This is a genomic window from Actinoplanes sp. NPDC048796 (genome assembly GCF_040650035.1).
GTDB lineage: Bacteria > Actinomycetota > Actinomycetes > Mycobacteriales > Micromonosporaceae > Actinoplanes.
On record NZ_JBEZGO010000003.1, the window covers coordinates 305222 to 419450 of the forward strand.

Below are 114229 nucleotides of genomic sequence, written 5' to 3' on the forward strand. Positions count from 1 at the left end.
GGTGAACGGGACCACCGCCGTGGGCCTGCTCGTCGCCAAGCTGGGCGGCGCCAAGCTGCGGCGCGGCCGGAACGGGGTGTTGATCGCCGAGGGTTACCGGCTTCGGGTGCCGCCCGCGACGTGTTTCACGGTGGGCTCGGTGATCATGACGAGGCGGACGGCCGATTGGCTCCTCTCGCCCGAGAAGCAGGCCCTGTTCGGGCACGAATCCCACCACGCCACCCAGTACGCCGTACTCGGACCGCTGTTCTGGCCCGCCTACTGGGTGGCGTGCGGCTATTCGTACGCGATGTCACGCACCTACGGTTCCCGCAACATCTTCGAGCGGATGGCCGGCCTGGACGCGGGCGGGTACAAGCGGCACGTCAGGCGACGGTCTTCTGCCACTGGATCAGCGACTCCACCGGCTGGAATCCCATCGCGCGATTGACCCGCAGCATGTGCTCGTTGCTCGCCGCGTTGAACGTGTCGATCACCTCGACCCGCGGGTCGCTCTCCCGGACGTACCGCAGGTTCTCCAGTTTGACCACGAGCCCGAGCCGGTGACCTCGGTGCTCCGGGTCGACCAGGGTGATGCTCTGCCAGATCTGCGCCGGTTTCTCGTTCTCGACCGAGATGGTCGTCACCGCGACCAGGCGCCCGTCGCGCAGCGCGCCGGAGTGGTAGGTGGTGCGCCCGCGCCGGGCCCGTGACCGCTCGTCCTCGCGGATCCGCTCGGCGTCGACCTTCTGCGCTTCCCAGGCGAGGTCGCCGACGGGCGAGTCGGTGAGGAGGCGGCCGCTGAGGTAGGCCACGTCGTCGATGATGTCGTCGGGTGCCACCCCGCTCCATTGCACCAGCCGGTAGTCGCCGGCCCCCGCCCACGCCTCGGCCAGCAGCTTGTCGAGGTGGGGCTGGTCGACCGTGGCGAGGTCGAGCCGGCTGCGGATCTCCTCGAGCCCGGTCGTGGCGCCCATCGCGGTGGCGAACGCGCCGCCGTCCGGGTGCCTCTGCACGGTCGGCCCGATCAGGTGGCGGCGGCCGAGCTCGTGCGTGCGCGCCACGGCCAGCTCCCACAGCGCCCGCCCCACGCCCTGCCGCCGCGCCGAGGGCAGCACGCCCAGCTCGAGGTCGACCGTGTCGAGGTTGTCGTCCTGCGGCAGCCCCAGGGTCAGCAGCCCGACCGGCTCGCCGTCCAGCAGACCCAGGCTGCGCTCGTACGCGTAATCCGGCCACCCGTTCGCCACGGCGGCCCGATAGCCCTCCAGCGAGGAGAACGGAACGTCCGGCTGGTCGTGCTCCTGACAGGCGCGAGCGATCGCGTACGCCGTCTCCACCGCCTCACCGAGCGGCTCGGTGCGCACCCGCCCGCTCACAGGTCGTGCTGCCATTCGGTGGAGGTCTCGACCGCGCGGTAGCCCATGGCCCGGTTGATCCGCAGCATGTGCTCGTTCTGCGAGGCGTTGAAGGTGTCGATCGCCTCGATGCCGGGCCGGTGGTGGCGGATGTTGTCGAGGTTGGCCAGTTTCACCAGCAGGCCGAGGCGGTGGCCGCGGTGGCCGGGGTCGACCAGCGTGGTCTGCTGCCAGGCCTGTACGGGCTGGGCCAGCTCGCCGGCGATGACCGTCCAGGCCACCAGCTTGTCGCCGTGCAGCGCCCCCGCGCAGTAGCTGATCCGGCCGCGTTTCTGCCGCGCCTCCTCGTCCTCGCGCAGGCGGTCGGCGTCGATCTTCTCCGGTTCCCAGGCGATGTCGCCGGTCGGCGCGTCGGCCAGCAGCCGGCTCTCCAGATAGGCGACGTCGTCGATGATCTCGCGGGCCGGCACACCGAGCCAGTCGATCACCCGGTAGCCCTCGGCGTGGGCCAGCGCCTCCGCGCGCAGCTTGTCGAGGTGGCCCTCGTCGATCTTGGTCAGGTCGAGCCGGCTACGGGTGTCCTCCAGGCCCGCGACGGCGCCCATCGCGCGGGCGAACGCGGCGCCGTCGGGGTGGGTGTCCACGGTCGAGCCGATGACGTGTTTGCGGCCGTTCGCGGCGGCGCGCTCGAGCATGAACTCGTAGAGGGCCCGGCCCACACCGTGCCGCCGGTGTTCCGGCAGGACGTCGAGCACCATGTGCGCGTTGGTGAGGTTGTCGAGCTGGAACAGCTCCAGTCCTCCGAAGCCGACCGGTTCGCCGTCGAGCAGACCGAGGTACCGCTCGAAGGCCGCGCCGGGTGGCGGATGGAGCAGGCCCGCTTTGAAGGCTTTCTCGGTCATGAAGGGCAGGTCGGGGGATTCGTGTTGCTTCGCGGCCCGCAGGATCCGGTAGGCGACGGGATCCCGCCCGTCAAAGGGCTCGATCGATACACGCATGGCCGCCACCCTTCCGGGCGACGGCCATGAACGCGAACGATTTTGGTCGGGAGAACGGACGCACACCGCCTCCGGCAGTGGGTCGTTGGGTCCCTCGAGAGATTGTCACCAAGCTCGAGGTGAGGGACCGCGTACGGCGTCGCGCCCTCCCGCAGAGAGCATCCTGCCGACCCGGAGATCGGTTCGCAAGTCCTCGCGGGATGGAATTCTCACTTGCTGGCAGATTGCCGACTACAGAGTGTTATCCGAGCAGGCCGGCCTCGCGCGCGCCCTTCAGCGACGGCTTGATCGTGTGAGTCGGGCCGACCTGGCCGGCGACCGCGTCGAGGGTCTTGAGTCCCTCGCCCGTGTTGTAGACGACGGTCTCCTTCTCGGGGTCGAGCTTTCCGCTCTCCACAAGCTTCTTGAGTACGGCCACAGTGGTGCCGCCGGCGGTCTCGGCGAAGATGCCGGTCGTCTCGGCCAGCAGCCGGATGCCGGCGCGGATCTCCTCGTCGTCGGCGTAGTCCATCCAACCGCCGGTGCGCTTGACGGCCTCGATCGCGTACGCCCCGGCCGCCGGGTCGCCGATGTTCAGCGACTTCGCGATGCCGGTCGGCTTCACCGGGACGATCTCGTCGGTGCCCTTCTGCAGCGCCGTGGCGATCGGGTTGCAGCCGGCCGACTGGGCGCCGAAGACCGTCCAGCCGCCCTCGGGCGCCTCGGCCAGGCCGATCTCGACCAGCTCGCTGAACGCCTTGTCGACCTTGGTCAGCAGCTCGCCCGAGGCCATCGGGATGACCACCTGAGCCGGGATGCGCCAGCCGAGCTGCTCGGCCACCTCGTACCCCAGGGTCTTGGAACCCTCGGCGTAGAACGGGCGCACGTTGACGTTGACGAAGGCGGTGTCCTCGAACTCGTCGGTCTCCACGAGCTCGCCGCAGAGCCGGTTCACGTCGTCGTACGAGCCCTCGATGGCCACCAGCTCGCCGCCGTACACAGCGGTCGTGATGATCTTTCCCTGCTCGAGGTCGTGCGGGATGAAGACGATGCTGGGGGCGCCGGCCCGGGCCGCGTGCGCGGCCACCGAGTTGGCCAGGTTGCCGGTGGAGGCGCAGGCGAAGCGGGTGAAGCCGAGCCCGCGGGCCGCGGTGAGCGCCACCGAGACGACCCGGTCCTTGAACGAGTGGGTCGGGTTGGCCGAGTCGTCCTTGACGTACAGGGGCGCCCGCAGGCCGACCGCGGCGGCCAGGGCCGGGGCGCTGACCAGCGGCGTCAGCCCGGGGTCGAGGGTCACCCGGGTGGCCGGGTCCTGCCCGGCGGGCAGCAGCGCCGCGTAGCGCCAGATGTTCTGCGGGCCCGACTCGATGTCGGCCCGGGTCACCCGCGCGAGGGCCGCCTGGTCGTAGGCGACCTCGAGCGGGCCGAAACACTCGTAACAGGCGTGCTGCGCGACCAGCGGGTATTCCGCACCGCAGGCACGGCAGACGAGACCCTTGGCGGGCGAAGTGGTGGTAGCGCTGGGTGCACTGACGGTAGACGTCATCGAGGCCTTCCCTCTCATCTTTCCCCGCGGCGACCTGCCGGCGAGGACGGAATTAGCACCTGCCGCGCTCGGCCTCGTCATCGAGACTGCGTGGTGGTTGCCGGGGCTTCATCGGGCCGTTCCCTCTGCCCCTCTGGATGAGGTATTCAGTTGTTTCCCACACCTTACGACGAAATCCCGGTAAGACGCTCGCGGGTTCCCGAGGTGTGAGCCACACCCTTCAGCGGTAGCGGGCGATCATCGTACGGACGGCCTCGGTGACCGCCTTGTCGTTGGCGGCGGCGCCCGGCGCCCAGTCGGTGAGCAGCAGCGACGGCCAGAAGACGAAGTTCGAGATCATGCCGAGGAACTGGGTCGCGGCCATCTCGGGGTCCTCGAGTTTCGCGTCGGACAGGTACCGCCGTACCGACTCGAAGTAGGGCATCTTCCCCCGGCTGAACTGGGCCTCGCCCAGCTCCGGGAAGCGCGGCAGCTCGGCGATGACGATCCGGAAGAGCGCGGTCATGCCCGGCCGCGTCAGCAGCTCGACGTAGCGGCGGCCGATCGCCGTCAGCCCCGCTTCCAGATCGTCCACCGGCGGCTCGGGACCGTCCGCGTCCTCGACCTGCCACGACTCGGTGACGATGGCGTCGAAGAGCGCGGCCTTGGTCGGGAACTGCTTGAACAGCGTGGCCTTGGAGACCCCGGCCGCGTCGGCGATCTTCGCGAGCGACGTCCCGTCGTAGCCGGACGCGAGAAACAGGCCGGTCGCCGCGTCCAGGATCGCCGCGCGCTTCTGCTCGGCGACGCGCTGGTGGTACGTGCTCATGCCCTCAGTATGACCAACAGCGAGGTGAGTCACTTGACTCACCTAGGCTCCGAATGGTGAGGTGAGTCGGTCAGCTCACCTCCGAACGAAGGACGCACCATGCGCTTCACCGATCACACCGTCCTGATCACCGGTGGCACCGGCGGGATGGGCGAGAGTCACGTCCGCGCCTTCCACGCCGAGGGCGCCGACGTCGTCATCGGCAGCACGGCCACCGGCCTGGCCCGGGCCACCGAGCTCGCCGAGGAGCTGGGGGCCTTCCCGGTACGCCTCGACGTCACCAGCGAGGACGACTGGACGACCGCCGTGGCCGCCGCCGAGAAGGCGTACGGGAAAGTCTCGATCCTGGTCAACAACGCCGGAGCGCAGAACCCGGCGACACCGATCGAGGCCACCGGCCGGGACCTCTGGGACCGCACCTTCGCGGTGAACGTGACCGGCCAGTTCCTCGGCATCAAGGCGGTCACCCCCGCGATGCGCCGGGCGGGCGGCGGCGCGATCGTCAACATCGGCTCGACCATGGCGTACGGCGGCACGTCCCGCTACGCCTCCTACGTGGCCGCCAAGTGGGCCCTGCGCGGCCTGACCCGCAGCGCCGCCCTCGAACTGGGCCGCGACAACATCCGGGTCAACGCCCTGCACCCCGGCGTGATCGCCACCAAGCTGATCACCGAGCCGGCCGAGCCCGGCGGCCGCCCGATCGCCGACTTCTACGACCCTTCGCCGTACGCCGTACCCCGCCTCGGCGAACCCGCCGACATCACCGCCACCCTGCTTCACCTGGCCGGCTCGCCCTTCACCACCGGCACCGACGTGGTCGTCGACGGTGGTCTCCTGCTCGGCCCGGCCCTCTGAGCTCACGTGACGAAGGCGGTCGAGATCCGCGACCTGGTCAGTCGCTGAGACCCAGCATCGCCCGGCAGGCCGGCACCCCGTCGACGACGACCGGGGGCCGCGCCTGCCCACTCCAGCCCTCCCGGGTCAGCCGCAGCCGGTCGGAGACGAGTGCCTCGCCGTCCCGCGCGTCCACCGAGATCCCGTCCGGCCGATAGCCGAGCTTGCGCGACACCCGCTGCGACGCGTGGTTGTCCTGGAACACCTCGGTCAGCGCCGCCGTGGCGCCGAGATGGTCGAACGCCAGCGCCAGCAGCCCGGCCCGGGCCTCGGTCCCGTAGCCCCGCCCCTGATGCGCGAGCCCCAGCCACGACCAGGTCTTGACCTCCCGCACCACCGCGAAGTCCCGCGCCCGGAGCCCGACCAGCCCGATCGGCTCCCCATCCCGGAACACCCCGAACCCGAGCTCCCAGTCGTCGGGCCGCCACGAGGCCAGCGCCGCCCAGTGCCCGCGCAGAACCGCCCGCGCCCGCTCCTCGGCGCTCCCTTCGGTCCACGGCGTCAGAAACGGCCGCTCCCCGTCCCGGTGCACCCCGGCACCCGCCAGCCGCGCCAGCTTCCCCAGCTCGTCCTCATCGGGAAGCCGCAACTCGACCCGCGCCCCGACAACCCGCAGCCCGAACGGCGGCCAAAGATCGGCATTCATCCCGTGATCCTGGCCGTCCACCCACAGCCCTCAGATGGCCGGGGTCGTACTCAGAAGCCAGGCCATCGGCTGGGCACCCTCGGGCTCCAGCATGTATTCGCCGGCGCCACCGTCGAGACGATGGCGATGAACGGTCGTGACGCCGTCGCGCTCGACGATCCAGTAGTGCGGAATCCCGGCCTTGGCATATTCGATCTTCTTGATCACCCGGTCGACCACCTCGGAGCCCCGGGACACCACCTCGATGGCGAGCAGCAGGCCCACGATGCCGGCATAGCTCGACCGAGCCGGACGCGGCGGCTGGTCCTTCGCCCACACAGTCAGGTCGGGCACCCGCCCGCCACCGACGTCGATGCCGCAGTCCGTCACCACCTGATCCGGGCCGTAACCGTTGGTCAGGAACCAGGCGAACATCCTCGAGACCAACAGCGCGTGTTCGGGGTCGGCGGGGGCACGACGGACAACACTCCCTCAGGGCTGAGTTCGTAACGATGGTTCTCGTCGGCCGCCGCCATCACCGCAAGGTCATCCAACGTCACCTGCGCCGGCATCCCAGCACCCACGGCCTCGGCGCTCATCATGCCTCCCTCAGCAGTGCGCGTGTTTCATCCGCGTACCCCACCAACGTACCGGCAGAGGGGTTTGAAGGGGGTGGTCTCCACCCGGAGTGGTTCGGGTGGCTGCGGACGGTCACTGGAATGGCGGGATTGGCGTGAGAAGGGCTCGGGATATTGACGGGAGTGCCTAAAGTCTCGCGGGTGACTGCCGTATTGGAGATTGCCGGGCTGCAGAAGACCTATCGCAGCCGCAAAGGGACGCGGAAGGCGCTCGACGGGTTCGACATGGTTGTCGAGGCGGGTCAGGTGCATGGCTTTCTCGGGCCCAACGGGTCGGGGAAGACCACCACGTTGCGGACGCTGCTGGGGCTGATCAAACCCAATGGCGGCCGCATGGCCATTCTCGGCAAGGAGGTTCCGCGGCATCTGCCGGAGACGGCCGGGCAGGTCGGGGCGATTGTGGAGAGCCCGCAGTTCTTCGGCAATTTCAGCGCGTCCGACACGCTGTCGCTGCTGGCCGACGCCGGCAATGTGCGACGGCAGCGGGTGACCGAGGTGCTGGAGCTGGTCGGGCTGCGTGACCGGGGCAAGGATCGGGTCAAGACCTATTCGCTCGGTATGAAGCAGCGCCTCGCGGTGGCTTCCGCTCTGCTCAAGGAGCCGAAGCTGCTGATTCTGGACGAGCCGGCGAACGGTCTCGACCCGGGCGGTATCCGGGAGATGCGGTCGCTGATGCGCACCCTGGCCGAGTCCGGCATGACCGTCGTGTTGTCCAGCCACATCCTCGGTGAGATCCAGCTGATCTGCGACGAGGTCACCATCATCTCGGCCGGGCGGCGGGTGGCCGCCGGCTCGGTCGCCTCCGTGCTGGCCAGCCACACCAGTTCGTCGGTCAAGGTCCGGCTGGAGCCGGGCGTGGACCTGCGGGCCGCGGTCGAGGTGCTACGGGCGAACGGCGCCCAGGTCACCGTCGAAACCGACCACTTCACCGTCGGCAACGCCGGCAACCCGGCGCAGATCACCCGGATCCTGGCCGAGCGGCAGATCTACGTCAGCGAGCTGACCCCGGTCTCGGCCGACCTGGAGAGCGTCTTCCTCGAGTTGACCGGCACCGCGCCGGTCGAGGGGCAGAACCGCCAGGTCGATCAGACCGCGAGCGTCGGAGGGTGGGGACAGTGAGCCTCTACAAGGCGGAGACCCGGCGGCTGTTCAAGCGCCGATTCACCAAGCTTTTCCTGATCGGCGCGGTGGCCGTGCTGGCCGCCGTCGCCATCGGCATCTTCTTCTCCAACCAGAAGGTCGGCCCCACCCAGATCGCCGCGGCCAAGGCGGAGGCCCAGGCCCAGTTCGAGCGGGACAGCCAGCAGGCAGTGAAGGACAAGGCGTCCTGTGAGGCGGCCAAAGGCACCCCGCAGGCGAACCAGTGGCCGCCGGACTGCGAGCAGCTCGCCCCGGCGAGCCAGGAGAACTACAACTACGAGTGGTACATGCCGCCGACGTTCATCCTGCGGGAGAGCTTCCCGGACATGGCGACCACGCTGGCGGCGCTGCTGGCGCTGGCCGCCTTCATCGTCGGCGCGTCGTTCGTGGGTGCCGAGTGGAGCAGCGGCGGCATGATGAATCTGCTGCTGTGGCGGCCTCAGCGGCTGAAGGTACTGGGCACGAAATTGCTCACTCTGCTGGCGAGTTTCACCGTCATCACGGTGGTGTTGTCGGCGATCTGGACGGGCGTCTTCTATCTGATCGCCGAGCTTCGGGGCAACACCGACAGCATGACCTCGGGCGTCTGGCAGTCCTTCGCGCTCATGGAGTTGCGCGGCCTGATTCTCGTGCTGGTCGCGGGGACTGTCGGTTTCGGCCTGGCCTCGCTCGGGCGGCACACCGCGATGGCGCTGGGCGTGACCATCGGCGCCGTGATCGTGTTCCAGTTCGGACTGGGCGTGGTGCTGGAGCTGGCCAAGGTGAAGTTCGTTCAGGCGTACCTGATCCCGGCCTGGATCACCGCCTGGATGAACAAGGAGGTCACGATCGAGGACTACAACTCCTGTGACTTCTCCTCGGTCAACGGTTGCCAGCCGGCTCAGCTGACGCTGACGTGGCCGATGGCGGCCGCCCTGCTGGGTGGCGTCTTCGTCGTTGTTACCGGCGCCGCAATGTGGACGATGCGTAGTCGAGACATCACATGATGTAAGAGCTTATGCTGACGACCATGTCCGACGAGCAGCCGCCCATTCCGGCGCCCCGCGAGCCGGACAAGTCTGAATTATCCGACCGGGACCGCGAGATCCTGTCCTTCGAGGCCCGCTGGTGGAAACACGCGGGCGCGAAGGAACAGGCCATCCGGGACACGTTCGAGCTCTCCTCGACGCGCTACTACCAGCTGCTGAACGCGCTGCTGGACAACCCGGCGGCCCTCGAGCACGATCCCGTGCTGGTGGGCCGCCTGCGGCGTCTCCGATCGACGCGCGCGCGGACGCGCCGCCGATAAAAATCAGGGCTGGTGCGTTTCCGCGTACGCCTCGAGCCACGCCACCTGAGTCGGATCAAGTGACGCCCGTACGCGCCGGCGCGCGCTCGCCACGTTGCCGGCCGTGACAGTGGTCGCCTCCAGCGAGTCCCGCATCGCGGCCAGCGCCGCCTCGCGGATCAGCGCCGCGCAGTCGGCCGCCGAGAAGCCCTCCAGCTCGGCCCCGAGGACCTTGAGATCGACCGCCTCGTCCAACGGCACCGCCTTGGCCGAGGCCTGAAGGATCGCGGCCCGCGCGTCGGCGTCCGGCGGCGGCACGTAGATCAGGCGCTCGAGCCGCCCCGGCCGCAGCAGCGCCGGGTCGATCAGGTCGGGCCGGTTGGTCGCCCCGATCACCACCACGTTGCGCAGATCCTCCACGCCGTCGAGCTCGGTCAGCAGGGCCGCCACCACCCGGTCGGCCGTGCCCCCGTCGGTCGCCTGCCCGCGGGTCGGCGCCAGCGCGTCGACCTCGTCCAGGAAGACCAGCGTGGGCGCCGCCTCCCGGGCCCGGCGGAACAGCTCCCGGACCGCCCGCTCGCTGTCGCCGACCCACTTGCTCAGCAGCTCGGCGCCCTTGACCGACAGCACGTTGGCCTTGCCGGTGCCGGCGATCGCCTTGACCAGGTACGTCTTTCCGCAACCGGGCGGGCCGTAGAGCAGGACACCGCGCGGGGGCGAGACGCCGAGCCGGGCGAACGTGTCCGGGTAGGTCAGCGGCCACAGCACCGACTCGGTGAGCACCTGCTTGACGTCGGCCAGGTCGCCCACGTCGTCGAGGGTCACGGCGGCCACCTCGAGCGTCGAGTCGGCCATCGAGGTGGGCCGGACGACGTCGAGCGCGGCCTCGAAGTCGGCCATGGTCACGGTCGGCGACTCGGCGTCCTTCTGCCGCAGGGCGGCCCGGACCCCGGCCTCGCGGGCCAGCGCGCCCAGGTCGGCGGCGACGAAGCCCGGCGTGCGCCCGGAGATCTCGTCGAGGCGTACGTCCTCGGCCAGCGGCACGCCGCGGGTGAGCACGGCCAGCTGCTCGCGGCGCAGCGCCTGGTCGGGCAGGGGCACTGCCAGCTGGACGGCGAGCAGGTCGGGCGCGCGCAGCGACGGGTCGACCGACTCGGGCCGGCTCGTGGTGCACACCACGGCCGCACCGGACCGAACGACCTCTTCGAGGATCTGGCGGAAGACAGTGGCGATCGGCTTGGGCTCGTCGCGCGGGGCGAGCGCCTCCACGTCCGAGAACAAGAGGACGGCCGGCCCGCCGGAGCGAGCATCGCGCGCCAGCTCGCGCAACCTGCCCGCGGCCGAGTCGGCGGCCAGCGCGGCCAGCTCCGGCGCCCACGTGGGGAGCACACGGGCGCCGACCTGCGCCGCCACGGCCCGTACCAGCGCGGATTTTCCTGATCCGGCCGGACCCGAGATCAGCACGCCCAGCGACACCTTGGTGTTGAGCCGGGCCAGCACCTCGCCGTGGTGGAAGCCGAGGTCGAGCAGTTCCTCGAGCTCCTTGGCCTGCGCCCGCAGGCCGGGCAGGTCGTCGATGCTCGGCGGCGGCACGTCCGGATCGGTCGAGGCGGGCGCCTGCGGCCGCGCGGCCGGGCCGGGCACCGGCGACGACGACTGGCCGTCCTGCCAGCCGACCACCGAGTCCATGGTGACCACGGCGGCCTCGGCCCCCTCGACCGCGACCACGGTCAGCAGTGCCGTCGTCCACTGGTATCCGAGCCGGTTGCGCAGGTTCCGGCCGATGTCCTGAACCGGCATGCGCTGGCCCTCGCGCAGCGGCACGTCCTGCGGGTAGAGGGACACGTTGTCGCCCTCGCTGAGCACCTTGCCCAGCAGGGCCAGGCGCAGGATCTCGGGCGAGACCAGCGCGACCACGTCGGCCGGTCCGGCCAGCGTGACCCGCCGCGCGGCCACCGCCGGCAGCTTGGCCAAGGTGACCCGGGCGCCGTCGCGGATGCCGAGGTTGCCCAGGGTGAGGTCGTCGGCGTAGAGGAACTCGCGGCTCGCGGACGCCTCGGCCTTGGCGGCCAGCGCCGCGGTCGTGCGGCCGCCGGTCAGCCGTACCGGATCACCGGGGTTGATCGTCAGGGCCGTCATGACCGCCGGGTGCAGGCGGACCACACCGCGGCGGTTGTCGAGACCGGCCAGCCGAAGGGTCGCCGTCAGCGTGAGTTCTTCGTCCACCGGGCCAACGCTATCGTCCGCCGGCTCCTGAGAGGTTTCACAGCCGCCGCTCAGACCCGGCCGGATAGCGTTTCGGCATGTCTTGGTCATCACGGCTGCCCCGGCTCACCCGTAGCCGCGTCATCGCCGGCGCTGTGGTCCTCGTGCTCGTCGCGGGGCTGGTCGGGTGGGCCGCCCGGCCGGAAAGCAAGAGCTGGACCGTGAAGGACCAGATGATCACCGTGCCGACCGGGCCCGGCGGCGCGGCGACAGTCGCCCTCGACACCCGGCTCTACCTGCCCGAAGACCACGACGACAAGGTCCCGGCGGTGCTGCTCGCGCACGGCTTCGGCGGCACCAAGGATTCGGTCAGCGACGACGCCGAGTCCCTGGCCGACCGGGGCTACGCCGTGCTGACCTGGACCGCGCAGGGGTTCGGCCGCAGCGGGGGCCAGATCCACCTGGACAGCCCCGACTACGAGGTGCGCGACGCCCAGGGCCTGCTCGACTGGCTCGCCCAGCGTCCCGAGATCCGGACCGACGCCACCGGCGACCCGCGCGTCGGGGTGGTCGGCGGCTCGTACGGCGGCGCCCTGGCCTTGATGCTCGCGGCCCAGGACTCACGGGTCGACGCGATCGTCCCGTCGATCACCTGGAACGACCTGAACAACGTCTTCCTGCAGCAGTCCGCGGCCACCGAGACCACCGGCGTCTTCAAGAAGGGCTGGGCCGGCGTCTTCTTCGGCAACGGCGGTTCCGACGCACCCTCCGGTGCGCTCGCCAATCCCGCCTGCGGACGCTTCGCCGCCGACATCTGCGCCGCCTATCTGCAGGTCGCCACCACGGGCGTACCCGATCAAAAAACTTCGGATCTTCTTCGCAGGTCGAGCCCGGCGCCGGTCCTGAACAAGATCAAGGCGCCCACGCTGCTGGTGCAGGGCGAGGTCGACACGCTCTTCCCGCTCTCCGAGGCCGACGCGAACGCCAAGGGCATCGCCGCCGCCGGCACCCCGGTGCGGGTCGCCTGGTTCACCGGCGGCCACGACGGCGGGGCCGGCCCGCAGACCGACCAGGGCAGGGTGAAGTTCCTGACCGTGCAGTGGCTCGACCACTACGTGAAGGGCGAGGGCGACAAGCCGTCCGACAGCTTCACGTACTCGCGGGTGGCCGGCTTCAGCGCGCTCGACCGGGGCCTGGTGACCAACGGGTACTCCACCGGCACGTACCCCGGACTCGGCGGAACCGGAACCACCCAGATCTCCCTCGAAGGATCGGCGCAGCCGATCGCCAACCCGCCGAACGGCAACCCGGGCGCCCTGTCGTCCCTGCCCGGCACCGGCGGCCGGCTCAGCACGCTGCTGGCCGGCGTGGCCGCCGACATCCCCGGCCAGTTCGCCGCCTTCAACTCCGGCCCGCTGGCCGAGGCGGTCGACGTGGCGGGCTCGCCGACCGTGCGGCTGCGGGCCGCCTCGCCGACCGGTGAGGCCACCCTGTTCGTCAAGCTCTACGACGTCGACCAGCAGGGCGCCGAGACGCTGAGCGCCGGCCTGATCGCCCCGGTCCGGCTCACCGGCCTGCCGTCGTCGATCTCCGCGGCCCAACCGGTCACGGTCACCCTGCCCGCGATCGTCCGCCAGATCGACCAGGGTCATTCCGTACGGGTCGTGGTCGCCACCACCGACCAGGCGTTCCTCTCGCCCACCGCACCCGCCACGTACACCGTCGCGGTCGAACCGGCGCTCACCCTGCCGACCGTCGTCGGCGAGCCGATCGCCAACCCGCAGACCGTGTGGCGCTACGTGCTGGCCGGGCTCCTGCTGGCCATCGCCCTCGGCCTCGCGGTGGTCCTTCTCGTACGCCGCCGCCGGCTTCGCCGGCAGCACATCCCCACTCTTTCGCAATTCGCCGACACGCCGCTGGTCGTGAAGGGCTTGCGCAAGGCGTACGGGGACGGGTTCGTGGCCGTGGAGGAGATCAGCTTCACGGTCGAGCGCGGTCAGGTCGTCGGCCTGCTCGGCCCCAACGGCGCCGGCAAGACCACCACGCTGCGCGTGCTCATGGGCCTGACCATGCCGACCGCCGGCGAGGCCCTGGTCTTCGGCCACCGGCTCGTCCCCGGCTCGCCGGTGCTGTCCCGGGTCGGCGCGCTCGTCGAAGGCCCCGGCTTCATGCCGCACATGACCGGCTGGGAGAACCTGCAGGCGTACTGGAAAGCCACCGGCCGCCCGGTCGAGGACGCGCACTTCGACGAGGCCCTGGCCATCGCCGGCCTGGGCGACTCGGTGCACCGGCGCACCCGCAAGTACAGCCACGGCATGCGCCAGCGGCTCGCCATCGCCCAGGCCATGCTCGGCCTGCCCGAACTGCTGGTACTCGACGAACCCACCGACGGCCTCGACCCGCCGCAGATCGCCGAGATGCGCCGCGTCCTGAAGCGCTACGCCACCGACGGCCGGGCGGTGCTGGTCTCCAGCCACCTGCTGGCCGAGGTGGAACAGACCTGCACGCACGCCGTGGTGGTCAACAAGGGCCGGATCGTCGCCGCCGGCCCCGTCGAGGACATCGTCGGCGAGTCCCCCTCGGTGCAGATCGAGGTCTCCGACGTGCCCGCGGCGTCCCGGGTCCTCAGCGACCTGGGCGTGCGCTCGGTGACCCCCGACGGCCCCAGCGGCCTGATCGTGGACGTGAACGGCACCCCGCGCTCCGAGGTGATCGCCTCGCTGGTGCGGGCCGGGGTGGACGTGGACCGTGTGGTGCCGCGCCGGCGCCTCGAGGACGCTTTCCTGGCCCTGGTCGGGGAGAGCTCGGCAGGAAGTGGAGACCGATGAGCGTCACTAGTGCCGGCGCGACCGGCTACCGGCCGTCCCGCACCCTGCCCATCTGGGCCGAGGTGCGCCGGCAGGCGTCCCGCCGGCGTACCCAGGGCGCCCTGGGCTTCATGGTCCTGCTGCCGCTGATCGTCCTGGTGGCGTTCGCCGTCGGCGGCAACGGCGACGACGACTCCGAGGGCAGCGCCTTCGGCAGCCTGGTCGACCTGGCCACCTCCGGCGGCCTCAACTTCGCCCTGTTCTGCCTGGCCGTGTCGGCGGGCTTCCTGCTGGTGGTGGTGGTCGCCCTGTTCTGCGGCGACCCGGTGGCCAGCGAGGCCGGTTGGGGCAGCCTCAGATACCTGCTGGCCATCCCCGTCCCGAGGGCCCGCCTGCTGGCGGTGAAGCTGATCGTCGCCCTGCTGTACTCGCTGGCGGCCCTGCTGACCCTGACCGCGACGGCCCTGATCGCCGGCACGATCCGCTACGGCTGGCACCCCCTGGGCAGCTCGGTGGCGGCCGAGATCCCACCCGGCCCCGGCCTGCTCCGCATCCTGGGCGTGGCGGGCTACCTGGCCGTCTCGATGCTGATCGTGGCCGGCATAGCCTTCCTGCTGACCGTCCTGACCGACGCCCCACTGGCCGCGGTCGGCGGCGCGGTGATGCTCTGGATCCTGTCCAGCATCCTCGACCAGATCACCGCCCTGGGCGGCATCCGCAACATCCTGCCCACCCACTACAGCGACGCCTGGATGGGCCTGCTCTCCACCCCCGCCCAGGTGGACGACCTGGTCAAGGGCGCCATCAGCGCCGTCTGCTACGCCACGGTGTGCTGGTCCTTGGCGTTCTGGCGCTTCACCCGCAAGGACGTCACTTCCTGAACGCCGCGATGTCTCCCCGCAGCTCCTCGTCGAGCTCCTCGAGCTCCGCGACGTCGATCACGGCCCGCAGCCGCGCCGCCTGGTCGGCGTGCCCCTGCCAGTAGGCGTGCGGCACCCGCACCACAGCGGCCAGCAGGTCACCCGGATAGAAATCACCTTCGGCGAGGGGGTCACGCTCCAACTCGTCCAGCGCCAGCGGAAGAAGAATCTCGAGCCCTTCCTTCTGCCCGATGAGCACACGCAGCCCTTCGACCCCCAGCGCCCCGACCGGCCGCCGGCGCAGCGCGTAGACGGTTGCCACCAGCCGGGAGGCGTCCGCCGGCGGCTCGCCCCACGCCTTCCCCTCGATCTCTTCCAGCGACTGCTGCACGTCTGTCTCCTAGATACGGGGTACGAACTGCTCCGAATGATCGAGCAGGCGGCTGGCCTCGGACAACTCGCCCTGATAGGCGGCGCGTTCCGCCTCGGTCGTCCGGGAGTCGCCGAGCAACCGTTTGAGCTGATCGATCCGGCGCGTGAGCCCACGCTGAGCGTTGCGCACCTCATCCACGTGGTCCCACGGCTGGCCGGACGGCTTCCGGGCGACGACCTCGCCGTTCAGCTCGCGCCGGGCCGCGTCCAGATCCCGGTCCGTCAGGTGTTCCTTCATCCGGTCGGTCTTGGTCGGCACCGACCGCGACGGCTGACTGCCGCTCATCGGCGAGACCGCGTCCTCGCCGGCGGCGTGCTGCATGAGGGAGGTCGTGGCGGCCCCGGTGATGGCCACCCCGGTCGTGATGCCGGCGGCCGACACGACGTTCAGCGGCACCCCGGCGACCGCACCCACGCCGGTCACGTCGAGCGCGACTCCCAGCCCCTCACCACCCGCGCTGACCGCGGTCAGCAGGAGCCCACCGGCCAGGGCGGCGGTCTCGCCCGGATGCTGGATCATCGCGTTGCCGAACGACGCGAGTCCGTTGACGACGTCCGCGCCCACATCGAGCGCGAAGTCGCCCACCGCGTCGAGCCAACTCGATTCCTCCGGCGCCGCGTCGGCCTCCGCGTCGAGGAACCGGGCCGCGGCGTCACCGTCCTGGGCGACCTGGTCACGTGCGTTCCGCAGGGTGTCCCGCGCCGCCTGCCGCCCGGCCTCCCCGCCGTCCACGAAGGGCGCGACGACCTGGCCCGGCACGGCCTGCGCGACCTGCTGGTCGTACGCCTGCCGGGCGCGCGCCGACGCGGCCTCGCCCTCGTCCCACAGCCTGATCGCCTCGGCCGCCTGGCCCTGCGCCCACCGCAGAGTGCCCGCGTAGACGTTCAGGCCGTCGGCGGCGGTGGCGAGCGAGTTGGAAGCCTCGTACCACTTGTTGGGCTCGTAACTGAACTTCTCCCGGAACGCGTCGCCGGCTTCACCCGTCCAGGCGCCGGTGTCGATGTCGACCAGGCCGTCGCCGGCCTTCTCCGCGTTGGCCGCTCTGTCCCGCAGCGCCCGCACGTTGCTCTCCACCGCGGCCGGATCACCCGGCACCAGCGCCAGCGGGTCGTGGGTCTGGCCGAGCTCAGTCATCGACGACCCCCTTGGCCGGGTCGGTGGTCAGGCGCCCGGCCGAGGCGGCATCCGCCGACCGGTAGGCCCGCGCCGCCTCGTCCAGGATCTTCCCGATCGCCTCGGCGTCGTCCACGAGAATGTCGAGGCCTTCGTTCCACCGGTCGCAGAAGTTCTCCATCGCCCGGTGCAGCCTCGCGTGCCCGTAGGCACCGGCCGCCCGGTCCAGATCTTCCAGAGCGGAGTCACGCTGGTCGGCCACGCTCTGCCTGATGCCCGCCGAGGCCGTTTCCAGGACCTCGATCTCCACGTGGAACCCGGCACCGTCCATGGTTGTTCGCCTGCCTTCACCCCGTATCGGCGATCCGTCGAACGTCGCTCCCGCGAGGCTGGAACCCCTAGGCAATATCGACGTTGATCAACTTCTGGTGATGAACGAGCGAGGGATCGCGGCGCCGGGCGGCGCGCTGGGAGAGACTTGCTGGCGGAGGCAATGAGAAGCGATGTCGGAGGCTGTTTTCATGACTGCGATTCAAGAGATTCCGGTGCGGACGATCGACGGGGAGACCACGTCGCTCGGGGCGTATGACGGGCAGGTTCTGCTTGTGGTCAATGTGGCCTCGAAGTGTGGGCTCACGCCTCAGTACGACGGGCTGGAGAAGCTGCACGAGCGGTTTCGGGACAGCGGCTTCAGTGTGCTCGGTTTTCCGGCCAACGACTTCGCGGGGCAGGAGCCGGGGACCGATGAGGAGATCGCCGAGTTCTGCCGGAGCACCTTCGACGTGCAGTTCCCGATGTTCTCGAAGATCACGGTGAAGGGCGCGGGGCAGCACCCGCTGTACCAGGCGCTGACCGCGGCCCGCAAGCACGACGACGGCAGCACCGATGTGCAGTGGAACTTCGAGAAGTTCCTGATTTCGCGTACGGGTGAGGTCGTCGGCCGCTTCTCGCCGCAGGTCACCCCGGAGGACGAGGCACTGGTCGCCGCCGTACAGAAGCAGCTCTAAGCGCAGACGACCTGGACCCCGGCGTCCTCGAGCGCGGCCACCACGCCGGCCGGGGCGCCGGAGTCGGTGACCAGGGTTTCGACCTTGCTGATCGGGCAGATGCGGGCGAAGGCGTGGCCACCCAGCTTGGACGAGTCGGCGATCACCACCACGCGTTTGGCCCGCGCCACCATCAGGCTGTTCATGGCCGCCTCGCCCTCGTGGTGGGCCGCCGCGCCCAGCTCCACGTCCAGCGCGTCCACGCCGAGCAGCACGATGTCCAGCGTCACTTCCTTCAGCAGCGCGCCGCCCAGCGGCCCGACCAGCTCGAAGGACTGGGGGCGGACCACGCCGCCGGCCACCACGATCTTCATGCGGGAGCGGACCAGCAGCTCGTTGGCGATGTTCAGGGCGTTCGTCACCACGGTGAGCTGGGCGCCCTCGCCGCCGGCGTTCAGGTCCGGCCGTACGGCCAGGGCCCGCGCCACCTCGGTCATCGTGGTGCCGCCGTTGAGGCCGACGACCGTTCCGGGGGTGACGAGCCGGGCCGCGGCCTCGCCGATGCGCTGTTTCTCGGCCGAGTGTTTGGCGCTCTTGTAGCGCAGCGGCAGGTCGTACGAGACGCCGTTGGCGACAGCGCCGCCGCGGGTCCGGGTGATCATCTGCTGTTGGGCGAGCTGGTCGAAGTCGCGCCGGATGGTGGCCTGGGAGACGTCCAGGCGCTCAGCCGCGTCCTCCACGCTGACCCGGCCGCTCTCGGCGAGTAACTCGAGCAGGGCATTCCACCGCGCGTACCGGTCCACCGAGACTCCCCGATGAGCGTTCCATGATAAGAGTGTGCACATTAGTGAGCGAAAGCCCGGGAAGCAAACCTCGGCGCTGCGCACTCGGCGAAACGATGCTTGCGTCTCCGGCGGCCCTCTGCGCAGAATGGCGCTCGAAAGTGCCTAAAACCGAGCGCATATGCGCAGCGACGCACGGTGTGAAGGGTGTCCCATGAGCTACGTCAAGGTGGAGATCGCGAGCCAGCCCGAGTGCTGGCGCAAGGCCGCCGAGCTGGCCGACTCCCCGGGCCTGCCCGCCCACGGCGAACGGGTCGCCGTCGTCGGGTGCGGCACGTCGTGGTTCATGGCCAAGGCGTACGCGTCGTTGCGCGAACGGGCCGGCCACGGCGAGACCGACGCCTTCCAAGCCTCCGAGTTCCCGCACGGCCGCACCTACGACCGGATTGTCGCGATCACCCGCTCGGGCACCACCACCGAGGTGCTGGATCTGATCAAGCGGGAGAGCAACACGACGGTGATCACGGCCGTCGGGAGCGAAAAAGCGGCGCGGGAAGCCGACCACGCCATCGTGCTCGACTTCGCCGACGAGCGGTCGGTCGTGCAGACCCGCTTCGCCACCAGCGCCCTGGCCCTGTTGCGGTCCCACCTCGGCGAGGACATGGACCCGGTCGCGGCCGACGCCGAGGTCGCCATCCGCCTGCCGCTGCCGGTGCACCCCGCCCTGGCCGAGCAGATCACCTTCCTGGGCCGGGGCTGGACCGTGGGCCTGGCCGAGGAGGCCGCCCTGAAGTGCCGGGAGGCCGCCGGCTACTGGGCCGAGGCGTACCCGGCCATGGACTACCGGCACGGCCCGATCGCGATCGCCGCCCCGCGCCGCGTCGTCTGGGCCTTCGGCGACATCCCGGCCGGGCTGGCCGACGACGTGGAGGCCACCGGCGCCTCGTTCGTGCACAGCCGGCACCACGGCGGTTACGCCGCCCTGGGCAGCTGGTGCGGCGGCCGGGCCCCGCTCGACCCGATGGCCGACCTGGTCGTGGCCCAGCGCGTCGCCGTGCTGCTCGCCACCAGCCAGGGCCTCGACCCCGACCACCCCCGCAACCTCACCCGCTCCGTGATCCTGGGATGACGAACGTCGTCGTCGCCCTCGACGTGGGCGGCACGGGCATGAAGTGCGCCCTGGTCGGCACGGACGGCACGGTTCACCACTCCGAGCGCCACCCCACGCTGGCCGAGCGCGGCCCCGAGGCCGTCCTCGACAACATCGCCGGCATCGCCGACGGGCTGGCCGCCACCGCCCGCGGCAAGGATCTGACGCCCATCGCCACCGGCATCGCCGTGCCCGGCGTCGTCGACGAGAAGAACGGCATCGCCGTCTGGTCGTCGAACATCGGCTTCCGCGACGTCCCGGTGCGTGACCGGCTGGAGAAGCGGCTCGGCCTTCCGGCCGCGCTCGGTCATGACGTACGCGTCGGCGGTATCGCCGAGGCCCGGCAGGGCGCCGGCCGCGGCCGCGGCCACGTGCTCTTCGTGGCCATCGGCACCGGCATCGCGGCCGCCCTGGTCGTCGACGGCGCCGGCTATCCGGGCGCGCACGGCGCGGCCGGCGAGCTCGGCCACATAGTGGTCCGCCCCGGCGGCAACGCCTGCGGCTGCGGTCAGACCGGCTGCCTGGAGGCGCACACCTCGGCCAAGGCGGTCGGCCGCCGCTACGCGGAGCTGTCCGGCGAGCCCGGCGCGACCGCCTTCGACGTGGTCAGCCGGCTGGGTACCGACGAGCTGGCCCGTACGGTCTGGCTCGAAGCCGTCGACGTGCTGGCCGACGGCCTGGTCATCGCCCAGGCCCTGTACGACGTCGACGTGCTGGTGCTCGGCGGCGGCCTGGCCGAGGCGGGCGAGGCGCTGCTCGGCCCGCTGCGCGAGGCGTTCGCCGCCCGGATCACCTTCCACCGGGCCCCCGAGATCGTGCGCGCGGACCTCGGCGACGAGGCCGGCTGCCTCGGCGCGGCCCTGCTCGCCCTCGACCACCTTCAGGAGACACAGTGACCCGCATCGGCGGCCGCATCGTCCGTCCCGGCGCCGTCGTCGAGGGTTACGTCGAGGTCGACGGCCCGACGATCCTCGAGGTCACCGCCGGCAACAGCGCGGGCGACGACGTCATCGTGCCCGGCTTCGTCGACATCCACTGCCACGGCGGCGGCGGCCACACCTTCACCACCGGCGACGCCGAGTCGGCCCGGGCCGCGGCCGCCTTCCACCTCGGCCACGGCACCACGACCATGCTGGCCAGCCTGGTCAGCTCCCCGTTCGAGCTGATGCGCGACGCCACGGCGGCCTACCTGCCGTTGATCGAGGCCGGCGTCCTCGCGGGCGTGCACTACGAGGGCCCGTACCTGTCCCAGGTCCGCTGCGGCGCCCAGAACCCGGACCACCTGCGCGACCCCTCGATCGACGAACTGCAAGAGCTGATCAAGACCGAGGCCGTACGCCTGGTGACGATCGCCCCCGAGCTTCCGGGCGCCCTGGAGGCGATCGCCTTCCTGCGCGAGAAGGGGGTGGCCGCCGCGGTCGGGCACACCGACGCCACGTACGAGCAGACCCTGGCCGGTGTCGCGGCCGGCGCGACCGTCGGCACCCACCTGTTCAACGGCATGCGCCCGCCGCACCACCGCGAACCCGGCCCGGTGATCGGGCTCCTCGCCTCGCCGGTGGTGAGCGAGCTGATCGCCGACAACATCCACCTGCACCCGGGCATGCTGGCCTTCGCGGCCCGGACCGCCGGCCCGGACAAGGCGGCGCTGATCACCGACGCGATCGACGCCACCGGCATGGCCGACGGCTCCTACGACCTGGGCGGCCAGCAGGTGATCGTGGCCGACGGCGTGGCCCGTCTGGCCCGCAACGACTCGATCGCCGGCAGCACCCTGACCATGGACGTGGCCCTGCGCAACACGGTCGCGGCCGGCATCTCCCTGCCCGACGCCGTCGCCATGGCCAGCACCACCCCGGCCCGGGTCCTCGGCCTCGCCGATCAGACCGGCGCGCTGGAGGCCGGCCTGAGCGCCGACCTCGTCGTACTGAATCCGGACTTAACGGTTAAGCGCGTCATGCGGCGCGGGGTGTGGGTCTAACGGCCGCTCCCAGCCCCCGAGCCGCGGCAGGGGAAGCGCGTCCCAGCGCACACGAGAGATCAGCCGCGCCAGCACCAGCCCGAGCAGCAGCCCGGCCACCGAGTCGGTCAGCCAATGGAAGCCTGTGTACACGGTCGTGCAGAAGACGATCGCCACCGGCACGACCCGGATCAGGATGGTCTCGCGCGACGACAGCGGCCGCCGGAGCAGCGCCGCGATCAGGAAGGCCAGCACCGCGTACCAGACGAGCGAGTTGCCCAGGTGCCCCGAGGGGTAGCTCATTGCCTCGGCCCCGGACGCGTACGGATTGTGCATGACCGTCTTGTCCGGCCCGTCGAAACGCGGCGCCGCGCGGTCGGCCCAGATCTTCAGGGGCCCGATGGTGACGTACGTCAGCAGGAAAGCCGCCACGAAAGGCAGCACCGCGCGCACCGACCGGGTCCGCCACGTGAGCACGCCGGTCAGGATCAGCGCGACCGGCATCAGCACCTGGCCGCCCTGCCCGAAGTAGTTCAGCACCCGGGCCGTCCAGTAGACCGGATCGGGCTGATGCGCGAACGCCCAATCGGCCACCCGCTGGTCGAGCGTCAGCAGGTGGCCGTTGATCAGGGCGACGGTGAGCGCGACGAACGCCGCGAGGAACGCGACGTCGGGCCACCAGCTCTTCGGTTTACGCACGCCCTCAAAACTAGATGTACGGGCGCAACTTCGCGGCCAGCAGGTCGCCGCGGACGCCCGAGTTGGGGCAGCCGCCGAAGTGGTGCAGGGCAACCACCTTGTCGGTCTTGCGGCTCAGCACCGGCGAGCCGGACGAGCCGCCCTCGGTGTCGCAGTAGTACGCGACGTCGGACTGGGTCGCGTAACCGTTGTAGCCGGGGTCGACCACCGAGCAGTTGCCGGCCTTCTCGCCCAGCGACCCGGCGATCCGGGTGGGCTCGCCGGCCGGGTGCTGCGGCACGTACAGCTCCTGGTTCTTGGCCGGGCGGGCGGTGTCGAGGGTCAGGTAGCCGAATTTGCGTACGGCCGCGAAGTTGGAGACCGAGAAGAGCGTGAAGTCGTAGACGCGGTCGGTCGTCAGGACCGAGGCGCCCCAGACCTTGGTCGGCTTGTAGACGTCGTAGCCACCGCACTGCGCGCACTGGTAGTTGAACCAGACCTCGGTGTCGTGCGCCTCGGCCGTGTTGGTGAAGCAGTGGTTGTTGGTGAGCATGCGGTTCTGCGTGCCGATCCGCCAGCCGGTGCACAGCTCGGTCCCGTTGATCAGGAGCCGGGCGACAGCCTTCGACTTCATGTAGGCCACCGGATCGGACGAGCGGTAGCAGACCGCGTCGGCCGAGGTGTCGCTGCCGCAGACGGACTCCTCCTTGCCCGTACGGCCGGGAACCGTCAGCTGCTCCTCGGGCTGTTCCCGCTGTTCGGAGCGGCTGAAGCCCTTGGCAACCCGGTCGACGTCGACGCCGAGCGTGCCGAGCAGCTCGCCGAGCCGCAGCGGGTCGGCCGGGCCGCGGTGCATCTCCAGCACCGCGGTGTCGCCGGTGACCGACATGGCCCAGCGGTCGCTGTCGTGCTCGCTGAGCTCGGGGGCGTCGTAGCGGTAGGACTCGGTGCCGTCGGCGTTGGAGACGGTCACGTAGTCGCCGGGCAGCATCTCCAGGCGGGAGAAGTGCAGCTTCACATAGGACGCGCCGGGGTAGCGGAACGTCTCCTTCTTCGGCTTGCCGCCCAGGTAGCCGAGCAGCTTGCGCACGCTGAGCAGTTCGCCGACCTTCTGCCGGCCGTCGCCCTTCACCGCGGACGCCGACTCGTGCCGGCCCTCCTGGTCGATCATCCCGGGGGCGGCGCTCGGGGCCGATGGGGCCTTTGTTTCCCCGTCGACGGCCGCGTCCGGCGTTCCCGCCATCGGCGCCGCCTCCGCCCCGGCCGCCGCCTGGTCCGCCCGGTCCGCCTGTTCCGCTTGTTCCGCCTCTTCCGTCTGTTGCGCTGCGACGGGCGTGCGCTCCACCGGCGATGGGGCCTGCTGCCAGGTGCCGACGGGCCGGTTGTCGCCCGCGGCCTTCCACGCGGTCGCGCCGGCCGTGCCGGTCAGGGCCAGAGCCGCGCAGGCCGCGACTGCTATGCCTGCCTTACGTCGCATTTAGTTCAACCCGCCATTCACGTCATATCAGGGACATATGTGCTAATCAGGCGTTCTCGCATGTGTGTAACGAGCCACCTGCGGCAGCGACGCGCCGGGAAGAGCGTGCACACTGGTTCGGTGCGAATCACTTCCGCCGTCGTCGACCCAGCGCTGCTGGAACTGCCGTGGGGCATTCCGCTGGAGGAATGGCCCGCGGATCACCTGGTCGCCCTGCCTCAGGGCATCTCCCGCCACATCGTGCGGTTCGTGAAGCTCAACAACGTGGTGTACGCCCTGAAGGAGACCCGGGAACGGATCGCCGAGAAGGAGTACGACCTGTTGCGCGCGCTCGAGCGCATCGACTTCCCCGCGGTCGAGGCCGTCGGCATCGTCACCGACCGGGAGGACGCGAACGGCGAGCCCCTCGAAAGCGTGCTGATCACGCGGCACCTGCAGTTCTCGCTGCCCTACCGCGCCCTGTTCTCCCACGTGCTGCGGCCGAACACGCTCAACCGGCTGCTCGACGCGCTGGCCGCCCTGGTGGTGCGGATGCACCTCACCGGCTTCTCGTGGGGCGACTGCTCACTGTCGAACACGCTGTTCCGCCGCGACGCCGGCGCCTTCGCGGCGTACCTGGTCGACGCCGAGACCGGCAACCTGTACCCCAAGCTGTCCGAGGGCCAGCGCAGCGAGGACGTCGAGATCCTGCGGCTCAACATCTTCGGCGAGCTGCTCGACCTGGAAGCGGCCGAGCTGCTGCACGAGTCGATCGACCCCGAGGCCGTGGTCGACGACATCGTGGCGCGCTACGAACGGCTGTGGCACGAGGTGACGTACGAGCAGAAGGTGCCCCGTGACGACGCCCGCCACGACATCGAGGGCCGCATCCGCCGCCTCAACGAGCTCGGCTTCGACGTGGCCGAGGTGGCCATGTCCACCACGGACGGCGGTTATCGGGTACGCCCCAAGGTCGTCGACGCCGGCTACCACACGCGCCGCCTGCTGCGCCTGACCGGTCTGGACGCCGAGGAGAACCAGGCCCGGCAGCTGCTGAACGACCTGGACACGTACCGGGCCGAAAGTCTGCTCACCGACGAGCAGCAGGCCGCGCACCGCTGGCTCACCGAAGTCTTCGAGCCGGTGGTCCGGGCCGTACCGCCCGACCTGCGCCGCAAACTGGAGCCGCAGGAGATCTTCACCCAGGTCATCCAGCACAAGTGGCTGCTCTCCGAGCAGGCCGGCCGCGACGTGGGCATGGCCGCGGCCGTGCAGTCCTACCTCAAGGACATCCTGGCCAAGAAGCCCGACGAGCAGGCCGTCCTCGGCGTCGAGGTCGGCTCACTCGCCGGCAGCGTCTAGCGCGTCCAGCGGCCGCGCCGCCTGCTCGAGCAGAATCCGCAGACCGGCGCGGCGGGCCACCACCACGATCTCGTCGCCCGGCGCCAGCACGCGCCGGGCGTCGGGCGTCCAGTCGACCCACTCCGACCCGGCCGCCGTCATCCCGATCACCCGGACGCTCTCCGGCCGGTCGGCGCCCTGCAGGGCGGCGCCGTCCAGGGCCGAACCGGCCGTCACCTTGACCGCGGCCACCAGCAGCGCGTGCCGCTCGACCGGGATGGTGGCCAGCACCTCGCGCTCCAGCATCGCGGCCGCGAAGGCCGGCGCGCACAGCCGCGAGACGCTGCGCGAGATGTCGATGTTGAACGCGTCCTGCACCCGCCGCGCGAAGTCGTCGTCGAACAGCCGCAACACCACCCGGATGCCGTCGCGGGCCTGCCGCGCGTGCAGGGCGGCCTGCAGGTTGACCGAGTCGTCGGTGGAGACCACGACCAGCGCCTGGCAGCTCGCGATGGAGGCCGACCGCAGAGTCGCCTCCAGCGCCGCGTCGCCGATGATCACCGGCACGCCGAGATCCTCGGCCACCTTGACACCCCGCGCCTCGGGGTTGCGGTCGATCGCCACCACGTCGAGGCCGAGATCGGTCAGCTGGCGCAGCACCCGGGTGCCGACGTTGCCCAGCCCGACCAGCACGATGTGGCCCGTGTAGACCTTGAGGATCTCGCCCCGGTTCAGGGCCAGCCGCGTCTTGACCACGCCGTCGACCACGGCCGCGGTGACCAGCGGCAGCAGCGCCACCCCGGCCAGGGTCAGCACCAGCTGCGCGGCCTGGGCCGCGGGATCCCGGTTCTCCTCCACATCGGACGAGCCGACCATGGTCAGCAACGTGACGTAGATCGACTTCCAGAATCCCTGCACGCCGGTGAAGTGGGTCAGCAGCGCGCCGGACACCACGGTGAGCCCCAGCGCGACCAGCACCGCGATGCCGAGCTTGCGGCTCAGGCCGACCCGGACGGCCCGGCCGATCGACAGCCACGGCCGCCGGCGCCGGCCCTCGCGGGACAGCCGGCGGGCGGTCACCGCCTGCGCGGCCGGGCGCCGCCCGGCCTCGGCCAGTACGAGATCGGCCGGGCGGGGTTCCGAGTCCGGCGGCAGCACCGTCGTCCGCCCGTTGCCGTCCGAAGTGGCCAGTGTGAGCAGGACCGCGTCGTCCGGCACGTCGGCCCGTTTGGCCACGTTCATCGTGCGGGCCGCGTAGCGGAAGTGGGTCGGCGCGACCTCGCCGAGCGCGGCCGCGACGAAGGCCGGCGCGGCCATCGCGGCGTCCGACAGCACCGCGCAGTCGGCGAAGAGCCGCCGCACCCCGTACGCCAGACCGGTGTTGAACATGCGGATGACGAGCCGCAGGTCACCCTCGACCGCGCGGGCGCAGAGCGCGGCGTGCAGGTTGACCATGTCGTCCGGCATCACCAGGGCCAGCGCGTCGGCCCCGGCCAGCCCGGCGTCGCGAAAGGTGCGCTCGTCGAGCCGGGTCGCGGTGATCACCCGGACGCCCCGGGCCCGTAGGTCACCCAGATCGGTTACGGCCGACTTCAGCTCGGGCGGCGTGATCAGGGTGAGCCGGACCCGGTGGCCGGACCGGGCCAGCTCCTCGGCCAGCGTGTAGACCAGGGCGTCCGATCCGCAGACGACCAGGTGCGGACGGGCGTCGCTCGTCCGCTCGCGCAGCCGCGCCATGAAGGATCTACCTTGATCGGTTGCCACGCCGCGATCGTAACCAGCCGGAACCCGCCACCGGGGCCGCTCGTTGCCCCATCCGAGCCTTTAGTCCGAATTAGGGCTAATGGTCAGCATCCCCCAGTCGCCAGGAGGAGTTCAGTGCGCAAAACGATCGTCGCCGGAGTGGTGCTCGCCGGAGGGATCTTCCTGTTCGGGGCCACCCCCGCGCAGGCCGATCTGATCCCGGGCGCGGGTACCGACACCGCCGAGCAGCAGCTCGACCAGCGTCTCGCCGACCTGCTCGGGCAGAGCAACGGCGTCAATGTGGACAATCCGCTGCGCTACAGCTCGCTCAACGACAGCCCGCTCGCGCAGAACCCCGTCGTGGGATTCAAGGCGCCGACCGGCACGCCCGACCTGAACCCGCTGCTGCCCGGCAACGCCGCCAACGAGCCGAAGCCGCAGCTCCCGGCGGCCGACGTGGTCGGCGGCACGCTCCAGCGCACCCGCAGCGGGCAGGCCCTCGACCGGCCGCTGCGCGACGTCCCGCTGCAGGACAACCCGCTCCAGGATCTCCCCCTGCGGCAGCTGCCGCTGCAGAACCTGCCGCTGCTGGGCAACTCCGGTGGCCTGTCCGGCGGCGGTCTGCCGCTGGTCGGCGGCCTGCTCATGCCCGACGGCCGGCCCTCGCCCGGCCTGAACCGGCCGATCGCCCGCAAGGCGGCCGGCAACACCCCCGACACCAGCGGCCTCCCGGCCGGCGGCATGGCCATCATCCCGGCCGCCGACGCCGCGCCCGCCCAGCCGAAGCCGAACAAGCGGCCCAAGCCGGCCCCCGCCGCGACCCCTGACGACCCGCGCCTGCACGAGGAGCCGATCGACGAGCACCGCCAGTTCTCGCCGAACGGCCGCCCGGTCGCCGGGATCGACCAGCAGTACAAGTAGTCCTCTCACCCAGGAAGGCCCGCCCCACCAGGGACGGGCCTTCCTGTTTCGGCCGTGCTCAGCCGGCGATCGACGCCACGACGACCGTGGCCCGGCCGACGACCGCGCCCTCGTCCGTCACGATGGCCAGGTCACCGAAGAGCTCCCGGTTCGCCGGCGGCGTCGAGGCCACCGTGACCGAGCCGGTCACCGTGGTGCTCGCCCCGTTGGCCAGGGTGGTCGCCGCACCCGGCACGTCCACCGTGCCCAGCGCGGTGCTGTAGTAGACGTCCAGGTAGTCGTAGGCCGTCGAGCCCGCGGGCACCGAATAGCCGTCGACCACGACCCGGTAGTCGCCCGCCGGCGGGTTCGCCAGCGAGATCGACTCCTCCGAGTCGCCGTCCGCGTCCTGCCCGACCAGTTCGCCGTCCCGGTACAGGCTCAGGTCGAGGTCGGCCGCCGCGTCGGCCGGGTTGCCGATCGCCACGTTCAGCGAGGCCGAGCCGGCCGGCAGCGTGAACGTGAACTCCTGGCTCTCGCCCTCGGCGATCGTCGGCCGCTGCCGGTTGGCGCTGCCGAGCGGGCCGCCCTGCGCGGTGACCTTCACCGGGCCGAAGTTGTTCTTCACGGTCCAGGTGACCGGGTTGGCCGCGCCGACCGTCACGTTCGACAGCGTCGTGGTCTCCGGCGTGACCGTCACACCCTGCACCTTGGCGGTCAGCGTGAACGGGTTGCTCAGCACCGGGGTGGTGCGCCGCGACTCGACCTCGAGCTCCCAGACGCCGGGGATCGGGTTCTCGTACGCCCGCTCGCTCGGCTTGCAGGCCGCCTCGTCGCTGTAGTTGCTGTAGCAGGCCGTCGACGCGGTGTCCTCGACCGGCACACCGTACGGGTTGATGCCGATCCACCGGGTCTGCGAGCCGGCCGCGAGGCCGGACAGGTCGACCTGCAGCGCCTTCGTGCCGACCGGCACGTTGACGTAGAACGAGGTCGTCGAGCTGCGGTCGACCGCGCCCTTGAAGGTGTTGGAGTACGCCGGCTTCGGCGACTCGACAGCGGCCACGACCGTGTTCAGCACCTCGAAGTCGATGACCGGGGTGCTCGGGTCGTCGACCTCGAGCAGACCAGCCGTGACGCCGTTGTTGGCGCGGACCACGACCGGCACGGTGACCGTCTTCTTCAGCGGCAGCACGACCAGCGGCGACGACAGGAAGTTACCCCGGTCGCCCTTCCAGCTGAGCTTGTGGAGCACCGGGTAGCTCGGTCCCGACGTACGGGTCAGCTTGATGTTGACGACCTTGGTCTGCCCGGGCTTGAAACCGCCGGCCGAGGCCGCGCACCGGTTGTAGAGGCCGACGCCCTGGCCGTCGGTGGCCAGCAGGTCGTCCAGCGGCGTGCAGACCGGCGCCGACGACGTGTAGTCGCGGGTCGCCGACTTCTTCTTCAGCAGCGTCCACGCGCTGGGCACGTCGAGCTGGCCGTAACCCTGCTCGTTGACCTGCTCGCCTCCGATGGTGTCGGCGGTCGAGTAGATCGCCCGGCGCAGCGACGCCGGCGAGACCTTGAGGCCGTTCTGCTTGGCCGCCGAGAGCAGCAGCGCCGCACCACCGGCGGCCTGCGGGGAGGCCATCGAGGTGCCGTTCTGCATCGAGTAGCCGGGCGGCAGCGTGTACGGCACGGTGGCCAGGCCGGGCACGACCTCCCAGGTCGGGCTCAGCGAGACGGCCGAACCGGGCGCCGCGATGTTCGGCTTGAACCCGCCGTCCTCCCGCGGTCCCCGCGAGGAGAACGGGATGAGCTGCTGGTTCTTGCGGGTGACGGCGCCGTAGTTGGAGAGCCAGGTTTCCTTGGTGATGCTGGCGGCGACGCTGACCACGTCGGTGGCCACCGACGGGTCGCCGATCGTGTTGACACCCGGGCCGCTGTTGCCGGCCGAGATGAACATCTGCACGCCGTACTTGCGGATCAGGTCGTTGTAGAGGTCGGCCCGCGCGTTGTTGCCGTCGTTGAGCGCGGGCAGGCCGCCGATCGACATGTTGATCACGTCGACGTGCCGGTTGATGACCAGGTCGGACATGCCGGTGGTCAGCGCGGCGGCGGTGCAGCCGCCACCCCACGAGCAGGCCCGGGACGAAACGATCTTCGCGCCGGGGGCCTGGCCGTCGAAGTTGGCGTTGCCGAGCAGGTCGTTACCGGCGGCGATACCGGCCACGTGCGAAGCGTGCAGGCTCTCCGGGATGCCGATGTTGACGAAGTCGGCGACCGTGCCCGCGGGGTAGCCGGCCGGCTCGATGTCGACGTCCTCGCGATACTCGACGACGAACGGCATCCGCTCGGCCACCGCGGTGGCCGGGTTGTCGGTGCCGAAGTAGCCGATGTCGTACTTCTCCTTGTACGGCCGCATCACGGCGTCGTCGGTGAAGTCGAAGTTCTGGTTGACGTCGACACGGATGTCGTGCGACTCCGGGTCGTAGAGGATGCCCCAGGTGTCGGTGGTGTCGCCGTCGCGGTTGACGTCACCGGCGGCGTCGCTGGCCTTGGTGATCGACTCGCTGAAGCGGTTGACCCGGTAGTTGCCGGCCGGTGCTTTCCAGGTCGCGCCCGCGAAGGTGAACGAGGGGCCGGCGACCGAGGTGATCATGGCCCGCCACGAGCCGTCGCCCTCGAGCACCGGGTCGGTCGAGGTGACCCAGTCGACGATCTTGCGCTCGCCGGTGGTGGTCTTCTGGAGGGCCGGGTGCGCGATGTCCACACCGGAGTCCATGATGCCGATGGTGATGCCGCGACCGTCGTACTTCGGGTTCTTCTTCTTGAAGTCCACCGAGCCGGTCTCGTCGGTCGGCAGGTACGGGTTCGCGGCCGGCGTCTGCGGGCCCGGAGGCGCCGGCGGCGCGGCCGGCTTGGCCGACTGCGTGCCGGCCAGGTCGGCCTCGGGCAGCTTGATGGTCTCGTCCAGGTCGACGGCCTGAATGCCGGCGAGCTTGGCGGCGGCGACGACCCGGCCGGTCGGCACCGAGGCCAGCACGTAGCCGATCTGGTCGAAGCGCCGCGCCACGACGCCGCCCAGGGCCTCGATCTTGGCGGCCACCTCGGCCGACTTGCCGTCCTCGGCCGCGATGATGACCGTGACGTTCTTCTTCTTGGCCGCTTCGGCCTGGGCCAGCAGTTCGGCGTCGTGCGAGCCGAGGGTGTCGGCCGGCGACTCCTTGGGGGTGTCGGAAGCACGCTGCTGTGCGGCGGGCAGAACGCCCGAGCCGGGCTCCGCCGCGGCCGGGAGCGAACCGGTCATCGTCGCCGCGCCGGTGGCCAGACCGGCCGCCAGAACCGAGATGAACGTTCGACGGCCCCATGTGGATTGTTGTCTCACGTACGGGTCCTCCGGAAGGAAGGCGCTCAGCGGGGGTGCACAGAGCGCATCTGGAGAATCTTCCGATCGATCGGAATAGAAGTCACTACGGTCGATAACGTCGTGACGAGCCCGTGACATTACGTTCGACGCATGGAATCCAGCAGATTTCCGGCCGGTTACCAGGGGAAACACCCGCTATGGGTCCATCGATATAGGCCCATGCGAAGCCAATTGCCCGACCCGCAGGATCTCGTCGACATCCCATTGGTCGTACGCATGATGCCCGAACTTGCTCGTCACCGTGCGCCCGTCCGGCGCGATCAGGAAATCCGCCGGCAGCCCGAGCCGCCCCTGCGCCTGAGTGCCGGCCGGGCCCGCTTCCCGCCGCCGCGCGATCATCACCGAGCTGCGCGCGACGGCCCGTATCAGAGGCCACCACGCCCGCGGATGCAGCAGCGACCGCGGCGACGCCTGCACCCCGTACTCCCGATAGAGCCTCTTCTCCGGATCGGGGATGACGGCGAACGGCAGGTCGTACTGCCGAAGCTCCTCGGCCGGCGAATGGAAGACGACAATCTCGCGGATGCCGGCCGCCTCGATCTCGGCGTGCCGCCGGACGATCGACTGGAGATGGAGATTGCAGATGGGACACCCTGCACCCCGACCGCCTCGCCGAGGCCGCGCTCGCCGTCATCGACCGCGACGGCCTGGCCGGGCTGACCATGCGCGCCGTCGCCACCGAGCTCGCGATGAGCACCATGGCGCTCTACCGCTACGTGGCCGACCGCGACGAGCTCGAACTGCTCGTGGCCGACTGGTGCCTGCGCGATCTCGACACGTCCCCGCCCGCCGATCCGCAATGGACGAACCAGATCAAAGCCCTTTCCTTGCGGGTACGGGATCAGGTCGGCGCCCGCCCGGGGGCGGTGCCGCTTCTGATCGCCAATCGCCAGCGCAGCCGCCCGCTGCTGCGCTGGGCCGAGACCGTGGTGACGGTCCTGGCCGGGGCCGGCTTCACCGGCACCGACCGGGTGATCGCGCTGCGGGCGCTGGTCGGATACCTCAACGGCGCCCTGCTCCAGGAACAGCTCGGCGCCCTCGATGGCCCCGGTACCGAGGCCATCGCCGCTCAGACCGATTTCCCGATCATGCGGGAGACCGCTCGCGCCGCCCGCGACGTCTCGCCCGAGCGGGAGTTCGCGGGCGGCCTCGACGTCGTGCTGCGCGGGCTCAGCCGATCGGGTCGGGAACCCGGCGGGCGCCGGCCGAGTTGACCGCGACCAGGACGACCAGCAACACCGCGAGCACCGCGATCGAGCCCGGCACCAACGGCGTCAGCAGGCAGCAGACGACACCGGCCGGGTACGTGGCCAGCAGCAGCCCCCGCTGGTGGGGGCGGATGTGCAGCAGCCAGACGAAGAACAGGTAGACCGCCACCGGCACCGCGATCGCGTACGCGGCCACGGTCCGGGAGATCTCCGCGTGGTGGGTCACGTAGTCGACGTTGACGCCGATGCCGGCGCCGACCGCGGCCGCCGCCGCGAAGATGAAGTAGTGGCCGTAACCCCACATCAGCGACGTCCGCAGCCGGGTGATCAGGTTGTGCGCCGACCGGTCGAAGTACGTCCACCACAGCGCGAAGACGATCACGATGCCGGAGACCGCCAGCATGATCAGTTCGGTCTGATCGGTGCCATCACCCTCGTTGAGGGCACTCTGGAACGCGACCGTCGCCGACAGCACGGCCTCACCCAGCACGATGATCGTGAACAGGCCGTACCGCTCGGTGATGTGATGCGGGTGGTAGGTCGTCGGCCCGCCCGGCGCCGCCTCGGCCCACACCGGCACGGCCAGCTCCAGCAGGGCCAGCGCCACGAAGGCGGGCGTGATCCACGGCGAGTCGTGCGGGATCAGCAGGCGCAGCAGCCAGAGCACCTGGACGACGGTCACACCGATCGCGTACCGGTAGGCGGTCGGCCGGCGCTGCGGGTCGGAGCGGGCCGCCCGCAACCACTGCGACACCAGGGCGAGCCGCATGACCACATACCCGATGGTGATGACCAGGAAGTCGGTCCGTTCGAAGGCCGATTCGACACCGGCCGCCAACACCAGCGCGCCGGCGATCTGCACCAGCGTGGTGATCCGGTAGACGTCGTCGTCGGTGTCGTAGGCCGAGGCGAACCAGGTGAAGTTCATCCACGCCCACCAGATCGCGAAGAACACCGTCAGGTAGCCGTAGAGCCCGTGCCCGACGTGGTGTTCGGCGATGCTGTGGTGCAGCGGCAGGGCGGCCTGGGCCACCGCCACCACGAAACAGAGGTCGAAGAAGAGTTCCAGCGGCGTCGACACGCGGTGCGGCTCGTCGGCCGAGCGCGCCCGCATCGGCGCCAGGAAGTTGCGGACCGGACTCGTCATTCGCGCTCTCCGTCTATGAAATCCCAGTTGAGGAGGGTGAACGGCGCCTCCTCGGAAGCGCCGGCCCGCCGGTACGTGGCGCGGGCCGCGACATTTTCCGGCTCGGTGCCGACCCACATGCCGTAGCAGCCGCCGCGCCGGGCGATCGCCGCCAACTCTTCGACCAGACGGGTGGCGACTCCGTGACCGCGCGCCGCCTCGGTCACACCGAGCTCGTAGATGAACATCTCGGTGCCCTTGTCCGGGTGGGTCAATTCCACCCCCGAAACCATTCCCACGGGTACGCCGTCCTGGTCGTACGCCAGCAGCAGATGGTGTCCCGGGCTGGCGAGAAACCGCTCGGTCGCCCCCGGCAGCGGCGGCGTGTCGAACAGCTCCGCGGCGGCGTACACCGCCGCGGCTTCGATGATCCGCTCGATACGCATGGCGACCACGATAGGTGGCGGGTCCCGTCGTACCCAGGTCGTAGCATGACGCGCATGACCGACGGCTTCGTGCTCGGTGTCGACCTCGGCACGTCGCACACGGTGGCCATGCTGCGCCGCCCCGACGCGCGGACCCGTCCGCTGCTCTTCGACGGCCGCCCGTCGCTGCCGTCGGCGGTCTTCCTCGACCCCACCGGCCGCCTGCACGTCGGCGCCGACGCCCTGCGCCTGGGCCAGGCCGACCCCGGCCGCCTCGAACCCCACCCGAAACGCCACATCGACGCTGACGAGATCATGCTCGGCGACGGCGCCACGATCCCGGTCGCCACCCTGCTGGCCGCCCTGCTCGAGGCGGTGGCCCGCGAGGCGGTCGCCACCGCCGGCTTCCTGCCGCCCGCGGTGATCACCTACCCCGCGTCGTGGGGCGCCCGCCGCCGAGCCGTCCTGACCCGCGCCATCAGCCAGGCCGGCTGGCCGTCCGACACGCTGGGCGCCCCCGCCAAGACCACGCTGGTGACCGAGCCGGTGGCAGCCGCGCGCTACTTCGCCGAAGTCCTGCGCCGCCCCTTGCCCGACACGTCGTCCCTGGCCGTCTTCGACTTCGGCGGCGGCACCCTGGACGTGGCAGTGGTCCGCCGAGAGGGCCCCTCGTTCACGGTGGCAGCTTCCGGCGGAGCCGACGACCTGGGCGGCCTGGACATCGACGCGGCCCTGGCCGACCACCTGGGCAAGTCCCTGAGCGGCGCCGAGCCCGCAGCCTGGCAGTCCTTGACCGAGCCGGTGACGCTGGCCCAGTGGCGCGCCCGCCGCCAGTTCTGGGAGGACATCCGAGGCGCGAAGGAGATGCTGTCCCGAAGCTCCTTCGCCCCCGTCCCGGTCCCCGGCGTAGAACAGGCCGCCCACCTGACCCGCGACGAACTGGAGGCGGCCGCCACCCCTCTGATCCGCCGCGGCGTGGCCGAGGCCGCCACGGTGATCGCCGCCGCCGGCTTGTCCCCCACCGACCTGGCCGGCCTGTTCCTGGTCGGCGGCTCCTCCCGAGTGCCGTTGGTGGCCCGCCTGCTGCACAGCGAACTCGGCATAGCCCCCACAGTCCTGGAACAGCCCGAACTAGCCGTAGCCGAAGGCGCCACCATGGCCGCCGCCCTGCGCTATGCCCCAGCCGTCTCCACCAAAGCCACCCCGCCTCCCACACCGACCACCGCGCCGGACTTCCCACCCCCGATCACCGACACCCAGATCGCCAACACCCCGGTAGACCCGATCTCCCCAGCCGCCGCCACACCACCCACCGCCACACCGCCCACCGCCACCACACCGCCCGCCGCCACACCGCCTGCCGCCACACCCCCTGCCGCCACCGCGCCCGCCGCCACACCCCCTGCCGCCACACCGCCCGCCGCCGCCACACCCCCTGCCGCCACACCGCCCGCCGCCACACCCCCTGCCGCCACATCGCCCGCCGCCGCCACACCGCCTGCCGCCACACCGCCCGCCGCCACGCAGCCGACGGCACCGCAGGTCACCGCACAGCCATCGGCGCCGCCCGTCGCGACACCGCCTGACGCCACACCGCCTGACGCCACACCGCCTGCCGCCGCACCACCGGACGCCGCACCGCCTGCAGCCGCACCACCGGACGCCACACCGCCTGCAGCCGCACCACCGGACGCCGCACCGCGGGACGCCGCACAGCCCGCCACCACACGGCCGGCGGCGCCGCGGGACACCGCACAGCCATCGGCGCCGCCCGTCACGACACCGCCTCACGCCGCACCGCCGGACGCCACACCGCCCGCCGCCGTGCCGCCCGCCGCCGTGCCGCCCGACGCTCCACCCCCCGACGCCCCACCCCCCGACGCCGCCCCGCCCAACGCCGCCCCGCCCGACGCTGCGACCGACAAAACGGACGAGCGCGAGTACATCGAGGCCGTCGACCCGTGGGCCACCGCCGAGGCCGAGGCGATCGCCGCCGGTCACATGCAGCCCTCATCAGCCGCGCCGCTGTCATCAGCCCCGCCATCGTCCGCGCCGCCAAGCGCCCAGCCGTGGTCCGCGCCGTCAAACGCCGGGTCGTCAAACAACGGGCCGTCAGGTCCAGGGCCGTCAGCCGCCGGGCCGTGGTCCGCGCCGTCAGCCGCCGGGCCGTGGTCCGCGCCGTCAACCGCAGGGTCGGCGTCCGCGCCGCCGTCTTCCGGGCCGTCAAACGCAGGGCCGTCGTCCGGGTCGCCGTCGACCGCAGGGCCGTCGTCCGCCGCGCCCTGGCAGCCGCCGGCGCCGCCACCCGCGTACGCCCCCGAAGCGTCACCCGTCCCCAAGAGCAAGAGACGCCGCACGTGGGTCATCGCCGGGGCCGCGACCCTCGCCGTCGTGCTTGCGGCCGGCTCGGCCCTGGCCTGGACTCTGTGGCCCCGTTACCCCGCCCTCGACTACCACCCCCTCTCCGCCCTTCAGCACCTGCCGGCCGCCGTGCCGATCGGCTCCTCCTGGTCGGACGCCGCCGTGATCGGCGACCGCGTTTATTTCGCCAGCACCGATTACGACAACGGGGACCTCGGTGTCGTTGCCTTCGACGACGGGGCGAAATCCGCCGCCTGGAGCCGGAAGCAGGCCGGCGTCGCCCAGCGCTGGCGCCAGATGGTCGCCCTCCCCGACGGGGTCGCCCTCTTCAGCGACACCGACCTCGACAAGGGCACCCGCGAGGTCGTACTCCTGGACGCCGACAAGGGCGATAAGCGCTGGCAGCGCACGGTCGGCCGCGATGATCTCGTCTACTTCGCGGGCGATCACGCGGTCGTCGCCGACCGGGCGGGGCGGCGCCTTGTCGGCCTGAAGCTCGAAGACGGCAGCGAGGACTGGGTCCGCCCCGATCCCGGCGACTCCACCTCGGCCACCGCCGTCCACCTGGTCACCACTTCCGGCGACCTCGACGGCCCGGCCGGGCTGACCGGCCGCCCGTTCGACGCCGACCTCGGCGACGACCCCCGGCTCGTACAGATCACGCCCGATCGTGAGGCCCGGCTCATCGACGCCAGGACCGGCGCGGTGGTCGCCTCCCGGCAGAGCGTGGCCGGCCCCGACGACGAAGTGGTCGCCCACAACGGCCGCCTGATCGTCCGGGAGGACGAGGCCGCCGACCGCATCGTCACCTATCGGCTCGACAAGCTCGGCGAGCCCGACGTCGCGTACACCGCACGCAGCGCCACCGCCCGGCTCAGCGCCGTCGTTCCCTGCGGCGACGACCGGGTCTGCGCGGTCGAGGGGACCGGCTACGGCGACGAGAACGCCACCGTCGTCGCCCTCGACGTGGCCAAGGGCGAGAAGCTCTGGGAACGCAAGGTCGCCAAGGCCGACACCCTCGTTCCGGTCGGCGAGGCCGTTCTGGCCCGTTCCACGGCGCCGGAGACCACCCTCGTCGACGCCGCCGGCAAGCAGATCTGGACGGGCAAGGCCGACGCCGTACGTCTGGACGCCGCCAACGTCCTCGAGTTCAGCAAGCCGCTCGTCGGCTACGTCGACGACCCCGCCGTCGCCGGCCGGCATCTCGGCGACGACCCGGTGCAGCTCGGCCCCCTTCAGGGCGTCCGCACCAGCTCCTGCGCCTGGAACACGTCGCTGTTGGCCTGCGTCGCCGACGAGGATTTTGTGGTGACCAGCTTCGCCGACTAGAAACCGAGCCGGCTAGAAACCGAGCCGGCTGAAACAGAAAGGCGGCCCCCCAACCGGGAGGCCGCCTTTTACTGAAACAGCGTCAGATGCGCACGCCGGTCTCGGCGTTGAACACGTGGAGCGCGTTCGCCTGCGGCTTGACGTAGACGGTCTCGCCCATGTTGGGCATGTGGCGCCGGTCGGTACGGACCGTGAAGCGCTCCGAACCACCCTCGAGCTCGGCGTGGCCGTACACGTTCGCGTCCGAGCCGAGGTCCTCGACGAGGTCGACGACGATCGGGAAGCCACCCTCGTTCTCCGACACCAGGTCGGCGGCCTCGGGGCGGAAGCCGATGGTGACCTTGCCGCCACCGTTCTGCGCGCCCGCCACCTGCTCGCGGGTCAGCGGCACGGCCAGCGTGCCGAAGTGGCCACCCGCCTCGGTCAGCGGAACGGTCTTGATGTTCATGGCGGGCGAGCCCATGAAGCCGGCGACGAAGACGTTGCCGGGGGTGTCGTACAGCGCACGCGGGGTGTCCACCTGCTGGAGCACACCGTCGAGCATGACGGCCACGCGGTGGCCCATCGTCATGGCCTCGACCTGGTCGTGCGTCACGTACACGGTGGTGACGCCCAGCTTGGCCTGCAGCGTGGCGATCTGCGAACGCGTCTGCACACGCAGCTTCGCGTCGAGGTTCGACAGCGGCTCGTCCATGAGGAACACCTGCGGCTCACGCACGATCGCGCGGCCCATGGCGACACGCTGACGCTGACCACCGGAGAGCGCCTTCGGCTTACGCGACAGGTACTCGTCGAGCTGCAGAAGAGCCGCGGCCTCCTTGACTCGGCGGTCGATCTCCGCCTTCGAGGTCTTGCGCAGCTTCAGAGCGAAGGCCATGTTCTCGTACACCGACATGTGCGGGTAGAGAGCGTAGTTCTGGAAGACCATCGCGATGTCGCGCGACTTCGGAGGAAGGTTCGTGACGTCCTTGCCCTCGATGAGGATGCGGCCCCGGTCGACGTCCTCGAGCCCCGCGAGCATGCGCAGCGAGGTGGACTTGCCACAACCGGAGGGACCGACCAGTACGAGGAACTCCCCGTCACCGATCTCGAGATCGAGCTCGTTCACCGCGGGACGCTCAGACCCCGGGTAGATACGAGAGGCCTTGTCATAGGTAACCGTAGCCATGGTGAAGCAACTTCCTTTCCACCGGCAGGAACGTGCCGGACGATCCGAGTGGAAACAGCCCCGTAAACGTAAAGCTTTTTACACGTCATGCCAAGGGCAGCCCATAAGCCCACAGCAGATATGCTGACTCCGCACACACGCCCCTGTAGCTCAGATGGCCAGAGCACCCGTCTTGTAAACGGGAGGTCGTCGGTTCGATCCCGACCGGGGGCTCGCTGGAGCAGGAGTCTGCTTGCAAAAGCGCAAGCCGGGCCAGCTCGCGTATCTACCTGGGGGCCGAGCCCCCAGACCCCCACGGTGCGGTGGGTGCGGTGGGTGCGGTGGGTGCGGTGGGTGCGGTGGGTGCGGTGGGTGCGGGGCGTTGCGACGGGATCACCCAAGCTCCCGCTCCTAACCTGATCCCAGCTGCGATGACCGGGGTCCGGGGCGGAGCCCCAGGGTCTTCCCCTCGTTGATCAACAGGTGAAGATCAAGTTGTACGCGGCGGTAGCCGCCCTGGTCATGGTCCCGACCCCAGCCGCAGCAGCTCCGGCGAACGGCTGGCCGCAGTCCGGCTACGGACCAGGCAACACCCACTACAACCCCGCCGAATCAAGGCTCAACGCCGCGACGATCGCCCAGGTCAAGCAGCGCTGGACCCTGGCCACCAGGACTTCGCGCTGCGACACCGGCGTCCGCCCCGTTCTGGACGGAAAGAGCCTCTTCTCCAACGACCCCGGTGGCATCGGCGCCTACGACCCCACAACCGGGAAACGCCGCTGGCACGTGGACCTCCCGCAGACCACCGTCTCCCGGCTGGCCGTGGCCGACGGCAAGCTGCTCATGCTCTCCTCCGAGTGCCGCGTCCCGGCCGACTTCGAAAGCCATCTCACCGCGTACGACCCCGCGAACGGCAAGCGGCTCTGGACCACCGGGCTGAAGAAGTTCAGCTACGACATGCGGATCGACCAGGGCACCATCGTCCTCGACAGCAATCAGGACGGCCTGGCCTCGACCATCGCCTTCGCCGTCGGGGACGGCAAGCAGCGTTGGCTACGCCTCGGTGACCGCGGTGACGGCCTCGTCTCGGCCGGCGGCCGCCTGCTGCTGCGCAAGGCGAGCGGCGGCGCCGTGGCGGTCGCCGTGACCACCGGCAAAACCCTTTGGGAGACCACGAACAACTGGTACGCCGGTGGGACCGACCCGGCCGGCACCCGGTTCTACGTGGGCAGCGCCGAGGGGCTGACTGCCGTCGACGCCGCGACCGGCAAGAAGATCTGGTCGACGAAGCTGCCGGTCAGCGACGTCACCACGGATTCCACTCATGTCTTCTACAGCCAGTACCGCAGCGCCACCGCCCTGGACGCCCGGACCGGCCGCAAGCTCTACTCCGTGCACACCTCGAGCGCCGCCGGCCGCACCTCACGCGCTGGTGGCCTGCTGTACACGCCGACCGATGACGGGCTCGTCGTGGCGAGCGCCGCCACAGGCGCAGCGGCCAAGCAGCCCAAGATCGCCACAAACCGCGACCACCCGCCCGTTGTCGCGGGCGGGTGGCTCTACGTGACCGAGAACGATCGTTTGAAGGCCTATTACTGACCCTGCGTACGGCGGCGGGTGACCTCGGCCAGGGTGACCGCGGCGGCGACGCTGGCGTTCAGCGACTCGACGTCGGAGGCCATCGGGATGCTGACGCGCAGGTCGCACGTCTCGCCGACGAGGCGGGACAGGCCGCGGCCCTCGGAGCCGACGACCACCAGCAGCGGGCCGATGGCGGCTTCGAGCTGGTAGAGGTCGGTTTCGCCGTCGGCGTCGAGGCCGATCGCGGTGAAGCCGGCTTTCTGCGCCGCCTTGACCGCGCGGGTCAGGTTGACCACCTGGGAGACCGGCACCCGGGCGGCCGCGCCGGCGCTGGTGCGCCACGCGGTCGCGGTGATGCCGGCGGCGCGGCGCTCGGTCATGAAGACGCCGTGGCCGCCGAAGGCCGCCACCGAGCGGATGACCGCGCCGACGTTGCGCGGGTCGGTGATGCCGTCGAGCGCGACCAGCAGCGGCGCCGTCTGTTCGAGGGCGGCGGCGATCAGGTCGTCGAATTCCTCGTACGCGAACGGCGGCACCTGCAGGCCGATGCCCTGGTGGAGGACGCCGCCGGTCATCCGGTCGAGCTCGTTGCGGCCGATCTCGAGGATCGGGATGCCCCGGTCGCCGGCGGTACGGACGATCTCGGTGACCCGCTCGTCGATGTCGATGCCCTGCGCGACGTACAGCGCCGTGGCCGGCACCGCGGCGCGCAGCGCCTCGACCACCGGGTTGCGGCCGAGCAGCAGCTCGGGGCCTTCCTTGGTCGGGTTGGAGCGGCGCCCGGGCGCGACCCGCGGGCCGCCACGCGAGTTGAACTTGCCGCGCTGCTGCGGCCCTCGCGCCGGGACGCCGCGGCCGCCGCCGCGGCCCCAGGTGGTGTCCTTGCTGCCGGGGACGCCGACCTTGGGCGCGCGGCCCTCGGCGGCCGCCGCGCGGCGCTCCTTGTCCTGCTTACGGGCGGTCTTGTCGGGCAGTTTCTCGGTGCCCGAGTACCCCTTGTGCCATGGGCGCTCGTCGGCGGGCAGGGTGCGGCCCTTGCCCTTGAGGCTCGAGCGGTTCTTGCCGCCCGAACCCATCGAGGCGCCCTTCTTGGCGGTGGCCCGCTTGCTCGCGTTCTGCGAATTTCCCGGCATCAGTGCTCTCCTACCGTCCATCGCGGCCCGGCCGGAGTGTCCTCCACCTGAATTCCCGCGTTCTTGAGCTGGTCGCGCACCGAGTCGGCGGCCGCCCAGTCCTTCCGTGCCCGTGCCTGCGCGCGCTGTTCCAGCGCGAGCTTGACCAGCGCGTCGACGACCGGCTTGAGGTCGCTCTGGGTGGAGCCACCGGTCCATTTCTCGTCGAGCGGGTCGAGGCCGAGCACACCCAGCATCGCGCGGACGGCGGTGAGCGCCCCGCGGATGCCGGCTTCGTCGTTGGCCGTGAGGGCCGTGTTGCCCTCGCGGATGGTGTCGTGCACGATCGCCAGCGCGGCCGACGTGTTGAGGTCGTCGTTCATCGCCGCGGCGAACGGCGGGGGCACGTCTTTGGGACGGCCGGGCCCGACGATCTCGGCGGCGCGCTGGACGAAACCTTCGATGCGGCGGTACGCGGTGGCGGCCTCACGAAGCGCGTCATCGGAGTAGTCGATGCGCGAGCGGTAGTGCGGCGTGGCGAGGTAGTAGCGCACCTCGACCTCGCGGATGCCCAGGGCGCGCACCGCGTCGAGGTCGATCACGTTGCCCAGCGACTTGCTCATCTTGGCCTCGCCGAGGTTGAGCAGCGCGTGGTGCACCCAGTACCGCGCGAACGGCAGCCCGGCCGAACGGGACTGGGCGATCTCGTTCTCGTGGTGGGGGAAGGTCAGGTCGACGCCGCCACCGTGGATGTCGAACTCGTCGCCCAGGTAGCGCCGGGCCATCGCGGAGCACTCGATGTGCCAGCCCGGGCGGCCGCGGCCCCACGGCGACGGCCAGGACGCGTCGGCCGGCTCGTCGGCCTTGACGCCTTTCCACAGGGCGAAGTCGCGGTAGTCGCGCTTGTCGGGCTCGCCGCCGTCGGACGGCGGGCGCATGTCGTCCGGGTTCTGGCCGGAGAGGGCGCCGTACTCCGCGTACGAGGGCACGTCGAAGTAGACGTCGCCGTTGCCGCCGGCCGCCGGGTAGGCCCGGTCGCGCTCGATCAGCGTGGTGATGAGCTCGTGCATCTCGGGGATGTGCGCGGTGGCCAGCGGCTCGTAGGTCGGCGGCAGCACGTTGAGGTCGCGGTAGTTCGCGTCGAGCACGAGCTTGTTGGCGTACGCGATCGACCAGAACGGGCGGCCCTGCGCGTTCGCCTTGTCGAGGATCTTGTCGTCGACGTCGGTGACGTTACGGACGAAGGTGACCTCGTAGTTGGTGTGCAGCAGCCAGCGGCGCAGCACGTCGTAGTTCACCGCCGAGCGGAGGTGACCGATGTGCGGCACTGACTGCACGGTGAGACCACACAGGTAGATACCGACCTGACCGGGCGTCAGCGGGACGAAGTCCCGGACGGATCGGGTCGCGGTGTCGTACAAGCGCAAACTCACCTGACAAGGGTACCGGCCCCGCCAAGCGGGTAACCGCCCCGCCCGAGGGACGGGGCGGGGCGGTTTTCCACACGTTATCCACAGGACCTAGGGGCGGGTCATCCTCAGCACGTCGAGGGCCTCGTCCAGCTGCTCCTCGGTCAACTTGCCGGATTTGAGGTGGCCGCGCTCGATCACCACGTCGCGGATCGACTGGTTCGTCGCGAGGGCGGTCTTCGCGATCGCGGCCGCCTCGTCGTAGCCGAGGTAGCGGTTGAGCGGGGTGACGATCGAGGGCGACCCCTCGGCGTACGCCAAAGCGATCTCGACGTTGGGCTGCAGGCCGTCGACGCAGCGGTCGGCCAGCAGGCGGGACGCGTTGGCCAACAGGCGGATGGACTCGAGGATGTTGCGGGCCATCACCGGCAGCATCACGTTGAGCTCGAAGTCGCCCTGGGTGCCGGCGAAGGCCACCGTGGCGTCGTTGCCGATCACCTGGGCCGCCACCTGGCGCACCGCCTCGGGCACGACCGGGTTCACCTTGCCCGGCATGATCGATGAGCCCGGCTGCAGGTCGGGCAGGCGCAGCTCGCGCAGTCCGGCCCGCGGGCCGGAGCCCATCCAGCGGATGTCGTTCACGATCTTGTAGAGCCCGACGGCGATCGTCCGGAGCTGACCGGACGCCTCGACCAGGCCGTCGCGCGCGCCCTGCGCCTCGAAGTGGTCGCGGGCCTCGCTCAGCGGCAGGCCGGTGACCTCACGGAGCCGGTCGATGACCTTCGGGGCGAAGCCGGGAGGGGTGTTCACGCCGGTACCGACCGCGGTGCCGCCCAGCGGCAGTTCGGCCAGCCGGGGCAGGGTCGCGCGGAGCCGTTCGATGCCGTTGGCGACCTGCTGCGCGTACCCCGAGAACTCCTGGCCGAGCGTGACCGGCGTGGCGTCCATCAGATGCGTACGCCCGCTCTTGACCACGTCGTCCCAGTCCGCGGCCTTGGCCCGCAGGGCCGAGTGCAGGTGCTCCAGGGCCGGGATGAGGGTCGAGGTCACGGCCTCGGTCGCGGCCAGGTGGATCGAGGACGGGAAGACGTCGTTGCTCGACTGCGAGGCGTTGACGTGGTCGTTCGGGTGTACGGGCCGGCCCAGCTCCCGCGACGCGAGGGTGGCGATGACCTCGTTGGCGTTCATGTTGGACGAGGTGCCCGACCCGGTCTGGAACACGTCGATCGGGAACTGGTCGTCGTAACCGCCCTCGGCCACGTGCGCCGCGGCCGTCGCGATCGCCTTCGCCAGATCGTCGTCGAGCACGCCCAGCGCCGCGTTCACCTGCGCGGCCGCCCCTTTGATCTGAGCCAGTGCCCTGATGTGGGCCGATTCCAGCCCGCGCCCGGAGATGGGGAAGTTCTCCACCGCCCGCTGCGTCTGCGCACGCCACAGGGCGTCGGCCGGCACCCGGACCTCGCCCATCGTGTCCTTCTCGACCCGGTAACCGCTCTCGTCAGTAGTCGTCACGTCCTTATCGTCTCTCCCCCGGCCCCGGCGCGCCGATGATCCTCGCCACCGAGTTCCGCCAGAAACTTCTCGACGTCCGTCAACTCGGGGGCCTCGATGGCCGCCAGCGCCGTCGCGGCCCGGGCGAACAGCCGCCGGGCCTCGGCCGGGTCCTCGTCGATCAGGCACTCGGCCAGGCCCGCCTCGGCCACCGCGACCCCGTGCGCCAGCCGGAACCGCCGCCCGAGCCGCAACGCCTCCTCGAACGCCACCCGCGCGTTCTCGCGGTCACCGGCCAGCAGGAGCGTCGTACCCAGGCCGTGGTGCAGACGTGATCCCTGCCGGGGGTCGGCCAACGGCAGGGCGATCTCGAGGGCGTGGTGGTGCAGGGCGATGGCCTCCTCGAGGTCGCCCTCGCGGGCCACGATCAAGGCCAGGTCGTGGTACGCCTCGGCCTCCGCGTACGGCGAGTTGCCCCGCTGGATCTGCCGCAGACCGGCCATCAGCTGCCGGCGCGCGGCGGCGCCGCCGATCAGCCCCAGCCGGTACTTCACGACGGCGATGCTGGCCAGGCAGTCGCCGATCCGGACGCGATCACCGGTCTCCACCTGCTTCAGAAGGCGCAGCCGCTCGTATCGCAGCGCCTCGGCGTAACGCCCGAGTCGCTGACAGCCGAGGGCTATCGCGTTCAGCTCGTCGGTCTCCGAGCCCCGGCCCATCCGCGGCGAGGGCATCCGCCGCACCTCGAGCGCGAGCTCGACGCTGTTCGTCCACCGGCCGGCGTTGTGGTACACGTTCGCGAGGTTGACCAGCGAGAATCGGATCGCCTCCTGGTCGCCGAGTTCGCGGCGGAGGGCGAGGGACCGCTCCAGGAGCCGCGTCGCCTCGTCCACCTCGGCCCGCCGGAAATGAGCCGACGCCATGTAGTTCAGCACGGCGGCCGTGGCCGCCCGGTCGCCGATGCGCTCGGTCACCTCGAGGGCCCGCTGGTGGGTGGCGCGGATGTCGTCGGGGTAGCCGCGGCGGAACAGATGCAGCCACGAGGCCCGGGCCAGCTGCCACGCGTACCGGGCGAGCTCGGGCTCCCCGGCCGCCGCGTCGATGTATCTCAGCAGCGCGGGCCGTTCCCGTTCGAGCCGGGCGGCCGGATCGGTCACGGCCGCCAGGAGGTCGGGCCGCAGCGGCGCCGGACTTCCGATGTCACGGTCGAGCCGCTGCCGGAACGCCCCTACGTTGGTCGCCGCCGCGGCGTGCAACTGCTGGTCGAGGGCGCCGCGCAGCGCCTCGATGCGCTCCTCGGGCGCCAGCTCGCCCGCCAGCACGGTCGCGAACTCGCGCAGCAGATCGTGCAGCCGGTAGACCTCCGGCTCGCGCTCCTCCAGCAGGTGGACATCGATGAGATCGTCGACGGCCTCCTGCGCGGCGTCGAGCGGCAGGCCGCTGAGCGCGGCCACGGTGAGGATGTCGGCGTCGGCGCCGGGACACACACCGAGAAGACGGAAGACCTGCCGGGCGGGGGCGGTGAGGTGATCGAACGAGAGGGCGAAGGCGCTGACCACCGACCTCTCCTCGGCCGCGAGTTCGGGCAGGGCCGATTCCCGTAACCGCCGTAAGAGGTCGGCCACCCGCCAGCGCGGGCGGTGGGCCAGGCGGGCCCCGGCCAGCCGGATGGCCAGCGGCAGCCCACCGCAGCGGCGCACCACCTCGGCCGCCGCCTCCGGTTCGGCGCCGACCCGCTCGCCCGCTATCCGGGCCAGCAGCGCGACCCCCTCACCGGGCGCCAGCACGGGCAGGGACTCGGTGTGCACACCGTCCAGGCCGAACAGCCGGCGCCGCCCGGTGACCAGCGCCAGACTGCCCGGATCGGTCGGCAGCAGGTCGGCCACCTGCGCGCTGGAGGCCGCGTTGTCGAACAGCACCAGCACCCGCCGCTTGGCCAGTTCGGTACGCCACAGGCCGATCCGGTCGACCAGGGCCGAGGGAATCCGCTCGGCCTCCACACCGAGCTGGCGCAGCAGCACGAGCAGGGCGGCCGCCGGTTCGACCGGGCGCTCGGCGCTGTGGCCGTGCAGGTCGACGAAGAGATGCGCGTCGGGGTAGCGGTCGCCGATGAGCGCCGCCACGTGCAGCGCCAGGGTGGTCTTGCCGCTGCCGGCCATGCCGTCGATCACCGCCACCGCCGGGGCCGGGCCGCCCTGCTCGATCCGGGCGATCAGCCGGGCGACCACGACCGCACGCCCGACGAAGTCGCCGACCGTCCTGGGCAGGCAGCGCACGGCCTCGGTCCGCCGGGGCAGGCTGCCCTTGAGCATTCCCGCGTGCAGGTCCTGCAGCTCCGGGCCGGGATCCACACCGAGCTCGTCCCGCAACGCCGTCCGGGCACGCTGATACTCGGCCAGCGCCTCGGCCGGGCGACCGGCGTGGTGCAGGGCCAGCATCAACTGCCCGCTCAGCTTCTCCTGCAACGGCCACCGGTCGACGGCGGCGGTCAACTCCCCGATCAGATCCTGATCGCCGCCGGTCTCGAGCTCCAGCTGGGCCCAGTCCTGCACCGCCGCGACACGCTGCTGGTCGAGGACCGCGGCGGCGAGCTGAACGGCATGGCTCTCGATGCCGGCCAGCGCGTCACCGCGCCACAGATCGAGGCCCTGACGCAACTTCGCCGGGTCGCGTTCCTCCCGGCCGGCCTTCGCCAGCCGGCCGAACTCCGCCGCGTCGAGCTCACCGGGCGCCGGGTCCAGCCGGTAACCGGCCGGGTCGCTGCGGATGGCGCCGGCCGGCAACACCCGGCGCAGGCGCGAGACGCAGGTCTGCAACTGCCCGCGCGCGGTGGCCGGCGGGTCGGCGCCCCACACCGCGTCGGCCAGCACGCCGACACCCACCACCCGCCCCGGATGCAGCAACAGCATGGCCAGCACGACCCGATCACGGCCCGCCGACACAGTCCCGTCGGTGACGCTGAGTGGGCCGAGGATGCGATATCTCATAGCGCGGCCAGCGATTTCTCGACGTCGCGCAGTTCGGGCGCCGCCAGGGCTGCGAACTCGGCGCGGGCCAGGCCCAGCAGCCGCCGGGCCTCGGCCGGATCCTCGCCGGCCAGGCAGTCGCCGAGCGCGGCCCGCGCCACCGCGATGCGGTACGGCATCCGGGCCTGCCCGCCGAGGCGCAGCGACCGCCCGAACATCTCGCGCGCGGCCAGGTCGTCGCCGGCCAGCCGGAACGTCGTACCCAATCCGTGACAGAACCGGGACTCCTGCTCGCGGTTGTGCACCTGCTCGGCGAAGTCGACGGCCCGCCGTTGCACGCCGATCGCCTCGGCCAGCCGCCCGTCGGCCGCCAGCAACAGCCCCAACTCGTGGTGCGCCTCGGCCTCGCCGTGCGGATATCCGGCCCGCTGGATCAGCCGCAGCGCCGCGCGCACCTGGCGAACGGCCGCGGCCGCGCCGACGTCGCCGAGCTGGTGCTTGAGCACGGCGATGTAGATGAGGCTGGCACCGATCCGGGTGGTGTCGCCGATCTCCAGCCGCGCCAGCAGGCGGAGCCGGAAATAGCGCAGCGCCTCCCGCGGACGGCCGAGGCGCCGGTATCCGTTGCCCAGCGTGTTGAGCTCGTCGCGACCGTGCCGGGCCGCGGCCAACCGGCGTACCTCCAAAGCGGTTTCGATGCTTTCGACCCACCGTCCCGACTCGTGGTGCACCACGGCCAGGTTCGCCATGGCCTGGGTGAGCGCGTCCCGGTCGCCGAGCTCGCGGCGGATGGCGATGCAGCGCTGCAGCAGCGGGACCGCCTCGTCGTTGCGGGACCGGCGGCAGTGCACCGAGGCCAGGTAGTTCAGCACGGTCGCGGTCGCGGCGCGGTCCCCGCCCCGCTCCAGCATCGCCAGACTCCGTTCGAGCAGGCTGTGGACGTCGTCGAGATAGGCCCGCATGTAAAGGTGACGCCAGGCCGCGCGGGGCAGCTGCCAGGCGTAATGGGCCAGTTCCGGCACGGCGGCCGCCGCACCGGCGTACCGGCCGAGCTGGGGCCGCTCCCGGTCGAGCCGGGCGGCGGGATCGGTCACCGCCGCGAGCAGGTCCGGTCGCAGCGGTGTGAGCACGCCGATGTCGCGTTCGACCCCTTCCCGGTACGCGGGCAGATTGGTCGCCGCCGCGGCCTGCAGCTGCTGGTCGAGCACTCCGCGCAGCGCCTCGGTCCGCTCGCCGGCCGGGATCTCGGCCGCGAGCGCCGCCGCGAACTCGCGCAGCAGGTCGTGCATCCGGTAGACGCCGGGCTCGGGCTCGTCGACCAGGTGCACGTCGACCAGGTCGTCGAGAACGTCCCGCGCGCCGTCCAGCGTCAAACCGGTCAACGCGGCCGCGGCGAGCGCGTCGAACTCCGTACCCGGGCAGAGCCCGAGCACCCGGAACACCCGCCGGACGTGGTCGGGCAGCTGCTGGTACGACATGGCGAAGGCGCCGGCCACGGACCGGTCCTCGGCCGCCAGCTCGGGCAGCGCCGACTCACCCAGCCGTCGGGCCAGGTCGGCGACCCGCCATCGTGGACGGTGGGCCAGCCGGGACCCGGCGAGCCGGAGGGCCAGCGGCAGGCCGCCACAGCGCCGGACCACCTCCGCCGCCGCCTCCGGTTCGGCGCCGACCCGCCCACCGCCGACGATCCGGGCCAGCATCGCCACCGCCTCGGCTTGCGGAAGCACAGTGAGCGACTCGGGATGCACACCGTCCAGCCCGATCAGGCGCCGCCGCCCGGTGATCACGGCCAGACTGCCCGGCGCGGTCGGCAGCAGGTCGGCCACCTGGGCGCTGGAGGCCGCGTTGTCGAACAGCACCAGCACCCGCCGCTTGGCCAGTTCGGTACGCCACAGGCCGATCCGGTCGACGAGATCCGGCGGGATCCGCTCGGCGTCGACACCGAGCTGCCGCAGCAGCACCAGCAGGGCGGCCGCCGGTTGCACCGGGCGCTCGGCGCTGTGGCCGTGCAGGTCGACGAACAGGTGCGCGTCCGGGTAGCGCTCGCCGAGCAGGGCGGCCACGTGCAGGGCCAGCGTGGTCTTGCCGCTACCGGCCATGCCGTCGATCACCGCCACCACCGGCTGGTCTCCGGCCGCCGCCTCGATCGCGGTCACCAGACGGCGTACCGTCGCCTCGCGCCCGACGAAATCGCCGACCGTCCTGGGCAGGCAGCGTACGGCCTCGGCCCGCCGGGGCAGGCTGCCCTTGAGCATTCCCGCGTGCAGGTCCTGCAGCTCCGGGCCGGGATCCACACCGAGCTCGTCCCGCAACGCCGTCCGAGCACGCTGATACTCGGCCAGCGCCTCGGCCGGCCGGCCGGCGTGGTGCAGGGCCAGCATCAACTGCCCGCTCAGCTTCTCCTGCAACGGCCACCGGTCGACGGCGGCGGTCAACTCCCCGATCAGATCCTGATCGCCGCCGGTCTCGAGCTCCAGCTGAGCCCAGTCCTGCACCGCCGCGACACGCTGCTGGTCGAGGACCGCGGCGGCGAGCTGAACGGCATGGCTCTCGATGCCGGCCAGCGCGTCGCCACGCCACAAGGCCAGACCTTCGCGCAACGGGGTGAGGTCGCGGCGCTCACGCCCGGCGGCCACGAGCCGGGCGAACTCGGCGGCGTCGAGCTCGCCCGGGCCCGGATCGAGCTGGTAGCCCGCCGGGTCACTGCGGATCGCGCCCGGCGGCAACGACCGGCGCAGGCGGGAGACGCAAGTCTGCAACTGCCCGCGCGCGGTAGCCGGTGGGCCGGCGCCCCACACCGCGTCGGCCAGCGTGGCGACGCTCAGCACGCGGCCGGGATGCAGCAGCAGCATGGCCAGCACGATGCGATCGCGGCCGGCCGTGATCGTGACCGGGCGACCGTCGACCTCGACCGAGAGGGGGCCGAGGACGCCGTACCGCACGCCGGTCACCCCAGCGCTCCGAGCGCCGCCAGGGACTTCTCGACGTCGCGCACCTCGGGCGCCGACAGCGCGGCCAGTTGTGCCCGGGCCTGCTCAAGCAGGCGCAGGGCCTCGACCCGATCCGTGGTCATCAGGGACTCGCCGAGTCCGGCGCGCGCGCACGCGATCGGGTACGGAAGCCGTGACCGCAGGGCCAGCCGCAGCGCCCGCTCGAACATCGCCCGCGCCGCCGGGCCGTCACCGGCTCGCAGGTACGTCGTACCCAGGCCGTGGCACAGCTTCGACTCCTGCATCGGGTCGTGCAGCCGCTGGGAGATCTCGATGGCCCGGCGATGGGCCGCCACCGCCTCTTTCGTGCGGCCCTCGACGCCGAGCAGCATCGCGAGTTCGTGGTTGGCCTCGGCGACGCCGATCGGATAGCCGGTCCGCTCGTACAGGCGCAGCGCGGCCGTCACCTGCCGTCGCGCCGCCGCCGGGCCGACCCGGCCCGTCCGGTGCTTGAGCACGGCCAGGTTGATCAGGGCGTCGCCGATCCGGGCCGGATCGCCACTGTCCAGATAGGTCAGAAGGCGCAGGCGGTGATGGCGTATCGCCTCGCTGTAGCGCCCGAGGCGCTGATAGCTCAGGGCCAGGAGGTTGAGCTCGTCGCGGGCCTGCTCGGCCACGTTCCGCCGGCGTACGGATTGCGCGGTGGCGATCGCCTTCTCCCACTGGCCGGCCGAGTGCAGCACCCCGCCCAGGTTGACCATCGAGCGCACCGCGGCCCGCCGTTCGCCCAGCTCCTCGCGGATGGCGATGCACCGTTCCAGAAGTCGTACGGCCTCGTCGGTCTCGGCCCGGCGGTAATGCGCGGAGGCCAGATAGTTGAGCACGGTCGCGATCGCCGAACGGTCACCGCTCTGCTCGACCGACCGCAGCGCCCGCGAGTTCAGGCTGTGCACGTCGTCGAGGTAGCCGTGGAACCACAGGTACCGCCATGCGGAACGGGCCAGCCGCCAGGCGTAGGGAAGCAGTGCCGGATCGCCGGCGGCGGCAACGACGTAGGCCTCGAGGTTGATCCGCTCCCGGTCGAGGCGCGCCTCCGGGCCGTCGAGCGCGTTCCGCAGATCGGGCCGCAACGGCTCGGGCGAGCCGATGTCCCGGTCCAGAGCGTCCCGGTACGCGGGCAGGCAGGTCGCCACCACCGCGTGCAGCTGCTGGTCGAGCACTCCGCGCAGCGCCTCGGTCCGTTCGGCCGGCGCCAGCTCGGCGGCGAGCGCCGCCGCAAACTCGCGCAGCAGGTCGTGCATCCGGTAGACGCCGGGCTCGGGCTCGTCGACCAGGTGAACATCGACCAGGTCGTCGAGGACGTCCTGCGCGCCGTTCAGGGGAAGACCGCTCAGCGCGGCCACCGCGAGCGCGTCGAATCCGTTGCCGGGACAGATGCCCAGCAGCCGGAACACCCTTTTGACGGCATCGGGCAACTGGCTGTACGACACCGCGAAGGCGCTGGCCACCGAACGGTCCTCCGCCGCCAGCTCGGGCAGCGCCGACTCGCCCAGCCGGCGGACCAGGTCGGCCACCCGCCACCGTGCACGGTGGGCCAGCCGCGCACCGGCCAGCCGTACGGCCAGGGGCAGGCCTCCGCAGCGCCGGACCACCTCGGCCGCCGCCTCAGGTTCCCTGGACACCCGGCCGCCGACGATCCGGGCCAGCAGCGCGATCGCCTCGTCGTGCGGGAGGACGGCCAGCGATTCCGGATGCACGCCGTCCAGGCCGACCAGCCGCCGGCGGCTGGTGACCAGGGCCAGACTGTCCGGCGCGGTCGGCAGCAGGTCGGCCACCTGGACGCTGGAGGCGGCGTTGTCGAACAGCACCAGCACCCGGCGCTTGGCCAGCTCGGTACGCCACAGGCCGATCCGGTCGACGAGATCCGGCGGGACCCGCTCGGCGTCGACACCGAGCTGCCGCAGCAGCACGAGCAGCGCCGCGCCCGGCTCGAGCGGCCGTTCGGCGCTGTGGCCGTGCAGGTCGACGAACAGGTGCGCGTCCGGGTAGCGCTCGCCGACCAGGGCGGCCACGTGCAGGGCCAGGGTGGTCTTGCCGCTGCCGGCCATGCCGTCGATCACCGCCACCGCCGGCTGATCGCCGGCCGCGGCCCCGATCGCCGCCACCAGGCTCCGCACCGTAGCGTCGCGGCCGGTGAAGTCGCCGACCGTTCGCGGCAGGCAGCGGACCGGCTCCGCTCTGTTCGGAGCCACCGGAAGATCCCCGGCCAGCATTCCCTGGTGCAGCCGCTGAAGTTCGGCACCGGGCTCAATGCCCAGTTCGTCACGCAGCACCCGGCGCGCACGCCGGAACCCGGCCAGCGCGTCGGCCTGCCGCCCGGACCGGTAGAGCGCGGTCATCAGTTGCCCGCGCAGCCGTTCGCGCAGCGGATAGCGCTCGACCAGCTCGGCCAGGACACCGGCCAGCTCCCGGCCACGACCGGCGTCGAGTTCGAGGTCGACCCACTCCTCGGTCGCGGCCACACAACGCTCGTCGAGCATCGCGCCCGCCCCGCGGACGGCCTCGCTCTCGGTCTCGGCGAGCGAGGGGCCACGCCAAAGATCAAGCGCTTGACGGTACGCACGGCGAGCGGCACCCGAATCCTCGGCCGACCTGGCCTCGGCCACCAGAAGGTCGAAGGCGGCCACATCGAGATCGCCGGAGCCGGCGTCGATCCGGTAGCCGGCCGGATCGGTACGGATCGTGCCCGGCGGCAGAATCCGGCGCAGACGGGACACGCAGCTCTGAAGCTGACCTCGGGCCGTGACCGGCGGATCGGCGCCCCACACCGCCTCGGCCAGCACGCCGGCGCCGAGTACCCGACCAGGGTGAAGCAACAGCATGGCCAGCACGATGCGATCACGGCCCGCCGTAATGGTGACTTCGTGTCCGTCCACGGTGACGGACAGTGGCCCGAGAATGCGATACCGCATGCCGGTCTCCCAGCCCCTCCGGTCTATTCGCCCCTCCGGTCGAGACATCGAGCTTAGTTGAGCGACGAGAGCGGAACGACAGTGGAACAACAGCGGCGTCCGGCAATCTGGGCTTCGCCGCCGCATCGGGGATGTAACCCATCGCCCCAGCCCGATGCGGCGGCGTCGGCTCGACGGGGGACCGACAGCCCGTCCGCGGCGGCAAACGCGGACGGGCTGTGGGTACGGTCCGGGTACCTCGGTGATCACTGTCGGTTGGACGATGCGCCGAGCGGAACGTAACGTCGGCGGGGCCTACGCCCCCGGACGAACAGGATCCCCTCTCATGCGACGCGCCCTCCTGGCCGTGATCGCCGCCGGCACCCTGCTGACCGGCGCCGCCTGCGACAGCGACGCGAACAGCTCCGACGCGGCCGCCGCCCCCACGCCGAGCGCCTCACCGAGCGCCTCGCCCGAGCCGGACTACTCGGCCAACACCGCGCTGGTCTGCGGCAATTTGCAGAAGCTGTACTCCGCCGAGCTCAAGGACTTCGGCGCCGCCATGGGCAAGCTGATCACCTACCGGGAGGCGAAGCAGGCCGCCGACGCCAAGAAGGCCGAGGACGCCGCCACCGCCAAACTGAAGGCCGTAGCCACCAAGATCCGCACCGACACCGCCACTGCCGAGGACCCCGAGTTCATGGCCGCCGGCCAGACATCGGCCGCCAAGGTCGACGCCAGCGCGGTCGACCGCAAATACATCACCAAAATCAAGACCTTGAAGGACCTCAACAGCACGATCGAGGCCCAGTTCACGGAGTGGCTCAGCCCCGTCGCCGGCTACTGCGCCCCCAGCTGAGACGCACCACTGCCTCGCGTGCCATGACCTGCCGTCACGCGAGGCGCGGGATGAGGCTTGACCATGCTTCCTCGGCGGCGCCGGCGATCGGGCCGTCCGCGCCCAGGGCTGCCGCGACGATCGGCGGCGGGCTGCTCCGGCGGATCTCCATCAACCCGGCTCGGTAGGAAGTCTGTATCTCCCTCTCGGCCGCGGCCAGAAGCTGCGCGCCCACGCCACCCAGGGTGACCAGGTCAGCGTCCAGAGCGTTGACCAGGCCGGCTATGCCCCGCCCAAGCGTCGCCGCAACCGCTCGAACGGCAACCCGCTCAGCTCCGCCGTCACCCCCAGCCCTGGCATCCGGGTCGGCGGCGGTGGCGATGACGCGGCGGGCGTAGGTGACCGGGTCTCGGGGAGGGCGGTGGCCCAGGTGACGGGCCAGTGCTGTGCCGTCGACGGCGGTTCCCCAGCAGCCGTGGGCTCCGCAGGGGCAGGGAATGGCCGGGTCGCCGAAGGGCATGTGGCCGAATTCGCCGGCGAAGCCGGAGGCGCCGTTCAGGAGGCGGCCCTGGTCGACTACCGCGCCGCCGAGGCCGCCGGCGATGAGCAGGTGGAGGGCGACGCGGGCGCCGGTGGCGGCGCCTCGGGCCGATTCGGCGGCGGCGGCCAGGCTGGCGTCGTTGCCGGCCACGAACACCGGCGTGGGGCCGGCGTCGGCGGCCGAGGGCCAGAGGCTGGTCAGGTCGACGTCGTGCCAGCCGACGTTCGTGGCGTCCAGGCGCAGGCTGCGCGAGACCGTGCCGGGAACCGAGACCCCGAGGGCGCGCAGGCGGCCGGGGTACTGCTCACGCAACCGGCCGATCGCGGCGTGCACGGCGGCGACCACCTCCGGCCAGGCCGGCGGGCGGTCGGCGGGGGCGTGGCCGGCAGCGATCGTGGTCAGGACGGCTCCGCCCAGTTCGGTTACCTGGAGGCGCCAGCCCTCGTGGGTGATTTCGGCGGCCAGCACCAGGGGGCCCTCCGAGTGGGGGACCAGGACCGTTGTCGGGCGGCCTCGGCTGCCGCTCGGGCGGGCGGGCACCTCGGCCAGTAGGTGGGCCTGTGACAGGCGGGCTACCAGCTCGGTGGTGGCGCCGGTGCCGATGCCGAGCAGGCGGGCGGCGTCGGCTCGGGTGACGCCCGGGTGGGCGTGCACGACGCCGAGCAGCTGGTTTGAGCGCGTCGTCACAGGGCAACCACTCCTTTTACTCGTTCCTAGAGCATATTCTTCGGCGGTGACCATGAACCGTCCGGGACTCGCCGTTCTCGGAGCCTCCACCTTCTTCTACGTGACCGCGGAGACTTTGCCGGTCGGGCTGCTGCCGCAGATCGCCGACGGGCTCTCGGTGGACGAGGCGGACGTCGGCCTGCTGCTGACCAGCTACGCCGTGGTGGCGGCGGTCAGCACGATCCCGTTGACGGCGCTGACCATGCGGGTGCCCCGGCACACGCTGATCGCGATCACGATGGGGATCTTCGTGGTGTCGCAGGCGGCGGCCGCGTTCGCGCCGACCTTTCCGGTGCTGACGCTCGCGCGGCTGGTCTGCGCGCTGGCGCACGGGGTCTTCTGGTCGGTGATCGGGCCGGTCACCGCGCGGCTCGCGCCGCCGGGGCAGGCGGGGCGGGCCACCGCGCTGGTCTTCGTGGGCAACTCGCTGGCCATCGTGCTCGGCGTGCCGCTGGGTACGGCGCTCGGGCAGTGGCTGGGCTGGCGGGTCGCGGTGGGCGTGATGGCCGTCGGCGGCGCCTTCTGCGTACTGCTGCTCGCCCGTGTTCTTCCGACGTTGCCGCCGCTTCCGCACGATCTGAACGTCCGGGCCGGGGCGCAGCTGCGCGCCGCCGTCGGGATCATCCGTGACCGGCAGGTCGCCGCGCTCTGCCTGATCACGACGGTGCTGGTCATCGGGCATTTCGCCGCTTACACGTACATCGCCCCGCTCGTCCGGCGGGACGCCGGGCTCGAGGGCGTCGCGCTGAGCGCGCTCCTTCTGGGGTACGGGGCGGTCGGGCTGGTCACGAACTTTGTGCTGGGCCGCCACTCGGACCGGCGGCCCGGCCAGATCGTCGTCGGCCTGCTGATCGTGCTGGCGGTCGCCGCGGCCGCGCTGGCACCCGTGCTCGGGGTCGTGCCGACCGTGCTCGCGGCGCTGCTGTGGGGCGGCGCGTTCACCGCCATCCCGGTCTTCCTGGCCAGCTCGGTGCTGCGGATCGCGCCCCGCGCCCGCGACGCCGCCTCCGCCCTGTACGTGGTCGCTTTCCAGATCGGCATCGGCGGCGGCGCCTTCCTCGGCGAACGCCTGGTCCGCGCCGGCCACCTCGGCACACTGCCGCTGGTGACCGGCGCCCTGGCCGTCGTCGCCGTCCTGCTCGTCGTCACCCTGGGCCGCCGGGTCTTCCCCGCCCGGCTCAGCGACGAGGACCACCACCGGGTCGAGGCCCAACTCGCCGCTTAGGCCCCTAACCTTCCAGGGCCGCTTCCGCGGCGGCCAGGAACAGGTCGTTCTCTTCCGGGGTGCCGATCGTGACGCGGACGCCGTCGGTCTGGAACGGGCGCACGATCACGCCCCGGCTCTCGCAGGCCTGGCCGAAGGCGATCGAGCGGTCGCCCAGCGGCAGCCAGACGAAGTTGGCCTGGCTCGCCGGCACGTCGATCGAGAGCTTGCGCAGCGCCTCGGTGACCCGCTCACGCTCGGCGACGACGAGCGCGCAGCGCCGGTTCACCTCGTCCTCCTGCTTCAGCGCGGCCAGCGCCGCCGCCTGGGCCACGATGCTCGTCGAGAACGGGGTGAGGACCTTGCGGATCGCGGTCGCCTCGCCGGGCTGCGCGACCAGGTAGCCCATCCGCAGGCCGGCCAGCCCCCACGCCTTCGACATCGTGCGGAGCACGACGACGTTGGGCCGGTCCGCGTACGTCTCGACGCCGTCCGGCACGTCCGGGTCGGTGACCAGTTCGCGGTACGCCTCGTCGAGCACCACCAGCACGTCCGACGGCACCGCGGCGAGGAACCGGTCGAGGTCCGCCTTGCGGATGGCCGTGCCGGTCGGATTGTTCGGGTTGCAGACGAAGACCAAGCGGGTCCGGTCGGTGATCGCCTCGGCCATCGCGTCGAGGTCGTGGCCGTGCCCCGGCGTGTTCGGGACGCGGACGCTGGTCGCGCCGACACCGGCCGAGATGATCGGGTACGCCTCGAACGAGCGCCACGCGTAGACGACCTCGTCGCCGGGCAGGGCGGTCGCCTTGACCAGGATCTCGGCCAGCGCCACCGAGCCGCAGCCGGTGACGATGCGGTCGGCGTCGACGCCGAGGCGCCGAGCCAGGGCCGCACGCAGCTCGACCGACCCCATGTCGGGGTAGCGGTGCGACGACAGCATGGCCTCGGAGACCGCCTCGGCCACGCCGGGCAGCGGGCCGTACGGAACCTCGTTGCTGGCCAGTTTGATCGCCTCGGCGATGCCGAGCTCGCGGGTCAGGTCGGCCAGGTTGCGACCGGGAACGTAGGCCGGGAGACCGTCCAGGTCAGCGCGGGTGAGGCGAGTCATCGTCCCTCTCCATTTCCATTGGTGCCGCTCGTGGTGGCGTCGACCGGGTGGTGGTTGTCCGGGGGCAGGGCGATCACGACCGTACGGGCGGTCTTGTCATGAAATGCCTGCCTGAGCTGCTGGTCGAAGACGGGCGAGATGCAGTCGATCAGTTGGAGCACGAAGCCGATGCCGGCGCAGCCCCAGGCCGGGGTCCAGAGACCGAGCCGGGCCCAGCGCCCGAACGCGCGGCCGAAGCCGAGCGGCTCGGTGTTCTCGACCGCGACCACCTTGATGCGCATGAGCTTCTTGCCGAGGGTCTGCCCGCTGCCGGCGATGGCCGGCGCCTCGTACGCCAGCCAGAGCAGCGTGGCGACGATCAGCATGGCCCAGAGCAGTCCGTCCATCCGGCCCGAGGCCTGCACGTCGAACGCGCTGCCGCCGTTCGCCATCTCGTCGAGGGTGGCGCGGTACATGGGCACGAACTCTTGGGCCCACTGGTACGCGAACCAGCCGTTCACCACCACGTTCAGCAGCAGCACGGCCAGGATGTCGAGGAGCCGGGCCACCAGGCGTGGCCCGAGCCCGGCCAGCGCGTAGCCGTGCGGCCGGGCCTGTACGGGATACATGGCCGCGCGCATGCCGGGCGGCATCCGCTCCCACCCGGGTGGCGGCTGCCACCCCGGAGGGGGCTGCCATCCGGGCGGCGGTCCAGGCTGCTGCCCCGCCGGCCCGGGCTGCTGCCAGGCGGGCGGCTGCTGCCAGCCCGGCCCCGACGGCGGCCCCTGCTGCCAGCCCGGCGGCGGCGCACCCCAACCCGGCGCACCCGAACCCGGAACACCCGAACTCGGAACGCTTGAACCCGGAACGCCTGAACCCGGAGCTCCCGGCCCCGGCGGCGGAGCCTGCTGCCAGCTCGGCGGCGGACCGGCCGGTGAGTCGCCGGGGGCGGCCGCGGTCGCGGGAGGCGCCGCCGCGGGCGGCTCCTCCTCGACCGGCGGCGGGCCGTCGGGCGGCGTCGCGTCGGCCGGAATGGCCTTGCCGAGCCAGCCGTCACCGTCCCAGTAGCGCTGGGTGTCGGGGTCGGCCGGGTCCTTGTACCAACCGGCGGGCAGCGAACTCATGGAAGAACCTTAGCGACCTGGGCCTGGAGGATTTCTGTGTGCGGCGACCAGGTCGGTGTCACAGATTGCCGCGCAGCTCCTGCTCCCGCTCGATGGCCTCGAAGAGCGCCTTGAAGTTGCCCTTGCCGAAGCCGAGCGAGCCGTGCCGCTCGATGAGCTCGAAGAACACCGTGGGCCGGTCCTGCACCGGGGCCGTGAAGATCTGGAGCAGGTAGCCGTCCTCGTCCCGGTCGACCAGGATGCCGCGCTTCTTCAGCTCCTCGATCGGCGCCCGCACCTCACCGATCCGGGCGCGCAGCTCGGGGTCGTCGTAGTACGAGTCGGGGGTCTTGAGGAACTCGACGCCGGCCTGCCGCATGGCGTCGACCGCGTTGATGATGTCGTTGGTGGCCACCGCGACGTGCTGGGCGCCCGGGCCGCCGTAGAACTCGAGGTATTCGTCGATCTGCGACTTGCGCTGCGAGACGGCCGGCTCGTTGAGCGGGAACTTGACCTTGCGGGTGCCGTCGGCGACGACCTTCGACATCAGCGCCGAGTAGTCGGTGGCGATGTCGTCGCCGATGAACTCGGCCATGTTGGTGAAGCCCATGACCCGGCGGTAGAACTCGACCCACTCGTCCATGCGGCCCAGCTCGACGTTGCCGACCACGTGGTCGACGGCCTGGAAGAAGCGCTTGGGCTGCAGGCCGGCGTCGATGGCGGGCTGCCGGTCGACGATCGGCTCGCGGGCCACGAAACCGGGCAGGAACGGACCGTCGTAGCCGGAACGGTCGATCAGCGTGTGGACGGTGTCGCCGTAGGTGGCGATCACGGCGACCCGGACGGTGCCGTTCTCGTCCTTCAGGTCGTACGGCTCGGTGACGCCGCGCGCGCCGGCGCCGGTGGCGTGCTTGTAGGCGGCGTCGACGTCGGGCACCTCGAGCGCGATGTCGCGGATGCCGTCGCCGTGCTTGGTGACGTGGTCGGCGCCGGGCGCGCCGGCGTGCACGCAGCCGGTCAGCACGAACCGGGCGGAGCCGCTGACGAGTACGTACTCGGCGTGGTCGCGGTAGCCCTGCTCGGGTCCGCGGTAGGCGACGAGCTTCATGCCGAAGGCCGTGGAGTAATAGTGGGCGGCCTGTTTGGCGTTGCCCACGAGAAACTGAAGATGATCGACGCCCTTGACCGGAAAGACGTCGGCGGTGCGGGTCCCGTGTTCCATCGTCTGCGTCATTGGCCGAGGTTGTCGCAGGTCACAGGGGTGGGGCAACAGTTGTTCCCGGCGTTGGGCAGTCTGCGCGATCCACTCGCCGTAACCTCTTCCTCACAGTGCAACTTGCACAGTTCACGCCCCGCCATAGGTGATCTTCAGGACATAAGCGCTCGACACGGGCGGATCGAGATCCATCGTCCGGGTGATTGACCTGGCTAGCGTGTCGCGCATGGCGTCGGGTGGCCGCCCCTGGAAGGGCTACGCGCTGGTCGCGATCGTGATCGTGGTCGTGCTCGCCACCACCGGCGTGTGGAACCCGTGGCCGAACGTCTGGAACTGGGTCAACACCAGCAAGCCGATCGCCGGCGACGCGGCCCAGTGGCAGCAGCGGATCGGCGGCAGCCCGCAGAGCGTGGCGATAGTCGGCGACGCGGTGGTCGTCGAGTACCGGACCTCCGTCGAGGCGTACGGCATCACCGCCGGGGTGAAGCTCTGGGACAGCGACGCCGACTGGGCCTCGATCGCCGGGGACGGCAACGACGCCGTGGTCGCCACCGGCCGGCTGCTCACCAAGGGCTACCAGGTGCTCGATCCGCGCAGCGGTGCCGTGCTGCGGGCCGACACCGCGGCCACCGCCGTGTGGACGTACAAGAACGCGCTTCTAGATCTGCATTGCGCCAAGGGCAGTGACTGTCAGTTGACGGCGTGGGCGCCACGCGGCAGCAAGCCGCTGTGGACGGTCGACACGGGCGGTATCGGGTTCGTCCTCAACGCCGCCAATCCCGACCTGCCCGACACCCGGCAGTTGACCGCCGACCGGGTCGACGACGACGTGGCGCGGCCGCGGCAGATGCCCAGCCTGATCGGACTGCCGGACGACGGGAAGATCCGGGTGGTGGACACGGCGACCGGCCGGGTCGCGCAGACCGTCGAGCCCGGACCGGACCAGCGGGTGGCCATCGCCGGCGGGCGGGTTCTGACGATCACCGGCACGCCCGGCGACGGGACCTGCTACTACAGCGTCGTGGCGACGGATCCCCCCTCGTCGGCGCCGGTCTGGAAAAAAGACGGGCTCAATTTGCGTACGGCCGAGAACGGCTCCAACTGCAAGCAGGAACGCGACCCGGCCGGCGGCGAGGACGTGCTGCTGGGGGTCGACCCGGTCGGCCGGGAGGAGCTGCTGGCCGGGCACGACGGGCGGGTCCTGTGGCACGGGGCCAAGGGCGAGAACGTGCTCGCGGTGAACGACAACTACGCGGTGATCCGTAACGCCGCGAAGAACACGTTCCGTGGCTACGCCTTCCGCGGTAATCACACTGTGTGGTCCCGGCCGGTGGGCGCGAACCCGTCGACGGCCCTCACCCCGTACGCCGCCGTGGTCGTCAGCCGGAAACCGGACCGGGTCGTGGCGATCGCTCCCGGATCCGGACGGCTGCTGGCCGACGTGCGTACCGGCGCCGAGGTCTTCGCCGTCGGACCAGGCGGAATGATCGCTGTCTCGGGGCGCGACATGGCGTACCTCCCGTGGGCTTGACCTAACTGGTATGTGGGCAAGGGGCGGAGCGGTTCGCATACCGCCCGGCGGCTGTCCTAGGCTTGCCGCTCATGAGCAGAGGCGCCGCATTCACGTACTCGCCGCTGTTGCCCACCGGCGACGACCTGACCGAGTACCGACTGGTCACCGACGAGGGCGTGGATGTCGTCGCGGGACCGGGCGGGCGGCAGTTCCTGACCGTCGAGCCGTCGGCCATCACGCAGCTCACCGCGGAAGCGATGCACGACATCGCCCACTACCTGCGCCCGGCCCACCTGTCGCAGCTCCGTTCGATCATCGACGACCCGCGGGCCTCGGCCAACGACCGCTTCGTCGCCCTCGACCTGCTGCGCAACGCCAACATCGCGGCCGGCGGCGTGCTGCCGATGTGCCAGGACACCGGCACGGCGATCGTGATGGGCAAGCGCGGGCGGCACGTGCTGACCGACGGCACCGATGAGGAAGCCATCGCCCAGGGCGTCTACCAGGCGTACACCCGCTTGAATCTCCGCTACTCGCAGCTGGCGCCGCTCACCATGTGGGACGAGCGCAACACGGGATCGAATCTTCCGGCCCAGATCGAGCTGTACGCGGAGGACCCGGGCGGCCAGCCGGACGCGTACAAGTTCCTGTTCATGGCCAAGGGCGGCGGCTCGGCCAACAAGTCGTACCTCTACCAGGAGACCAAGGCGCTGCTGAACCCGGCGCGCATGATGGAGTTCCTCGACGAGAAGCTCCGCCTGATCGGCACGTCGGCCTGCCCGCCCTACCACCTGGCCGTGGTCATCGGCGGCACCAGCGCCGAGCACGCGCTGAAGACGGCCAAGCTGGCCAGCGCCAAATACCTGGACAACCTCCCCCGGCACGGCACGATGGCCGGCCACGGCTTCCGCGACGTCGAGCTGGAGGCCGCGGTCCTCGAGCTGACCCGCGACTTCGGCATCGGCGCCCAGTTCGGCGGGCGTTACTTCTGCCACGACGTACGGGTGATCCGCCTGCCCCGGCACGGCGCGTCCTGCCCGGTGGCGATCGCGGTCAGCTGCTCGGCCGACCGCCAGGCCCTAGCCAAGATCACGCCGTCGGGCGTCTGGCTGGAACGCCTCGAAACCGACCCGGCCCGCTTCCTGCCCGACGTCGACGTCAGCAACGAGCCCGTGGTCAAGGTCGACCTCAACCGCCCGATGGCCGAGATCCGGGCCGAGCTGTCCCGCTACCCGGTCAAGACTCGCCTCTCGCTGACCGGCCCCCTGGTCGTGGCCCGCGACATCGCCCACGCCAAAATCGCCGAACGCCTCGACGCGGGCGAGCCCATGCCGCAGTACCTGCGCGACCACGCGGTCTACTACGCGGGCCCGGCCAAGACCCCCGAGGGGTACGCGTCGGGCTCGTTCGGCCCCACGACGGCCGGCCGGATGGACTCGTACGTGGAGAAGTTCCAGGCCGCCGGCGGCTCCCTGATCATGCTGGCCAAGGGCAACCGTTCAGCCCAGGTGACGAAGGCCTGCCAGTCGTACGGCGGCTTCTACCTGGGCTCGATCGGCGGCCCGGCGGCTCGCCTGGCCCAGGACTGCATCCGCCACGTCGAGGTCCTCGAATACCCCGAACTCGGCATGGAGGCCGTCTGGCGCATCGAGGTCGAGGACTTCCCCGCCTTCATCGTCGTCGACGACAAGGGCAACGACTTCTTCGCCGACGTGACCCGCCCCAACCCGCTCCTCCGCATCGGCGCCGGCCCTTCGTAGACCGCAGAGCCAGCCAGAATGCGCTGATCGCTCCGTTCCGATGCGGCTGCCCGGGGCGCGAACGACCCGATTGCCGGCGTCGACGAGTCTTGTCCCGCGCCTCGCATGCCGGCAGTTCGGGACGCGACGGGATGGGGCCGGTACTTCTAGTCCGGGGCGGCGGGAAGGACAGGGATGGCCGGGCCTTGGAGACTCGGCTCGTGGCCAGGGCGGACGCACGGCACATCGGTGGCGCGCCGAGCGTTCGCCTGTCATCGCTGGCCTGGAGTTCGCACCCGGTTCTCTTCGGCCCATCGGCGCGGCGACGGGCGGACGTTGGTGGGGATCGGGAGTTCCCGCGTCGCTTGAAGGCGGCGGCGCAGGTAGGCCGCCAGCGGGCGTTCGAGCCAGCGGTGCACCATCCAGGCGACCAGCAGCATGACGGCGATGGTGCCGATCAGGACCAGCCAGTGTGGGGCCCGGTCGTGGGTGGCCCGGATGATCAGCCAGCCGATGTTCTGGTGGAGCAGGTAGAACGGGTATGTCAGCAGGCCCGCCGTGGTCAGGGAGCGCCACCGCACCCGCGCCGTCCAGCCCAGGGCGACCACCGCCATCACCGCGAAGAACGCCGTGACGATCAGGATGGCCGTGGTGTCGGAGAGCGGCGCCTTGATGTTCGCCTTCTCCGTCTGGGCCACCCGGGCGATGACGTTGTGCTGGGCCATCAGGTACGACGCCGCGACCAGACCCCACAGTCTCAGGTCGCTGCCGAAGCGGTGGATCAGGTAGAACGCCATCCCGGCCACGAACAGCGGCGCGTAGTCCGGCTGCAGGGCGACGATCAGCAGCTTCTCGCGGCTCGTGTGGGCGATGACCGCCGCCGTCAGCCAGCCGTAGCCGAACCACATGGCGCTCTGGCGGTTCAGGCCGCGCCACAGCAGCACGGCGAAGAGCAGATAGAACCGCGCCTCGGCCCAGAGCGTCCAGTAGACGCCCTCGACGCCGTGGACTCCCAGCGGCCACTGGAGCATCGTCAGGTTGAGCAGCACGTCGCTGAGGCGCAGCGGCTGGGCCACCACCGGCCACAGGCCCACGACCATGGCCGTGATCAGCACGCAGGGCCAGTAGGCGGGGAACAGGCGCAGGAACCGGGAGCGGACGAACGCCCCGGTGTCGCGGCCCCAGGCGCTCATGCAGATGACGAAGCCGCTGATCATGAAGAACAGTTCGACGCCGAGCCAGCCGTACTGGGCGGCCTCGTGGACGCGGGAGACCGCCACCGCGGGTGGGGCGCCCCAGGCGCCGGTGACGTCGTTGCGGCCGGCGAAGTGGTAGAAGGCGACCATGACGGCGGCGAACAGCCGGAGGCCGTCCAGGACCACGATGCGCATCTGTGGTTCAACGCCGGCGCCGGCGAACGGTGGCGGTCAGATCGCGGCGATGATGACCGTGTCGACGGTGAAGTAGTGGCCCGGCTTCTCGGGGTTGGCGGGCCCGTCGTCGTCGAGGCGTTCGATGGCCACCCAGTGGTCGGTGACCTGCCACAGCCCGGGTTTCCAGGTCAGCTTCTCTTTTTCGACGGCGAGCGGGAACTCCACGGCGCCGACCTTGAGGTGGCGGTCGTCGGTGAGCAGCACCAGACGGCCGTTCGAGGCGCCCAGGACCTGGGCTCCGGGCTGCGGCGGGATCGCCCGGCCGCCGGCCACCGTGCTGCCCGGCTGGTCGAGCACGGTCGAGCGTTGCGGGCGGGCGCCGGTGGCCAGCCAGCCCCGGCCGTCCGCGTCGCGCAGGCCGCCGCAGCCGGAGGAGGCGACACCGCAGCCCAGTGGCGTGTGCGGACCGGCCGGCCAGCCGGCGACGGCTTCGCCGGTGGCCAGCGAGAACGCCTGTTCGGTGCACACGAACTGGCCGCCGGTGGTGGTGAAGGCGTCCTGGCATGAGATCGGCGCCGACCAGCGCGGGGCGCCCGTGGTGGCGTCGTAGGCGTTCACCCGGCTGCTGTCGCTGACCAGGACCGCCCCGGCGCCGGTGTAGAGCCCGGCCGGCGCCCACACGGTCGCCGCGCCGGTGCGGTGCCCGTCGAAGGCCGGCGCCTTGACGCCGGTGGCGACCCGCCAGATCTCCTTGCCGTCGAGGGCGGAGATTCCGATCAGGGTGCCGTCGGCCCAGCGGCTGATCACCGTGTCGCCGACCGCCACGACGCCGGAGAGCTGCTCGGGCCAGCGCCGCAGCGACCAGATCGCGGTCATCACGCCCTTGGCCCAGACCGGGTCGGCCCGCACCTGGCGCTTGGACGCATACACCCGGACGGCGTCGGCCACGATCAGCGGCGCCTGGTTGGTCCGGCCGGTGACCTGCGGCGCGCGGGTCACGGGCACCGGGTAGGGCGGGGACGCGGCGGAGGCCACCTCGGCCGGCTTGAGGACCCGCCAGCCGATCACGGCGGCCACGAGGGCTATGACGAGCGCCAAGGATGTACGGATCAGCACTCGGAGCACCAGTGAAGGTTATGTCAGGCGGCCGCCGCTAGATCGTCCAGGTCGCGCCGCAGGGCGCCCTCGGCGGTCTCGGCGGCGAGGCCCCCGAAGATCAGCGCGAGGATCCGCCCGGCCGGAGCGGTCGGGCTGCCGTTCTGCACCACTGTCACCATCGTGCCGCCGCGGTGCCGGCCGGAGACCACCGGCTGGAACGAGTAGGTCATCCGATAGTCGGCGCCGATGCCGGGCGATGTGACCACGAAGCGGTCCGGCACGACGCACTCGAGCACCCGGAACTCCTCGGTGACCTCGCCGCCGTCGGCCATTTGCCGGGTTTCGCGCCAGACGGTGCCCGCGCCGAACTCGCCGTGGCTGCGCACCTCGACCCGGGTGACCGCCGAGAGCCATTCCCGGCGGCGGCTCAGGTCGGTGAAGACCTGCCAGACCACCGCGACCGGCGCGTCGATCGGGCGGGTCACCACAACCGTCGACATAGCGTCACCTCCCACGCCATCAGACAGTAACTATCCGACCACGATCCCGCTGACCGATCCAAGACCGATCTTGCCGTCGGCCGAGGTTCCGCTGATCACGACCTCGTCGCCGTCGAGCAGGAAACCTCGCTGCGAGCCGTCGGCCAGCGTCACCGGGGAGGCGCCGTCGGCGGTCAGCTCGAGGAACGAGCCGACCTGGTCCGGCGACGGCCCGGAGACGGTGCCCGACGCGTACAGGTCGCCGGTCCGGACCGACGCCCCGTTGCTGGTCAGGTGGGCCAGCTGCTGCGCCGCCGTCCAGTACATCGAGGCGAACGGCGGTGAGCTCACCAGGGTCCCGTTCCAGGCGATCGAGAGCTTGAGGTCGTACGCCGGTCCGGCCGGCCGCAGGTAGTCGAGCGGCTCCGGATCCTGGGCCGGCGCGGGCACCGGAGCGAGAACGGAGAGCGGCACCACCCACGGCGAGACAGAGGTGGCGAACGATTTGCCCAAGAACGGGCCAAGTGGCCGGTATTCCCAGGCTTGCAGATCGCGAGCGGACCAGTCGTTCACGAGCACGATCCCGAACACGTGGTCTTCGAACGAGCCGGTGGTGATCCGCCGGCCCGGCGTGCCGACCACGAAACCGACTTCGGCCTCGACGTCGAGACGCCGCGTCGCACCATATGAACCGGCAGCGAGCTGGCCGTACGGTCGCCGGATCGGCGTGCCCGAGACGACGACCGTCGACGACCGGCCGTGATAGCCGATCGGCAGGTGACGCCACTGCGGCGGCAGCCCGGGCGACGACGGCCGCAGGATCCGTCCCACGTTGAGCGCGTGCGCCTCGGACGAGTAGAAGTCGGTGTAGTCGGCCACCTCGAACGGCAGATGCATCGTCACACCGTGCAACGGGCTCGTAGGCGGCCCCGACGCGACGTAGTCGAGGACGGCCTCCCGCGCCGCCGTCCACTCCGGACGCCCGGCCGCCAGCAGCGGGTTGAGCGACGGCGCGGCGAAGAACCCGCCGAGGCCCGACAGATCGACGACGTCGTTTCCCAGCCGTACGCCGAGTCGCCGCTCCCCTTGCGGCACGCTGAACACTCCGTACGGCAAATTGTCGAGGCCGTAGCCCGTCATGAATAACCCCCGTTGATCAGGCCGAGCCGGACCAGCTCGGTGAGTGGCTCCACCACGTTGGCCACCCCGAAGCCGGCGAACAGCGGCCGTGGCCCGTCGCGCTGGGCCCGGCAGGACTCGACCAGCGGCACGGGGTGGGTCGCCGCCAGCAGCTCGGCCACCTCGGCCACCTCGGCGCCCCGGTCCGCCGAGATCGAGGCGGTCAGCACGTTGAGGAAGCCGTGGTGGGTGAAGCCGGTCTCGGGGTCGGTGTGCCGGATGGCGTGGCGCAGGCCGGCCGCGAGACGGAACGGGAGCCGGCGGTCGCGGCAGGCGCAGAGCACCGCGGCCAGCTCGACGGGTGTCGGGAAGAGCTCGGCGGCCAGCCCGCCGACCCGGAACTTGGGCGCGATGCGCAGCCCGGCCGCGCGCGCCTCGGCGACCGCGTCCAGGGCGGCCAGCAGACCCCAGCTGAGCGGGATCTCGGCGTACACCTCGAGGCTCTGATCCTCGCCGGCCAGCGCCCGCAGGTTGGCCAGGCCGGGCTGCGGATCCTCGCCGCGGCGGGCCACCGCCGCCTCGAGGTGCAGGACCACGGCGCCGGCGGCGCGCAGTTTCTCGACGGCGACCGGCACGGCGGTGAACGGGACGTCGCCGACCAGGGCGACCGGCAGCTGGCCGGCGCTCAGATCGGCGCCGATCAGCGAGGCGGGGACGAGCAGCGACCCGAGCAGACCGGCGAACCAGCCGTCGCGATGTTCGGCGTGCTTGGCGACGGCGTCGGTCACGCTGACCGGGCTCGGCGGCATCAGGGACGCGTCGTCCACCAGCCCGGCGAAGAGCGGAGGCACCAGCGTTGACACGAATCCGAACCTAATGGACGCTTCGAGAAGCGGACAACCACGTCCGCTATGTCGGTTTTGCCAAACAGGCCAACGCCGAGGAGGCAACGATGCCGTACTACCGCACCGTCGGCGAGGTGCCGCACAAACGGCACACGCAGTTCCGGCGCCCCGACGGCGGGCTCTACGCCGAGGAACTGATGGGCCAGGAGGGCTTCTCCTCCGACTCGTCGCTGCTCTATCACCGGCACGCGCCCACCGCGATCGTCTCGGCCGAGACGTACGAACCACCGGCGACCACGCAGTCGCCCAACCTGCCCCTGAAACCGCGCCATCTGCGAACTCACAAACTCGACGCCGGTCCGGCCGACGCGGTTCTCGGCCGCCGGCCGCTGCTGGCCAACAACGACGTCCGCATCGGGTACGTGGTGGCCGACCGCCCGTCGCCGCTCTACCGCGACGCGATCGGCGACGAGTGCCTGTACGTCGAGGACGGCCGCGCCGTCGTCGAGACCACCTTCGGCGCCCTGGAGGTCGGCGCCGGCGACTACGTCATCATCCCGACCTCGGTGGTGCACCGGATCGTGCCGCAGGACGGGCCCGTACGGCTGCTGACCATCGAGGCGACCGGCCACATCGGACCACCGAAGCGCTACCTCTCGGTGCGCGGCCAGTTCCTCGAGCACGCCCCCTACTGCGAGCGTGACCTGCGCGGGCCCGGCGAGCCGTTGCAGGCCGAGGGGACCGACGTCGAGGTGTACGTGAAGCACCGGGCCGGCTGGACCCGGCACGTCTACGCGCACCACCCGTTCGACGTGGTCGGCTGGGACGGCTGCCTGTACCCGTGGGCGTTCTCGATTCACGACTTCGAGCCGATCACCGGGCGCGTGCACCAGCCGCCGCCGGTGCACCAGACGTTCGAGGGGCCCAACTTCGTGGTGTGCTCGTTCGTGCCGCGCAAGGTCGACTACCACCCGCTGGCCATCCCGGTGCCGTACAACCACCACAACGTCGACTCCGACGAGATGATGTTCTACACCGGCGGCAACTACGAGGCCCGCCGCGGCTCCGGCATCGAGCAGGGCTCGATCTCGCTGCACCCGTCGGGCTTCACCCACGGCCCGCAGCCGGGCGCGGTCGAGCGGGCCATCGGCGCCGAGGCGTTCGACGAGCTCGCCGTCATGGTCGACACGTTCCGCCCGCTCGACCTGTGCGACGCCGGCCTGGCGGTGGAGGACACCGCGTACGCCTGGACCTGGAACCGCCCTCAGTGAAGGACCGAGACCTCGACCGTGATTGATTCGGGGAGCGGCTGGCCGGAGGGGAAGGCCGGAACCCGCATCGCCATGACGTTGTCACCGCGGCGCAGGCAGTAGCCCCGGCCCACGGTGAGTTCCACGTACTCGGGTCCGTAGGTGACACCGTTGTCCTCGTCGCAGGCGTTCGGGTCGGTGAACGGATCGCCGGTCGCCGGCCCGATCGTCGCCCGCTTCTCCAGCGGCTCGGCGCTCCAGACCCGCTTGTCGGCGCCGGTGCAGTTCTGCACCTTCTCGTCCTTGCCGGGCGTCGAGCAGAGCAGCGAGATGTCGCCGGTGTAGGCGTTCGTCCCGGCTCGCGGCGGCGAGAGCCACAGGGCACCCTGCGGGTATTTGTCGCCCGAGCCCATGGGAACGGTGACCGGCAGCACCGCCGTACCGAAGGCTTGCCGGGGCGGGGTCGAGGCGACGACGACCGGCGCGGCTTCCGGCTCCGGCTCGTGGCCGGTCTGGCTCCGGTAGAGAGTCACCGCGAACGTGCCCGCGGCCAGGACCGCCACGGCCAGGGCGGTCGCCAGCCGCCCGCGGGTGAGCCGCTCGCTGCGGGCCACCGCGACGGTGACCGCGATCAGCAGCAGGACCGCCACACCGGCGATGACGAGATCGACCATGCCGACAAACTAGTGGGGCCGGCGCTGATGATCAGCCCCGGCCCCGTACCGAAATCAGCCGATGTGGAAGTTCTGGCCGTAGACAGCGAAGTCCAGCGGCGTGTTGAGGTCGAAGTTGCTGTTGTTCAGGAAGCGCCGCTGCGCGGTGTCGACCCGGGTGGTGTCGTCGTGCGCGGCCTCCTTCTTCATCTCGATCACGCGCTCGTCCAGGAAGACGTTGAGCCAGGTGCGCTCGTCACCGCCCTGGGCCGGCGGCTTGGCCCGCTTCAGGGCCGCGCTGCGGATCTGGCGCATGCCCTCGTAGCCGTGCATGACGGCCGCGTCGTAGTAGGCGAACTGCCCGAGGGCCCGTACGCCGTCGGACTTGCCGTCGCGGACCGAGGGGTTGAAGTAGACCCGGTCGCGCTCGGCTTCCTGGGCGGCCTGGAAGGCGGGGTCGGCCGCGGCCGTACGCCAGTCTCGGGTGAAGTTGGGGTCGAGGCCGGAGTGCGAGGCCGTGCCGTTCACCGAGCGCAGGGCCGGCAGATACTTGGCCAGCACGTTGCCGGGCACGGCGTTCGTGTACGCCTGGACCAGCTCCAGCATGTCGCCGGTGCCGGAGCAGAAGCCGATGATGCCGGCGGTGTAGCCGCGGCCGTCCTTGATGTCCTCGATGTAGGCGAACTGGGCCCGCCAGTCGAGCGACGAGTTCTCCGCCGCCGAGACGAGCTGCATCGCGACGTCTTTCTTGGCCGGATTGTCCAAGTTAACCCCAGTGGCAGGTGGCGTGGTCGGCGGCGTCGTGGAGCCGCCGGGCGTCACCCAAGTCTGGTTGGCCGTGCCGGTACACGTCCAGATCTGCAGCCGGGTGCCGTTGGCCGAGCTCTGCCCGGTGGCGTCCAGGCACTTGCCGGAGCCCCTGTTGACCAGGGCGCCGCCGCTGACCGACCACTTCTGGGCGCCGCTGGCGTTGCAGTCCCAGAGCTGGATCTTGGCTCCGCTGGCGGTCGACGCGCTGGTCACGTCGAGGCACTTGCCGAGGGCCCGGATGGTGCCGTCGCTGTTGCCGACGGTCCAGGTCTGTGCGCCGGTGCCGTTGCAGTCGTAGAGCTGCACGGCGGCGCCGTTGGCCGAGCTGGCGTTGGCGACATCGACGCATTTGCCGCCGATGCCGGTGATGGGGCCGGCGGTCGCGGCACTGGCCGGAAGCAATCCGTAGATCACGGCCGCGGCGGGGACAGCCACGGCGACACCGGCGTAGACGACTCTTCTTGCGCGGATCATGGCGCTCCTCGAGACGGGGGATGAGGGGTTGGCGCGCGCGGCAGAGACGTTAGAACAGTTAACCAACTTTATCAATAAGGCTCGATGAACCTTGACATGCGTAGACGACCCCGCTTAACGTCCGGCGGGTGACCCGTCTGGCCGGCTCCTCCAAGCTGCTCCGAGCCATGAACGAGAGCGCGGCCCTGGCCCACCTGCTCGACCCGGGCCGGCTGACGCGTTCCGACCTCCGCAAACTCACCGCGCTGTCGACGCCGACGATCTCCGAAGTCCTCCGCCGGCTCACCGAAGCCGGACTGGTCACAGTGGTCGGTCACAACAGCGGCCGCCCCGGCCCGAACGCCGAGATCTACGCGGCCAACCCCGAGGCGGCGTACGCGGCCGCGGTCTCCGTGCGCGACATCGGCCCCAGCGGCGCCCCCTCGGTGGTGGCCGCGCTGTGCGACCTCACCGGCGAGATCCGCGGACGCGTCGAGTCGCGTGTGGACTTTCTCACCAGCGACCCGATGCGGGCGCTGGCCGACGTGGTGGCCCGGCTACGCGACGAGGCCGGCGTCCCGGCCGAACGCGTGCGCCACGTGCGCATCGGCGTGGCCGGCTCCTACGACGCCCGGGCGGCGACGATCCGGCACGTGCATCTTCCGGGCTTCGGCCGTACGGGGTTGGTGCCGCGCATCGCGGCGGAACTCGGCACCGAGGTGGGCGTCGACAACGACGTCAACCTGGCCGCGGTCGCCGAACGCCGGCGCGGAGTCGGCCGCGACGCCGAGGGTTTCGCCCTGCTCTGGCTGGGCCAGGAAGGCCTGGGCCTGGCCATCGACATGGCCGGCACACTGATGCGCGGCGCCCGGGGCGGGGCGGGCGAGATCGGCTACATGCCGCTCTACTCGCCCGACTCGGCCGACCGCAAGCTCGACCTGCAACACCTGTTCGGCGGCGAGGCCATCCTGGAGTTGGCCCGGGACAACGGCGTTCCGGGCCGCACACCGGCCGAGGTGGTGACCGCGGCCGCGAACGACCCGGCCACCTCGGGCGACTTCCTGACCGGACTGGCCGACCGCATCGTGGTCGGCCTGGCCGCGGTCGTCGCGGTCCTCGACCCGTACCTGGTGGTGCTGGCCGGCCCGATCGCCCAGGCCGGCGGCGAAGTCCTGCTCTCCGCCGTGACCGGCGCGATGCGGCGGGCCGCGCCGCTGGAGAGCCCCATCGCCCTGACCGCCATCGACGACGACGCGGTGCTGCTCGGCGCGCTCGACGCCGGCCTCACCGCCGTACGGGAAGGCCTGATCTCTTCGATCTCTTCAAAGGATCATGACGGTGGGTGAGGTACGGCGTGATTCGCCGCTACAAGCAGACCGATACCGTCACCATCGCCGCACTCCGGCAATGGCTATGGTCCTGTGACGACACCGCCTAGCGCCTCGTCAGGATCAAAAGCTCGGCGACCGCGGCCAGCACCATGGCCGACACCAGCGCCACGATGCCGCCGGCCAGGGCATAGACGAACAAGAGCAGAGGAGCGACGAAGCCCACGTACGCCGCCGCGGCCAACCGCCGATCGGTGGCACGCAGCCGGGTCAACGCGACGGCGAGCGGCTCCGGAACATTCCGGTTGAGCGCGACGATGACACCCACGAAGATCAGCAGGCCGATCAGCCCCGCCCACATCCGCGAAATGCCGTCACTGGCCAGGGTCATCAGCCCCGCCAGCACCGCCGCGACCTGGGTGGCGTTCGCACCGTAGAGGGCGAACCGCCGCACCTGCCCGGCCGAACTCCCCGACACGTCGAGAACGGGCCCCGCCGGCCGGCTCACCGCCGGCACCTCGGTCCAGTGTGTGGTCCCCGCCGGCTCAGGCTCATCGGGCCGGTCCGGCGCCTGATAGGCCCGCGGGAACGGCGACGGATAGTCACCCTCGGCGTCCGGCGCCACCGGCAGCGTCGCCTCGTCGGCCAGCTCCTCCAGCGCTTTCGCCCAGCGCCGCCGCTCGAACCGCACGATGCCCATGTCGCGCTGCGCCTCACCGATCGCCGGATCGAGATCCAAGGCTTGCGCGTACGCCCGTTGCGCCAGATCGAAGAGCCGCAGCCGCGCGGCCACCACCGCCAGCACCAGGTGGGCCTCCGCCTCGGCCGGCGCGACCCGCACGGCGTTCCACGCGGCGTTCAGCGCCTCCTGGCCGTTACGCGACTCACTGAGGAGCGCGGCCCCGGTCCGCTGCGCGTACGCGTCGGCGGGCCACTGCCGCAGAATGTCCCCCGCGACCCGGGCCGCCTCCCCGAACTTCCGGCTGTCGGACAACGCCATGGCCCGCACCACCAGGGCGGTGATCTCCTCGGGCGCCGCCGTGGCCGCCCGCTCCGCGGCGACCAGGGCCTCGGCCGGCTGCTCCGCGGCCAGATGAACACGCGCCAGGGTGGCCAGCAGACTGGCATCGTCGGGCGCCACGGTGAGGCCGGCCGCGATCTCCCCGGCCGCTTCGTCATAGCGGCCGAGGTCAGCAAGAAGCAGAGCCCGTTGCCGATACTCCTCGGGCGTGGTCTCGGGATCCAGGGGCGCGGCCACGAGTCGAGGGTAGGCGCTCCCACCTAACGTCACCCTGTGGGGTCGCACGCTGCGCGGACAACCCACCACCACCCACCGCGACAACCGCCGAAACACCCGCCCACCGAGCGGCGAGAAGCCCAGCCCCGAGCGGCGAGACCGGCGACCGGCGACCTGCGACCGCCGAGCGGCGAGACTCGCGACCGGTGACCGGTGACCGGTGACCGGCGAGCACCGAGCACCGAGCGGCGTGCGGCGAGACTCGAGACCGGCGAGCAGCGAGCAGCGAGCGGCGAGACGCACGACCGGCGAGCGGCGAGCGGTCAGACGCGCGACCGGCGAGCGGTCAGACGGAGGCGATCAGGGCGACGGCCATGGCGGCCAGCCCTTCGCCGCGGCCGGTCAGGCCCAAACCGTCGGTGGTGGTGCCCGAGACCGTCACCGGCGCGCCTACCGCGGCGGACAGGGCCTCCTGCGCCTCGGCCCGGCGCTTGCCGATCTTGGGATGGTTGCCGATCACCTGGATCGACACGTTGACCACCTGGAACGACGCCTCCCGGACCAGACGCGCCGTCTCGGCGAGCAGGGCCGAACCGGACGCGCCCGCCCATTCCGGCCGCGAAGTGCCGAAATTGCTGCCCAGGTCGCCCAGCCCGGCCGCACCGAAGAGCGCGTCGCAGGCGGCATGGGCGGCCACGTCAGCGTCGGAGTGCCCGGCCAGCCCGATGACGTCCGGCCAGAACAGACCCGCCACCCAGCAGGGCCGCCCCGCCTCGAAGGCGTGCACATCCGTCCCGATACCGACCCGCTGATTGATCACCGGCTCAGGCTACCGACGCCTTCCCGCCCCACGCCGCGCCGGGCACAACGCCTCCCCACCAGCCCATCACCGCCGAAGATCTCAGCCACCGAGCGAGGCGCCCGGGCGAGCACCGCCAAGGAAACCGCCACAAAATTCAGGCCCCAATGGCAGCTCCGCGCGCGCCAGAACCACCGGGGCAGCCGGATCAGGGTGGGCAAACATCAAGGGGCGCGTCCACCGAAACTTCAGGCCGGGGGACGCCACAGCCCCACGTCCGGCGACGCAAAGCAGGCACGCCGAGAGGCCGCGAAGCGCGGCAACCACCCAAGTCCGGGCAGTAGGGGGCAAAGCGAACGCGCCGAGAGGGTCAGGAGGACACCGGCGCGCGGAAGAGACGCAGGAGGACAGTCGCGCGCGGAAGAGACGCAGGAGGACACTCGCGCGCTGAAGAAAGCCGAAGGCCAGGGCTGAGCCGCGACAAGCCGCCCGGGTCAGGGGAGGTTGAGTAGCGCCTCGGCCAGGATCAGGTCCAGGGGGCGGGTGATTTTCATGGCCAGCTCGGAGCCGGGTACGCAGATCACCGGGAGGCCCGCCTTTTCGACCAGGCCGGCGTCGTCGGTCAAGTGGTCGGCGGCGGAGGCGTGGGCCGCGGCCAGGATGTCGTGGCGGAAGCCCTGCGGGGTCTGCACGCTGCGGAGCACGGAGCGGTCGACAGTGCCCAGGACGGTCTCGCCCGGGTCGACTTCCTTGATGGTGTCCACCACGGGAAGGGCGGGGATCACCGCGGGATGGCCGTCGCGGACCGCGGCCGCCACCGACTCGATCAGCTCGGGTGGGGTGAGGGCGCGGGCGGCGTCGTGGACGAGCACGATGGCGACGTCGGATGGAACCTCGGCCAGTGCCCGGGCCACCGACTCCTGCCGCTCGGCCCCGCCGGCCACCACGGTGACCGGCGCGACCGGCGCCAGTAGTTCTCGAACCGCCTCGACCTCGGCCGCTGGAGCGGCGACCACGATGAGGCGCACCGACGGCGCCGCCGCGACGCGGCGGATCGCGTGCACGAGTAGCGGCTCGCCGGCGAGCAGGCGCAAAGCCTTGGGCCCGCCCGGGCCGAGCCGCAGGCCGGCACCTGCTGCCGGAACCAGGACCGCGACGTCACCCCGAGCACTAAGCTGCGCGGTCACGTCGCGGTCCTGAGAACACAAGTTTTGATGTTGTGTCTGTGGGTAGATCAGGCCTCGGTGAGGACCTTGTCGAGGAGAACCTCGGCCTCGTCCTTGGTGCTCTTCTCCGCAAGAGCGACCTCACCGACCAGAATGTCACGAGCCTTCGCGAGCATGCGCTTCTCGCCGGCCGAGAGGCCGCGCTCACGCTCACGACGCCAGAGGTCGCGAACGACCTCGGCAACCTTCAGGGGGTTACCGGAGGCAAGCTTCTCGAGATTGGCCTTGTAACGCCGCGACCAGTTGGTCGGCTCCTCGGTGTGCGGAGCGCGGAGGACGTCGAAGACCTTACCCAGGCCTTCCTCGCCAACCACTTCGCGCACGCCGACGATTTCGGCATTCTCAGCGGGCACCCGAACAGTCAGGTCGCCCTGGGCGACACGCAGGACCAAGTACTGCTTTGGCTCGCCCTTGATGACCCTAGTTTCGATTGCCTCGATGAGTGCGGCCCCGTGGTGGGGGTAAACAACGGTCTCGCCGACACTGAAAACCATAGGTTCGAAGCCCCTTTCGCTGTGTCTAGGGTAACACGCTCACGCAGCGATGTCCCACCCTGCCGGTGACTGTTAGTGCAGCTCAGAGGCCCTGTGACGGGCCTTTCTACGGCTTGACAGAAGCGCCGCGAGCTGCCTTCGTAACTCAAAGTGACGAAAGGGTGACCGCTTTGACCCAGGGGTCGGATATTTCGTACCTATGGCGTTTGTGAGGTCAAGCTTATCGCTAAGGTCCGGAAGCACGCACTACTGGCGGTGGAGCGCCGGGTGAGGAAGGGTGGGAGGCAAGGTCCCCGTACCGAAGAAATACTCCTCGGCTTGAGGGGAGGGTGAGTCATGGCTGGTGCGAGCGACAACGGCGGATGGTCGTCGGATGGCGGTTCGCCGGACGGCCTGCCCGACCTGCCCGAGGAGTGGGGCGTCATCGTCATCCCCGACGATCTCTCGGAGCTGTCCGACGAGGTCGAGGCGGTTCGCGAGGAACTGCGGCTCACCGGCCCGCCCACTCGCTGGCAGCGTTTCGCCCGCCGCCCCGCGGTCCGCCGCCTGCGCCGGCTCGGCGGCAAGGCCATGCGGGCCCCGGTCCTGATCATTTCGATGGCCGTGCTCGTCACCGTGGCCAGCCTGTTCGCCTCGGCCTGGCCGGGCCCGCCGCGCCAGCCCGCCGCCCAGCGCACGGCCGCCACCCCCAGCGACAGCGCCACCACACTGCCCGCGCTCGAGCTTCTCGGCGCCGACGGCGACACGGTGCCGCTGAACAGACAGCTACCCGCTGTCATCCTGCTCATCGACGGCTGCGCCTGCGCGAGGCTGGTTTCCGACACCATCGGCGCCGTCCGTCCCGACATCGCCGTGGTCACCGTGTCGTCGGCCGCCACCGCGAGCACCGCGCTCACCCCGCCGACCAACACGACACCCCAGGCCCAGGGCAAGACCGTACGTCCCTTGCACGATCCGACCGGCACCCTGCGCACCCACCTGAAGCTGCCGCCGCCCGACGGCGTCGCCGCCGCCCTGCTCGTCGACGACGCTTCCAAGATCGTGCGCCTCTTCCCCCGCATCGCCTCGGTCGAGGACATGCGGCCCTTCCTCGCCGGTCTCTGACGAGACCGCGCCGCGGGGTGCGGGTCAGCCGATGTGGACCAGGGAGTAACGGAAGACCACCTCGCTGTCCTGGCCGGCGGTGACCGTCATGCGGAGGGCGTCGGTCAGCTGCACGGGGAAGGTCTCCGGGGAACGCTCCTGCTCACAACTCATGCCGAGGCCCGAGTCGCCGCCGACGCCGCTGAAGTCGCCGAAGCCGCTCTCGGCGCTGTCGAGGGAGACCCGCACCGTGCTGCCCGAGCCGCCCACGCAGACCATCGCCACCGAGTACTGGCCCGACGGCACCTCGGTGGAGATCTGTTGCGCGGCGCCCGGCGTCAAGGTCAGCGTGGCCCCGTCCTCCTGGGTGCCGACGTCGGGCAGCAACCGCTCCGCCGCCTGCCGCCACTGCTGGGCCGGGCTGGTCGGCTCGGTGTCGTCGGGCGCCGCCACCAGCCACCATGTGGCGCCGGCGGCCAGCAGTACAGCCGCCATCGAGTACAGCACCGCACCCCGGACCCGCTCGGACGTCACCCTGTGACTGTAGAGGTCTCCAGCAGCGTTCCGTAGAGCGTCAGACCCGGCCCGAACGCCAGCATCATGATCCGCCGGGGTGGCGCCGCACGACGGCGGAGGGCGTCCAGGACCAGGAGCACAGTCGGTGAGGAGCAGTTCCCGTACGCGGCGAGCACCTCCCGCGAGGCGGCCATGGCCTCGTCGTCGAGTTCCAGTTGCTCCTGGACGACGTTGAGGATCTTGGGGCCGCCGGGGTGGACCGCCCAGCCGTCCACCTCGGCCACGGTCAGCCCGTGCCGGGCCAGCATGCTGTCGACCAGCTCGCGGACGTGCAGTTTCAGGACCGCCGGCACCCGTGGGGACAGCCCCATCCGGAACCCGAGGTCAGTCACCTCCCACGTCATGTGGTCGGCCGTCGTGGTGTCCGTGACGGCGGCCACCTCCCGGACGGCGTACCCCCGGGAACCCGGAGTGACCACGACGGCAGCCGCCGCGTCCGCGAAGAGCGCGTGCGACACGATCTGCTGCATGTCCAGCCGGGCCGCCGGAGGCTGGAGATGAAGGCTGGTCAGCTCCGCGCAGAGCAGCAGGGCCGGCTTGCCCTGGGCGACCACGTAGTCGGCCACCGAGCCCAGCCCGGGCAGCGCCGCGTAGCAGCCCATGTGCCCGACGAACAGCCGCCGCACGCTCGGCGACATGCCCAGGTCGCGGGCGAGCAGGATGTCCAGCCCGGGCGTCGCGTACCCGGTGCAGGAGCAGACCGCGAAGAGCCCCAACTCGTCCGCGGCGAGCCCGGCGTCGGTCAGGGCCCGGCTCACCGCTTCCTTGCCGAGCGGGATCGCCTCGGCCTGGTAGCGGCGCATCCGCCGCTCGGTGGACCAGTCCGAGACGTCCTCGAGCAGCGGACTCACCGCGGCCTGCCGGGTACGCACCCCGGAGTTCGCGAAGATCCGCCGCACCAGTGCCCGCCGCTCGGGTGGGTAGTGCCGTTCGAAGTAGCCGTCCCACAGTTCGTCCTGCACCACGGACGGCGGCAGAGAGATTCCTACCCCGGCGATGGTCGCGTCGTTATTCACTTACGCCTCCCCAGGCCACTCTTACCCCGCGAACGCCGTCACCAACGTGGCGCCGATCCGTCCGAGTCGGGATCGCCGCCGAGCGCGTCGACGCCGAGCCAGTCGGCGCACACGTCGCTGGTGGCCGGCTGGAGTGATCCGGCCCGGGCGTCGCGGTAGAGGCGTTCCAGCGGGTGCCCGCGGCGCATGGCCGACGTGCCGGCGGCCTCGAGCATCGACGCCGCCACCTCGGCCGCGGTGGTGCCGGCGAGCAGTTTGGCCCGCCACACCCAGCGCGTGGTCTCGGCCTCACCGGGCTGCTCGTCGACCCGGCGGGCCGCCTCCATCACCGCCAGGTGGGCGGCGGCGACCGCCGCGTCGGCCCGGCCGATCCGGGCCCGCACGGCCGGCAGGTGGCCGAGCTTGCGCTGGTTGACGTGCTCCACCGCGGCGTCGACGGCGGCGCGGGCGACGCCCACGTAGACGGCGGCGTAGCTGGCCACCATCCAGTGCGGGGCGAGCTGGGCGATCACCAGCGCGAGGCCCTCGACGCCGCCGAGCAGGGCGCCGGACGGGACTGTCACGTCGACGTGCAGGTCGTGGGAGCCGGTCGCGCGCATGCCGAGGGCGTCCCAGGTCGGCTCGACCCGCAGGCCGGCGCCGGCCGGGACCAGGAACTGCGACACCTGGTCGGGATCGTCGGCGCTGCGGGCGGCGACCAGGTAGGCGTCGGCGTGTCCGGCGCCGGAGCAGAAGGTCTTGGCGCCGGTGATCCGGTAGCCGCCGTTCACGTGCTCGTACGACGTGGTGATCTTGGAGAGGCGGGAGCCGGCGCCGCGCTCGCTCATCGCCACCGCGTACCAGGAGCCGGCGGCGGCTGCCCGAAGGTGGTCGTCGCGGGCCCGCAGCGCCTCGTCGGCCAGGCCCAGGGCCTCGGCCAGCTCGTCGCTCACCCCGGCCAGGGCACCCGTGACCGAGGCGTGCATGTTGAAGATCAGGGCGGTGGCGCCGTTGCCGCGGGCCAGCTCGTACGCGACGGCCGCGTAGTCGGCGAAGCTCGCGCCGGCCCCGCCGAGCCGCTTCGGCGCCATCAGGCCGAAGAAGCCGGCGGCGCGCAGGTCGGCGAAGTCGTCGGCGGGGAAGGAACCGTCGCGGTCGTGCGCGGCCGCGCGGGCCGCGAACCGGGGCGCCAGCCGCCGGGCCTCTTCGATCACGGGGTGGCCTCCTTGCGGCCGCGCCCCTGATAGAGCACGGCGGTCGAACGGGTGGGGACGATGCGGCCGCCGGCGCCCTGGCCGAACGCCAGCCAGCGGAACAGGCCGGCCGTGCTGGGCCGCAGGCCGCGCACCTCGAGGCGTACGCCATGCGAAGCGAACTCGGCGGTGAGCCGGCGCGGATCGACGAAGAGGGCGGGATCGTGCAGGCCGATCGGGGCCACGCCGATCCACTCGCCCAGGGTGACCGTGACGAAACGGCTGAGCGCGCCGGAGTTGACCGTGTCGAGCACCAGCAGCCCGCCCGGCCGCAGCACCCGGGACAGCTCGGCCACGGCGGCCGGCAGGTCGGTGACGTGCTCGAGGATCTCGCCGGCGGCCACCACGTCGGCCGACCCGGTGGCCAGCGGCAGGGCCAGCACGTCGCCGCGGACCGGCGTGACTCCGCGCTGGGCCGCGAGGGCCAGTCCCGAGACGCGCAGGTCCACGCCGACGTGGCGGTATCCCTTGCCGGCCAGATGAGGCGCGAGCAGCCCGCCGCCGCAGCCGGCGTCGACCAGGACGGCGCCTTCCTTCACGGCCGGCGGGATCAAGGACGCTCGGGCCGCGGCCAGCCAGTGCAGGAGCTCGAAGCCGCCGCCGGGCCGCCACCACTCGCCGGCGAGGTCGTCGTACTGACGCGGATCGTTACGCGGCATCGGCGGCATGTGATCGAGCGTGGCACGCATCCGGCACAACCACCACACTGCTTTCATGTCCCGCGCTCTCGCGTTGATCAAATCGTCCCATCCGGAACCGGGCGGGGCCGTCACCGTGGCCATGACTCTGCTGGCGATCGGCGCTGGTCATCGCGGCTGGGCGATCCTCGGCGTGTTCCTCGCGGTGGGGGCCACCCAGCTCTCCGTCGGCTGGGTGAACGACTGGCTCGACGCCGACCGGGACCGGCGCGCCGGCCGGGGGGACAAACCGGTGGCGTCGGGTGCGGTCAGCCGCCGTACCGTGGGAACCGCGGGTTTGATCGCCTCTCTGGCCATCCCCTTCCTGGGCCTGCCGTTCGGGCTCGCGCCGGCGATCCTCATCTCGCTGGTGGGGATCTTCGCGCTGCTGTACGACTGGCCGCTGAAGTCCACGGTGTTCTCGGTGGTGCCCTATCTGGTGGCGTTCGGGCTGCTGCCGGCCTTCGTGGTGGTCGCGCTGCCGGGCCATCCGGCGCCGCCGGCCTGGCTGGTGGCGGCGGGAGCGCTGCTCGGCGGGGGTGCGCACTTCGCCAACGTGCTGCCCGATCTGGCCGACGACGCCGAAACGGGGGTGCGAGGGCTGCCACATGTGCTAGGCGCCACCGGTTCGTCGATCGCGGCGGCGGTGCTCCTTCTCGCCGCGACTCTCACGCTGGTCTTCGGGCCCGCCGGGCCTCCGTCGTGGGCGGGCTGGGCGGCGGCCTGCGCTTCCGTCGTGGTTCTGCCGCTTGGGTGGTACGCCATGACGCGCTCCTCCGGGCGCGCGGTGGCCATGTTCCGAGCGGTCATCGTGGTCGCCCTGATCGACGTTCTGCTGCTGATCTTCAGCGGCCGGGTGGTGTGAATGGACGGGTCGGCGCACGTGGCGGATCGCCGACCTCTAGGCTGGGGCTTACGCCCTTTGGTGTTCTTTTCTTGGAGGATCGTGATGCGCTCGCTGGGAACCCGCCGCGTCGCACTGGCCGCGGGTGTCGCCACGGTCGCCGTGATGGCGCTGACCGGCTGCTCGGCCGGCCAGGTCGCCGAGACCGCCATTCTGAAGACGCCCATTTCGGGCCTCAACACTTCCAGCCCTGACGGGCGTCTGGAGATCCGCAATCTCCAGGTGGTCTACAAAAGCCCCGAGGGTTACGCGGCCGGTGAGACGGCTCAGCTCGAGCTGAGTCTGTACAACACCACCACCTCGTCGATCCAGGTCTCGATCAGCAGCGCGCCGGCGCAGGGCACGACGAACAACGTCGTCTCGGCGCGGCAGATCGGCCTGACCGGCGGCGCCGCGGCGGCCTCGCCCGGCCCGGCCCCGGAGCCCTCCGGCAGCCGCCCGTCGCAGGACGAGCAGCCCGGCGGCGTGCCGTCGGCCGACGCCAGCGCCCCGTCGCCCGCCTCCGGCACCGTGCCGAGCGCGCCCAGCGAGCAGGAGCAGCAGCAGGTCGAGCCGGCCCAGATCACCATCCCGGCGCTCAGCAGCGCCACCTTCCTCCCCGAGGACGAGCAGAAGGTGCTGGCCGTCGGCCTCAGCGACAAGCTCGCCCCGGGCACCTCGCTGGCCCTGACCTTCGAGGTCAGCGGCGTCTCGCAGCCGCTGCAGGTGCAGGCGCCGTTCCAGGTGCCGCTGTCGCCGGCCTCGCGGGGCCCGGCGCTGACCGAGCACGAGAACACCGAGGAGTAAATGTCATACCCGCCAGCTAACTTGGCGGGGTGACTTCCTCTACCCGCTCGGCATCCAAGGCCGCTCGACCGGCTTTCGTCTGCGACGCCTGCGGGCACCAGCCGCCGAAATGGCTCGGCCGGTGCCCGGAGTGCGGCGAGTGGGGCTCGGTCATCGAGTCCACGGTGACCACACCGCTCGGCGCCGGCCGGGTGGTCAGCTCCCGCATGCCGGCCGAGCCGGCCCGCCCCATCGCCCAGATCAGCGCGGCCCCGGCCAAGGCCGTGCCGACGAACGTGGGCGAGCTCGACCGGGTGCTCGGCGGCGGCCTCGTGCCCGGTGCGGTGGTGCTGCTGGCCGGCGAGCCCGGTGTGGGCAAGTCCACACTGCTGCTCGACGTGGCCCAGCAGTGGGCCGCCCATTCGGGTTCGGCGTCCCTCGTGGTCAGCGGCGAGGAATCGGTCAGCCAGGTCCGGCTGCGGGCCGAACGGCTCGGCGCGCTCCACGAGAAGCTTTACCTGGCCTCCGAGAGCGACCTGTCGGCGGTCATGGGCCATCTCGACGCGGTCAAGCCCGGCCTCCTCGTGCTCGACTCGGTGCAGACCATCTCCGCTCCCGGCACCGAGGGCGTGCCCGGCGGTGTCACCCAGGTCCGCGCGGTCACCGCCGCCCTGGTCGGCGTGGCCAAGGAACGCGGCATCGCCACCGTCCTGGTCGGCCACGTCACCAAGGACGGCCAGGTCGCCGGCCCCCGCGTGCTGGAACACCTGGTCGACGTGGTGCTGCACTTCGAGGGCGACAAGCATTCGTCGCTGCGCCTCGTGCGCGGCGTCAAGAACCGGTTCGGCGCCGCCGACGAGGTCGGCTGCTTCGAGATGCACGAGGGCGGCATCGCCAGCCTCCCCGACCCCTCCGGCCTGTTCCTCACGCGGTACGCCGAGCCGGTGCCCGGCACGTGCGTGACAGTCGCCATGGAAGGCCGGCGAGCCCTGGTCACCGAGGTGCAGGCGCTGATCGGGGCCGAGGTGCAAGGTTCCCCCCGGCGTACGGTGTCGGGCCTGGACAGCGCCCGGCTGGCCATGGTGCTGGCGGTGCTGGAGCGCCGCACCAAGCAACTCAAGCTCTACAACCGCGAGGTCTTCGCCGCGACCGTCGGCGGCATCCGGCTCACCGAGCCGTCGGCCGACCTCGCGATGGCCCTGGCCGTCGCCTCCGGCGGCCTCGACCTGGCCATGGCGCCCCACCTGGTGGCGATCGGCGAGGTCGGCCTGACCGGCGAGATCCGGCGGGTCGGCGCGGTCGGCCGGCGGCTGGCCGAGGCGTCCCGGCTCGGCTTCAAGGTGGCGCTCGTGCCGCCCGGCTGCGCGCCCGAGACCAGCGGCTCGCTGAAGGGCATGGAGGTCGTCGAGGTGGCCGATCTGCGCTCGGCGCTCCAGTCCGCGGCCCGGGCCTCGGCCGCCCACGGTGGTGACCGTCGGTGATTCATCGAACCACGCCTCGTTGACCTGGAACAGGGTCCGTAGAATGTACAGGTGCCGCTCGACCGCGATGGTTCCAAACCCGCCGCCGCCTCTCCGTCGCCACGACCCGGCGTCAACGGGTCGGCCCATCGTGCGGCGACCACACCCAGCACCGGCCTCACCGGCGGCGGCGTGACAGCCGATCCGCTCCGCGCCAATCTGGCGCTGATGGCGCCCGGTACGGCCCTGCGCGACGGCCTCGAGCGCATCCTGCGCGGCCGCACCGGCGCCCTGATCGTCCTCGGCTACGACGCCGTCGTCGAGTCGATCTGCACCGGCGGCTTCCCGCTCGACGTCGAGTTCTCGGCCACCCGCCTGCGCGAGCTGTGCAAGATGGACGGCGCGGTGGTGCTCTCCAGCGACGGCACCCGCATCGTCCGGGCCGCCGTCCACCTCATGCCGGACCCCTCCATCCCGTCCGAGGAGTCCGGCACGAGACACCGTACGGCCGAGCGGGTGGCCAAGCAGTCCGGCTTCCCGGTCATCTCGGTGAGCCAGTCGATGCGCATCATCGGCCTGTACGTGAACGGCCAGCGCCACGTCCTCGACGACTCCGCGGCCATCCTGTCGCGGGCGAATCAGGCGCTGGCCACCCTGGAGCGCTACAAGCTCCGTCTCGACGAGGTGTCGGGCACGCTCTCCGCGCTGGAGATCGAAGACTTGGTCACCGTGCGTGACGCCGTAGCGGTCGTGCAGCGCCTCGAGATGGTCCGCCGCATCGCCGACGAGATCTCGGGCTACGTGGTCGAGCTCGGCACCGACGGCCGCCTCCTGGCCCTCCAACTCGACGAGCTGATGGCCGGCGTCGACTCCGACCGCACCCTGGTCATCCGCGACTACCTGCCGACCGGCCGCAAGGCCCGCACGCTGGACGAGGCACTGGTCGAGCTGGACCTGCTCACCGCCACCGAAATGATCGACCTGGTGGCGGTGGCCAAGGCCATCGGCTACCCGGGCGCCTCGGACGCGCTCGACGCGGCGGTCTCCCCACGAGGCTTCCGCCTGCTGGCCAAGGTCCCACGCCTGCCCACCCAGATCGTCGACCGCCTGGTCGACCACTTCGGCAGCCTCCAGCGCCTCCTGGGCGCCACCGTCGAAGACCTCCAGGCCGTCGACGGCGTCGGCGACGCCCGAGCCCGCGGCGTCCGCGAGGGCCTTTCCCGCCTGGCCGAGGCCTCAATCCTCGAACGCTACGTCTGACCCGACGCCTGCCCCGCCCCACCTTCACCGCGCGCTCAGCTCCACCCGCGCCAGCCTCCGCCGCACCTACCCCGGCTCACTCCGCCGCACTCACCTTCACCACGCCTCACTCGGTCCGCGCCGGCCGTGGCCGCGCGATCTGGCCGGGGTGGTCGGTTCAGGGCCGCCTCTGCTATGCCGGGCGCCTGTCTCTGCCCGCGCCCACATCTATCCACGCGGGTCCTTGCTCGCGTCCGGCTCGGCCCGCACTCACCCCGCCCGGCTCGGCCCGCACTCACCATGCCCGGCTCGGCCCGCACTTCACCCCGGGTCCACGCCCGGCTCGGCCCGCACTCACTTCGCCCGCCCGGATCGGCCCGCACTCACTTCGCCCGCCCGGATCGGCCCGCACTCACTTCGCCCGCCCGGCTCAGCCCGCACTCACTTCGCCAGCGCCCGGCCCAGCCCGCACTCACTTCGCCAGCGCCCGGCCCAGCCCGCACTCACCCCATCCACGCCCGGCTCGGCCCGCACTCACCGCGCCCGTGCCCACCTTCATCCCGCCTTACTCGGTTCGGGCCGCCCGCCGGTGGGGTTGATGGCGGCGGTGGTCGGGTGGGTCGCCTCGGCCGCCGTGGTCTCGCCGTACTCGCTGCTGGCCTGGAACTGGACCGCGCCGTGCGGGTTGGTGACACCTCTGCCCTTGTGGACGCCGTCCCTGAGGCCGCACCTGGGTGCTGTCGCGGCCGCGCGATCTGGCTGCGGTGATCGAGTCAGCAGGGCAGCGGCTCAGCTATGCCGGCGTCCACCTCTACCCGCGGCCGCCTTCGCGCAGCATCCACCTCGGCCGGCGCCCATCCGCCTGCCGGCGCCCATCCGCCTACCGGCGCCCATCCGCCTACCGGCGCCCATCCGCCTACCGGCGCCCATCCGCCTACCGGCGCCCATCCGCCTACCGGCGCCCCTCCGCCTACCGGCGCCCCTCCGCCTACCGGCGCCCCTCCGCCTACCGGCGCCCCTCCGCTGCCGGCGGCCGGGACTGCTGGGGGTCGGGTCAGGGCAGTGGCTCGGCTATGCCGTTTGCGTGGTCGGTGACTGAGGCGCCGGTGACCGTGGCGGTCAGGGGGAGCATTTCCAGGCAGCGGCGGATCGCCGGGGCCATCACCGGGTTGGGGACTCGCATCGAGACCGTGCAGTGGGGGACCCACTTGCCGGGGCGGTACAGCTCCCACGTCTCCACGCCGCCGGCCGCCAGGCGCTCGTGCACCTGGCGGTGGTGGTCCAGCAGCTCAGCGGTCGGGGTTACGCCCAGCCACAGGACGCGGCCCACGAACTGGCCCACGAAATCCAGGTGCAGGGTCAAGGGGCGGGCCACCGTCATGTCGGACAGGGCTGACACCACGGCCGAGGGTGGCAGCGTTCGCGCCGCGGCCAGCGAGACGTGTGGGCGGTGCTTGTCGTTGAGGAGTGACGCCATCGTGGGCACGCCCTCCTCTTCGAGGGCGCGCCACAACGTCCGTACCCGCCTGGTTGCTTCGACGTCCAGGTAAAGCTCGAGCGCAGCGACCACTTAGGACACGATGGTCAGTGTCACCGGCTGGCTGACCAGGGTGCCCAGGCGGCCGCGGAGCTCGAACGTGCCGGGGGGCGGGTTCGGGCCCGAGGCGGCGCCGCCGGAGCAGCTGCTCGACTGGCGGCCGTTCCAGGTCACCTTGTAGTTCAGCTCCTGGCCCGCGGCCAGCTGGCGGACGTCGCCGCCCTTGGCCGTGCTGCACGTGTCCGACGACCAGTATTTCTGGGCGCCCGAGTCGATGTACAGCTCCTGCGGGTCGGGGCCCACGTCGCGCGAGCAGGTGCGGGTTCCGATGTTCTTGATCTTCAGCTCTATCTGGACGGCGCTGCCCCGTTTGAGCTGCGTCTGCGCCGGAACGGGTGTCACCGACATCTCGGCGTCGGTGCAGGTGCCGTCGGCCGGGGCGTTGACGTTCGCGTTCTGGCCACCGTTGGTGTTCTGGCTGCCGTTGGCGTTCTGGCCGCCGTTGGCCGCCGTGTTCGCGGGCAGCGTCGGGCCGGTGGCCGTGGCGGTGGGCTGCTGGCCCGGCTGCGGCGACTCGACGTCGCCGGGGGCCGGCAGGGACGGGCCGCCGCCGGTGGCGCCGTCCAGGAACGACGGTTCGGTGCTCGGCGCGGACGCCGGCGCCGGTGTCGGCAGCTGCGACGACGAGGTGCCCTTGGGGTTGTCCTTGTCGTCGTTGCCGGAGCAGGAAACGAACAGCACGATGATGCCGAGCAGGACAGCGCCCAGCACGACCGCACGACGCCGCCAGTAGACGGCGGAGGGAAGGGGACCAACCGTCGATCGCATAGTGGGGTCACCGTAAACCCGGACGCCTCAGACGAAGGCCGCGACGCGCCGGGGTATGCGACACCGACTCACGGCTGTGTCGTTAGAGATAGACCTTGCGCTGGTAGATGGCGTGCGCCCCGGCGACCCGATCCAGAAAAAGCTTTCCGGCGCAGTGATCGATCTCGTGTTGCAGCGCCCGCGCCTCGAACGCATCGGTCGTGACAGTCACCGGTTCGCCGCTGCCGGGCAGCACCGCGGAGACCACGACCCGGCCGGCCCGCTTCACGTCACCGGTCAGGTCGGGCACCGACATGCAGCCCTCGCGGCCGGCTTTCCAGCGACTGGCCTCGACGACCTTGGCGTTGCAGAGGACGAACGTGCCGTGGACCGTGGCCGCCTTCGGATGGCCGGTCACGTCGACGCAGAAAACCTGCGCGCCGACGCCGACTTGCGGCGCGGCCAGCCCGACGCAGCCGGGCGAGACCCGCATCGTGGCGACCAGGTCGGCCGCCAGCCGGAGCACCTCGGGCGACGCGGGGTCGACCTCGTCGCCGACCGCGCTCAGCACGGGCGCCGGCGCGGTGACGACGGGAAGCACACGGCCGTCGGGGCCGTCCCAAGCGATCACAGGATCTCCGGCTCGGCCTGGCGCAGCGTCACGTCGACGCCCAGCTCGGCGGCGGCCACGGCCAGCTGCTCGGCCAGCTCGTCGGCGGCCGCGGGCGGCAGGTCGACCTCGGCCACCAGCACGTAGAGGGAGCCTACGAGGCGGGTCGACAGGTCGGTGATGTTGCCACCGGCCGCGGCCACCACCCGGGTCACGGCGGCGACGATGCCGAGCCGGTCGGCCCCGTGGACGCTCACGACCCACGGTTCGCCGTCCTTCACCCCGTACGACTCGGGGGAAACCGGGCGCACCTGGGTGACCACCCCGGACAGCGCGCCGAGCGCGGCCTCGGCCTCGGCCGAGGCCGGACCGGTGCAGATCAGCGTCATCGTGAAGTGCCCGCGCAGGCGGGTCATGGTGGAGTCGGTCAGGTTGGCGCCGAGCGCGGCGAGCGCCTCGGACACGTCGGCGACGATGCCGGGACGGTCCGGCCCGATCACGGTGATGGCCAGCTCATGCACTCACCTACAGTAGGACCTGCCATGACTCTCGCTGAAGACGCCATCGCCTGGTACGACGCCAACGCCCGCGATCTGCCCTGGCGGCAGCCCGACACAACCCCGTGGGGGGTGCTGGTGAGCGAGGTGATGCTCCAGCAGACCCCGGTCGTACGGGTGGAGCCCGCCTGGCACGCCTGGATGACCCGCTGGCCGACGCCGGCCGCGCTCGCCGCCGACCCGCCGTCGGAGGCGATCCGCATGTGGGGCCGGCTCGGCTACCCGCGCCGGGCGATGCGGTTGCACGCCTGCGCGGTGGCGATGGTCGAACGGCACGGCGGCGACGTCCCGTCCGATCTCGATCAGTTGCTCGCGCTGCCCGGCGTCGGCACCTACACCGGGCGGGCGGTCGCGACCTTCGCGTACGGCCAGCGTCACCCGGTCGTCGACACCAACGTCCGCCGGGTCGTGTCCCGCGCGGTCGAGGGCAAGCCGGACGCCGGCCCGGCCACGACCGCGGCCGACCTGGCGGCCATGGAGGAGCTGTTGCCGGCCGACGTCGCGAAGGCGGCCCGGGCGAGCATCGCTTTCATGGAGCTGGGCGCGATCGTCTGCACGGCCCGCTCGCCGCGGTGCCCGCAATGCCCGTTCGAGCGGGTCTGCGCCTGGCGGCTCGACGGCTCACCGCCGATGGCGGGACCGAGTCGCAAACGGCAGACGTACGCCGGTACGGACCGCCAGGTGCGCGGCCTGCTCCTGGAGGTGCTGCGGCACGCGACCGGCCCGGTGCCGAAGCAGCGCCTCGACGTGGTCTGGGCCGACGAGGTACAGCAGGCGCGGGCCCTGTCCGGCCTGGTCGACGACGGTCTGGTCGAACCGTTCGGCGCCTCGTCCTTCGTCCTGGCCGGCGACTCGTACGAGGTGCAGACGTTGTAAGCCGGGATGGCTCTGCTGGTGGTACGGCCCGACTCCGGATGGGACCGGCGCTAGTAGACGTAGGGCCAGCCCGCGGAGTCGTACGCCAGGAGGTTGATGCCGAGGCGGGCTGTGCCGTTGTCGGCGTAGTAGTGGTAGGCCAGCACGTCGGCGTCGGTGTCGGTGAAGACGGACTGGCCGCCGGGGCCGTGAATGCTGCCCTGGCCGGCCAGGATCTCCGTGCCGCCGCCGCTGGTCATGGCGGTGCCGTTGCGGTCGGTGAACGGGCCGGTCGGGCTGGTGGAACGGCCGACCATGATCCGGTACGTGCTGGACGCGCCCTGGCAGCAGCGGTCGAACGAGACGACCAGGTAGTAGTACGAGCCGTGCCGGTACAGGTACGGCGCCTCGATCGCGCCGCCGCCGCGGCCGGCGAGGGAGCGAATGGTGCTGTCGAGCCGTTTGCCGGTGGAGGCGTTGAGCTGCACCTGCTTGATGCCGGTCCAGAACGAACCGAACGAGAGCCACCAGCGGCCGGACGGGTCGACGTACAGGTTGGGGTCGATCGCGTTGAAGTTGTCGCTCGTGCGGGATTCGATGACCAGGCCCTGGTTGGTCCATGATCCGGCGGCGCCGGTCGTGCTGGTGGCCAGGAAGATCGCCGAGCGGTTCGAGCCGAAGGTCGAGGCCGAGTAGTACATGTAATAACGGCCGTTGCGGTACGACAGGTCGGGCGCCCACAGGTTGGCGCTGCCCCCGGTGTACGAGGTGGTCCACGAAGCACCGTTGGGGAAGGCGACCCCGGCGTCGCGGAACGCGGTGCGGTCGGTCGAGGTCTTGAGCGCGATGTTGTTGCCGGTGTGGGCTATCAGGTACGTACCGTCCGGCTTCTTGATCATGCCAGGATCGTGGACGTTGATGCTTCCGGTGACCACGCCCGGCCCGGGATAGGCCAGCGCGGGTTCGGCCGCGAACAGCACCGTGGCCGCCGCGGCGAGGGCGATCAGGCTCTTGAATCTCATGCTTCGAGGCTCCTGACATTTCGGTTGCGTTAGAACTAGGGTTAACGTTCACATAGATGCTCGTCAAGGTTTATGGCATGCTCGCTGTTTACGTGAACAGAGAGGATCATCTATGCCACGCCTGTTCGCCGGTGCCCTCGTCGCGCTGGCGGCACTACCGCTTACGGGGGCGCCACCGGCCGTCTCCCCCGACTACACGATCACCGTCGACTCCTCGGCCCGCGGCGCCGCGATCAGCGATTCGATGTACGGGGTCTTCTTCGAGGACATCAACTGGGCCGCGGACGGCGGGCTCTACGCCGAACTCGTCCGGAACAGGTCTTTCGAGTTCTCCCCCACGGATAACTCTTCCTATAACGGACTTACCGGCTGGACTGTCGCCGGAACCGCCTCAGCCGTCGATGACGACGCTCGACTCAATGAGCGCAACCGGACATACCTCAATATGAACGGTGCGGTGACAAGCTCGCCGTTCGCCATCAAGGCGGGCGATTTTTACGACTTCTCCGTATGGGCGCGAGCCGACAACGCCGCGCACCTGACGGTCACGCTAGGAAACGCCCGACGAACCCTCAATGTCCGAAGTGGCAAGTGGGTCAAGTACAGCGGGACGCTCCACGCTACGACGACGACCGACGAGGCCGCGCTGAAGGTGGAAAGCGACGGACCGGTCAAACTGGACATGGTCTCGCTCTTTCCGCGCAAGACGTTCAAGAACCACGGCCTGCGCACCGACCTGGCCACCAAGATCGCCGCATTGAATCCGGGCTTCGTCCGCTTCCCCGGCGGCTGTCTGGTCAACACCGGCAGCATGTACGGATACGACGCCGCGTCCGGCTATCCGCGCGCCCGCTCGTACCAGTGGAAGGACACGGTCGGCCCGGTCGAGACCCGTGCCACCAACGCCAACTTCTGGGGCTACAACCAGACCTACGGCCTCGGCTATTACGAATACTTCCAGTTCGCCGAGGACATCGGCGCCGCTCCCCTGCCCGTCGTGCCGGCATTGGTCACCGGCTGCGGCCAGAACCGGGCCACCGACGACCCGGCCCTGCTCCAACGGCACATCCAGGACACCCTCGACCTGATCGAGTTCGCCAACGGGCCGGTCACCTCGACCTGGGGCAAGCTGCGGGCCCGGATGGGCCATCCGAAGCCGTTCGGGCTGAGCATGATCGCGGTCGGCAACGAGGAGAACCTGCCGGACGCGTACTTCGCCAACTATCTGAAGTTCCGGGACGCGATCAAGGCCGCGTACCCCCGAATCACCGTCATTGGAAACTCGGGGCCCGACGACCAGGGCGCCACCTTCGACCGGCTGTGGCAGCTCAACCGCGACGCCAAATCGGACATGGTGGACGAGCACTATTACAACAGCCCGTCCTGGTTCCTGCAGAACAACGCCCGCTACAACGGCTACGACCGCGCCGGGCCCAAGGTGTTCCTCGGTGAGTACGCGTCGCAGGACGCCAAGTTCGCCAACTCGCTGGCCGAGGCCGCGTACATGACCGGCCTGGAGCGCAACGCCGACGTGGTCAGGATGGCGTCCTACGCGCCGCTGCTGGCCAACATCGACCATGTGCAGTGGCGGCCCGACCTGATCTGGTTCGACGCCGACGAGTCGTGGGGCACCACGAGCTACCAGACCCAGAAGCTGTTCATGAACAACGTCGGCGGCCGGGTGGTGCCGTCGTCGGTGACCGGCGCGGTCGTGCAGCCCAAGCCCATCGCCGGGCGCGTCGGACTGTCCACCTGGGCCACCGCGGCCCGCTACGACGACGTCAAGGTCACCGGCACCGACGGCACGGTCCTGTTCAGCGACGACTTCGCCGACGGCGACGCGAACGGCTGGACCTCGCTGACCAACCGCGGCGCCTGGGCGGTGCAGGATGGCGCGTACGTGCAGTCGGACACCGCCGCGACCAACACGATGGTGGCCGCGGCTACGGACATCACGGCGACCGACTACGACATCACGCTGAAGGCGACCAAGACCGCCGGCGCCGAGGGCTTCCTCATCCCGTTCGGGATCAAGGGCTCCGACAACTGGTACTGGTGGAACCTGGGCGGCTGGAACAACACGCAGGGCGCGGTTGAGAAGGCGTCCGGCAGCGCCGACGCCAAGGAGCAGATCCTGACCCGGCCGGACTCGGTGGTCACGGGACAGACCTACAACCTGACCATTCAGGTACGGGGTACGAAGGTGACCCTGATCCGCGATGGCGAGGTGTGGGGCGGTTTCGACGACAACAAGGTCACCGAGCCGTTCGCCCAGGTGATCACCCAGGACGGCCACGACCTGATCGTCAAGGTCGTCAACGCGCAGGACAAGCCGGCGCTGACGAAGGTCGACCTGGACGGCATCAAGGTCGCCGCCACCGGGCGGATGACCGTGCTGGCCGGCGACCCGGGCGAGCAGAACACCCGCAGCGCCGAGCCGATCCAGCCGGTCACCTCGACGGTCCGCGGGCTGGGTTCCACGTTCACCCGCGAGTTCCCGGCCAACTCGATCACGTTCCTGCGCCTGAGGAGGACCGCATGACCACCCGCCGAACGCTGCTCACCGGATCGATCGGGCTGGCCACCCTGGCCGGGCTGTCGGCGGCCTCGGCGGCGTCGGCGGCCGCGCCGGCCACGCCGCTGATCACCCAGCGGGCCGACCCGTTCATCACCTCACGGACCGGCGGGAAGTACTACTTCACCGGCTCGGTTCCGGAGTACGACCGGATCGTCCTGCGCGGAGCTTCCACTTTGATCGGCTTGTCGACGGCGCCGGAGACCGTGGTCTGGCGGCGCCCGGCCAGCGGCACGATGGCCGGGCACATCTGGGCGCCGGAGCTGCACCGGATCGACGGCCGCTGGTACATCTACTTCGCGGCCGGCGACTCCGACGACGTGTTCCGGATCCGCACGTACGTCCTGGAGTCGCCGTTGGCCGACCCGCTGGACGCGAGCGGCTGGCAGCTCAAGGCGAAGCTGAAGACCGAGTGGGACGGGTTCACTCTCGACGCGACGACCTTCGCCCATCGCGGAAGCCGCTACCTGGTGTGGGCGCAGAGCGAGCCGGAGATCGCGGTGAACACGAGCCTCTACATCGCCCGGATGAGCAACCCGTGGACGCTCGCTACGAAGCCGACCCGGATCACGACGCCGACCCGCCCGTGGGAGATCCAGGGGTACCGGGTCAACGAGGGCCCGGCCGTGATCATCCGCAACGGCCGCGTCTTCCTGAGCTTCTCGGCCAGCGCCACCGACGCCCGCTACTGCATGGGCCTGCTCACCGCTCCGGCGAGCGCCGATCTGCTCAACCGGGCTTCGTGGGTCAAGACCCCCGACCCGGTCTTCGTCTCGAACCCGGCGACATCGCAGTACGGGCCGGGCCACAACTCGTTCACGGTCGCCGAGGACGGCGTGACCGATGTGCTGGTCTATCACGCCCGCGACTATCGCGACATCACCGGCGATCCGCTCTACGACCCGAACCGCCACACCCGCATCCAGCGCCTGAACTGGAACCCCGACGGCACCCCCGCCTTCGGCGTCCCCTCCGGCGGCGCCGGCCCTCTCACCTGATTCCGCGCGCCGGGCCGGCGACGGCCCCCCACCCGGCCCGGCGCGCCCACCTCGGGTCTATCCAGCACCGATCCGCTCGGCCACGTCCGCGGGCAGTGGGTAGACCCGCTCTTCGGGGAGCAGCGCCGCGGCGCCCGGCTCGTCGCCGTTGTCCAGCCGCTGCCGGATTTCCCGGGCCTGGGCGGTCACGTCGGTGATCTCGACCGTCCACTCGTCCACGTACCTGTTCACGGCCTCGCCGGAGAGGCCGACCTGCAGCGAACGGTACGGCAGCTCGCCCAGGCGCAGCGAACGCTCCGGATCCCACTGCACCCGCACCGGGCTGCGCTTGAGCTCGCGGCTCCACTGCGCGTGGTCGGCGTGCAGGTCGCGGTCGTAGTGGCTGAGCACCGCCTGGCGCAACGCCCACTCGAACCCGTCCCGGGCGATCGAGACGGCGAGCACGTGCTCCTGGCCGGGCTTCGTGGCCCAGCCGCAGCGGTACATCATCCACAGGAACGAGGGCTTGATCCACGTCATCCGCTCGCGCTTGAACGGCGCCACGAAGCGGCCGGCTCTCAGCGCGGCGCCGGCGATCGGCGTCGCGTACGCCTGGTAGACGGTGATGGCGGTATCGGTGTACACCGCCCTGACTTCTCGGTAGTTCACGATCGCCATGGTGATCGTCTCCGGCGCGGGAGGCGACCGAAATACGCAACGGCCCGGCTGCTCGCGCAGCCGGGCCGTTGGTCGTTGCTAACTGGTGCTTACTCCTCGGTGGCGGTGGCGCCGAGGTCGGCGGGCACCGCGTCGGGGACCGAGACGCCACGGTCGGCGCCACGGAAGACCAGCTTGGACTGCTCGATGTTCTCCGGGTCGCCTTCGCAGTCGACCACGACGATCTGGCCGGGGCGCAGCTCGTTGAACAGGATCTGCTCGGAGAGCGCGTCCTCCAGGTCGCGCTGGATGGTCCGGCGCAGCGGCCGGGCACCCAGGACCGGGTCGAAGCCCTTCTTCGCCAGGTACTTCTTCGCGTTGTCGGTCAGCTCGAGGCCCATGTCCTTGTTCTTGAGCTGGGACTCGATCCGCGCCGTGAAGATGTCGACGATCTCGAGGATCTCGTTCTGGCGGAGCTGGTGGAAGACGATCGTGTCGTCGATGCGGTTGAGGAACTCCGGGCGGAAGTGCTGCTTCAGCTCGTCGTTGACCTTGACCTTCATCCGCTCGTAGTTGGACTCCTCGGCCTCAGAGGCCTGGAAGCCCAGCGACACCGCCTTGGCCACGTCGCGCGTGCCCAGGTTGGTGGTCAGGATGATCACCGTGTTCTTGAAGTCCACGATGCGGCCCTGGCCGTCGGTCAGGCGACCGTCCTCCAGGATCTGCAGGAGCGTGTTGAAGACGTCCGGGTGGGCCTTCTCGATCTCGTCGAAGAGGACCACGGAGAACGGCTTGCGGCGCACCTTCTCGGTGAGCTGGCCACCCTCGTCGTAGCCGACGTAGCCGGGAGGGGCACCGACGAGGCGGGACACCGTGTACCGGTCGTGGAACTCCGACATGTCGAGCTGGATCAGCGCGTCCTCGGAGCCGAACAGGAACTCCGCGAGGGCCTTGGACAGCTCGGTCTTACCGACACCGGACGGGCCGGCGAAGATGAACGAGCCGGACGGGCGCTTCGGGTCCTTCAGACCGGCCCGGGTACGGCGGATCGCCTTGGAGACGGCCTTGACCGCGTCCTCCTGGCCGATGACGCGCTTGTGGAGCTCGTCCTCCATGCGCAGCAGCCGGGAGGTCTCCTCCTCGGTGAGCTTGTAGACCGGGATACCGGTCCAGTTGCCCAGCACCTCGGCGATCTGCTCGTCGTCGACCTCGGACACGACGTCGAGGTCGCCGGCCTTCCACTCCTTCTCCCGCTGCGCCTTCTGGCCCAGCAGCTGCTTCTCCTTGTCGCGCAGCTGCGCGGCCCGCTCGAAGTCCTGCGCGTCGATCGCGGACTCCTTGTCGCGCCGCACCTGGGCGATGCGCTCGTCGAAGTCGCGGAGGTCCGGCGGCGCGGTCATCCGGCGGATACGCATCCGGGCGCCGGCCTCGTCGATCAGGTCGATCGCCTTGTCCGGCAGGAAGCGGTCCGAGATGTACCGGTCGGCCAGCGTCGCCGCGGCCACCAGGGCGGCGTCGGTGATGCTGATCCGGTGGTGCGCCTCGTACCGGTCGCGGAGACCCTTGAGGATCTCGATGGTGTGGGCCAGGGACGGCTCGCCGACCTGGATGGGCTGGAAGCGGCGCTCGAGAGCGGCGTCCTTCTCCAGGTGCTTGCGGTACTCGTCGAGCGTCGTGGCGCCGATGGTCTGGAGCTCGCCACGGGCCAGCATCGGCTTGAGGATGCTCGCCGCGTCGATCGCGCCCTCGGCGGCACCCGCACCCACCAGGGTGTGGATCTCGTCGATGAACAGGATGATGTCGCCGCGGGTGCGGATCTCCTTGAGCACCTTCTTCAGGCGCTCCTCGAAGTCACCGCGGTAGCGGGAACCGGCGACCAGCGCGCCGAGGTCGAGCGTGTAGAGCTGCTTGTCCTTCAGCGTCTCGGGCACCTCGCCCTTGACGATGGACTGGGACAGCCCCTCGACGACGGCGGTCTTGCCGACGCCGGGCTCGCCGATCAGCACCGGGTTGTTCTTGGTACGGCGGGACAGCACCTGCATGACCCGCTCGATCTCTTTCTCGCGCCCGATGACCGGGTCGAGCTTGCCCTCGCGGGCGGCCTGGGTCAGGTTGCGCCCGAACTGGTCGAGCACCAGGCTGGTCGACGGCGCGGCCTCGCCGGCCGCCGCGCCGGCCGCGGCCGGCTCCTTGCCCTGGTAGCCCGAGAGCAGCTGGATGACCTGCTGGCGGACCCGGTTGAGGTCGGCGCCGAGCTTGACCAGCACCTGGGCGGCGACGCCCTCGCCCTCGCGGATGAGACCGAGCAGGATGTGCTCGGTGCCGATGTAGTTGTGGCCGAGCTGCAGCGCCTCGCGCAGCGACAGCTCGAGAACCTTCTTGGCGCGGGGCGTGAACGGGATGTGCCCGCTCGGCGCCTGCTGACCCTGGCCGATGATCTCCTCGACCTGCTGCCGCACTCCCTCCAGGGAGATGCCCAGGCTCTCCAGAGCCTTGGCGGCGACGCCCTCGCCCTCGTGGATCAGGCCGAGCAGGATGTGCTCGGTCCCGATGTAGTTGTGGTTGAGCATCCGGGCCTCTTCTTGGGCCAGGACGACAACCCGTCGCGCTCGGTCGGTGAACCGCTCGAACATGCCCTCGTGCTCCTCACGTGCCGTGCGCCAATGAACTGGCGGGGCCAGCGCACTCGGCATCGGTGATGCCCGTGCTGTTACTACTCTATCGCCGCCGGGTGGCTCTGCTGGGTCCTCGCGGTCCCTTGAAACCGTCCGCAACGTTGATTTAGCCAACTTCGCACGCTCAGTGGCTGTTCCCCCAGTGGAACGTCTACGCGGACAGCGAAATCCCGTAAAGCTCTGTCCACAGCCTGTGGACAACCGCCCCGTGCCTGTGGATAACCCTACGCATCCCCACCGAAGAACGACCGAAAGACGAAGAAGGCCCGCCGCGCGGCGCGCGGCGGGCCTCCTCCTGTACAGCCCGGCCCCCACCCGCGATCGCCGCCGGTGAGACGGCCCGCGGCTCTTCGTCGTCCGCGGGGTGTGCGGACGCCGGAGAGCCGCGGGTCATCTCACCGGTTACAAGGCGATCGCCCGCGGAGCGAAGCGGAGCAATTAAGCTCTGCCCGGGCCCTTCGAGTGGAACTCGTCGACGATCTCCTGGGGGATGCGGCCCCGGTCGGAGATGTCCTTGCCGGCCTTCTTGGCCCAGTCCCGGATCGCCTTGTTCTGCTCCCGGTCGGCCGTCGCGCCGCCACGGCCGCGCGCGGCCCGGCCGCCGACGACCACGCCACCCCGGGCGACCTTGGAACCGGCCGACACGTACGGCTCGAAGACCTCCCGCAATTTGGCGGCGTTCTTCTCCGAGAGATCGATCTCGTACTGAATGCCGTCGAGCGCGAACTTCACGGTCTCGTCGGCGTCACCTCCGCTGAGGTCATCGACCAGCTTGTGAATGATCTGCTTGGCCACGCGCCGCTATCCTCCCGAGCACAGGTTCTCCCCTTAAAGCAACGCACAGACAATAACGCCAGGGCGGCGCGGCGCGTCAATGGCGGTCAGAACATTTCGGTGAAGGTTACTCGGGACGCACGAGCGGGAAGAGGATCGTTTCCCGAATGCCCAGCCCGGTGAGCGCCATCAACAGCCGGTCGATTCCCATTCCCATCCCACCCGACGGCGGCATTCCGTACTCCATCGCCCGGAGGAAATCCTCGTCGAGCTGCATGGCCTCGGGATCGCCGCCGGCCGCCAGCAACGACTGGGCGACCAGCCGATCACGCTGAACCACCGGGTCGACGAGCTCGGAATAGGCGGTGGCCAACTCGAAGCCCATCACGTACAGGTCCCACTTTTCGGTCAGACCGGGCGTTTCCCGGTGCGCCCGGGTGAGCGGAGCGGTCTCTTCCGGATAATCCCGTACAAAAGTCGGCTGCTGGAGCGTGTGCTGCACCAGGTGCTCGAACAGCTCCTCGACGAGCTTGCCCGGCCCCCACTTCGGATCGACGGAAAGGTCGTGCTTTTCCGCGTACCGCTGGAGTTGCGCGAGATCGGTCTCGGGGGTGACTTCTTCACCGAGCGCGGCCGAGAGGGAACCGTAGAGCGTGACCGTCGCCCACTCGCCGCCGAGATCCAACTCGTGTCCATCGAAGTGGGTCACCACGTGCGATCCGGAGACCGCGGTCGCGGCTTCCTGAATCCACTCGCGAACCTGCGTCTGCATGACGTTGTAGTCGGCGTACGCCTGGTACGCCTCGAGCATCGCGAACTCCGGCGAGTGGGTCGAGTCCATACCCTCATTGCGGAAGTTCCGGTTGATCTCGAAGACGCGATCGATGCCGCCGACCACGGCCCGCTTCAAAAACAGTTCCGGCGCGATCCGCAGATAGAGATCGGTATCCAGAGCGTTGCTGTGTGTCACAAATGGCCGGGCCGCGGCGCCGCCGTGCAGCAACTGCAACATTGGCGTTTCCACCTCGAGATAATCGCGGCGGAACAGTGACTCGCGAAGGCTGCGAACGACCGTCGCGCGGGTCCGCACGGTCTCCCGCGCCTGCGGTCGCACGATCAGGTCGACGTACCGCTGGCGTACCCGCGTCTCCTCGGAGAGCGGCTTGTGGGCGATCGGAAGCGGGCGCAGAGCCTTGGCGTTCATCTGCCAGGTGTCGGCGAGCACCGACAGCTCGCCGCGCCGGCTGGTGATCACCTCGCCGGTGACGCCGACCAGGTCGCCGAGGTCGACCAGCTGCTTCCAGCTGGTCAGGGCGGCCTCGCCGACCTTGTCGAGGGAGAGCATGGCCTGCAGCTCGGTGCCGTCGCCGTCCCGCAGGGTGACGAAGCAGAGCTTTCCACCGTTACGGATGAAGATCACGCGGCCGGTGATCGAGACCTGGTCGCCGGTGGCGTGGTCGATCGGCAGGTCGGTGTACTTCTCGCGCAGCTCCTTGAGCGTCGCGGTCCGCGGCACGGTCACCGGGTAGGGAGCGATCCCCTCGGCGAGCAGCCGGTCCCGCTTCGACCGGCGGACCCGCATCTGCTCGGGTAGGTCCTCGGCGGGGTCAGTTGCGGGCACATTCTGCTCGGTCACGGCACGACTCTCTGTACGGGCTGGTATGGGCCCTGAAAGCCTACTCAGCCGCGATCAGACGTTCCGCTCATATACCATCCGCAGCCCGATCAGCGTGATCATCGGCTCATAGGCGGTGATCGTCCGGCACTCGTCCTTGACCAGCCCGGCCAGGCCACCGGTGGCGATGACGGCGGAGACCGGGCCGATCTCCTCGATCATCTTGGACACGATGCCGTCGACCTGACCGGCGAAGCCGAAGTACATGCCGGACTGAAGACACTCGACCGTGTTCTTGCCGATCACCGACTTGGGCCGGGCCGGCTCGACCTTGCGCAGCTGGGCGGCGCGGGCGGCCAGGGCGTCGAAGGAGATCTCGATGCCGGGGGCGAAGGCGCCGCCCAGGAACTCGCCCTTGGCGCTGATCACGTCGAAGTTGGTGGTGGTGCCGAAGTCGACCACGATCGACGGCCCGCCGTACAGGGCGTGGGCGGCCAGCGTGTTCACCACCCGGTCGGCGCCGACCTCCTTGGGGTTGTCGATGGCGAGCTGGACGCCGGTCTTCACCCCCGGCTCGACGATGACGTTGGGCAGGTCGCCGTAGTAGCGGGCGAGCATCGTGCGCAGGCTGCGCAGGGCGGCCGGCACGGTCGAGCAGGCCGCCACCCCGGTGATCTCCACGGCGTCGCCGGCGAGCAGCCCGCGGAACATCAGGCCGAGCTCGTCCGCCGTGGAGCGGGCATCGGTCTTGATCCGCCAGTTGTGCACGAGCTTGTCGCCGTCGAAGGTCGCCAGCACCGTGTTCGTATTACCGATGTCAATGCAGAGCAGCACGGTGCGGTCCCTTCCGGATACGGCTGTGGACATTCATGGTCGCAGGTCCAGGGCGATGTCGAGGATGGGCGAGGAGTGGGTCAGCCCGCCCACCGACAGGTAGTCGACGCCGGTGGCCGCGTACGCCTCGGCGGTCTGCAGCGTCAGGTTGCCGGTGGCCTCGAGCTCGGCCCGGTCACCGACCGCTTCGACAACCGATCGCAGCAGCTCAGGTGTCATGTTGTCGCAGAGCAGGAAGGTGGCGCCGGCCTCGACCGCCTCACGAGCCTCGGCCAGGGTGGTGACCTCGACCTGGACCGCGACGTCGGGGAACTTCGCCCGGACCGCGTTGTAGGCGGCGGTGATGCTGCCGGCGGCGAGCTTGTGGTTGTCCTTGATCATGGCGACGTCGTACAGGCCCATGCGCTTGTTGGTGCCCCCACCGGCCCGTACGGCGTACTTCTCCAGAGCTCGCAGCCCCGGGGTGGTCTTGCGGGTGTCGAGGACGGTGGCTTTGGTGCCCTCGAGGAGGTCGGCCCAGCGGCGGGTGTGGGTGGCCACGCCGGACATGCGGCTGATCAGGTTGAGCGCGGTGCGCTCGGCGGTCAGCAGCGACCGGGTGGGACCGGTGATCACGGCCAGGACGTCGCCGCGGGTGACCCGGGCGCCCTCCTCGACGCGCTGGTCGAAGGTGGCCGTGCCGCCGGAGGTGACGGCGAAGACCTGGGCCGCCACCGGCAGGCCGGCCACCACGCCGTCGGCCCGGGCGACCAGCTCGGCCGTGTCCACCTGACCGCCGGGGATGGTGGCCTCGCTGGTCACGTCGCGCGGCGGGTCACCGAGGTCCTCGGCCAGCGCGGTGTAGACGACCCGCTCCACCTCGGCCAGATCGAGCCCGGTCATGCCATCTCCTCGAAGGTCTGTGAAAGCTGAGCCTTGCGGTCGAGAGTGTGCAGGAGGTGGCCGCGCCATTCGTCCGCAGCTCCCGGGAAGTCCTCACGCCAGTGGCAGCCGCGCGTCTCGCGGCGGGTGCGGGCGGCCGCGACCAGCACCGTGGCCACGGTCAGCAGGTTCGTCGACTCCCAGGCCGCGTTGTGCGGGGTGGCGCGCTGCTCGGCCAGCCGGGACAGCTCCTTGGCGGTGACCGTCAGCGAGTCGGCCGAGCGCAGGACGCCGGCGCCACGGGTCATCGAGCGCTGGAGCTCGGAGCGGATCGCCGGGTCGGCCACCCAGCCGGCGGCGGCCGGGGTGGTGACCGGGTCGGCCTGCTCGGGCAGGTCGCGGGCGATGTCGTCGGCGATCCGGCGGGCGAAGACCAGGCCCTCCAGCAGCGAGTTGCTGGCCAGGCGGTTGGCGCCGTGCACGCCGGTGCAGGCGACCTCGCCGCAGGCGTAGAGGCCCGGGATGCTCGTGCGGCCCGCGAGGTCGGTCCGGACGCCGCCGGAGGCGTAGTGGGCGGCCGGGGCGACCGGGATCAGCTCGGTCGCCGGGTCGACGCCGGCGGCGCGGGTCGAGGCCACGATGGTCGGGAAGCGCTGCTCCAGGAAGTCGTTGCCGAGGTGGCGGGCGTCCAGGTAGACGTGGTCGGCGCCGGTGGCGCGCAGCACCCGGTGGATGCCCTTGGCCACCACGTCGCGCGGGGCCAGCTCGGCCAGCTCGTGCTGGCCGACCATGAAGCGCTTGCCGGACTCGTCGACCAGGTGGGCGCCCTCGCCGCGCAGCGCCTCGGAGATCAGCGGGCGCTGCACCGAGCTGAGGCCGGCGGTGACGAACGAGGTCGGGTGGAACTGGACGAACTCGACGTCGGTGACCACCGCGCCCGCGCGCAGGGCCAGGGCCACCCCGTCGCCGGTGGAGACCGACGGGTTGGTGGTGGACGAGTAGATCTGGCCCATGCCGCCGGTGGCGAGCACGACCGCGCGGGCCAGGATCGCGCCCACGCCGTCCTCGCTGCCCTCGCCGAGCACGTGCAGGGTGATGCCGCAGGCGCGGCCGTCGGCGGCGCGCAGCAGGTCGAGGACGAGCGCGTGTTCGACCAGGCGGATCCACGGGTCGCGGTGGACGGCCTCGTGCAGCGCCCGCTGCACCTCGGCCCCGGTGGCGTCGCCGCCGGCGTGCACGATCCGGTCGGCGCGGTGGCCGCCCTCGCGGGTCAGCATGAGCGAGCCGTCGGCGTTGCGGTCGAAGGCGGCGCCCAGGCGCATCAGCTCGCGGACCCGGACCGGGCCCTCCTCGACCAGCACCCGCACGGCGGCCGGGTCGCACAGGCCGACGCCGGCGATCTCGGTGTCGTTGGCGTGGGCGGCCGGGGTGTCGAGCGGGTCGAGGACCGCGGCGATGCCGCCCTGGGCCCAGCGGGTGGAGCCGTCATCGATGTTGACCTTGGTGACGACGGTGACGTGCAGGCCCTGCTCGCGCAGGTGGAGGGCGGCGGTCAGGCCGGCGACGCCGGAGCCGACGACCAGCACGTCGGTGGTCTCGCTCCATCCTGGGTCGGCGGCGGCGAGCCGGCGCGGCAGCTCCGGGAGGTCCGCGAGAGGTGACATCTGCTCAGTACACCCCGCCGGTACGACAGTTTCGCGGCGGGGGCGGCATCAGTGGCAACGGTTACTTGTACTGGATCGGCAGGCTCTTGACGCCCTTGCCGCGCAGCGACGTGGTGAGCTCGGATCCCTCGAGCCACAGGTAGCACCGCACGCCGCGGTCGCCGAGGGCCCAGACGTCGGCGCCGCCGGGGAGCGAGACCACGCCCGTACGATATTGCAGGTCCTTGTCGTTGGGCACGCCGGCGTAATCGGCGATGGTCTGCCGGCAGCCCTCGTGGAACCGGGCCCAGCTCCGGGTGTCCTTGGGGTACTCGAGATCCTTGGCGATCCACAGGCCGGCGAACTCGCCGTTGTGCTTGGCCGTGCAGTCCACGCCGGGCATGGTGGCGATCGCGCCGTCGCCGTCGAGCTGGATGGCGTAACAGCCGAGCAGCAGGCTGGAGGTGCCGTCGGCGAGCTCGTCGCGCAGGCTGGTGTCGCGCTGCACGAGGCTGCCGTCGTCCTCGACCGAGCTGAGCTCGAGCACCTCGCAGCGGTACCAGCGGGCGCCGCCGGACCAGGCGGCGGCGGTGGGGCGGGTGACGCCGATCCAGAGGCGGGCGCTGCGCCACGGCCCGCCGACGTAGGTGGTCGTCTTCTGGTCGCAGACCTGATAGGCGGTACGGGCTCCGGCCGAGCCGTCGGCCGGCGGCTCGTCGGCGTCGGCGGCCGGCGACTCGTAGGTGCCCACGTAGACGGTCTCGGTGCGGTGCCGCAGCGAGCAGTCGATCTCCTCGTACGTGCTGCGGGCACCGACCGCGCTGAAGTTGGCGCCGTGGCAGGCGCCCGCGGTGGGCTCGAAGCCGGTGGCCGGCGCCATCGCGCCCCAGCCGTTGGTGAGGTCGCCGTCGACGCCGCTGGGACGTCCGCAGCCGGCGGTCAGCAGGATGACGACAGCGGCGAGCCCGATGCCCAGCCGGTGCCGCATCTACCTCCGCCTTCCGCACGCCTCCCCATGCCCGGACCGATCATATGGTGATCAACCGGGCATGGGAGGCGTTTCAGGCGAGGAGCGTGAGGTCCCCTCGTACGAGATCGTCGGCCATCCCGGGTACCGCCTCGGCCGGGTCGGCGCCCAGCTCGATGATCTTGTTGTCGGCGTCGACGTGCACCACGCGGGGCTGGTAGACACGGGCCTCGGCGTCGTCCATCTGACCGTACGAAATCAGGATCACCAGGTCGCCGGGGTGGACCAGGTGGGCCGCGGCGCCGTTGATGCCGATCACGCCGCTGCCGCGCTCACCCGGGATGACGTACGTCTCGAGGCGGGCCCCGTTGGTGACGTCGACGATCGCCACCTGCTCGCCGGGAAGCAGATCGGCCGCCTCGAGCAGGTCGAGGTCGATGGTCACCGAGCCGACGTAGTGCAGGTCGGCCTGGGTCACCGTGGCCCGGTGGATCTTGGACTTGAGCATGGTGCGGTACATCAGGCGGCCCTTCCCAGGGTCAGCGGAACGTTGTCGATCAGGCGGGTGGCGCCGACCCGCGCGGCCACGAGCAGCCGGGCCGGGCCGTCGGCGGGCGCGTCGCCCAGGTCCGCGCCGGTCAGGGACAGGTAGTCGACCCGTACACCCGGCTCGTCCTCGAGGATCTTGGTGGCGGCGGCGAGCGCGGACTCGGCGTCGGTGTGCGCGGCACCCTCGCGCAGCGCCTGGGAGAGCGCGAGCGCGGCCCGGCGCTCGGCGGCCGAGAGGTAGCGGTTACGGCTCGACATGGCCAGGCCGTCCGGCTCGCGCACGGTCGGCACGCCGACGATCTCGACACTCAGCTCGAGGTCGCCGACCATCCGGCGGATCAGCGCGAGCTGCTGGAAGTCCTTCTCGCCGAAGAAGGCCACGTCGGCCCGGGTGAGCATGAGCAGCTTCTGGACCACGGTGAGCATGCCGGAGAAGTGCCCGGGCCGGCTGGCGCCCTCGAGGATCTCGCCGAGCGGCCCGGCGTTCATGGTGATCGACGGCGCGCCGCCCGGGTACATCTCGTCCCGGCTCGGCGCGAAGACCAGGTCGACGCCCTCGGCCCGGCAGGCCTCGACGTCGGCTTCCAGCGTCCGCGGGTACTTGTCGAAGTCCTCGTTCGGCCCGAATTGCAGCGGGTTCACGAAGATGGTGACGATCACGAACTTCGCGCGCTTCCGCGCCTCGCGCATGAGCTGCCGGTGTCCCTCGTGCAGCGCGCCCATGGTCATCACGACCGCGACCTCGCCGTTGGCGTGCGAGACGTCCTCGGCCAGCTCGGCCCGGGTGTGGATCACGTAGGTCATGCGGGACTCCCCACTCGAACGCGAGACAGAACATCCAGGAGCGACGCGGCGTCCTGGGGCCTCAGGCGGCCGGCCGCGATGGCTCGGTCGGCGGTCCTCCGGGCCAGGGCCAGGTACGCGGGTACGGCCTCCGCCGGCAGCCGATCGAGGTGCTTGCCCACGGTCCCGGCGTCACCCCGCGAGACCGGCCCGGTGAGGGCGGCGTCGCCGAGGAGCAGGGCGTTGTCGAGGGCCGCGTGCAGCAGCGGCGAGAGGATCCGGCCGGGGTGCTCGACGCCGGCCGCCCGGAGCACGTCGGAGGCCTCGTTGACCAGCGTGACCAGGTGGTTGGCGCCGTGCGCGAGGGCCGCGTGGTAGACCGGGCGGGCATCCTCGGCGATCCACTCCGGCGCGCCGCCCAGATCGGCCACGAGCCGGGTCGCGAACGCCCGGTCGGCCGTGGTGACACCCCAGGCGATGCCCGGAAGCCGGTCGAGGTCGGAATCGGCGCCGGTGAAGGTCATCGCCGGGTGCAGGGCCATGCCCTGTACATCGCCCAGAACGGCGACGCCATGAGCGCCCGAGGTGTGCGCCACGATCTGGCCGGGGCGCAGGGCGCCGGTCGCGGCCAGGCCGGAGACGACACCGGACAGGGCGTCGTCGGGGACGGCGAGCAGGAGAAGGTCGTCGGCGGCGCGGGCGACCTCGTCGGCCGGAAGGATCGCGGCGCTCGGCAGAAGGCGGGCGGCTCGCTCCCGGGAGGCGGCCGAGACGGCCGCGGCGGCTACGACGTGATGTCCGGCGGCGAGGAGCGCGGCGCCGAGGACGGCACCGACCCGTCCCGCGCCGACCACGCCGACGGTCAATCGATGTTTATTCATATTCGTAAGATCCAGTCCACTCGTGCGGGTACCGGTCGTGGCGCCAGTATGCGCCGCCGTAACACGCGCGTGACAAGACCATGTGAAGAACACCATCGGCCGCCCTACGCTGGCCCTCATGACCGGGTGGCGGGAGGCGATGACGGCCGGCCTCTATGGGCCGGGCGGGTTCTTCGTACGGGGTGACGACGGGCCGGCCGGCCACTTCCGGACGAGCGTGCACGCCTCGCCGCTGTTCGCGGGTGCGCTGCTGCGGCTGGTCGAGCGGGCCGACGAGGCGCTGGGAAGGCCGAAGGCGCTCGACCTGGTCGACGTGGGCGCCGGGCGCGGTGAGCTGCTGGCCACGCTGGCGGCGATGCTCCCGGCGGAGCTGTCCCGCCGCGTGCGGCTGACCGGGGTGGAAGTGGCCCCTCGGCCCTCCGGGCTGCCGGAGCGGATCGCCTGGCGGCGGGACGTGCCGGACGGGATCGTGGGGCTGCTGATCGCGACCGAGTGGCTGGACAACGTGCCGCTCGACGTGGCCGACCTCGACGACGCGGGGCGCCTGCGCAAGGTGCTGGTCGATCCGGCGACCGGGAACGAGTCGCTGGGTGGGGCGGTCGACGCGGCCGACCTGTTCTGGCTGCGGCGCTGGTGGCCGGGCCGGGGGCGGGCCGAGATCGGCTGGACCCGGGACGCGGCGTGGGCCTCGGCGGTCGAACGGGTACGCGGCGGGTGGGCGCTCGCCGTGGATTACGGGCACCTGCGCGACGAGCGGCCGGCGTTCGGGACGCTGACCGGGTTCCGCGCCGGGCGGCAGGTGACGCCCGTACCGGACGGGTCCTGCGACGTCACGGCGCACGTGGCGATGGACGCCGTGGCGTGGGCGGCCGGGACGCCGTACACAATGATCCGCCAGCGTGAGGCGCTGAAAGCGCTGGGAATCGACGGCGGACGACCATCGATGGACCTTGCCCGCACCGACCCGGCGGCCTACGTCCGCGGTCTCGCCGCCGCCGGAGCCGCGGCCGAGCTGATCGAGCCGGCGGGGCTCGGGGGGCACTGGTGGCTGCTGCACAGCGTCGGGGCTCGAGCGCGTGGGAGCATGCTGTTGTGACCGATGCGCTGCGCGAGATGACCGTAGGGACCGGGGCCGGCCTCGAGACCGCCGACATGGTGCTCAACATCGGGCCGCAGCATCCCTCGACCCACGGCGTGCTGCGGCTCAAGCTCACCCTCGACGGTGAGCGCGTGGTCTCCTGCGAGCCGATCGTCGGATACATGCACCGCGGCGCCGAGAAGCTGTTCGAGGTGCGCGACTACCGGCAGATCCTCGTGCTGGCCAACCGGCACGACTGGCTGTCGGCGTTCTCCAACGAGCTCGGCGTCGCCCTCGCCGTCGAACGGCTCATGGGCATCGAGGTGCCCGAGCGCGCGACCTGGCTGCGGATGGCGCTGGCCGAGCTCAACCGGGTGCTCAACCACCTCATGTTCCTCGGCTCCTACCCGCTGGAGATCGGCGCCATCACGCCGATGTTCTACGCGTTCCGCGAGCGCGAAACGCTCCAGGCGGTGATGGAGGAGGTCTCCGGCGGCCGCATGCACTACATGTTCAACCGGGTCGGCGGCCTCAAGGAGGAGGTGCCGGCGGGCTGGACCGGGCGGGCCCGCGAGGCGATCGGCACGGTCCGCAAGCGCATGCCCGACCTGGACAACATCATCCGGCGCAACGACATCTTCCTGGCCCGCACGGTCGGCGTGGGAGTCCTCAGCGCCGAGCAGGCGGCCGCGTACGGCGCGTCCGGGCCGGTGGCACGGGCCAGCGGACTCGACCTCGACCTGCGGCGCGACGAGCCGTACCTGGCCTACGACCAGCTCGAGGTCCCGGTCGTCACGCGCACGGCCGGCGACTGCCACTCGCGCTTCGAGGTGCTGCTCGAGCAGGTGTACGTGTCACTCGACCTGGCCGAGGAGTGCCTGGACCGGGTCGACCGGATCGCCGGCCCGGTCAACGTGCGGCTGCCGAAGGTGGTCAAGGCGCCGGAGGGGCACACGTACGCGTGGACCGAGAACCCGCTCGGCATCAACGGCTACTACCTGGTGTCCCACGGCGAGAAGACCCCGTGGCGGATGAAGCTGCGCACGGCCTCCTACGCGAACGTGCAGGCGCTGGCCACGCTGATCCCGGGCTGCCTGGTGCCCGACCTGATCGCCATCCTCGGTTCGATGTTCTTCGTGGTCGGGGACATCGACAAATAACCGCTCAGTAGCGCGGGCCGTGATCCTCGTCGCCGCCGGCCGGGTACGAGGCGAAGTCGGCGAGGGTGCCGACGTTGGTGTCGTTGGCGGACGGGCGATGGCGCTTGGCCTTGTAGGCGGGGTCGCTGGGGGCCTCGTCGTAGCCAGCGTCGAGCCCGTAGTCGGTGGGCTGGCCGTAGGTGGCGGGCTGCCCGTAGGTGGCCGGTTGCCCGTAGGTGCCGGAGGTGCCGTACTCGCCGCTGTGGTCGTAGTCGGCGGACTCGTCGTAGTCGGCCGGGCGGCCGTACTCGGTGGGCCGGCCGTAACCGGTCGCCTCCGGGTAGTCGTCGTAGTAGCCCTGCTCGCCCTGGTAGCCGTAGCCGTCGGGGGCGGCGAACTCGTCGTGCGACGACGGCGCGCCGTAGGTGGCGCCCACGGCCTGCGAGCCGTAGACCGCGGGGGCCGGGGGTTCCGGGGTGTCGAGGTAGCCGTTGCTGGCGCCGAAGTCGTCCTCGAGGAACTCGGGCGCCGCCGAGCCGCCGTACTGCGTACCCCGCGCTGGTGGAGCCGGTACCGAGGCCGCTCCGCGCTGACGCGGCAGCGGGCCACTGCCGGGAACTTGGGCCGCGCCGGCCATCGGAGCCCCGCCGGGTACCTGGGCCATGCCGGACGGGCCCTGAGCCCCACCGGGAACTTGGGCCATACCGGGAACCTGGGCCGCGCCGGCTGGAACTGAGGCCGCGCCCACCGGAACCGAGGCGGCACCCGCCGGAACCGAGGCGGCGCCTGCGGGAACCGAGGCGGCACCCGTCGGAACCGAAGCCGCGCCCATCGGGACGGAGGCCGCGCCCATCGGGACGGAGGCCGCGCCCATCGGGACGGAGGCCGCGCCGGACGGGACCTGAGCGGAGGCGGCGGGGACCCGCACGGCGGCGGCGGCCGGGGCCGGCATCGGACGGGCGGCGGGCGCCGGGGCCGGTTTGCGGCCACCAGTGCTCATGCCGGGGCCCGTGCGGGCCGGCGGCCGCACCGCGCCGGACGCGGCCGCGACACCCGCGCGGCCGGGCGCGGGTGGGGGCGCGGGCGCCATCGCGTCGCCGTGGTCCTCGGCGAAGAAGGGCGAGTCGTCGTACGGAGAGGTGTCGAAGGACGGCGCCTCATAAGGCGACTCGTCGTAGGCCGCCTTCTCGTAGGCCGGCTTCTCATAGGCCGGCTCGTCGTAGGCCGTCTCGTCGTAGGACGGCTCGTCATAGGCCGGCTCGGGCATCGGGGGTGGCGCGGCGTGTACCGGGGCGGCGGGCCGGCTGAACTCGGCTCGTAGATCGCGGCGGAGGACTGCCACCTCCTCGGCGACCCGGTCCTCGACGTGGGCGCGCTGGAGCACCGTGTCGCCGCGGATCAGCACCGAGGCGCCGATCAGGGCGACGCTGGCCGCGATGAGCAGCACGGCGAAGCGCACCGAGCCCGAGTTGTCGCCGAGTAGCACGACCACCGCGGCCAGCGGGGCGAGCAGAACGCCCGCCCAGACAAGGCCGCGGAGAAGGCGCGCGCTGTGACCCGCGACAGGTTCCTCTTCCGGCATGGGCGCCGATATTACCCAGGGTGGGCGGGAGGGCAAATGTGGAGCGCCGGGCTTCAGATGGCTGAAACCCGGCGCTCACCTTCGCAACACTGCGCGAACAGTGGAAACCGTCAGCCCGCAGCCAGCGACCCGTCGGAGCTGAAGACCAGGCCCACGCTGATCTGACCCTGCTTGAGCGCGCTCTTGGTGAGCGGGCCGCCCGCGTCCAGGCTGGAGAACTTGCCGGCCTGGAAGTTGTACACCTCGGACAGGCCGAGCTGGCACTTGGGACGCTGCGGGCACTCGGCCGGGCCGCCGAGCACGGTGGCCGCGCCCGAGCACTTGGCGGCCAGGTCGGACAGCGTCTTGAGGCCGTTCTTGTCGGCGAACGCGGTGGTCACGGCGAACGCGTTCTGGTCCTGCGCGGCGGCGGGCTTGCCGAAGACGAGGCCCACCTTCTCGCCGAGCGCGGTCAGGTTCTTCACCGTGGTGTCGAGGTCGTTGGAGGACGGGTCGGCGCCGTTCTTGTCGACCTTGCCCTGCAGGAAGGTGGCCAGGGTGGCCGCGTACTCCGGCACGACCGCGACGCTGCCCTTCTCGAGCGCCGGCTCGTAGAGCTCACGGTTGCCGATCTGCTGGACGGTGACCGTGTAGCCGGCCGCGGTCAGGGCCAGGCCGTAGATCTCACCGAGGGTGGCGCTCTCGGTGAAGTTGCCGGCGCCGACGGTGATCTTGCCGCCGGGGCCCTTGGCCAGGCCGGCCGCGATGTTGTTGGCCGTCATGAATTCCTGGGCCGCCGCCTTGGACGACTTGCGGTCGATGTCGACCGCCTTGTTCAGCGCGATGAGCTTGGTCGTGTCGAGCGCGGCCGAGACCTTGTCGAGGGCCGCGATCAGCTGGGGCGACGACGCCTTCTTGTTGATCGCGGGGATCACGTTGTCAGTGTTCTGAAGCTTCTTGTCGTCCTCGAGGACGACAAGCGCGTCACCGGCCACGGGTGCGCACCCGGCGCCCGCGGCGGCGGACGGCGGCGCCTCGGTGCCGGAGGAGCCCGCGTCGCCGCACGCGGCGAGCGAGACGACGGCCACGGTTGCCGCGGCGGCCGCCAAGAAGATGTTTCGACGCATACTGCCGCCTTCTGTGTCCCGGCGCGGCCAGGTGGCCGCGCCGCGTGTCCGGACGGGCAGCCGCTGTGCGTTGCCCGTTTCTCTGCCTAGAAAGGTCTACCCGCTGGGTGTGACAACTTTCGGCAAAGTTGCGGGTCCGTTACCCGGCCGGGTCGGTCGCGGCCACCTTCCGCCGGCGTACGGACCTCAGTGGACGGGGCGTGACCAGGCGTTCCACGAGGGCGAAGATCCCTTCGACGAGAAGTGCGAGGACCACCACAGCTATGCCGCCGGCCACAATTTGACCCCCGCCGACGCTGATGCCGAGCCCGAATCCGGCCGTGATGATCTGCCCGAGCCCACCGCCGTTGACAAATGTTGCGAGCGTGGCCGTGGCCACCACCTGCACCGCGGCCGTCCGCAGGCCGGCGGCCAGGTACGGGACCGAGAGCGGGAGCTCCACCCGGCGCAACAATTGGCCGCCGGAGAGTCCCATTCCCCTGGCCGCGTCCTTGGTCTCCGGGTCGACCGCCTGCAGACCGGTGTAGGCGTTGGCCAGCAGCGGCGGCACCGCGAACACGGCCAGCGCGACGATGACCGGCAGCTTGCCGAAGCCGAGCGCGGTCAGCGGCAGGATCGTGAGCAGGGCGAGCGTGGGGATGGCCCGGGTCAGGTTGGCCACCGTGATCACCAGGCCGCCGCCCCGGCCCCGGTGGCCCAGCCAGATGCCGAGCGGCAGGGCGACCACGCAGCCGATGAGGACGGCCCAGAAGCTGATGACCAGATGCTCCTGAAGCCGATCGAGCAGACCACCGGGGTTGGTCCAGTTGAGCGGGTCGTTCAGCCAGGTGATGCCGTCCGAGAAGTAGCTCACGAGGCCCTCCGGCGGCTCCACGGCGTCAGCAGGCGGCCGAAGCCGGCCAGCGCCAGGTCGAGGACCAGGGCCAGAGCGACGCACAGCACCGTGCCGGTCAGGATCTCGGCCTTGTAGAAGTTGTTGGCGAAGCCGCCCAGGATCAGATCGCCGAGGCCGCCGTTGCCGATGATCGAGCCGATGGTGACCAACGCCACCGTCGAGACGGTGGCCAGCCGCAGGCCGGTGACGATGCCGGGCAGCGCCAGCGGCAGCTCGACCCGCCAGAGCCGGCCGTAGCGGCCGTACCCCATGCCGGCCGCCGCGTCCCTGACCTCGTCGGGCACCTGGGTGAGGCCGGTCAGCGCGTTGCGGATCACGATGAGCAGCGCGTACAGCACCAGCGCGATCAGCACGGGCACCCGGCTGGTCGCGCCGAGCAGCGGAGCGAGCAGGGCCAGCAACGCCAGCGACGGAATCGTGTAGAGGACGCCCGACAGTGCGAGAATCGGCCCGGTCAGCGGTTTGATCCAGTACGCCAGGACGGCGAGCGGGAGCGCCACCAGCAGGGCGATGATCACAGTCTCGATCGTGATGCCGACGTGAAATCCTAGTTTGTCGAGGATGATGTCGGAGTTGTCTTGGACGTACTGCCAGGAGAACCACGGATTCCCCGGCCCGTCGTCGGCGGGTGCGGCCAGCGGCGGGGCGCCCGCCGGGGCCCACGACAGGAAGGACATACGTGGACGCTACCGCGATCACCGAGGGCGGACCCGGCCGGAGCGCTGCCTCGATCACACTCCAGGACGTCGGCAAGACCTACCCGGACGGCACGGTGGCGGTCGGCGACTTCAGCCTCGAGGTCCGCGCCGGTGAGCTGACCGTGCTGATCGGCCCCTCGGGATGCGGCAAGTCGACGATCCTTCGCATGATCAACCGGCTCATCGAGCCGACCAAGGGCACGATCCTGCTCGACGGGCAGAACATCCACGATCGCAACCCGGTCGAGCTGCGCCGCCACATCGGCTACGTGATTCAGAACGTCGGACTCTTCCCGCACCAGAGGATCGGCGCCAACATCGGCACCGTGCCCAAGCTGCTCGGCTGGGACCGGGCCCGGGTCAAGGCCCGCGCCGACGAACTGCTGGACCTGGTCGGCCTCGACCCCGCGAAATACCGCGACCGCTACCCCCACGAGCTCTCCGGCGGCCAGCGTCAGCGGGTGGGCGTGGCCCGCGCGCTCGCCGCCGACCCGCTGGTGCTGCTGATGGACGAGCCGTTCTCGGCGGTCGACCCGATCGCCCGCGGCCGGCTTCAGGAGGAGTTCCTCAAGCTTCAGGCCGAGGTCCGCAAGACGATCGTCATGGTCACCCACGACATCGACGAGGCGGTGCGGCTCGGGGACCGGATCGCGGTGCTGGCCGAGGGTGGCAAGCTTCAGCAGTTCGCCCCGCCGGCCGAGCTGCTGAGCCGGCCGAGCTCGGCCGCGGTGGCCAGCTTCGTCGGCGCCGACCGGGGCATCCGCCGGCTGGCGGTCACCCCGGTGCGCGACGCGCTGCAACCGGCCGACGGCCTGCAGGCCGGTGACCGGCCCACCGTGGACATCACCGGCACGCTGCACGACGCGCTGGCGGCGATGCTCACGGTGGACGCGGTCGAGGTGGTGGTGGTCGAGGACGGCCGGCCCGTCGGCACGGTCTCCCGGTCCGCCATCTTCGACACCCCGGCCTCGGTCTGATCCAGATCTAGCGCGTGCCCCGGTACCCGCCGAGGGTGGCCAGGCCGATGATCCAGCCCACGAACAGGCCGTACGAGGCGCCGTTGCCCGCGGCCCGGAAGGCGTTGATCAGCGACGGGTTGGCCAGGAACAGGGTGGTGAACAGGGCGGCGAACCCGCCCGCGAAGATGTACGCCGACCAGCCGGAGAAGAACTGGCTGATCGTGCCGCGGGCCCGGGCCAGCTGCGAGCCGGGCAGCAGGTAGAGGAAGAGCGCGGTCAGGACGACCAGCAGGATCGCCTTGAGGTCGGTGACGATGATGTCGCGCAGCGAGTCGCTGGTGTCGAACGACCAGCGCGGCCAGGCCAGCAGGTTGAGGAACCAGCCGCCGGCGGTTTCGGGGTCGGCGTTCTTGCTCGCCCAG

The 114229-nt window shown here is 71.2% G+C and carries 97 protein-coding genes, 1 tRNA gene, 1 pseudogene and 1 riboswitch (2 of these 100 cut by a window edge); of the genes and pseudogenes, 34 read left to right on the forward strand and 65 right to left on the reverse strand.

Annotated features, from left to right (window positions below):
- Positions 1-430 carry the 3' portion of a hypothetical protein gene (locus AB0C26_RS15210; protein ID WP_360247074.1) on the forward strand. Its footprint begins 38 nt before the window's first position, so 430 of the gene's 468 nt are visible here — the last part of the coding sequence; its start codon lies beyond the left edge, outside the window; it ends in the stop codon at positions 428-430.
- On the opposite strand, the gene AB0C26_RS15215 is transcribed toward AB0C26_RS15210, so the two are convergent.
- The 4 genes from AB0C26_RS15215 to AB0C26_RS15230 all read right to left on the reverse strand — a co-directional run bounded on the left by AB0C26_RS15215 (position 366) and on the right by AB0C26_RS15230 (position 4665).
- Positions 366-1370 (reverse strand): GNAT family N-acetyltransferase, encoded by a 1005-nt coding sequence (locus AB0C26_RS15215; protein WP_360247076.1) that lies wholly within the window; start codon positions 1368-1370, stop codon positions 366-368. The two genes, AB0C26_RS15210 and AB0C26_RS15215, sit on opposite strands and share 65 nt — an antisense overlap.
- Positions 1352-2332: a GNAT family N-acetyltransferase gene (locus AB0C26_RS15220; RefSeq protein WP_360247078.1), complete on the reverse strand. Its 981-nt coding sequence runs from the start codon at positions 2330-2332 to the stop codon at positions 1352-1354. The genes AB0C26_RS15215 and AB0C26_RS15220 overlap by 19 nt, the downstream gene beginning before the upstream one ends.
- Before the next feature lie 241 nt (positions 2333-2573).
- Complete coding sequence (gene thrC, locus AB0C26_RS15225; RefSeq protein WP_360247080.1) at positions 2574-3857, reverse strand: threonine synthase; 1284 nt, start codon at positions 3855-3857, stop codon at positions 2574-2576.
- Positions 3858-3868: 11 nt separating this feature from the next.
- Positions 3869-4001: riboswitch (SAM riboswitch) on the reverse strand.
- A 76-nt stretch (positions 4002-4077) separates the two neighbouring features.
- The gene (locus tag AB0C26_RS15230) at positions 4078-4665 is read right to left on the reverse strand and encodes a TetR/AcrR family transcriptional regulator (protein WP_360247082.1); all 588 of its coding nucleotides are present in this window, start codon (positions 4663-4665) and stop codon (positions 4078-4080) included.
- 99 nt (positions 4666-4764) lie between these two features.
- On the opposite strand from AB0C26_RS15230, the gene AB0C26_RS15235 reads away from it, so the two are divergent.
- Positions 4765-5520: an SDR family oxidoreductase gene (locus tag AB0C26_RS15235; protein WP_360247084.1), complete on the forward strand. Its 756-nt coding sequence runs from the start codon at positions 4765-4767 to the stop codon at positions 5518-5520.
- A 37-nt stretch (positions 5521-5557) separates the two neighbouring features.
- On the opposite strand, the gene AB0C26_RS15240 is transcribed toward AB0C26_RS15235, so the two are convergent.
- Both AB0C26_RS15240 and AB0C26_RS15245 read right to left on the reverse strand, forming a co-directional pair.
- Positions 5558-6205 (reverse strand): GNAT family N-acetyltransferase, encoded by a 648-nt coding sequence (locus AB0C26_RS15240; RefSeq protein WP_360247086.1) that lies wholly within the window; start codon positions 6203-6205, stop codon positions 5558-5560.
- 30 nt (positions 6206-6235) lie between these two features.
- On the reverse strand, positions 6236-6619 hold the full coding sequence (locus AB0C26_RS15245) for a Uma2 family endonuclease (protein WP_360247088.1): 384 nt from the start codon (positions 6617-6619) through the stop codon (positions 6236-6238).
- Between the two features lie 344 nt (positions 6620-6963).
- Between AB0C26_RS15245 and AB0C26_RS15250 the strand changes: the two genes are divergently transcribed.
- The 3 genes and pseudogenes from AB0C26_RS15250 to AB0C26_RS15260 form a co-directional block, all read left to right on the forward strand.
- A complete protein-coding gene (locus tag AB0C26_RS15250; protein WP_360247090.1) occupies positions 6964-7941 on the forward strand; it encodes an ATP-binding cassette domain-containing protein in 978 nt (325 codons plus the stop codon).
- Complete coding sequence (locus AB0C26_RS15255) at positions 7938-8948, forward strand: ABC transporter permease subunit (RefSeq protein ID WP_360247092.1); 1011 nt, start codon at positions 7938-7940, stop codon at positions 8946-8948. Before AB0C26_RS15250 ends, AB0C26_RS15255 begins: the two co-directional genes overlap by 4 nt.
- Positions 8949-9019: 71 nt before the next feature.
- Positions 9020-9250: pseudogene (locus AB0C26_RS15260) on the forward strand (DUF3263 domain-containing protein); the annotation flags it as partial.
- 3 nt (positions 9251-9253) lie between these two features.
- On the opposite strand, the gene AB0C26_RS15265 reads toward AB0C26_RS15260, so the two are convergent.
- Positions 9254-11455, reverse strand: a complete 2202-nt coding sequence (locus AB0C26_RS15265) for an AAA family ATPase (RefSeq protein WP_360247094.1) — start codon at positions 11453-11455, stop codon at positions 9254-9256.
- Positions 11456-11532: 77 nt separating this feature from the next.
- Here AB0C26_RS15265 and AB0C26_RS15270 point away from each other — a divergent pair, with 77 nt between their 5' ends.
- Together AB0C26_RS15270 and AB0C26_RS15275 are read left to right on the forward strand one after the other, a co-directional pair.
- A complete protein-coding gene (locus tag AB0C26_RS15270) occupies positions 11533-14262 on the forward strand; it encodes an alpha/beta fold hydrolase (RefSeq protein WP_360247096.1) in 2730 nt (909 codons plus the stop codon).
- Positions 14259-15122: an ABC transporter permease subunit gene (locus tag AB0C26_RS15275; protein ID WP_360247098.1), complete on the forward strand. Its 864-nt coding sequence runs from the start codon at positions 14259-14261 to the stop codon at positions 15120-15122. The genes AB0C26_RS15270 and AB0C26_RS15275 overlap by 4 nt, the downstream gene beginning before the upstream one ends.
- On the opposite strand, the gene AB0C26_RS15280 is transcribed toward AB0C26_RS15275, so the two are convergent.
- The 3 genes from AB0C26_RS15280 to AB0C26_RS15290 are packed head-to-tail and all read right to left on the reverse strand — an operon-like array spanning position 15112 to position 16978.
- A complete protein-coding gene (locus tag AB0C26_RS15280) occupies positions 15112-15492 on the reverse strand; it encodes a contact-dependent growth inhibition system immunity protein (protein WP_360247100.1) in 381 nt (126 codons plus the stop codon). The genes AB0C26_RS15275 and AB0C26_RS15280 overlap by 11 nt on opposite strands.
- Positions 15493-15501: 9 nt before the next feature.
- Positions 15502-16668, reverse strand: coding sequence for a putative T7SS-secreted protein (locus AB0C26_RS15285; RefSeq protein WP_360247102.1), 1167 nt, complete (start codon positions 16666-16668; stop codon positions 15502-15504).
- On the reverse strand, positions 16661-16978 hold the full coding sequence (locus AB0C26_RS15290) for a hypothetical protein (protein ID WP_360247104.1): 318 nt from the start codon (positions 16976-16978) through the stop codon (positions 16661-16663). Before AB0C26_RS15290 ends, AB0C26_RS15285 begins: the two co-directional genes overlap by 8 nt.
- A 190-nt stretch (positions 16979-17168) precedes the next feature.
- Between AB0C26_RS15290 and AB0C26_RS15295 the strand changes: the two genes are divergently transcribed.
- On the forward strand, positions 17169-17654 hold the full coding sequence (locus AB0C26_RS15295) for a glutathione peroxidase (RefSeq protein WP_360247106.1): 486 nt from the start codon (positions 17169-17171) through the stop codon (positions 17652-17654).
- Here AB0C26_RS15295 and AB0C26_RS15300 read toward each other — a convergent pair.
- Positions 17651-18436, reverse strand: coding sequence for a DeoR/GlpR family DNA-binding transcription regulator (locus AB0C26_RS15300; protein WP_360247108.1), 786 nt, complete (start codon positions 18434-18436; stop codon positions 17651-17653). The two genes, AB0C26_RS15295 and AB0C26_RS15300, sit on opposite strands and share 4 nt — an antisense overlap.
- 193 nt (positions 18437-18629) lie before the next feature.
- Here AB0C26_RS15300 and AB0C26_RS15305 point away from each other — a divergent pair, with 193 nt between their 5' ends.
- The 3 genes from AB0C26_RS15305 to nagA are packed head-to-tail and all read left to right on the forward strand — an operon-like array spanning position 18630 to position 21546.
- Positions 18630-19544: a sugar isomerase gene (locus tag AB0C26_RS15305; RefSeq protein WP_360247110.1), complete on the forward strand. Its 915-nt coding sequence runs from the start codon at positions 18630-18632 to the stop codon at positions 19542-19544.
- Complete coding sequence (locus tag AB0C26_RS15310; RefSeq protein ID WP_360247112.1) at positions 19541-20461, forward strand: ROK family protein; 921 nt, start codon at positions 19541-19543, stop codon at positions 20459-20461. The genes AB0C26_RS15305 and AB0C26_RS15310 overlap by 4 nt, the downstream gene beginning before the upstream one ends.
- The gene (nagA, locus tag AB0C26_RS15315; protein WP_360247114.1) at positions 20458-21546 is read left to right on the forward strand and encodes an N-acetylglucosamine-6-phosphate deacetylase; all 1089 of its coding nucleotides are present in this window, start codon (positions 20458-20460) and stop codon (positions 21544-21546) included. The genes AB0C26_RS15310 and nagA overlap by 4 nt, the downstream gene beginning before the upstream one ends.
- Here nagA and AB0C26_RS15320 read toward each other — a convergent pair.
- Together AB0C26_RS15320 and AB0C26_RS15325 are read right to left on the reverse strand one after the other, a co-directional pair.
- The gene (locus AB0C26_RS15320) at positions 21505-22224 is read right to left on the reverse strand and encodes a phosphatase PAP2 family protein (RefSeq protein WP_360247116.1); all 720 of its coding nucleotides are present in this window, start codon (positions 22222-22224) and stop codon (positions 21505-21507) included. The genes nagA and AB0C26_RS15320 overlap by 42 nt on opposite strands.
- 10 nt (positions 22225-22234) lie before the next feature.
- Positions 22235-23680: a serine protease gene (locus AB0C26_RS15325; RefSeq protein ID WP_360247118.1), complete on the reverse strand. Its 1446-nt coding sequence runs from the start codon at positions 23678-23680 to the stop codon at positions 22235-22237.
- A 60-nt stretch (positions 23681-23740) separates the two neighbouring features.
- Between AB0C26_RS15325 and AB0C26_RS15330 the strand changes: the two genes are divergently transcribed.
- The gene (locus AB0C26_RS15330) at positions 23741-25021 is read left to right on the forward strand and encodes a DUF4032 domain-containing protein (RefSeq protein ID WP_360247120.1); all 1281 of its coding nucleotides are present in this window, start codon (positions 23741-23743) and stop codon (positions 25019-25021) included.
- Here the strand turns inward: AB0C26_RS15330 and AB0C26_RS15335 are convergent.
- Positions 25001-26764: a TrkA family potassium uptake protein gene (locus tag AB0C26_RS15335; protein WP_360247122.1), complete on the reverse strand. Its 1764-nt coding sequence runs from the start codon at positions 26762-26764 to the stop codon at positions 25001-25003. The genes AB0C26_RS15330 and AB0C26_RS15335 overlap by 21 nt on opposite strands.
- Positions 26765-26878: 114 nt before the next feature.
- Here AB0C26_RS15335 and AB0C26_RS15340 point away from each other — a divergent pair, with 114 nt between their 5' ends.
- Positions 26879-27664, forward strand: a complete 786-nt coding sequence (locus AB0C26_RS15340) for a hypothetical protein (RefSeq protein WP_360247123.1) — start codon at positions 26879-26881, stop codon at positions 27662-27664.
- Between the two features lie 58 nt (positions 27665-27722).
- On the opposite strand, the gene AB0C26_RS15345 is transcribed toward AB0C26_RS15340, so the two are convergent.
- Both AB0C26_RS15345 and AB0C26_RS15350 read right to left on the reverse strand, forming a co-directional pair.
- On the reverse strand, positions 27723-30932 hold the full coding sequence (locus tag AB0C26_RS15345; RefSeq protein ID WP_360248247.1) for a S8 family serine peptidase: 3210 nt from the start codon (positions 30930-30932) through the stop codon (positions 27723-27725).
- Positions 30933-31187: 255 nt separating this feature from the next.
- A complete protein-coding gene (locus tag AB0C26_RS15350; RefSeq protein ID WP_360248249.1) occupies positions 31188-31637 on the reverse strand; it encodes an AhpC/TSA family protein in 450 nt (149 codons plus the stop codon).
- Between the two features lie 8 nt (positions 31638-31645).
- Between AB0C26_RS15350 and AB0C26_RS15355 the strand changes: the two genes are divergently transcribed.
- Positions 31646-32266, forward strand: coding sequence for a TetR/AcrR family transcriptional regulator C-terminal domain-containing protein (locus AB0C26_RS15355; protein WP_360248251.1), 621 nt, complete (start codon positions 31646-31648; stop codon positions 32264-32266).
- Here AB0C26_RS15355 and AB0C26_RS15360 read toward each other — a convergent pair.
- Entirely contained in the window at positions 32223-33407 is a 1185-nt protein-coding gene (locus tag AB0C26_RS15360) for a low temperature requirement protein A (RefSeq protein WP_360247125.1), read from the reverse strand. The two genes, AB0C26_RS15355 and AB0C26_RS15360, sit on opposite strands and share 44 nt — an antisense overlap.
- Positions 33404-33832, reverse strand: a complete 429-nt coding sequence (locus tag AB0C26_RS15365; protein WP_360247127.1) for a GNAT family N-acetyltransferase — start codon at positions 33830-33832, stop codon at positions 33404-33406. Before AB0C26_RS15365 ends, AB0C26_RS15360 begins: the two co-directional genes overlap by 4 nt.
- A 54-nt stretch (positions 33833-33886) precedes the next feature.
- On the opposite strand from AB0C26_RS15365, the gene AB0C26_RS15370 reads away from it, so the two are divergent.
- A complete protein-coding gene (locus tag AB0C26_RS15370) occupies positions 33887-37501 on the forward strand; it encodes an Hsp70 family protein (RefSeq protein ID WP_360247129.1) in 3615 nt (1204 codons plus the stop codon).
- Between the two features lie 82 nt (positions 37502-37583).
- Here the strand turns inward: AB0C26_RS15370 and ugpC are convergent, their stop codons facing one another.
- Positions 37584-38669: a sn-glycerol-3-phosphate ABC transporter ATP-binding protein UgpC gene (gene ugpC, locus AB0C26_RS15375; RefSeq protein WP_360247131.1), complete on the reverse strand. Its 1086-nt coding sequence runs from the start codon at positions 38667-38669 to the stop codon at positions 37584-37586.
- 139 nt (positions 38670-38808) lie between these two features.
- Here ugpC and AB0C26_RS15380 point away from each other — a divergent pair.
- Together AB0C26_RS15380 and AB0C26_RS15385 are read left to right on the forward strand one after the other, a co-directional pair.
- A tRNA-Thr gene (locus AB0C26_RS15380) sits at positions 38809-38882 on the forward strand.
- 249 nt (positions 38883-39131) lie between these two features.
- The gene (locus AB0C26_RS15385; RefSeq protein WP_360247133.1) at positions 39132-40247 is read left to right on the forward strand and encodes a PQQ-binding-like beta-propeller repeat protein; all 1116 of its coding nucleotides are present in this window, start codon (positions 39132-39134) and stop codon (positions 40245-40247) included.
- Here the strand turns inward: AB0C26_RS15385 and rlmB are convergent.
- From rlmB to AB0C26_RS15415, 6 genes are all read right to left on the reverse strand, one after another.
- Positions 40241-41362 (reverse strand): 23S rRNA (guanosine(2251)-2'-O)-methyltransferase RlmB, encoded by a 1122-nt coding sequence (rlmB, locus tag AB0C26_RS15390; protein ID WP_360247135.1) that lies wholly within the window; start codon positions 41360-41362, stop codon positions 40241-40243. The two genes, AB0C26_RS15385 and rlmB, sit on opposite strands and share 7 nt — an antisense overlap.
- Positions 41362-42774: a cysteine--tRNA ligase gene (gene cysS / locus AB0C26_RS15395; RefSeq protein WP_360247137.1), complete on the reverse strand. Its 1413-nt coding sequence runs from the start codon at positions 42772-42774 to the stop codon at positions 41362-41364. The genes rlmB and cysS overlap by 1 nt, the downstream gene beginning before the upstream one ends.
- Before the next feature lie 87 nt (positions 42775-42861).
- The gene (locus tag AB0C26_RS15400; protein ID WP_360247139.1) at positions 42862-44262 is read right to left on the reverse strand and encodes a class II fumarate hydratase; all 1401 of its coding nucleotides are present in this window, start codon (positions 44260-44262) and stop codon (positions 42862-42864) included.
- A complete protein-coding gene (locus tag AB0C26_RS15405; protein WP_360247141.1) occupies positions 44259-47228 on the reverse strand; it encodes a BTAD domain-containing putative transcriptional regulator in 2970 nt (989 codons plus the stop codon). The genes AB0C26_RS15400 and AB0C26_RS15405 overlap by 4 nt, the downstream gene beginning before the upstream one ends.
- Entirely contained in the window at positions 47225-50149 is a 2925-nt protein-coding gene (locus AB0C26_RS15410) for a BTAD domain-containing putative transcriptional regulator (protein WP_360247143.1), read from the reverse strand. Before AB0C26_RS15410 ends, AB0C26_RS15405 begins: the two co-directional genes overlap by 4 nt.
- A 5-nt stretch (positions 50150-50154) precedes the next feature.
- Positions 50155-53235 (reverse strand): BTAD domain-containing putative transcriptional regulator, encoded by a 3081-nt coding sequence (locus tag AB0C26_RS15415; protein ID WP_360247145.1) that lies wholly within the window; start codon positions 53233-53235, stop codon positions 50155-50157.
- A gap of 199 nt (positions 53236-53434) precedes the next feature.
- On the opposite strand from AB0C26_RS15415, the gene AB0C26_RS15420 reads away from it, so the two are divergent.
- Positions 53435-53947 carry a hypothetical protein gene (locus AB0C26_RS15420; protein WP_360247147.1) on the forward strand — a complete coding sequence of 171 codons (513 nt, stop codon included), beginning with the start codon at positions 53435-53437 and terminating at the stop codon, positions 53945-53947.
- Between the two features lie 34 nt (positions 53948-53981).
- Here AB0C26_RS15420 and AB0C26_RS15425 read toward each other — a convergent pair whose 3' ends face one another.
- The gene (locus AB0C26_RS15425) at positions 53982-55154 is read right to left on the reverse strand and encodes an ROK family protein (RefSeq protein WP_360247149.1); all 1173 of its coding nucleotides are present in this window, start codon (positions 55152-55154) and stop codon (positions 53982-53984) included.
- A 52-nt stretch (positions 55155-55206) separates the two neighbouring features.
- Here AB0C26_RS15425 and AB0C26_RS15430 point away from each other — a divergent pair, with 52 nt between their 5' ends.
- Positions 55207-56418 (forward strand): MFS transporter, encoded by a 1212-nt coding sequence (locus AB0C26_RS15430; protein ID WP_360248253.1) that lies wholly within the window; start codon positions 55207-55209, stop codon positions 56416-56418.
- A 4-nt stretch (positions 56419-56422) separates the two neighbouring features.
- On the opposite strand, the gene hisC is transcribed toward AB0C26_RS15430, so the two are convergent.
- From hisC to hppD, 3 genes are read right to left on the reverse strand one after another with little or no spacing between them, the layout of a single operon-like run.
- On the reverse strand, positions 56423-57505 hold the full coding sequence (gene hisC / locus AB0C26_RS15435; protein WP_360247151.1) for a histidinol-phosphate transaminase: 1083 nt from the start codon (positions 57503-57505) through the stop codon (positions 56423-56425).
- Positions 57502-58608: an RDD family protein gene (locus tag AB0C26_RS15440; protein WP_360247153.1), complete on the reverse strand. Its 1107-nt coding sequence runs from the start codon at positions 58606-58608 to the stop codon at positions 57502-57504. The genes hisC and AB0C26_RS15440 overlap by 4 nt, the downstream gene beginning before the upstream one ends.
- A 58-nt stretch (positions 58609-58666) precedes the next feature.
- Positions 58667-59821 carry a 4-hydroxyphenylpyruvate dioxygenase gene (gene hppD / locus AB0C26_RS15445; RefSeq protein WP_360247155.1) on the reverse strand — a complete coding sequence of 385 codons (1155 nt, stop codon included), beginning with the start codon at positions 59819-59821 and terminating at the stop codon, positions 58667-58669.
- A 208-nt stretch (positions 59822-60029) separates the two neighbouring features.
- On the opposite strand from hppD, the gene AB0C26_RS15450 reads away from it, so the two are divergent.
- Both AB0C26_RS15450 and AB0C26_RS15455 read left to right on the forward strand, forming a co-directional pair.
- The gene (locus AB0C26_RS15450; protein ID WP_360247157.1) at positions 60030-61334 is read left to right on the forward strand and encodes a hypothetical protein; all 1305 of its coding nucleotides are present in this window, start codon (positions 60030-60032) and stop codon (positions 61332-61334) included.
- Between the two features lie 71 nt (positions 61335-61405).
- The gene (locus AB0C26_RS15455) at positions 61406-63076 is read left to right on the forward strand and encodes a fumarate hydratase (protein ID WP_360247159.1); all 1671 of its coding nucleotides are present in this window, start codon (positions 61406-61408) and stop codon (positions 63074-63076) included.
- A 251-nt stretch (positions 63077-63327) separates the two neighbouring features.
- Here the strand turns inward: AB0C26_RS15455 and AB0C26_RS15460 are convergent, their stop codons facing one another.
- From AB0C26_RS15460 to AB0C26_RS15480, 5 genes are read right to left on the reverse strand one after another with little or no spacing between them, the layout of a single operon-like run.
- Complete coding sequence (locus AB0C26_RS15460; protein ID WP_360247161.1) at positions 63328-64446, reverse strand: acyltransferase; 1119 nt, start codon at positions 64444-64446, stop codon at positions 63328-63330.
- A gap of 36 nt (positions 64447-64482) precedes the next feature.
- Positions 64483-65553 (reverse strand): PQQ-binding-like beta-propeller repeat protein, encoded by a 1071-nt coding sequence (locus AB0C26_RS15465; protein ID WP_360247163.1) that lies wholly within the window; start codon positions 65551-65553, stop codon positions 64483-64485.
- Between the two features lie 14 nt (positions 65554-65567).
- Positions 65568-66026, reverse strand: a complete 459-nt coding sequence (locus AB0C26_RS15470) for an SRPBCC family protein (protein WP_360247165.1) — start codon at positions 66024-66026, stop codon at positions 65568-65570.
- Between the two features lie 30 nt (positions 66027-66056).
- Positions 66057-67145 carry a fumarylacetoacetate hydrolase family protein gene (locus AB0C26_RS15475; RefSeq protein WP_360247167.1) on the reverse strand — a complete coding sequence of 363 codons (1089 nt, stop codon included), beginning with the start codon at positions 67143-67145 and terminating at the stop codon, positions 66057-66059.
- Positions 67142-67987: a hypothetical protein gene (locus AB0C26_RS15480; RefSeq protein ID WP_360247169.1), complete on the reverse strand. Its 846-nt coding sequence runs from the start codon at positions 67985-67987 to the stop codon at positions 67142-67144. The genes AB0C26_RS15475 and AB0C26_RS15480 overlap by 4 nt, the downstream gene beginning before the upstream one ends.
- A gap of 89 nt (positions 67988-68076) precedes the next feature.
- Between AB0C26_RS15480 and AB0C26_RS15485 the strand changes: the two genes are divergently transcribed.
- Complete coding sequence (locus tag AB0C26_RS15485) at positions 68077-69240, forward strand: homogentisate 1,2-dioxygenase (RefSeq protein WP_360247171.1); 1164 nt, start codon at positions 68077-68079, stop codon at positions 69238-69240.
- Here the strand turns inward: AB0C26_RS15485 and AB0C26_RS15490 are convergent.
- Both AB0C26_RS15490 and AB0C26_RS15495 read right to left on the reverse strand, forming a co-directional pair.
- Complete coding sequence (locus tag AB0C26_RS15490) at positions 69234-69893, reverse strand: hypothetical protein (protein ID WP_360247173.1); 660 nt, start codon at positions 69891-69893, stop codon at positions 69234-69236. The two genes, AB0C26_RS15485 and AB0C26_RS15490, sit on opposite strands and share 7 nt — an antisense overlap.
- A 54-nt stretch (positions 69894-69947) precedes the next feature.
- Positions 69948-71156, reverse strand: a complete 1209-nt coding sequence (locus AB0C26_RS15495) for a chitosanase (protein ID WP_360247175.1) — start codon at positions 71154-71156, stop codon at positions 69948-69950.
- 128 nt (positions 71157-71284) lie between these two features.
- On the opposite strand from AB0C26_RS15495, the gene AB0C26_RS15500 reads away from it, so the two are divergent.
- Positions 71285-72481, forward strand: coding sequence for an ROK family transcriptional regulator (locus tag AB0C26_RS15500; RefSeq protein ID WP_360247177.1), 1197 nt, complete (start codon positions 71285-71287; stop codon positions 72479-72481).
- Positions 72482-72569: 88 nt separating this feature from the next.
- Here the strand turns inward: AB0C26_RS15500 and AB0C26_RS15505 are convergent, their stop codons facing one another.
- From AB0C26_RS15505 to AB0C26_RS15520, 4 genes are all read right to left on the reverse strand, one after another.
- Entirely contained in the window at positions 72570-73721 is a 1152-nt protein-coding gene (locus tag AB0C26_RS15505) for a hypothetical protein (RefSeq protein WP_360247179.1), read from the reverse strand.
- A gap of 325 nt (positions 73722-74046) precedes the next feature.
- Complete coding sequence (ispF, locus tag AB0C26_RS15510) at positions 74047-74520, reverse strand: 2-C-methyl-D-erythritol 2,4-cyclodiphosphate synthase (protein WP_360247181.1); 474 nt, start codon at positions 74518-74520, stop codon at positions 74047-74049.
- A 473-nt stretch (positions 74521-74993) separates the two neighbouring features.
- The gene (ispD, locus tag AB0C26_RS15515; RefSeq protein WP_360247183.1) at positions 74994-75686 is read right to left on the reverse strand and encodes a 2-C-methyl-D-erythritol 4-phosphate cytidylyltransferase; all 693 of its coding nucleotides are present in this window, start codon (positions 75684-75686) and stop codon (positions 74994-74996) included.
- A gap of 47 nt (positions 75687-75733) precedes the next feature.
- Positions 75734-76219 carry a CarD family transcriptional regulator gene (locus AB0C26_RS15520; protein WP_026206027.1) on the reverse strand — a complete coding sequence of 162 codons (486 nt, stop codon included), beginning with the start codon at positions 76217-76219 and terminating at the stop codon, positions 75734-75736.
- Between the two features lie 336 nt (positions 76220-76555).
- Here AB0C26_RS15520 and AB0C26_RS15525 point away from each other — a divergent pair, with 336 nt between their 5' ends.
- A complete protein-coding gene (locus tag AB0C26_RS15525; protein WP_360247186.1) occupies positions 76556-77323 on the forward strand; it encodes a hypothetical protein in 768 nt (255 codons plus the stop codon).
- 24 nt (positions 77324-77347) lie between these two features.
- On the opposite strand, the gene AB0C26_RS15530 is transcribed toward AB0C26_RS15525, so the two are convergent.
- Genes AB0C26_RS15530 through AB0C26_RS15545 form a run of 4 tightly spaced genes read right to left on the reverse strand, consistent with a single transcriptional unit; the run spans position 77348 to position 80794 of the window.
- Positions 77348-77836: a DUF6023 family protein gene (locus AB0C26_RS15530; RefSeq protein ID WP_360247188.1), complete on the reverse strand. Its 489-nt coding sequence runs from the start codon at positions 77834-77836 to the stop codon at positions 77348-77350.
- Positions 77833-78894, reverse strand: a complete 1062-nt coding sequence (locus AB0C26_RS15535) for a type III polyketide synthase (protein ID WP_360247190.1) — start codon at positions 78892-78894, stop codon at positions 77833-77835. The genes AB0C26_RS15530 and AB0C26_RS15535 overlap by 4 nt, the downstream gene beginning before the upstream one ends.
- Positions 78895-78932: 38 nt before the next feature.
- Positions 78933-80087 carry an acyl-CoA dehydrogenase family protein gene (locus AB0C26_RS15540; protein WP_360247192.1) on the reverse strand — a complete coding sequence of 385 codons (1155 nt, stop codon included), beginning with the start codon at positions 80085-80087 and terminating at the stop codon, positions 78933-78935.
- Positions 80084-80794, reverse strand: coding sequence for a methyltransferase domain-containing protein (locus tag AB0C26_RS15545; RefSeq protein ID WP_360247194.1), 711 nt, complete (start codon positions 80792-80794; stop codon positions 80084-80086). The genes AB0C26_RS15540 and AB0C26_RS15545 overlap by 4 nt, the downstream gene beginning before the upstream one ends.
- 46 nt (positions 80795-80840) lie before the next feature.
- Here AB0C26_RS15545 and AB0C26_RS15550 point away from each other — a divergent pair, with 46 nt between their 5' ends.
- The 4 genes from AB0C26_RS15550 to disA all read left to right on the forward strand — a co-directional run bounded on the left by AB0C26_RS15550 (position 80841) and on the right by disA (position 85192).
- Positions 80841-81668: a UbiA family prenyltransferase gene (locus AB0C26_RS15550; protein WP_360247196.1), complete on the forward strand. Its 828-nt coding sequence runs from the start codon at positions 80841-80843 to the stop codon at positions 81666-81668.
- A gap of 84 nt (positions 81669-81752) precedes the next feature.
- Positions 81753-82493, forward strand: a complete 741-nt coding sequence (locus AB0C26_RS15555; RefSeq protein ID WP_360247198.1) for a hypothetical protein — start codon at positions 81753-81755, stop codon at positions 82491-82493.
- 29 nt (positions 82494-82522) lie between these two features.
- Positions 82523-83953, forward strand: coding sequence for a DNA repair protein RadA (radA, locus tag AB0C26_RS15560; protein ID WP_360247200.1), 1431 nt, complete (start codon positions 82523-82525; stop codon positions 83951-83953).
- A gap of 51 nt (positions 83954-84004) precedes the next feature.
- Positions 84005-85192: a DNA integrity scanning diadenylate cyclase DisA gene (disA, locus tag AB0C26_RS15565; RefSeq protein WP_360247202.1), complete on the forward strand. Its 1188-nt coding sequence runs from the start codon at positions 84005-84007 to the stop codon at positions 85190-85192.
- A 1033-nt stretch (positions 85193-86225) separates the two neighbouring features.
- Here the strand turns inward: disA and AB0C26_RS15570 are convergent.
- From AB0C26_RS15570 to AB0C26_RS15585, 4 genes are all read right to left on the reverse strand, one after another.
- Positions 86226-86741 carry a 2'-5' RNA ligase family protein gene (locus AB0C26_RS15570; RefSeq protein ID WP_360247204.1) on the reverse strand — a complete coding sequence of 172 codons (516 nt, stop codon included), beginning with the start codon at positions 86739-86741 and terminating at the stop codon, positions 86226-86228.
- On the reverse strand, positions 86742-87536 hold the full coding sequence (locus tag AB0C26_RS15575; protein ID WP_360247206.1) for an adhesin: 795 nt from the start codon (positions 87534-87536) through the stop codon (positions 86742-86744). It lies immediately after the preceding gene.
- A gap of 82 nt (positions 87537-87618) precedes the next feature.
- Positions 87619-88146, reverse strand: a complete 528-nt coding sequence (locus AB0C26_RS15580; protein WP_360247208.1) for a peptide deformylase — start codon at positions 88144-88146, stop codon at positions 87619-87621.
- Complete coding sequence (locus tag AB0C26_RS15585) at positions 88143-88646, reverse strand: ACT domain-containing protein (protein ID WP_360247210.1); 504 nt, start codon at positions 88644-88646, stop codon at positions 88143-88145. The genes AB0C26_RS15580 and AB0C26_RS15585 overlap by 4 nt, the downstream gene beginning before the upstream one ends.
- Before the next feature lie 21 nt (positions 88647-88667).
- On the opposite strand from AB0C26_RS15585, the gene AB0C26_RS15590 reads away from it, so the two are divergent.
- Positions 88668-89558, forward strand: a complete 891-nt coding sequence (locus AB0C26_RS15590; protein WP_360247212.1) for an A/G-specific adenine glycosylase — start codon at positions 88668-88670, stop codon at positions 89556-89558.
- Positions 89559-89608: 50 nt separating this feature from the next.
- Here AB0C26_RS15590 and AB0C26_RS15595 read toward each other — a convergent pair whose 3' ends face one another.
- Complete coding sequence (locus AB0C26_RS15595) at positions 89609-90559, reverse strand: arabinan endo-1,5-alpha-L-arabinosidase (protein WP_360247214.1); 951 nt, start codon at positions 90557-90559, stop codon at positions 89609-89611.
- 112 nt (positions 90560-90671) lie between these two features.
- Between AB0C26_RS15595 and AB0C26_RS15600 the strand changes: the two genes are divergently transcribed.
- Positions 90672-93101, forward strand: coding sequence for an alpha-L-arabinofuranosidase C-terminal domain-containing protein (locus AB0C26_RS15600; RefSeq protein ID WP_360247216.1), 2430 nt, complete (start codon positions 90672-90674; stop codon positions 93099-93101).
- Positions 93098-94132 carry a glycoside hydrolase family 43 protein gene (locus tag AB0C26_RS15605; protein ID WP_360247218.1) on the forward strand — a complete coding sequence of 345 codons (1035 nt, stop codon included), beginning with the start codon at positions 93098-93100 and terminating at the stop codon, positions 94130-94132. Before AB0C26_RS15600 ends, AB0C26_RS15605 begins: the two co-directional genes overlap by 4 nt.
- Before the next feature lie 57 nt (positions 94133-94189).
- Here the strand turns inward: AB0C26_RS15605 and AB0C26_RS15610 are convergent, their stop codons facing one another.
- The 11 genes from AB0C26_RS15610 to AB0C26_RS15660 form a co-directional block, all read right to left on the reverse strand.
- On the reverse strand, positions 94190-94789 hold the full coding sequence (locus AB0C26_RS15610; RefSeq protein WP_360247220.1) for a DUF4291 domain-containing protein: 600 nt from the start codon (positions 94787-94789) through the stop codon (positions 94190-94192).
- An 89-nt stretch (positions 94790-94878) separates the two neighbouring features.
- Positions 94879-97401: an ATP-dependent Clp protease ATP-binding subunit gene (locus AB0C26_RS15615; protein ID WP_097317573.1), complete on the reverse strand. Its 2523-nt coding sequence runs from the start codon at positions 97399-97401 to the stop codon at positions 94879-94881.
- Positions 97402-97881: 480 nt separating this feature from the next.
- On the reverse strand, positions 97882-98238 hold the full coding sequence (locus AB0C26_RS15620) for an Lsr2 family protein (RefSeq protein WP_360247222.1): 357 nt from the start codon (positions 98236-98238) through the stop codon (positions 97882-97884).
- Positions 98239-98344: 106 nt separating this feature from the next.
- On the reverse strand, positions 98345-99853 hold the full coding sequence (gene lysS, locus AB0C26_RS15625; protein WP_360247224.1) for a lysine--tRNA ligase: 1509 nt from the start codon (positions 99851-99853) through the stop codon (positions 98345-98347).
- A gap of 54 nt (positions 99854-99907) precedes the next feature.
- The gene (locus AB0C26_RS15630) at positions 99908-100666 is read right to left on the reverse strand and encodes a type III pantothenate kinase (protein ID WP_360247226.1); all 759 of its coding nucleotides are present in this window, start codon (positions 100664-100666) and stop codon (positions 99908-99910) included.
- A 33-nt stretch (positions 100667-100699) separates the two neighbouring features.
- Positions 100700-101548, reverse strand: coding sequence for a carboxylating nicotinate-nucleotide diphosphorylase (nadC, locus tag AB0C26_RS15635; RefSeq protein ID WP_360247228.1), 849 nt, complete (start codon positions 101546-101548; stop codon positions 100700-100702).
- Complete coding sequence (locus AB0C26_RS15640) at positions 101545-103191, reverse strand: L-aspartate oxidase (protein WP_360247230.1); 1647 nt, start codon at positions 103189-103191, stop codon at positions 101545-101547. Before AB0C26_RS15640 ends, nadC begins: the two co-directional genes overlap by 4 nt.
- 61 nt (positions 103192-103252) lie before the next feature.
- Positions 103253-104158 (reverse strand): septum formation family protein, encoded by a 906-nt coding sequence (locus AB0C26_RS15645; protein ID WP_360247232.1) that lies wholly within the window; start codon positions 104156-104158, stop codon positions 103253-103255.
- A gap of 73 nt (positions 104159-104231) precedes the next feature.
- Complete coding sequence (panD, locus tag AB0C26_RS15650; RefSeq protein ID WP_360247234.1) at positions 104232-104657, reverse strand: aspartate 1-decarboxylase; 426 nt, start codon at positions 104655-104657, stop codon at positions 104232-104234.
- A complete protein-coding gene (gene panC, locus AB0C26_RS15655) occupies positions 104657-105490 on the reverse strand; it encodes a pantoate--beta-alanine ligase (protein ID WP_360247236.1) in 834 nt (277 codons plus the stop codon). Before panC ends, panD begins: the two co-directional genes overlap by 1 nt.
- Entirely contained in the window at positions 105487-106350 is an 864-nt protein-coding gene (locus AB0C26_RS15660) for a Rossmann-like and DUF2520 domain-containing protein (protein ID WP_360247238.1), read from the reverse strand. Before AB0C26_RS15660 ends, panC begins: the two co-directional genes overlap by 4 nt.
- Before the next feature lie 118 nt (positions 106351-106468).
- Between AB0C26_RS15660 and AB0C26_RS15665 the strand changes: the two genes are divergently transcribed.
- Both AB0C26_RS15665 and AB0C26_RS15670 read left to right on the forward strand, forming a co-directional pair.
- On the forward strand, positions 106469-107446 hold the full coding sequence (locus AB0C26_RS15665) for an SAM-dependent methyltransferase (protein ID WP_360247240.1): 978 nt from the start codon (positions 106469-106471) through the stop codon (positions 107444-107446).
- 17 nt (positions 107447-107463) lie between these two features.
- The gene (locus tag AB0C26_RS15670) at positions 107464-108588 is read left to right on the forward strand and encodes an NADH-quinone oxidoreductase subunit D (RefSeq protein WP_360247242.1); all 1125 of its coding nucleotides are present in this window, start codon (positions 107464-107466) and stop codon (positions 108586-108588) included.
- 4 nt (positions 108589-108592) lie between these two features.
- Here the strand turns inward: AB0C26_RS15670 and AB0C26_RS15675 are convergent, their stop codons facing one another.
- The 4 genes from AB0C26_RS15675 to AB0C26_RS15690 form a co-directional block, all read right to left on the reverse strand.
- Positions 108593-110149, reverse strand: a complete 1557-nt coding sequence (locus tag AB0C26_RS15675; RefSeq protein ID WP_360247244.1) for a hypothetical protein — start codon at positions 110147-110149, stop codon at positions 108593-108595.
- Between the two features lie 110 nt (positions 110150-110259).
- Positions 110260-111255 carry a glycine betaine ABC transporter substrate-binding protein gene (locus tag AB0C26_RS15680; RefSeq protein WP_360247246.1) on the reverse strand — a complete coding sequence of 332 codons (996 nt, stop codon included), beginning with the start codon at positions 111253-111255 and terminating at the stop codon, positions 110260-110262.
- A 139-nt stretch (positions 111256-111394) separates the two neighbouring features.
- On the reverse strand, positions 111395-112108 hold the full coding sequence (locus tag AB0C26_RS15685) for an ABC transporter permease (RefSeq protein ID WP_360247248.1): 714 nt from the start codon (positions 112106-112108) through the stop codon (positions 111395-111397).
- Positions 112105-112827 carry an ABC transporter permease subunit gene (locus tag AB0C26_RS15690; protein WP_360247250.1) on the reverse strand — a complete coding sequence of 241 codons (723 nt, stop codon included), beginning with the start codon at positions 112825-112827 and terminating at the stop codon, positions 112105-112107. The genes AB0C26_RS15685 and AB0C26_RS15690 overlap by 4 nt, the downstream gene beginning before the upstream one ends.
- Before the next feature lie 2 nt (positions 112828-112829).
- Here AB0C26_RS15690 and AB0C26_RS15695 point away from each other — a divergent pair, with 2 nt between their 5' ends.
- Positions 112830-113825 (forward strand): ATP-binding cassette domain-containing protein, encoded by a 996-nt coding sequence (locus AB0C26_RS15695; protein WP_360247252.1) that lies wholly within the window; start codon positions 112830-112832, stop codon positions 113823-113825.
- Positions 113826-113832: 7 nt separating this feature from the next.
- Here AB0C26_RS15695 and AB0C26_RS15700 read toward each other — a convergent pair whose 3' ends face one another.
- Positions 113833-114229: the 3' portion of a hypothetical protein gene (locus AB0C26_RS15700; RefSeq protein ID WP_360247254.1), read on the reverse strand. It continues 95 nt past the right edge of the window; the window shows 397 of its 492 coding nt (coding positions 96-492); the start codon falls outside the window, past its right edge; the stop codon is at positions 113833-113835.

What these genes read in the sequence shown, in the direction of transcription:
- AB0C26_RS15290 (WP_360247104.1), bottom strand. Translation starts at nt 16,978, where the DNA reads ATGGACGGTGCCGGGTTCCACGTGGAGATCGAGGTCCTGGAAACGGCC.
- AB0C26_RS15240 (WP_360247086.1), bottom strand. Translation starts at nt 6,205, where the DNA reads ATGAATGCCGATCTTTGGCCGCCGTTCGGGCTGCGGGTTGTCGGGGCG.
- AB0C26_RS15405 (WP_360247141.1), bottom strand. Translation starts at nt 47,228, where the DNA reads ATGAGATATCGCATCCTCGGCCCACTCAGCGTCACCGACGGGACTGTG.
- AB0C26_RS15520 (WP_026206027.1), bottom strand. Translation starts at nt 76,219, where the DNA reads ATGGTTTTCAGTGTCGGCGAGACCGTTGTTTACCCCCACCACGGGGCC.
- AB0C26_RS15270 (WP_360247096.1), top strand. Translation starts at nt 11,533, where the DNA reads ATGTCTTGGTCATCACGGCTGCCCCGGCTCACCCGTAGCCGCGTCATC.
- AB0C26_RS15680 (WP_360247246.1), bottom strand. Translation starts at nt 111,255, where the DNA reads ATGCGTCGAAACATCTTCTTGGCGGCCGCCGCGGCAACCGTGGCCGTC.
- AB0C26_RS15220 (WP_360247078.1), bottom strand. Translation starts at nt 2,332, where the DNA reads ATGCGTGTATCGATCGAGCCCTTTGACGGGCGGGATCCCGTCGCCTAC.
- AB0C26_RS15235 (WP_360247084.1), top strand. Translation starts at nt 4,765, where the DNA reads ATGCGCTTCACCGATCACACCGTCCTGATCACCGGTGGCACCGGCGGG.
- AB0C26_RS15610 (WP_360247220.1), bottom strand. Translation starts at nt 94,789, where the DNA reads ATGGCGATCGTGAACTACCGAGAAGTCAGGGCGGTGTACACCGATACC.
- AB0C26_RS15305 (WP_360247110.1), top strand. Translation starts at nt 18,630, where the DNA reads ATGAGCTACGTCAAGGTGGAGATCGCGAGCCAGCCCGAGTGCTGGCGC.
- AB0C26_RS15575 (WP_360247206.1), bottom strand. Translation starts at nt 87,536, where the DNA reads ATGCGATCGACGGTTGGTCCCCTTCCCTCCGCCGTCTACTGGCGGCGT.
- AB0C26_RS15455 (WP_360247159.1), top strand. Translation starts at nt 61,406, where the DNA reads ATGAGCAGAGGCGCCGCATTCACGTACTCGCCGCTGTTGCCCACCGGC.
- AB0C26_RS15325 (WP_360247118.1), bottom strand. Translation starts at nt 23,680, where the DNA reads ATGCGACGTAAGGCAGGCATAGCAGTCGCGGCCTGCGCGGCTCTGGCC.
- AB0C26_RS15330 (WP_360247120.1), top strand. Translation starts at nt 23,741, where the DNA reads ATGTGTGTAACGAGCCACCTGCGGCAGCGACGCGCCGGGAAGAGCGTG.
- panD (WP_360247234.1), bottom strand. Translation starts at nt 104,657, where the DNA reads ATGTACCGCACCATGCTCAAGTCCAAGATCCACCGGGCCACGGTGACC.
- thrC (WP_360247080.1), bottom strand. Translation starts at nt 3,857, where the DNA reads ATGACGTCTACCGTCAGTGCACCCAGCGCTACCACCACTTCGCCCGCC.
- AB0C26_RS15310 (WP_360247112.1), top strand. Translation starts at nt 19,541, where the DNA reads ATGACGAACGTCGTCGTCGCCCTCGACGTGGGCGGCACGGGCATGAAG.
- AB0C26_RS15675 (WP_360247244.1), bottom strand. Translation starts at nt 110,149, where the DNA reads ATGCCGGAAGAGGAACCTGTCGCGGGTCACAGCGCGCGCCTTCTCCGC.
- AB0C26_RS15490 (WP_360247173.1), bottom strand. Translation starts at nt 69,893, where the DNA reads ATGGTCGATCTCGTCATCGCCGGTGTGGCGGTCCTGCTGCTGATCGCG.
- AB0C26_RS15640 (WP_360247230.1), bottom strand. Translation starts at nt 103,191, where the DNA reads ATGTCACCTCTCGCGGACCTCCCGGAGCTGCCGCGCCGGCTCGCCGCC.
- AB0C26_RS15545 (WP_360247194.1), bottom strand. Translation starts at nt 80,794, where the DNA reads ATGCCGCCGATGCCGCGTAACGATCCGCGTCAGTACGACGACCTCGCC.
- AB0C26_RS15600 (WP_360247216.1), top strand. Translation starts at nt 90,672, where the DNA reads ATGCCACGCCTGTTCGCCGGTGCCCTCGTCGCGCTGGCGGCACTACCG.
- AB0C26_RS15660 (WP_360247238.1), bottom strand. Translation starts at nt 106,350, where the DNA reads ATGAATAAACATCGATTGACCGTCGGCGTGGTCGGCGCGGGACGGGTC.
- hisC (WP_360247151.1), bottom strand. Translation starts at nt 57,505, where the DNA reads ATGACTCGCCTCACCCGCGCTGACCTGGACGGTCTCCCGGCCTACGTT.
- AB0C26_RS15275 (WP_360247098.1), top strand. Translation starts at nt 14,259, where the DNA reads ATGAGCGTCACTAGTGCCGGCGCGACCGGCTACCGGCCGTCCCGCACC.
- AB0C26_RS15665 (WP_360247240.1), top strand. Translation starts at nt 106,469, where the DNA reads ATGACCGGGTGGCGGGAGGCGATGACGGCCGGCCTCTATGGGCCGGGC.
- nadC (WP_360247228.1), bottom strand. Translation starts at nt 101,548, where the DNA reads ATGACCGGGCTCGATCTGGCCGAGGTGGAGCGGGTCGTCTACACCGCG.
- AB0C26_RS15420 (WP_360247147.1), top strand. Translation starts at nt 53,435, where the DNA reads ATGCGACGCGCCCTCCTGGCCGTGATCGCCGCCGGCACCCTGCTGACC.
- AB0C26_RS15525 (WP_360247186.1), top strand. Translation starts at nt 76,556, where the DNA reads ATGGCTGGTGCGAGCGACAACGGCGGATGGTCGTCGGATGGCGGTTCG.
- rlmB (WP_360247135.1), bottom strand. Translation starts at nt 41,362, where the DNA reads ATGCCGGGAAATTCGCAGAACGCGAGCAAGCGGGCCACCGCCAAGAAG.
- AB0C26_RS15690 (WP_360247250.1), bottom strand. Translation starts at nt 112,827, where the DNA reads ATGTCCTTCCTGTCGTGGGCCCCGGCGGGCGCCCCGCCGCTGGCCGCA.
- panC (WP_360247236.1), bottom strand. Translation starts at nt 105,490, where the DNA reads ATGACCTACGTGATCCACACCCGGGCCGAGCTGGCCGAGGACGTCTCG.
- AB0C26_RS15670 (WP_360247242.1), top strand. Translation starts at nt 107,464, where the DNA reads ATGACCGTAGGGACCGGGGCCGGCCTCGAGACCGCCGACATGGTGCTC.
- AB0C26_RS15495 (WP_360247175.1), bottom strand. Translation starts at nt 71,156, where the DNA reads ATGATCCGCGCAAGAAGAGTCGTCTACGCCGGTGTCGCCGTGGCTGTC.
- AB0C26_RS15645 (WP_360247232.1), bottom strand. Translation starts at nt 104,158, where the DNA reads ATGCGGCACCGGCTGGGCATCGGGCTCGCCGCTGTCGTCATCCTGCTG.
- AB0C26_RS15230 (WP_360247082.1), bottom strand. Translation starts at nt 4,665, where the DNA reads ATGAGCACGTACCACCAGCGCGTCGCCGAGCAGAAGCGCGCGGCGATC.
- AB0C26_RS15440 (WP_360247153.1), bottom strand. Translation starts at nt 58,608, where the DNA reads ATGAGTTCGCTGCCCGCCGGTTGGTACAAGGACCCGGCCGACCCCGAC.
- hppD (WP_360247155.1), bottom strand. Translation starts at nt 59,821, where the DNA reads ATGACGCAGACGATGGAACACGGGACCCGCACCGCCGACGTCTTTCCG.
- AB0C26_RS15245 (WP_360247088.1), bottom strand. Translation starts at nt 6,619, where the DNA reads ATGTTCGCCTGGTTCCTGACCAACGGTTACGGCCCGGATCAGGTGGTG.
- AB0C26_RS15460 (WP_360247161.1), bottom strand. Translation starts at nt 64,446, where the DNA reads ATGCGCATCGTGGTCCTGGACGGCCTCCGGCTGTTCGCCGCCGTCATG.
- AB0C26_RS15485 (WP_360247171.1), top strand. Translation starts at nt 68,077, where the DNA reads ATGCCGTACTACCGCACCGTCGGCGAGGTGCCGCACAAACGGCACACG.
- AB0C26_RS15345 (WP_360248247.1), bottom strand. Translation starts at nt 30,932, where the DNA reads ATGACCGGTTCGCTCCCGGCCGCGGCGGAGCCCGGCTCGGGCGTTCTG.
- AB0C26_RS15365 (WP_360247127.1), bottom strand. Translation starts at nt 33,832, where the DNA reads ATGCGTATCGAGCGGATCATCGAAGCCGCGGCGGTGTACGCCGCCGCG.
- AB0C26_RS15605 (WP_360247218.1), top strand. Translation starts at nt 93,098, where the DNA reads ATGACCACCCGCCGAACGCTGCTCACCGGATCGATCGGGCTGGCCACC.
- AB0C26_RS15470 (WP_360247165.1), bottom strand. Translation starts at nt 66,026, where the DNA reads ATGTCGACGGTTGTGGTGACCCGCCCGATCGACGCGCCGGTCGCGGTG.
- AB0C26_RS15415 (WP_360247145.1), bottom strand. Translation starts at nt 53,235, where the DNA reads ATGCGGCGGCGAAGCCCAGATTGCCGGACGCCGCTGTTGTTCCACTGT.
- AB0C26_RS15450 (WP_360247157.1), top strand. Translation starts at nt 60,030, where the DNA reads ATGGCGTCGGGTGGCCGCCCCTGGAAGGGCTACGCGCTGGTCGCGATC.
- AB0C26_RS15295 (WP_360247106.1), top strand. Translation starts at nt 17,169, where the DNA reads ATGACTGCGATTCAAGAGATTCCGGTGCGGACGATCGACGGGGAGACC.
- AB0C26_RS15595 (WP_360247214.1), bottom strand. Translation starts at nt 90,559, where the DNA reads ATGAGATTCAAGAGCCTGATCGCCCTCGCCGCGGCGGCCACGGTGCTG.
- AB0C26_RS15370 (WP_360247129.1), top strand. Translation starts at nt 33,887, where the DNA reads ATGACCGACGGCTTCGTGCTCGGTGTCGACCTCGGCACGTCGCACACG.
- ugpC (WP_360247131.1), bottom strand. Translation starts at nt 38,669, where the DNA reads ATGGCTACGGTTACCTATGACAAGGCCTCTCGTATCTACCCGGGGTCT.
- AB0C26_RS15360 (WP_360247125.1), bottom strand. Translation starts at nt 33,407, where the DNA reads ATGACGAGTCCGGTCCGCAACTTCCTGGCGCCGATGCGGGCGCGCTCG.
- AB0C26_RS15590 (WP_360247212.1), top strand. Translation starts at nt 88,668, where the DNA reads ATGACTCTCGCTGAAGACGCCATCGCCTGGTACGACGCCAACGCCCGC.
- AB0C26_RS15550 (WP_360247196.1), top strand. Translation starts at nt 80,841, where the DNA reads ATGTCCCGCGCTCTCGCGTTGATCAAATCGTCCCATCCGGAACCGGGC.
- AB0C26_RS15430 (WP_360248253.1), top strand. Translation starts at nt 55,207, where the DNA reads ATGAACCGTCCGGGACTCGCCGTTCTCGGAGCCTCCACCTTCTTCTAC.
- AB0C26_RS15285 (WP_360247102.1), bottom strand. Translation starts at nt 16,668, where the DNA reads ATGACTGAGCTCGGCCAGACCCACGACCCGCTGGCGCTGGTGCCGGGT.
- AB0C26_RS15555 (WP_360247198.1), top strand. Translation starts at nt 81,753, where the DNA reads ATGCGCTCGCTGGGAACCCGCCGCGTCGCACTGGCCGCGGGTGTCGCC.
- AB0C26_RS15475 (WP_360247167.1), bottom strand. Translation starts at nt 67,145, where the DNA reads ATGACGGGCTACGGCCTCGACAATTTGCCGTACGGAGTGTTCAGCGTG.
- AB0C26_RS15215 (WP_360247076.1), bottom strand. Translation starts at nt 1,370, where the DNA reads ATGGCAGCACGACCTGTGAGCGGGCGGGTGCGCACCGAGCCGCTCGGT.
- AB0C26_RS15615 (WP_097317573.1), bottom strand. Translation starts at nt 97,401, where the DNA reads ATGTTCGAGCGGTTCACCGACCGAGCGCGACGGGTTGTCGTCCTGGCC.